We start from the raw sequence: 115,042 nt of genomic DNA on the forward strand, positions 1-115,042 counted from the left end.
CGGACAGGCCCGCAACGCGCGTCGGCGGCGCGCGGCAAGTGATCGCCGATGAAGGCTTGACCTTCTGCATGCTTGCCGCGGTGGTTGCCGCTGCGGTTCTTGCATTCGGCTTCGATGCGACCCCGGACACCGTCGTCGCCATGCTTGCGATCGGCGCGGTGACAGCCGTTGCCGAAACCCGCTTCCACCGCCGGCGCTAGGACCGTCCGGCCGCTGCGAACCTGCTGTCAGCGGCGTTTGCGCGCGCTCCGCTCCGGCCTTTCCATCACGCGCCGCGCTTGCTCGGCGGCGAGGTCGCGCATGATCGCGATCGCGCTCTGTACATGGTCGTCCGACTGGTCGACCGAATAGACGACATAGGCCGGCATGGAGAACTTCGGCGCGCCGGCCACCAGGTGCAGGCGCCGCGCCTTCAGCAGCGGTTCGACGATACGGTGTGCGAAGTAGCCGGAGCCGCCGTTTGCCAGAACATGCTGAAGTCCGAGCCAGCCGATATTGGCGGTCAGCGCGGGCCCCGCAAAATTGGGGAAGACAGCGCTGTGGCGGGCATAGAACTCCGGTCCCCAGTCAACATAGACGTAACCTTCCTGCGGCTCGGGGGCGCCTTTGGGATTGGTCGAGACCAGCACCAGCTGCTCCTCGATCAGCAGCTCGACTTTCAGGCCGGGCCGACTTTGCGGCGTGTACATCACGCCGATGTCGATGCGGCCTTCGACCAGCCCCTGCATCAACTCGGGCTCGAGCGCGCTCTCGGCGCGGATGGAGATTTGCGGATTGGCCTCCTGCATGCGCGGCAGCCAGAGCAGCAGAAACTCCTCCCACAGCCCGATGCGGCCGCCAATCACCAACGCCCCGCTAAAGCCCTTGGGAACGCCGACATCATGCCGGGCCTGCTCGACGGTGCGCACCAGGGTCGAGGCATGACGCTGGAATTGGCGTCCCGCTGCCGTCAATGCTGCGCCGGCCTTGTTGCGCACGAACAGCGTGCAGCCGAGCAGTTCTTCGAGGCTCTGGATCCGCGTGCTGACCGTGGACTGGCTGACGTGAAGCCGCTCGGCGGCCGTAATGAAATTGCCCGTCGCGACCACCGTCAGGAATGTACGCGCAAGCTCGGTATCCAAGGGCGGCCTCACATCGACATCGTCGATATGAAAGGCGCTCTCTTGAGGGATGTCAAACCGTAGAAAGGCTGCCTAGCACCCGCGCTTGTCGGCGATTCCGCCAAAATCCTTGGCGACGATTTGCCCGTGGCCTCGAAATCGACCTTTCTTGAGCGGACCGTATTCGGTCGGCCGCGCCACGAAGGCGGTCAACCCGATCTTCTGCTCGGCGGCGATATCGCCTGCCGACCGTCTCGCCGGCCGATGTCCTGATCGACCCTGGGTCTGAGCTATCAGCGCGACCGCTCCTGGAGGGAGCGCAACAGCCTGCTGGCCTCCGGACGATCACCACCGTCCGGCTGACCGACAAAAAATTGCAGTTCGTGATGCAGGAGCGTCCGGGCGCGCTCGGTCTCTCCTTTGGCGGCGAGCAGGCGCGCAAGACCCTCCGCGGCACGTAGGCCAAATCCGTGCTGGCCACGACGCTTGGCAAGCGCGAGCGCCAGCTCGAAGTTCCGCTCGGCCAGCGAAGTGTCGTTGATCTGCGCATGTGCGGCAAATCGCCCTTCGATACGCAGGCATTCAGCCTCATACCAGTAGTTGCCGCCTCGCCCGAAGACGTTACGCGCCTGATCGAGACAACGCCGTGCGTCTGCCAGACGGTCGGCGCGGACATAGGCCTCTGCCAACCAGCAGAGATAAGTGGGCAGCCAATAGACGAGGTGCGCCGTCTGCAGGAAATCGCGCTGCTTCTCAAGCAGATCGATGCCTTCCGTGAGGCGGCCGCTTTCAACGTCGGCCCAACCGAGAAATGTCCGTGCCACCGAGACCCAGAGCGGCAGCTCCCGTCTGATCGCCCCATCGAGCGTCCGCTGGGCGAGCTCCCGCACCGTCGGCACGTCCCGCTCCAGCGTGTAGAGCATGCAGGCGTGTGCATAGGCGTAACCGAGGGTATGGGCATGCGACAATTGCTGCGCGTGTCGAAGTGCCTCTCGGCCGTGCGTGACCGCGTCGGCAACTCGGCCCACCAGCCAGTAGCAGATGCACAGGTTGGACAGGCTCGTGATCTGCACGTCGGTGCCGTATGTCACGGCCGTCGCTCGGTCGGCGGCAGCATCGTAGAGTTTGGCGGCCCGATCGAGATGGACGCACGCCTGCTCGGTCTCCCCGTCGAGCAGCGACGTGCCGAGCAGCCGGTGGCCCACCATCCGATCGGCCCTCGTTCCCTTTTGCTCGGCGAGCGTCAGAAAATCCCGCGCCAGCGTGCCGGCCTCCCGCACGTTGCTTGCGACACGCAAATAAGACCATCTTGCGTACAGCGCCGGAAAGACGCGCGGATCGTTGTCGAGGGCACGGCAGAGCTCGATGGCGCGGCTGCTGACGTCAGCGACCGCATCGGCGCCGAATCCCTGCAGCGCGATCGTGGGCCCGATCAGCGCGATCTGGGCGTTCAGCTCCAGATTATCCCGTTCAAGTCCCGCCGGAAGCTTCCTGATCTCCTCCAGCGCCATCTTGAGCTCGGCGACCGCTTCCAGATTAGCCGAACGTTGTGCTGCCTGCTGGGCCGCCTTGAGCCGCATCTGTGCCGCGCGGGAGGTGCGCCCGGCCTCGGACAGGTGCTGCGCAAGATAGCCGGGTTCGGTGATGGCAACCTCCGGCAGATGGAGCTCGATCTCCGCAGCCACGCGGTCGTGAAGCTCTCGTCTCTGCCGTTTAAGAAGCGAATAATAGGCAACGTCTCGGACCAGCGCATGCTTGAAGGAGTAGACCTTTTCGTCGTCGTTGCGCTCAAGTCCTATCAGTCCAGACGCTCGCAGCCGCTCGAGAGCCGGTTCGAGGCTATCTTGAAGCTCGCCGGCGACGGCAGCAAGAAGCCGATGCGGAAAGCTTCGGCCAATCACCGACGCGAGCTGCGCGACGGCCTTGGCATTGCCGAGGCGCTCGAGACGCAGCATCAGGGAGTCGTAGAGCGCCGACGGCACTTCTGAAGGTCCGCTGGCGCCAGCCGTTCGGACGCCCGGATCGACCTGGCCCGTTTCGAGGGCCGCCGCCGCCAGCTCCTCCACGAACAGCGGCACACCGTCCGATCGCGCCACAATCTGCTGTATCAGCTGACTTGATAGCTGTTTGTCGCGCATGACCGATCCGGCAAGATGGCGGCAGTGCTCATCGTCGAGACGCTGAAGCACTATACGCAGGATCGTCGGCGACACGTCACCAAGCACGGATGCCCGGCTGGTGAACACTAGGAGATTCCGCGTACCGCCGATCTGGCGGGCAATTCGCTCGACGATCTCGATTGTCGATGGATCGGCCCAGTGAAAATCCTCAATCAGGATCAGGCTGGCTTCGCCGCGCGTTTGCGAGATCAACAGCCGCACCGCCGCATCACGGGTCTTTCGACGCTGCTCCTGCGCGTCGGGAATGATAGCGCCTGACGCCGCCGGCACCGCTAAGCCGAGCATCTGGCCGATCAGCGCCAACTGCTCCTCGTCGCCGCCGGACGTCGCGGCCACGAAATCACGCAGACGCGCTGAATTCGCGTCGGCGTCTCCATCCCTGCCGATGCCGATGCGCTGCTCGAGTGCCCTGATGATCGGGTAAAGCGGCGTGCTCTGATGCGGGGCGGAAGCTTGGATCGCCAGAATCAGGTCGTCGGGCAGCGCGGCCCTTTCGATCAGCTCCAATGCCAGGCGCGATTTTCCGATCCCGGACTCCCCAGTGATCTCCACCGTACGCCCCTGCCCGGTCCGCGCCAGCTCCCACGCTTGCAGCAGCTGCCCCATTTCAGCGACCCTGCCCACCAGGGGCGAGGCATTGCGACGGCGTGCACGATGGCCAGCGCCATCTTCCAACGCCTCGCCCTCGACGAGAAAGACCTCGACTTTTCGCGACAGTCCCTTGAGCGAACACATACCGAGCGATTGCAGGGCGAATTTGCCGCGGAGGAGACGCCTGGTCTCACCGCTGATCACCAGCGAATTGGGCTCGCCCATCTCCAGCAACCGGAATGCAATGTTGGGCGTATCGCCGACGATCTCGGTTGCATCGTGCACGTGACCCAGCCTCGCCTTGCCGATCACCGCTACGCCCGTATGGACCCCGATCCGAACGCGCAGCGGTTCCCGGATCTCCGCGATGGCGCGCTCACTCAGTTCGTGGAGTGCCCGCAACAACACCAGGCCGGCACGGACCGCGCTCTCGGCTTCGTTCTCCGATGCGAGCGGATAGCCGAATTCCGCACGAATGCCGTCGCCGATATAATTGACTACGCTGCCCCCGGCATTAGTGATGCATTGCGAGCTTATCGCCTGGAATTCCAGCAGGATCTCTCGCAAATCCTCTATGTCACAGCGCTCGGACAGGCCTGTTGAGTCGACCACGTCGCAGAACAGAACTGTCAGCTGGCGGCGTTCGGTTGCTCTGTCGTGAGGGTCATCCATCACTCATCCCGGAATTCTGAAGCATGTTGCCCGGTTCGACGTCACGGCTCGAGTTGGCTCCGCTGCCTCTTCGAAAGTGTGACGCAGATTGGCCATTGCCTCGGTAGAAGTCCACGACACGTTACGCGAGTAATTGGTCAATCCCGCTGCCTCAATCGCGAGCCCGATCCTCACGGACTCAGCAGATCGGAAAAGAACGGATTCAGCATTCGTCCTCGCGGATCTTCCCTTCTCACATGCGCCGAGAAGTCGATCCATCTGGTCCCGTACGCTGCCTCGACGTGGTCCCTAGTGATGAATGGACTCTGGTTCAACAGGGGAATGCCGCCCCTCTTGCTCGCAAATTCATTGAACGCCTTCAAAAACCCGTCCCAAGCCGGCCGGTCCGTATAAGCGTGGATGGGGTCGACCGAAAACACGTCTCCGTCATGCGAGTAGGACAGCAACGAGTGCTCATCCTTCCGGATGAAATAGGAGCCGAGCGCCATGTTGCAGCGGAAGTCATGGTCCTTGAAATATTTTTCGCTGAAGTCCACGTAATCGCGCAGCACATGCAGCCATTCAGAGCGCGGAAATGCCCAGAACGTAAACGCATATCGCGCCGACGGCCGCGTATTGCTGTAGTCGATCGTCTTGTCGGGATTGTATAAGGTCGCTCCGCCGATCAGGTGCAAGAACGACATCAACAGCCGGTTGCCAATGAACCACGTGTCGAGCAACGCATCCCTGAGAGGCTTGGTCGGGATGCTGCTGTCGATGAATCTGCCGACGCGGGCTTCCGCAAAATTCCAGAGGTTACGGCGGCTGGCGGCGAACAGCGATCCCAACGGTCCGATCCTGTCGATGGGACGTCGCGTCTGGAAGTACGCCTTTCGTCCGACCGTCCAACAGATCAGGCCTCGCGACGCATCGATGATCCCGTCCACTTCCTTCTCGGTCAGTTCGCCGATCCGGCGCGGCAAATATCTGAAGTGGATTGCTTCCAACGGCTTGATGCGAAACGTCACCTCGTAGATGACGCCGCACAGGCCGTAACTGGAGCGCATCAGGTACATCAGATGCGGGTCCTTCTCCTCCGATGCTTCCGCCAGCCCGCCGCTGGGCGTCACCCATTTCATCGCTGTGATGTACGAGCCGACCTGTCCGAACTCGCCGCCGTCCAGGCCGTCCTTGGTGTGGCAGCAGGCCGCCGCACCGAGCGTCATGTTCCCGATCTCGATATTGGTCAGAAACTGGAGGTTCATCGCCCGCAATAGCCGCGATGCAGCAATGAACTGGAGACCGGCCTCGGCCGTGAACGTCATGCTGTGTGGATCGATCTTGTGGATGCGGCTCATCCCGGACATGTCGATGATCGTCCCGTCCGAGGACGCGCAAGGCGTCAAGGAATGATAGCTGCCCATCGCCCGAACAGGGCTTGGGTAGCGGTCGGCATCCCTGAGGATCGATTGAATCTCGTCGACGGAGCGCGGTGACACCAATTGCGCGGGCGAGCTTGTGATCCCGCCGTCGTAATTGCGAACCATATTGCCCATCTGCGTCACCCCCTTGACGGCGAAACACGCAACTTAGGATGGCTTTTCGGTCTTGCCGGCGCCGGTGCCGGCCTGGTTCTCACGAGATTGAAGCGCTTTGTCGCGCAGCTTCGCCGCGCTCACGCAAATTCAGCCGGGTCGCCCGATGCACCCACGTGCTGTACGCTATCCTATCCGACCAAACATTTGGTCGACAGGGAAAATTGCATGCCCGGGCGACCGCAACCGCCGGAAAGCCGCGTTGGCAAACGGCCATTTTGGTGCTATTGAACTGCATTTACTAGTTGCAAATTGAGTTTATTTCACGCCATCGAGTTTGGGAGCGTCAATGTCCCGCGAGAACGATGGTTTTGCCTTCCATCGTGACCTGCTCCAGGCGGTCCTGGATGTTGTCTATCGGGCCATCAACTTCCTTGTCAGATGGGACCACCTGCCGACCCTGCTCGGAGCTGCCAATCTTTCGGTGTTCCGCGACCGGCTGCGCGAGCACAACCTCCACCATACCGGCTATGGCACGACGTCGCCTGGCTGGAGCACCGGCAATGACCGGTGGCGTTCCGCTGACGGCTCGTTCAACAGCCTCGACCATCCGCGCATGGGCATGGCGGGCGCCCGGTTCGGACGCAATTTCCCGCTGCCGGAATGCGTGCCGGACGGCGTAGACGATCTGCTAGAACCCAGTCCGCGCGAAATTTCGACGGAATTGCTGGCGCGGGACCAATTTATTCCCGCGACCAGCCTCAATCTGCTGGCCGCCGCCTGGATCCAGTTCGAAACGCATAATTGGTTCAGCCATGGGGTGCCCGAGCCGGGAAACGAGTTCAAAATCCCGCTGAAAGCGGGCGACCAATGGCCCAAGAAGGAGCGGCTCGACGACTGCATGAAGATCCGTCGCACAGTTTGCGACGAGACATCGCGTGAGTCATGGCTCGGCGCCACACCGACATTTCGCAATTTCAACTCGCACTGGTGGGACGCCGGGCAGATCTACGGCAGTGATCGCGCGAGGCAGATGCAGATCCGATCCGGGGTCGATGGGAAGATCAGGGTCGGCGATGATGGGATGCTCCCAGCCGATCCAGTCCATCCGGGTGCCGATCTCACCGGCTTCAATGACAATTGGTGGGTCGGGCTCAGCCTGCTCCACAATCTCTTCGCGCGTGAGCACAATTACATCTGCGATGGCTTGAAGACCCGGTATCCGGCCTGGAATGACGAAGAACTATTCCAGCGTGCGCGCCTGATCAACGCGGCCCTGATCGCCAAGATCCACACCGTCGAATGGACGCCAGGCATCCTCGGCCATCCTGCGCTGGATTTCAGCATGCACGCCAACTGGTCGGGGATACCATACCGGGTGCTGCGCGCAGTGCTCGGCAAGAACAGCGAGGCCGCCTATGGCATCATCGGCTCTCCGACGGACCAGCACAGCGCGCCCTACGCGATGACCGAGGAATTCACCGCTGTCTACCGCCTGCACCCGTTGCTCCCGGACAAGATGGATGTGCGGCGGCTCGATACCACAGAGCCAAAATCTTGCGACTTGGTCAACATGCAGGGACGCGTCTCCCGCGAGTTCATGCAGTCTCACGGCTTCGCCAACCTGATGTACTCCTTCGGCACCGCTCATCCCGGCGCCATTCGCCTCCACAATTATCCCAACTTCCTGCGCCAGTTCACGAAAGACGGCCAGCCGCTGCTGGACGTGGCCGCGATCGATATCATGCGTGATCGCGAGCGCGGCGTGCCGCGCTACAATCGTTTCCGCGAGCTGGTCGGCAAGAAGCGCGTCAAGACATTCGAGGAAATCACCAGCATCCCCGGTGCCGCCAAGAAGATGCGCACGATCTACAAGGGCGACGTCGACCGCGTTGATCTGATGGTGGGGCTGTTAGCCGAGGACCTGCCGGACGGCTTTGGCTTCAGCGATACCGCTTTCCGCATCTTCATCCTGATGGCATCGCGGCGTCTCAAGAGCGACCGCTTTTTCACCGACGACTACCGGCCGGAAGTTTACACCGACTTCGGTCTGGACTGGATCAACCACAACGGAATGAAATCGGTCCTGCTGCGGCATGTGCCGCAGCTCGGGGCGGCGCTCGAGGGCGTCAACAACGCTTTTGCCCCCTGGAATGTGCTGCGAGGCTAGTCATGGCCCTCATCATCACCATTCCGGGCCTCATTCGTCTTGCCCTCGTGCGCGATCCGGACGAACTGCTCCGCGTCAACGATGCGGGCGTGGTCGCGCGCTCGCTGTCCGGCCGCGGCGGTCTGTTCAATCGCTCGATCGCGGCAAAGCTCGCGGTTTTCCGCACACGTGATGGTGACATCTGGCCGGCGTTTCGCGACCGGCGCGATGCATTCCGCGCGGCGCATCAGGCGGCGCTCGAATCCGCACTTTCGGATGTCGAGCCGCTGTTGCAGCGGATCGCGCCGGAGATCACCGAACTCGGCAATTACATCCGCGACGGGCACGCACATCGCAGCATGGGCGTCGCTGTTCAGCAAGCGATAGGCCGGCTCTTCTTCGCCGACTATGTTGCTAGCGAGGAGTCCTACGCCGCCGCGCGCACGTTGCAGGCCTGGCTGTCGGCCTGGCCGCTGCGTGCATACTGGATCAGGCGCAGCGGCGCGTTGAAGGCTGCGCTCGATCGAATTGAGGCAGCCTCGCGCGGCGACATGGCTTGCGCGCATGCAACTGCGCTTGCGATGGACAACATCGTAAAGTCGATCGATCTGATGCGCGAGCTGGTGCTTCGCGGCGACAATCTGGCGAAGATCGAACCGCAGGATGCACTGCTTCGCACGCTGCGCGCGCCCGCACGCGTGATCCGCGAAGTGCGCGATGGAGACTGCGTTGGTTTGATCCGGCTGCGGTCACGGACGTTGGTGCTGCTAGCAGTCGAAGACGCCCGCCAGCAACGTGCCTCCGACCCGGGATTCGCATTCTTTGCCGATGCGTGGAATCGTTGCCCCGCGCACAGCATTGTCCCCGCGTTGCTCATCGAGGTCTGGCAGGCGGCAAGGACCAACAAGAAGCACAGCGCGACGGGAACGCCGCCGCAAGGTGGAGTGACAACGTCGCGGCCGGCCTAGCACTTGAGCTTGTCGGCGATTCCGCCAAAATCCTTGGCGACGATGTCCCAATTGCCGGTGGCCTCGAAATCGACTTTCTGGAGCGGACCGTATTCGGTCGGCCGCGCCACGAAGGCCGTCTTCAGCCCGTTCTTCTGCGCGGCGGCAAGGTCGCCGTTATGGGCTGCGACCATCATCACCTCTTCCGGCTTGAGGCACAGCAGGCGCGCGGCGCCGAGATAGGTTTCGGGATCGGGCTTGTAGTGCTCGAACAGCTCGGCCGACATGATGAGGTCCCAGGGAAGCCCTGCGAACTTCGCCATGTTGGTGAGCAGCGCGACATTGCCGTTCGACAGCGGCGAGATCACGAATTTCGTCTTCAGCCGCGTCAGGCCCGCGACGCTGTCGGGCCAAGGGTTCAGGCGGTGCCAACCCTTGGTGAGGTGATCGAGATCGGCTTCGGTCAGGCCTGAAATCGAAAATTGCGCGACCAGCTTTTCCAGCGAGCGGCGATGCAGATCATCCAACATGACATAGCCGCGCTCGGGATGTTTGCGCACGTCATCCATCGAGGCCATGTACATGCCGCGCCAGCCGTCGACCAAGGCGGTCCAGTCGGCGGAGATCCCGCGGCCCTTCGCCCACCACATGAAGTCCGTGATCAGGCTGGTGCGCCAGTCGACGACGGTGCCGAACACGTCGAACACCAGGGCTTTGACGGCGGTGAGGTCTGACACTGGCGCTTCCCTTGATTATTCTTGTTGTCATTCCGGGGCGACGGCGCAGCATCAAGCCCGGAATCCATTTCACCGCGGATACTGCCGTCCGATAAATTCCGGGCTCTCGCTTTGCGAGCCCCCGGAATGACGGAGAACATCAATCCAGGTGGAATTTCGCCAGCTCGCGGTGCTCGGCCTTGATGTAGCGCACGGTGCCGGTGACGGAACGCATCACCACCGTCTCGGTCTCGATCACGCCGTCCTTGCGGAATTTAACGCCTGACAGCAGCGAGCCCGTGGTGACGCCGGTGGCCGCGAACAGGCAGTCGCCGCGCGCCATGTCCTCGATGCCGTAGATCATCTTGGGATCGTTGACGCCCATCTTGGCCGCGCGTTCGCGCTTCTCGTCGGAGTCCAGGATGAGACGGCACTGCATCTGGCCGCCGATGCAGCGCAGCGCAACGGCTGCGAGCACGCCTTCGGGTGCGCCGCCGGTGCCGAGATACATGTCGACGCCGGTGTTGTCAGGGTCGGCGCAGTGGATCACGCCGGCGACGTCGCCGTCGGTGATGAGGCGCACGGCGGCACCGGTCGAGCGCACGCTCTCGATAATGCTGGCATGGCGCGGACGGTCGAGCACGAGAACGGTGATGCCGTCCGGCTTGACCCCCTTGGCCTTGGCGAGGCGGCGGACGTTTTCGGCCGGTGTCGCATCGAGCTCGACGACGCCCTTGTCATAGCCGGGACCGATTGCGAGCTTCTGCATGTAGACGTCGGGGGCGTGCAACAGCGTGCCGCCGTCGGCCATCGCCATGGTGGCGATCGAGCCCGGCATGTTCTTGGCGCACAGCGTGGTGCCTTCGAGCGGATCGACCGCGATGTCGACCTGCGGGCCGGCGTTCATGCCGACCTTCTCGCCGATGAAGAGCATCGGCGCCTCGTCGCGCTCGCCCTCGCCGATGACGATGGTGCCCTCGATCGGGAGCTTGTTGAGCTCGCGCCGCATCGCGTCCACCGCGGCCTGGTCGGCCGCCTTCTCGTTGCCGTGCCCGCGCAGACGCGCCGAAGACACCGCCGCCCGCTCCGTCACACGCACGATCTCCAGCGTGAGAATGCGCTCGAGCAATGCATGCGGCGGGACTGAAATATGGGTCGACATCGGCTCACTCCTTCGAAACAGTTTTGGACGGACATCTCCGCCGCATCAACTCGTAACACCCACAGTTCGTTCGAACCGTGTCTTATTCTTGGAGCATGACCTTTCCGGAAAACCGCTTCACACTTTTCCGGGTCATGTTCAGTTCTTCTCGATCCTGATGACCTGCGGCCGTCCGCTGATCACCTTGTCCTTCTGCACGGCCGCGAGCGCGCGGCGCACGGCGTCCTCGTGCGTGGCATAGGTGATGAGGATGACGGGCACCGGTACCGCCTTGCCGTCTGCCGGCGCAGCGCCGCCATTGGGATGGCGCTGCACGATCGACTCGATCGAAATCCTCTGCTCCGCGAGCCGCGTCGCGATCGCAGCCGCGGTACCCGGGAAATCGCGTGCCAGAAGGCGGATGTAGTAGCCGCCCTCGTGGCGCTCCATCGGCGCCTTCTTGGTATCGCGCAGCTGCGAAATCGGCCGGCCGAACGGATTGGCGCGAATGCCGCGCGCAACATCGGCGATATCGGCGACGACGGCGGATGCGGTCGCAGCGCCGCCGGCACCGGGGCCGACCAGCGTGATCGGCGGGATGCCCTCGCCATCGATCGTGACCGCATTGGTGACACCCATCACCTGTGCGATCGACGAGGATTTCGGAACCATGGTCGGATGCACGCGCTGCTCGATGCCCTTGGCGGTACGAACAGCGACGCCGAGGAGCTTGAGCCGGTAACCGAGATCGTCAGCGGCACGGAGATCTTCCGGCGCGATGGAGGAGATACCTTCGACATACACCGCGCTTTGAGCAACTTTCGTGCCGAAAGCGAGGCTGGCGAGAATGGCGAGCTTTTGCGCGGTATCGTGGCCGTCGATGTCGAATGACGGATTGGCCTCGGCATAGCCGAGCCGTTGCGCGTCCTTCAGGCACTCGGCGAAGGACAGGCCCTCCTGCTCCATCCGGGTCAGGATGTAGTTGCAGGTGCCGTTGAGGATGCCGTAGACCCGGTTGATGCCGGTTCCGGCGAGACCTTCGCGTAACGTCTTGATGACAGGGATCGCAGCGCCGACGGCTGCCTCGAAATTCAGCGCGCCGCCGTGCTTTTCGGCGGCCTTGGCCAGCTTGAGGCCGTGCTTTGCCAGCAACGCCTTGTTGGCGGTGACGACGGATTTGCCGGCACCGAGCGCTGCCTGGACCGCCGACAGGGCGGGATCGCCGGAGCCGCCCATCAGCTCGACGAAGCAGTCGATGCCGGGATGCGTGGCGAGGGCAAGCGGATCCTTGACCCATTCGATCCCGCGCAGATCGACGGCGCGCTTCTTGGCCTTCGAGCGGGCGGTGACGGCGACGACGCGGATGCCGCGGCCGCTGCGGCCGGCAAGCACGCGCGCCTGCGTTTCGATCAGACGGACAACTTCGGCGCCCACGGTGCCGAGCCCCGCTATGCCCACTTTCAGGGGTGCAACCATGATGCCTTGGAAAACCTGCGGAAGAGAACTTAACGCCGAGTGGCGAGCGGAACGACGTTGTGCAACGTTTCGATGCCGCTTTCAAGGAAACGGCGCACGCCGCGCGCGGCCTGCCTGATCCGTTGCTCGTTTTCCACCATGGCGATGCGGACATATCCTTCACCATGCTCGCCGAAGCCGACTCCGGGCGAGACCGCGACGCCGGATTTCTCCACCATCAGGGTCGCGAACTGCATGCTGCCGACGGTGCGGAAGGCTTCCGGCAGCGGCACCCAGGCGAACATCGACGCTTCCGGCGGCGGGATCTCCCAGCCGGCGCGGCCGAACGATTCCACCAGCGCGTCGCGCCGCTTGCGGTAGGTGTCACGCATCTCCTTGATGCAATCGTCCGGTCCGTTCAGCGCGGCGGTCGCTGCGACCTGGATCGGCGTGAACGCACCGTAGTCGAGATAGGATTTGACGCGGCCGAGTGCCGCAATCACGCGCTCGTTGCCGACCGCGAAACCCATGCGCCAGCCAGCCATCGAATAGGTCTTCGACATCGAGGTGAACTCGACGGCGACGTCCATCGCGCCCGGCACCTGGAGCACCGAGGGCGGCGGGTTGCTTTCGTCGAAATAGACCTCGGCATAAGCGAGATCCGACAGGATCAGGATCTCGTGTTTTTTCGCGAACGCGACCAGGTCCTTGTAGAAGTCGAGGCTCGCGACATAGGCGGTCGGGTTCGAAGGATAGCAGACGACGAGCGCCAGCGGCTTCGGGATCGAATGCACGATCGCCCGCTCGGCCGCCTCGAAGAATTGCGGCGTCGGCTCCGACGGCACCGAGCGGATCACGCCCCCCGCCATCAAGAAGCCGAAGGCGTGAATCGGGTAGCTCGGATTGGGACAAAGGATGACGTCGCCGGGCGCGGTGATCGCCTGCGCCACGTTGGCAAACCCCTCTTTGGAGCCGAGCGTCGCCACCACCTGGGTGTCGGGATTGAGTTTCACGCCGAAACGGCGGGCGTAGTAGCCGGCCTGGGCCCGGCGCAGCCCGGGGATGCCGCGGGAGGCCGAGTAGCGGTCGGTGCGCGGCTTGCCCAGCGTCTCCTTCAGCTTCTCCAGCACATGCGCTGGCGCCGGCAGGTCCGGATTGCCCATGCCGAGGTCGATGATGTCGGCGCCGGCGTTCCGCGCGGCTGCCTTGGCCCGGTTGACCTGCTCGAACACGTAAGGCGGAAGGCGGCGGATGCGGTAAAACTCTTCCATGGCTCTCTCGGCTCCGGGCAACCGGTCAGGACAGAATCGACAGGCCATAACGGCCATGCGGAAAGGCGCCCGCTTCCCTCGCGAAAATTACTCAAGATCAAATACTTAGAGCAATCATCGACGACGGTGACTGAAGTCGTTCGCCCTGACTCTCGGCTGAACTGTGGTCTTTTAGCACGGCGAGGCGGAGGCGCCAGCGATTACCTTGCAGCGCCCTATTTCGCGTCCTTGGTGGCAACCGCCTGGCGGTCGCGCGCGGCAGCAAGCTCGGCCTCGATCTTGGCGCGTTGGTCCGGCGGCATGACCGCCTGATCGCGATCCGGCGGCAGATCGTGCACCGGCAGATAGCTACCGGCTTCCCTCGGATGCGCTTGCGCATCGGCAGGCGTCATATCCGCAAGCTGGCTCGAGCAGCCGCCCAGGGCCAGCGCCGCCATCAGCAGCACACCACAGATCCACCGCGACTTTTGCAGGTCCCTCAACGCCAACACCAGGGAAATCCCCTACCCGTCCCAAAGCACGGCCCCGGGCAACCTTACCCAAGTCCGCGCCCAAGCTCAAACCATTGCTGCCCAGATGGTGCGAGCGAGAAAACAACCCCGGGTCCACCAAGCCGAGCGGTGCGGCTCGATTGTGACGGAACCAAGAAAATTTGTCGCAATGCAACACATCTTCGAGAGTGTTTAACGCCAAACAAGCGAGCTTCGCGGTGACGAATACGGAATGAATCGTTACTGTTCTGCTCATGAGTATGGCCACGACCGATACGCCCAAACCCGAGACGAAGTTCGATGCGGAAGCCTTCGCGATGAATGTCGCGCGGGCGATGGAAAGCGGCGGCAAGGCGCTCGCGGCGTACCTGAAGCCGCGGGAGAGCGGCGAGGTGCAGGATCGTCCTCCCGCGGAGCTTGCCGAAGTCGTCAAGACCTTCACCGCCGTCGCCGAATACTGGCTGTCGGATTCGTCGCGGTCCTCCGCACTCCAGACCAAGCTCGCCAAGGACTATCTCGATCTCTGGGGCTCGGCAGCGCGCCGCATGGCCGGTCAGGACGCCCCGCCCGCGATCGCGCCCTCGCCGCGCGACAAGCGCTTTGCCGATCCGGAATGGAGGTCGAACCAGTTCTTCGATTTCCTGATGCAGCTCTATCTGCTCACGACCAAATTTGCGCAGGAGCTTGTGCGCGACGCCGAGGGGCTCGATCCGCTGACCCGCCGCAAGGCCGAGTTCTACGTCCAGCAGGTCACCAACGCGATGTCGCCCTCGAACTTCGTGCTAACCAACCCGGAAGTGCTGCGCGCGACGGTGGCCAGCAGCGGCGAAAATCTCGCGCGCGGGCTGAAGATGCTGGCCGAGGACATCGCCGCCGGCAAGGGCACGCTGAAGATCCGTCAGTCCGATCCGGATAATCTCGTCGTCGGCGTGAACATGGCGACGACGCCGGGCAAGGTGATCTACCAGAACGAGATGATGCAGCTGATCCAGTATGCGCCGACGACGGAGAACGTGCTGCGCACGCCGCTCCTGATCATCCCGCCCTGGATCAACAAATTCTACATCCTCGATCTCAAGCCGGAGAAATCCTACATCAAGTGGTGCGTCGATCAGGGCATCACCGTGTTCGTGATCTCATGGGTCAATCCCGACAAACGGCTCGGTGCCAAGAGCTGGGAAGACTACATGAAGGAAGGCCCGCTCACAGCCATGGACGTGATCGAGAAGGTCACCGGCGAGATGAAGGTGCACACCGCCGGCTATTGCGTCGGCGGCACCATGCTCGCGACCACGCTGGCCTGGCTCGCCGAGAAGCGCCGACAGCGCGTGGCGTCCGCGACGTTCTTCGCGGCACAGGTCGACTTCACCCATGCTGGTGATCTGCTCGTTTTCGTCGACGAGGAGCAGATCGCATCCCTCGAGCAGGACATGAAGGCGGCGGGCGTGCTCGAAGGCTCCAAGATGGCGATGGCCTTCAACATGCTGCGCTCCAACGATTTGATCTGGTCCTATGTCGTCAGCAATTACCTCAAGGGCCAGCAGCCGAGCGCGTTCGACCTGCTGCACTGGAATTCGGACGCGACGCGCATGACGGCGTCGAACCATTCGTACTATCTGCGCAATTGCTATCTGGAGAACCGGCTCTCGACCGGCACGTTGGTGCTGGACAACACCTTGCTCGATCTCTCCAAGGTCATGGTGCCGATCTACAATCTCGCAACCCGCGAGGACCATATCGCGCCGGCGGAATCGGTCCTGTACGGCTCTCAGTTCTTCGGCGGTCCGGTGAAATACGTGCTGTCCGGCTCGGGCCACATCGCCGGCGTGGTCAATCCGCCCGCCTCGAACAAATACCAGTACTGGACCAACGACAACGTGAAGTCCGGCAACGTCACCGAGTGGATGAAGGGCGCGGTCGAGCACAAGGGCTCGTGGTGGCCGGACTGGCGGCAATGGCTGGGCGCACTCGATCCCGAGGAAGTCCCGGCCCGCGCGGTCGGCAGCGAGGCGTTTCCCGCAATCGAGGACGCCCCCGGCAGCTATGTCAGGGTTCGCGCATAGCAGAATATTCCGCGCTTTCGTATAAGCTCCACGCCTGCGGCAGAAATTGATGAGGGGACCGGGTTATGACGCGTGAATTGTTCTGGCTGACACTGACGGTGGTCCTGACCGGAATCCTCTGGATTCCCTACACCATCAACCGCTGCCAGATTCGCGGTCTCGGTGGCGCGATGGCCAATCCCTCGCGCGCCGACAAGCCGCAGTCGGAATGGGCGAACCGCCTGATGTTCGCGCATGACAACGCCGTCGAGAACCTGGTGCTGTTCGCGCCGCTGGTGCTGATCCTGAACGCGATCGACTATTCCTCGAAATGGACGGTGCTTGCCTGCGCCGTCTATTTCTGGTCGCGCGTCGCGCATCTGATCGTCTATGCGCTCGGGATCCCCGTATTCCGCACGCTGGCCTTCACCGTCGGCTTCATCGCGCAGGCCGTGCTGGCCGTCGCGATCTTCAAGGTGGTTTGATCGCGTCTCCGATGGCTTAGCGCCTGCAACAAAGGGGTGAAATCCTCGAAACCTGCCCGGCTGCTGGTGTTGCCAAAGGATGACAGTGCGACAAAAACAGGGATGACATCCGTGGACGACACGAAGGATCGCCAATCCACAGGTATATTTGGTCATCTCATTGATGATTCGGGGCAGATATGAATTGGAAGATTGCATCCGCGCTCGCCGGACTCTCGCTCGCAGCCGTCACCACCCAGGCCAGTGCCGCCGATCTCGCGGCCCGTCCCTACACCAAGGCGCCGCCGATGATCGCGGCGATCTATGATTGGAGCGGCTTCTACATTGGCGCCAACGGCGGCTATGGCTCGTCACGCAATTGCTGGGACCAAACTGTTGGTTTCGCGGCCGGCGTTGCGGAAGGCTGCCATGACGCGACGGGCGCCGTCGCCGGCGGCCAGATCGGTTATCGCTGGCAGAGCAGCGCCTTCGTGTTCGGCCTGGAAGCGCAGGGCGATTGGGCGGATCTCTCCGGCCGGAACACCAGCGCCGTGGCCGGCGTCGCGAACCGCACCCGTGTCGATGCTTTCGGCCTGTTCACCGGCCAGGTCGGCTACGCCTGGAATAACGCACTGCTTTATGTGAAGGGCGGCGCCGCCGTCACCCGCAATCGCTACCGCGGCATCGGAACGGGCGGTCTGGCCGGAGCCGAGTTCGACGGTGCCGACGACACCCGCTGGGGCGGCACGGTCGGCGTCGGCATCGAATACGGCTTCGCCCCGAACTGGTCGGTCGGCCTCGAATACGACCATCTGTTCATGGGCCGCCACGACGTCACGCTCACCTCCAACGGCGCGCTGGCGCCGGTCGGCACGTTCTCACGCACCGACCGCATCGGCCAGGACGTCGATTTGATCACCGCGCGCATCAACTACAAATTCGGCGGCCCGATCATCGCGAAGTACTGAGAAAGCCCTCGCAGCCGTCATGCCCGGGCTGGTCCCGCCTGTGCGGCTGAAGTCGCTTCGGCCAGGCGAAGGCTCGGGCATCCACAGTCTTCCTAGACTGCGGCGACGTGGATGGCCGGGACAGCCCGGCCATGACGAGCAGCGAATGTGCTCCTACGCCTTCACCGTCGGCTTCATCGCGAAGGCCGTGCTGGCCGCCGCGAGCTTGAAGGTGGCTTGAGATCAGGCCTTGTAGCCCGAAATCAGGCCTTGCGAACGACGAGATGCAGCATGTTCGCCGGCGTCTCGTCAAAGCTCTGGATCACGTTCCTGTCCGAGGACAGCGTGATCCATGGACCTGCGCTGGCGTAGGTCGCCTCGAGCCATTCTGGCGACGCATAATTGTAATAGCGCCCGAGACTGTCCCGCCCGTCGCCCTCGCCCATCTTGTAGCTGGCGTAGAACACGCCTGACGGCCTGAGTGCGCGATGAATCCGCGCCAGGATGCCGGCGAGTTCGTCGCGCGGCACGTGCAGGAGACAGGCACTGGCCCAGAGACCGTCATAGGCCTCGTGCGCGTCGAGCTGGTCGAACCGCATCGCCTCCACGGCATGACCGAGCCGCTGCGACGCGATCTCGGCCATTTCAGGCGAGCCGTCGGTGGCCCGCACCGAAAAACCTTCGGCCAGCATCACTGCCGAATGATTGCCGGCACCACAGCCGAGCTCGAGGATCGAGCCGCCGGACGGCAGCAGGGCGAGAAAGCCTCGCAGCCGCGTCGAGGGCGCCTTTGCCCAGTCCGCATAGGACCGGGCGTTGCTCCGATAGAATTGCAGAGTCGCTTCGTCCACGGCGACCACTCCGATCAGGGAAACAGCGCGATCTGCTCCAGTCCAGCGATCTCGGGGAATCCGAACATCAGGTTCATGTTCTGGACCGCCTGACCGGCCGAGCCCTTGACCAGATTATCGAGCACCGAAATCACGATGGCGCGGTTCTTGATCCGGTCGGCGATGACGCCGATCTGAACATAGTTCGAGCCGCGTACGTTCTGGGTCTGCGGCAGCACGCCTTTCTTGACGACATGCACGAAGGGCTCGTTCGCGTAGGCTTCCTCGAGGGCGGCCCGCAAATCGTCCGGCGTCCCGCCATTAAGCTTGACGTAGGACGTGCAGAGTTCGCCCCGCGACATCGGTATGAGATGCGGCGTGAAATTGATCGTCACCGCGGAACCGGCGGCGACGCCGATCTCCTGTTCGATCTCCGGCGCATGCCGGTGCGTGCCGACCGAATACGGCGAAATCCCCTCGCCCGCCTCGCTGAACAGCGTGTTTTGCTTCAGGCCGCGTCCGGCGCCGGTGACGCCTGACTTGGCGTCGATCACGATGTCATCGACGTCGATCAGTTTTGCTTTCGCCAGCGGCACCAGCGCCAACAGCGCTGCCGTCGGATAACAGCCGGGACAGGCGACCAGCCGCGCCGCGGTAATCTTCTCCCGATAGAATTCGGTCAGGCCGTAGACTGCTTCGCCCTGCAGCTCGAGCGCCTGATGTTCGTGGCCGTACCACTGCGCGTAGGTTTCCTTGTCGCGTAGCCGGAAATCGGCGGACATGTCGAGGACCTTGATCTTCGGGTTGGCCTTCAGCACGGCCGCGATGATCTGCTGCGTGGTGCCGTGCGGCAGCCCGCAGAACACAGCATCGAGTTTGGTCCAGTCGACCTTTTCCCATTCCACAAGTTTGGGCAAATCCAGCATGAAGAAATGCGGAAATACCTCGCTCATGGCCTTGCCGGCATGGGTGTTGGCGGTGAGTGCCGTGATTTCCGCATTCGGATGCCGCGCCAGCAGGCGCACCGCATCAGCGCCGGTGTAGCCGGAGGCGCCGAGAATGCCGATCTTCTTCGAACTCATCACGCGTTCCTTTCAGGCGTCGCTGGATCGTCTTGGCGGGGTAGAAGGTTGCCGGGTCGCTTCGTCCACCGGACTGGTTTCGCGGCAACGCTCGATCGGCTACTCGTCGGCAAGACCCAGCATCAGCCGCATGTTCTGCACGGCCGCGCCGGACGCGCCCTTGCCGAGATTGTCGAGCCGCGCGACCAGCACCGCCTGGCGGTATTTGTCACTGGCGAAGACGTAGAGCTCGAGCGTGTTGGTCTCGTTGAGCGCTTCCGGCTCGAGCTTGCCGCCCTTGGTCGCCTCGTTCTGCAGCGGCATCGCCGAGACGTATTTCGAGCCGGCGTAACGCTTTGCCAGTGAGGCATGGAGATCGGCGCCGCTGGGCTTGCCGGGCAGCGTGTCGAGCTGGAGCGGCACGGACACCAGCATGCCCTGCCGGTAGTTGCCGACCGACGGGATGAAGATCGGCCGCCGCGTCAAGTTCGAATAGAGCTGCATCTCGGGCAGATGCTTGTGCTCGAATCCGAGGCCGTAGAGCTCGAAGGACGGCGCACTGCCGTCCTCGAAGCTCGCGATCATCGACTTGCCGCCGCCGGAGTAGCCGCTCACCGCATTGACGGTGACGGGATAGTCAGCAGGCAGCAGGCCCGCATCGACGATCGGTCGCAGCAGCGCGATCGCGCCGGTCGGATAGCAGCCGGGATTGGAGACCTTCTTCGCAGCCCTGATCTTGCCAGCCTGATCCGGCGTCAGTTCCGGAAAGCCATAGGCCCAGTCGGGCGCGACACGGTACGCGGTCGAGGCATCCAGCACCTTCGGGCCCGACGGCCCCATGCTGTCGATGAGCGCAACCGTTTCCTTCGCAGCATCGTCCGGCAGACAGAGGATGACGAGGTCGACCTCCTCCATCAGCGCCTTCTTGGCCGCGGGATCCTTGCGCTTGTCGTCGGCAATCGTCTTCACGACAACGTCGCTCTGCAGCTTCAGCCGCTCGTTGATGCCGAGGCCGGTGGTGCCGGAGCCGCCGTCGACGAAGACGGTCGCGGGCTTTGTCGCAGCGCCGGTCTTGGGGGCATTTTTGGTGTCAACGAGACTCATGGCGCGCTCCTTTCGAGCATGTTGGTTTCGGATGCGAAGGCCTCCGGCCTCACGTCCTGCATCAGTTGCGCGATCTCCCTGGCGTCGGCGTGGGCTTGCGCGCCAAGCGCGTTGGCGATCGCCGTATAGTCGGCGTCGGACTTGTGCTGGTTGAGCTTGAAGCTGCCTTCGATCTCCTCAACCGTCATGACCAGACCGACGATCCCCTTCTTCATCGCCTCGAGCCGCCCCGCCGTCATTTTGCCCGAGGTCCACGGCTTCTTCGGCAACAGCCAGTTCTCGAACTTGTCGCTGAGCGTGTCGATCTGCACCGCCAGCTCGTCATCCGACAGGAGCCTCACCGGCCCGCTCAGATGCACCGACTGGTAAAGCCAGGTCGGCACCTGATCCGGCGAGACGTACCAGTCCGGCGACACGTATGCATCGGGGCCGTTGACCGCGAGCAGCCAGGACGCCGCGCCGCCCGCCAGCTTTAACAGCGGATTGTGACGGGCGACATGAAAGGCGGCCTGCGGCGTGCCATCGGCGGCATAGGTCAAATAGAACGGCAGCGGCGAGGCGACCGGTTTGTGGCCGTCGAAGGCGCAGATGGTGCCGAAGCCGCGCGTGTCGGCGAATTTCAGGCTCGCGGTGCGGTCCTGCTTGAAAAAGGGTGGCGTGTACATCCTGGTCTCCTGCTGGCCTCTTTCGGGAGGCCGCCGGATCAGATCGCGCTGACAGGAGAGAGAATGCCGCGGATCGGATCCAGCGGCAAAGACGATGATCTCAAACGCGATCGACCGCCCAAACCGCTAAAGAGCGGCGGCGGCGACGGGCGAACAAAATGGTCGCGGCGTTGATCATGGCGCGGGGCTATAGGGCCAGTTGCGGTTGGGGTCAAGGTTCGCACGTCACACCACGCGCCAGATCCATTCCATGATCTTCGCGATCACGTCGCCGAACAGCAGGAGCGCCGCCGACCAGATCAGCGCCGAGACGAAATTGGCGGCCTGGAAGCTCCAATAGGGCATCTCGAAAATGCCGGCTGCAAGCGGCACAGAGGCACGTAAGGGGCCGAAGAAACGGCCGATGAAGATGCTCGGCACGCCCCAGCTGCGCACGAAGGCCTCGCCCCTGGGCAGGAGTTCCGGATAGCGCGAGAGCGGCCACATCTGCGCGACCTTCTCCTTGTAGCGATAGCCGAACCAGTAGGAGACCCAGTCGCCCAGCGCCGCGCCGATGCCGCCGGCGATCCAGACAGGATAGAAGCTGATGCCACTCGCGCCGATCAGCGCGCCGATAGCGACCAACGCGCCCCAGGCCGGGATCAGCAGCGAGATGAAGGCGAGCGACTCCCCGAAGGCGAGCACGAACACGATGGGAGCTGCCCACGTCTGATGCGCGCGCACGAAATCGGCAAGCGCGTGCGCAAACTGCTCCATTCAAAATTGCCTTTCCGCCTGCCCGAAGGTGCTGCTCGATGAAAAGGACTGGTAAGCCAAGGACTTGTGTGACATCAAGTCACAAAGTCCGGTCCAGACCGGACCGGAACGTCAAATTGCCGGGAATTGATGGGGCTGCGGCGTAAAATCGCCGAGATTGGCTCCCAACCACACCGCCCGGCCCGCCCCGCGATAACCTTTCCAGGTCAGAAGTGGCATAGTCGGCCCAACCGATTCGCCGCTCATGCGGCCCTCAAAACGCATAAAGATATATGTCCAAGCAGTTGAAACCAAAAGCAAAAGACGATTTTTTCGGTGGCGATGAGCCGAAGCCTCGTCCCGCCAAGGCGGCTCCGCGCGCGAGCGGCGCCGAGGCCGACTACACCGCGGCCGACATCGAGGTGCTCGAAGGTCTCGAACCGGTGCGCCGCCGGCCCGGCATGTATATCGGAGGTACCGACGAGAAGGCGCTGCATCACCTCTTCGCCGAAGTCATCGACAACTCCATGGACGAGGCGCTGGCGGGGCATGCGACCTTCATCGGAGTCGAGTTGAGCGCGGACGGCTTCTTGACCGTCACGGACAACGGCCGCGGCATCCCGATCGATCCGCATCCAAAATTCCCGAAGAAGTCGGCGCTCGAAGTCATCATGTGCACGCTGCACTCGGGCGGCAAGTTCGACTCCAAGGTCTACGAGACCTCGGGCGGCCTGCACGGCGTCGGCATTTCCGTGGTGAACGCCCTCTCCTCGCTGCTCGAGGTCGAGGTCGCGCGCAGCCAGAAACTCTATCGCATGACGTTCGAGCGCGGGCACCCGAAGGGGAAGCTCGAGGATCTCGGCAAGATCAACAACCGCCGCGGAACCCGCGTGCGCTTCAAGCCGGACACCGACATCTTCGGTGCGAAGGCCGCGTTCAAGCCGCAGCGCCTGTTCAAGATGACGCGTTCGAAGGCGTATCTGTTCGGCGGTGTCGAGATCCGCTGGAATTGCGCGCCCGAACTGCTCAAGGGCGTCGACGACGTGCCGGCGGAAGCGACGTTCCACTTTCCCGGTGGCCTCAAGGATTATCTGGCGGCCGCGATCCATGCCGACACGCTGGTGCATCCCGACATCTTCTCCGGCAAATCGGGCCGCAACGGCGCCCATGGCGCCTGCGAATGGGCCGTCGCCTGGACCGCGGATGCCGACGGTTTTCTGTCTTCCTACACCAACACCGTGCCGACGCCCGACGGCGGCACGCACGAATCCGGTCTGCGCAGCGCGCTGCTGCGCGGCCTCAAGGACCACGCCGAACGCGTCGGCCAGGGCAAGCGCGCGTCGTCCATTACGTCTGAAGACGTGATGGTGGGTGCAGCCGTGATGCTCTCGGTGTTCGTGCGCGAGCCCGAATTCCAGGGCCAGACCAAGGACCGCCTCGCCACCGCCGAAGCGCAGCGCATCGTCGAACAGGCGATGAAGGATCCGTTCGACCATTGGCTGTCGGGCAATCCGAACCAGGCCAACAGGCTGCTCGACTTCGTGGTCGACCGCGCCGAGGAGCGGCTGCGCCGCCGGCAAGAGAAGGAGACCGCGCGCAAGACCGCCGGCAAGAAGCTGCGCCTGCCAGGCAAGCTCGCCGATTGCAGCGATGCCGGTCTGGACGGCTCGGAACTCTTCATCGTCGAGGGAGACTCGGCCGGCGGCAGCGCCAAGCAGGCGCGCGACCGCAAGACCCAGGCCGTACTCCCGCTGCGCGGCAAGATCCTCAACGTCGCGTCCGCCGGCAAGGACAAGCTGACGGCGAACACGCAGCTCGCCGACCTCGTGCAGGCGATCGGCTGCGGGATGCTCGCGCAGTATCGCGAAGAGGATCTGCGCTATCAGCGCATCATCATCATGACCGACGCCGATGTCGACGGTGCCCACATCGCTTCGCTGCTGATCACCTTCTTCTACCGGCAGATGCCGCGGCTGATCGATGAAGGCCACCTCTTCCTCGCCGTGCCGCCGCTCTACAAGCTGACCAACGGCACGAAGTCGGTCTACGCCCGCGATGACGCGCACAAGGCAGCACTGATCAAGAGCGAGTTCAACGCCAACGCCAAGGTCGAGGTCAATCGCTTCAAAGGCCTCGGCGAAATGATGCCGGCGCAGCTCAAGGAAACCACCATGGATCCGGCCAAGCGGACCATGCTGAAAGTGGTTCTGCTCGCCGACGACCGCGACACCACGGCGGATTCGGTTGAGCGCCTGATGGGCACCAAGGCCGAAGCGCGCTTCGCGTTCATCTCGGACAAGGCCGAATTCGCCAATGACGACCTGCTGGACGTCTGATCCGCAGGCGCTGCCCGGTCGTATCCCATCCAGAGCCCCGGCATGAAGCCCGGGGCTCTTTTGTTTTTGGGGCCGACAATCGTCCTACCCACCTCGACTCGCTGATTCCCGGCCTCGTCGCATCGCGACTCGGCCAACGACTCACCCAGCCGGGCTGATGCAGGATTGCCTCCATTTCGGTCAAAGCCGGATTTGCTAACGAGAAGTTACCAAAACACAGATCGCGAAATTCTGAACAACGCATTGATAATGCAGCTCTTATTGTATATTTCGGCAATGGCACTCAGAATCCCTGCGGTGCGGCGTTTCCCGGCGACTGTGCCTGCTCTGCAACAGCATTTCGGAGAGAAGCAGGTATAGTCCGGGACATCAGATCACACGGACTTCAGTGCGCTCGCGCCTGCCAGACAGACCAAAGCTTGGGGATTTTAAGATGAAGAAGATTTTGCTCGCACTGACCGCGGTTGCCGCGATGACCGGTTCGGCCTCGGCCGCTGACCTTGGCGCCCGTCCGTACGTGAAGGCCCCGATGGCGGCTCCCGTCGCCAACTGGACCGGTTTCTACATCTTCGGCGGCGCCGGCGGCGGCCTCTCGGCCTCTGACCAGCGCGTGCAGACCACGGTCGGCGCAGTTCCCCTGACGATCGATCAGCGCCAGGGTGGCTCGGGCTGGTTCGGCACCGTCGGCCTCGGCTACGACTGGCAGTTCAGCGGCACCTGGGTCGCCGGCGTGTTCGCTGACGGTCAGTTCGGCAGCATCCGTGCTACCATTCAAGATCCCCTGCTCTTCGGCGGCATCACCGGCAACCAGAAGCTGGAAGACTCCTGGGCTGCGGGCGTGCGCCTTGGCTGGCTGGTCGCTCCGAACGTTCTGTCCTACGTCAACGGCGGTTACTCCGGCGCCCACTTCGGCAGCACGAACTTCATGACCTTGGCTGGCGTTCCCGCCGGTGTGCATCTCAACGGTTACAACCGCAACGGCTGGTTCGTCGGCGGCGGCGTCGAGAACAACCTGAACATCTTCGGCATCCAGTCGCCCGGCTGGTTCATGAAGACCGAATATCGTTCGTCCTTCTACAACGCCAAGACCCAGGACATCCTGACCGATGTCGGCAACGTCGCGGTCGGTCAGAGCATCCGCGCCAACACCTGGAACCAGACGATCTCGACCTCGCTGGTCTACCGCTTCAACTGGACCGGTCCGGTCGTCGCGAAGTACTGATCCGAACGCAAGTTCAGACGTCAAAGCCCCGGCATCGTCCGGGGCTTTTTCGTTGTGCGGTGCTTCAGCGGCTGATGCCCGCTTTCAGCTTTGGGTAGGCGTCTCCAAAGCTGGCTTTCCGGCGATCTTGCGTATGGACATGCATCCGCCCTGCGGCCTGCATCAGCAGCCATTGTATCCCAACCACGGCTACGGCTAGTCTCCCGCCAAGTTTTCGGGCCGCGGCAATCGGCTTGTCGCGTCCCGACAGAAGCGGACCAATGGGGAGGAATGCATGCGCAGATTTCTGCTTGTAGCAGGCCTGTTTGCCCTCGCCGTCGGGCTGCTCTGGATCGGACAGGGCACGGGCACCGTCGCATGGCCGCGATCGAGCTTCATGGTCAACCAGTTGCAATGGGCCGGCTATGGCGCAGCAATGGCCGGCTTCGGGCTGGTGCTGATCTGGCAGAGCAACCAATAGAAGAAACCAGGGAATAGCAGCATGACAACCAGTCGGTTCGATCTCCGCGGCAAGGTCGCGATCGTCACGGGAGGCAATGGCGGCATCGGGCTCGGCATGGCCCGTGGTCTCGCCGATGCCGGCGCCAACATCGCCGTGGTCGGACGCAACGAAACCAAATCCGCCGCCGCCGTCGCCGATCTCAGTCAACGCGGCGTGAAGGCGATCAGTGTTGCCACCGACGTCACGGACAAGGCGGCCATCGCCGCGATGGTCGAACGTGTCGTCGGAGATCTCGGCCGCATCGACATCCTCATCAACAATGCCGGCATGAGCATCCGCAAGCCGCCGCACGAGCTCGAGCTCGACGAGTGGAATACGGTGATCAACACCAACCTCACCAGCGCCTTCCTGTGCTCGAAGCTGGCCTACCCGGCGCTGAAGGCGTCCGGCAACGGCAAGGTGATCAACATCGGCTCGATGATGTCGATCTTCGGCGCGAGCTTCGCAACGGCCTATGCGGCGAGCAAGGGCGGCATCGTTCAGTACACGCGCGCCTGCGCCAATGCATGGGCGCCCGACAACATCCAGGTCAATGCCATCCTGCCGGGCTGGATCGACACCGACCTGACCCGTGGAGCGCGGCAGCAGGTATCAGGATTGCACGAGCGGGTGCTGGCACGCACGCCTGCGGGGCGGTGGGGCGACATCGACGACTTCGCCGGCATCACCGTGTTCCTTGCCTCGTCCGCCTCCAACTTCGTCACCGGCACCGCGATCCCCGTCGATGGCGGGTTCTCGGTGATGGCGTAGGCCGTACGCGAAAGCCCTGCACACAAAAAAGAAGCCCCGGATAATGCCGGGGCTTTTAAATTTGAGCAGTGATCGTCTTTTATGGCTGCTTGGTCGTTCGTTGACGCACTCAGTAGCGGGCGATGACCGGCGCGTCGAACTTGTAGCTGGCGCGCACGACGGCCCACTGGATGTCGCGCGGCTTGGCATCGAAGCTGTAATTGCCCGAGGTGCCGCCAAGTTGATAGGTCTGGCTGGCGAAGGCTGCGTAGTTGTACTCGAGGCCGACGATCCAGTTGCGGGTGACGCCGTATTCCCAGCCGGCGCCGACGGTCCAACCGTTGGCCCAATGGGTCTGACCGCCAGAGCCGATGGACGGGTTCGGAACGGTGTCGCTCACCGAGAGACGGTTGTTCACGCCGGCATAGCCGCCCTTGATGTAGAACAGATTGTTCTGCACGGCGAAGCCCGCACGACCGACGACGGTCGCGAGCACGTTGGCGCGCCAGGAGAACACATCGTCGAGGCCGACGCCGAACGTGTTGTTCCTGCCCGAGCCGTGGTTGTCGAGGCCGGAGATCGTACCTTCCATGCCGAACACGTAGTTGTTGGCCTGCCAGTTGTAGCCAATCTGGGCGCCGCCCATGATGCCGGCGCCGCGCTGACGAAAGCCCTCGCCCGGAGCGAGGTCACCAAAGGGCGTTGTGTTCGCGGTGTTGTTCCAGCGCTCGTTGGTCCATGCGCCACCGATGTGACCGCCGACATAGAAGCCGGTCCAGTTGAACATCGACTCCATATAGGCCGGCGCCTTTGTGTAGGGCCGTGCACCGAGATCGGCGGCGGAAGCGGCGCCGGTCGAAACCAGAGCGGTCGTGCAGGCGAAGGCGGCAATCAACTTGTTACGCATGGTACACCCCGTGTCCTTTGATGGGTGCACGCTCACATGCAGTTCTTACTCAAATTTGAATCAAGACAGTTAAGACGTCGGATTGGCAAACAGCGCGCCTTCAATCCGTTCGCGCTGTTGCACGCAGGCAACGCGCCGAGCGCGATTTAACGCAGCGTTATCCCTACCGCGTCCTTGCGCTACCGTGCCGGCGCAGCCTTCGACTGCACGTGCTCGGGCCGGACGCCAAGCGCGAGCAGGCGCGCCGGAATGCCCTGGAGCCACGGCAGCGCGGTGATGAGGCGCACGACCAGCGGCACCTTCAGCGGCCTGTCGCCGCCCTGCAAGGCGCCGCTGATGATGTTGTTCTGCACGATCATCTGCATTCGCTGCGTCATTTTCACCGGGAATTCGCGGCGACGGCGCACGGCATCGAGTTCGTCCTCCGACGGACAGCTGTTTTGCAGCTTGTCCGCCAGCAGATTTGCGGTCGCGACCGCATCCTGCACGGCGAGATTGACGCCGACGCCGCCGACCGGCGACATCGCATGCGCGGCATCGCCGATGAGAAGCAGCCCCGGCCGTGTCCAGCGCGGCAGGCGGTTGATCGCGACGGTGAGCAGCTTGAAATCGTCGAAGCTCTTCACATCGGCAATGCCGCTCTTCAGGATCGGCGCCATGCGAACGACGTCGTCGAGCAGCGCCTGCAATCCCCTCGCCTTCACCGCGTCGTATTGTCCCTTGGCGATGACATAGGCGCATTGCCAATAGTCGCCGCGGTCGAAGGTAATCATCATCTTGCCGGGCTCGACGCGAGCGAACACGTCCTCGGTCTCGTTCGCATTGCGGCCGACGCGGAACCACAGCACGTCCATTGGCGCGCCGATCTCCTCGAGCTCGAGGCCGGAACGCTGACGCACTGTCGAATGCCGGCCGTCACAGGCGATGGTGAGATCGGCTTCGATGTCCACGATGCCGTCCGGCGTCTTTGCCCGCACGCCGGCGATGGTCTCGCCGCGGCGGATCAGATCGACGGCCTCCGTGTTCATCATCACCTTCAGCGAGGCGAAGCGCTGGCCGGCCTCGCGCAGGAAATTCAGGAAATCCCATTGCGGCATGAAGGCGATGAAGGGGTACTTGGTGCGGAGGCGGCTGAGATCGGCGATGCGAACGGGGGTACCGCCGAACAGGCCGTCCATCTTCTGCAAGCGCTGATGCGGCAACTTCAGGAATCCGTCGATCAGGCCGAGCTCGTCCATCACCTGAAGCGTCGAGGGATGCACGGTGTCGCCGCGGAAGTCGCGGAAGAAATCCGCATGCTTCTCCAGCACCACGACATCGATCCCGGCGCGCCCCAGGAGATAGCCGAGCATCATGCCCGCCGGTCCGCCGCCGACGATGCAACACCGCACTTTTACCGCGGAGCCCTGGGGATGCTGCGAGGTATCGGGTTTCACGGCCGGGTCCTCATCCACCAGTTGAGCTTTCTGTGCAGTGCAGCAAGCAAGATTCATTTGCCGCAGTTGTGAATGGCCGTTAGCCTTGCTGCCAATTCCGACTCATTCAGGAAATTGCAGTGCAGACAATCCTCATACTGCTCGGCGTCTGGATCCTGATCAACGTGCTTTTCGTCGTGATCATGATCACGCCGCGGAGGCCCGGGCTGGCGCCGGTGCGCATCGAACAGAACGGCTATACGTACGAGGAGTAGGAGAGCTCCTGCTGCGCCGCGCTCGATCGCGATGGGCGTGTTCTTCTCGCTGACTGCGCCCTTGATTGAGGCCGTCAAGCGATTCATCAGGATGCGCCGCGAATAGTTGCGGCGGACGCGGCCTGCTCGACACCTCAGTTGTTGCTGCGGTTCGCGCTGCGGAAGCTCTTGATCTCCGACACGCTGCCGTCGCGATAGGTCAGCTCCACCGAGATGAACTGCGTTGCCGGCGCGAGCTTCATGTAGAGCGGCATGCCAGCGCTGATCGCGCTGGGATCGCGCATGTCGCAGCCCGGCATCTTCAACACCTGGTTCGGAACGGCGGTGTCGATGCCGATGCGCACCTCGCGGATTGCGCAGCGGTAGGACACGAGGTGCGTGTAGTAGACCAGCAGCCCGTTGAACTCGCGGAATGACAGCCAGCTCGTCGCGGTCATGTCGAGAATCTTGCGCTGGTCGCGAATGAGCGCGGCTTCGGGATCGAACCTGATCGGGAACGGCCCCTGCATGTCACCGGACTGGTCGACGTAGCGGACCTCGATGGTGCCGGCCTGCGCGTCCGGCGGCAATTCAATCGATGGGTTCGGCATTCTCTTGCGCGTGCGCGGGTCGAGCGTATCGATGAAGCCGGTTTCACGGAAGTCGCCATTGCCGGCCATGCGCCAGGAAATGCCGAGGGTCGGATCGGCAAAAGAGAACACCACGCTCCAACCGCCATTGTGACGCGAGAAGCTCGCGATCGGCGCATTGGTGGTCTCCTCCTTCTGCACGCGCGGCACCGACACCGGTGGCAGCGCCGCGAGCTTCTGCGCAGGGGGATCGGCCGGGCGCGCGGCGACGTCCTTGGCGATGCCGCTGAGGAAGACGTCGTCGACCATCTGATCGAAATAGACCGGCACCTGCCTGTGCTTGACGGTGTCGGCCATCTCGGCGACGAGACGGCGCGTACGCTGCGCCACCTGCACCAGGTTCTCGCCGGGCTGGAGCAGTTCCTTGGCGAAGGTGCGCGTGAACACCGAATTGGGATTGGCGTCGTCGTTGGAGAGGCGGTCGAGCGCGGTCTGGCGCGGGCCCGCGGAGAAGACCGAGAACACGCCTTCAGGCAGCTGCACCATCGGGGCAAGCCCGCCACCACCTGAGACGGCGCGGGTGCCCTTGCGCTCGAACGGGTTGTTGCGGCAGGCGTCGAACACCAGGATCGAGGTTCGCGCCTTCTTGTTCTGGAGACGCTCGACGATGCGATCGGCCAGGATGGAGGCGTCACGCACCAGCTCTTCCTGCCCTTCCGTCGCCGCCGGCACGTCGGTCGGCAGCAGATAGTTCTGGCCGGCGATCTCGAAGCCGTGGCCGGCATAGAAGAAGAACGCGGTGTCGCCGGGCTCGATCGTCCGATCGAACGCGAGCAGCGTTTCCGAAAATTGCTGCCGGCTCTGGTTTTCGGCGACCATCACCGAGAAGCCGAGCTGCTTCAGCGTATCGCCCATGGTGCGGGCGTCGTTGACCGCCTTGAGCAGCTTCGGAACGTTCCTGTAGTCGTTGTTGCCGACGACGAGCGCAACGCGCTTCTCGGCACAGGCGGGGAGCGCGAAACCGCTGAGGCCGACGGCGAGGCCAAGCGCCGCCAGAACTCTGAAAAGCCGACGCGTCATCGAAAATCCCTCACGAACGGCCCACGCCGGTTCCCTCGAACAGCGGTTCATGGGAACCGCGCCGTTGATGTGATAGTCGGCCCAGCCATAGCGCTGGTTCAACAGCCCCGAGGACTCAGGTTTTGTCGTCTAGCCTATGGCAGATCCCGCTGGAATCTGCTTTTTCTCAGTCAATTCTTGTGGGCAATTCCGCTGGAAGCGAGGGGGCTGCCGTGTATCGCTGGTGCACCGACGAGGTCGAGCCGCACGACCGCTTCGACTTTTGGCGCGAGGTGCGCTCCAAGGGCCTGTTCGGCGTCACCGCCGAACTCGAGCGAGAACGCCGCGCGGACTTCTTCGGCGAATTCTCGCTGCGCCAGCATGGCGGCGCCGGCCTCGTCGAACTGAAGGCCTCGCACTACAGTGTCGAGCGCAGCATGACCGACATCGCTGACGCGCCGAGCGACAGCATCTGCGTCTATCAGCAGTTCGGCAGCGGCGGCTGGTTCGGCGGCATGCGCAGCAGCGACTTCACGATCGCCAATGGCAGCTTCGCCACCAGCCATACCGACTTGCCCTATCGCACGACGCCGCTGGGTGCAGGAGGCTTCCACCTGCGGATCCTGAAGGTCCCCCTGAGCGGCCTCTCCACGCAAGACAAGCGCATGCGCGAGCTTGCGCCCCGGACGTTCGACGATTCCACCCTGGCGCCTCTGCTCGGCGCCTGCTTCGCCGATCTCGGTGAAGTTGCCGCGGGTGATGACGGCGCCGCCGATGCCGCTTCCCTCGTCCAGGCTTTAGCCCATCTGGCGCTGATCGAGCGCGGCATCCTGCGGCCCGGCGGCCGCCTCGGGCAGTCCGCGCTGCGGACCGCCCGGCTCTCGCAGGCACGGCGCCTGATCGCGCGTCACCTGCAAGACCCGAATCTGGCGCCGACCATGGTGGCCGATCTGCTCGGCATCTCCGTGCGTCACCTGCATATTCTGTTCGAAAGCACGGCCAAGAGCTTCTCGCAAACCGTGACGGAGGAACGCCTGAACCAGAGCCGCCGGCTGATGCGCGAAGCCCCGGACCGGCTGATCGCCGACATCGCGACCTCCTGTGGCTTCGATAGTCTCGCGACCTATTATCGGGCCTTCAACGCCGCCTACGGGATGGCCCCCGGCGACTTCCGCGCGCAGGGGCCGCAGGGGCGTTAGCCGACGTTTGGGCAGCTCCGGCCGATCGCCGGATTGGGCGGAAAACCGCAGCCGCGCCCGCTATTTGGGCGAAAACCTCAGGTTTTTTAGGGCCTTCCCGCGCCTGCTCCATTGACTTTGGCCGATTCCCGCCTATGTTCCGTGGCGACGCGGCTCAGATCGAAGAGCGATTCCTGAGCCTGGCGCTTTGTTCGCGTGAGTCAGCACCCCCAGCTTCTTTGAGAGCGCGCCGTTTCGGGGTGGAACGCGACAGCCTTATTACCCTCGATTCCGAACGGCGGTTTCGACCAGAGGCTCAATGTCTTTTACCCATCTCGGACTATCCGAAAAAGTCCTCGCCGCAGTGGCGGCCACCGGTTACACCACCCCCACCCCCATTCAGGAACAGGCGATCCCTCACGTCCTCGCTCGCAAGGACGTGCTCGGCATCGCCCAGACCGGCACCGGCAAGACCGCGGCCTTCGTGCTGCCGATGCTCACCATCCTCGAAAAGGGTCGCGCCCGGGCGCGCATGCCGCGCACCCTGATCCTCGAGCCGACCCGCGAACTCGCGGCGCAGGTGAAGGAAAACTTCGACCGCTACGGCGCGGGTCAGAAACTCAACGTCGCCCTCCTGATCGGCGGCGTTTCCTTCGGCGACCAGGATGCCAAGCTGACGCGCGGCGTCGACGTGCTGATCGCCACTCCGGGCCGCCTGCTCGACCACACGGAGCGCGGCGGCCTGCTGCTCACCGGCGTCGAGTTGCTCGTCATCGACGAAGCCGACCGGATGCTGGACATGGGCTTCATTCCCGACATCGAGCGCGTCTGCAAGCTCGTCCCGTTCACCCGGCAGACCCTGTTCTTCACCGCGACCATGCCGCCGGAGATACGGCGCATCACCGAAACCTTCCTGCACAATCCGCAGAAGGTCGAGGTATCGAAGCCCGCCACCACCGCTGTCACCGTTACGCAGTGTCAGGTCCCGGCCGGGCGTGAGGCGCACGAGAAGCGCGAGCTGCTTCGCCGATTGCTGCGCGAGGCCAAGGATCTCCAGAACGCGATCATCTTCTGCAATCGCAAGCGCGAGGTCGCCGTCGTTCACAAATCGCTGCAGAAGCACGGCTTCAGCGTCGGTGCGCTGCACGGCGACATGGATCAGTCGGCCCGCACCGCGGCACTCGAACAGTTCCGCAAGGGCGAGCTGCCCCTGCTGGTTGCATCCGACGTCGCCGCCCGCGGCCTCGACATCCCAGAGGTCAGCCACGTCTTCAATTTCGACGTTCCCCACCATCCCGACGACTATGTCCACCGCGTCGGCCGCACCGGTCGCGCAGGCCGGTCCGGCATGGCGATCTCGCTCGTCACGCCGCTCGACCAGAAGTCGATGGTGGCGATCGAGAAGCTGATCGGCCAGAGCATTCCGCGCGCCGAAGGCGATTTCGAAGTGCGCACCGATGCTTCCGATGCGAGCGAGCGTCCGCGCGAGCAGCGCGGCCGCGAACGTTCACGCGGCGGGCGCGGCAAGCCGCAGCGCGGTCGCGATCGTGAGCGCAGCCACGAGCCGCGCGAAGCGCGTGGCGAGGCACAGCCTTCAGCCGAAGCACGGCCCGCTCCCGAGGCAACGCCCGCTTCCGAAGCAAGGCCCGCACGCGAGGCCAGGCCTCCGCGTGAAGCCAGACCTTCGCGCGAAGCCAGGCCTGCGCGTGAAGGCAAGCCATCATCCGAGCCGCGTGACGGTGCGCGCCAGCAGGCCAATCCGTCGCATGTGCCGTCGATCGGTCGCCCCGAGCCGCGCCGCCAACGTGAGGCCGACAGTGAGCCGGGCGACCACTCGCATCTGCCGGCATTTCTGCTGCGTCCGGTTCGCTCCCCCGCCGGCGCCTGAAGCGCGATGCGCGCCCGGCTTTGGTTGAAGTAAAGCTGGCGCGCACTTTTTTGGACGCATTCGTGGACGTATATTTACGGGGCGTTCACGATCGTCCGTTAGCCTACGAACATAATTTAAGTATTGCTGCGGTCGACGGCGCGCCGATCGCTGTGGGGTATGTTCCGTGGTCAAGGTGCTCGACGAACACGAACGCACGATGGCGTTCGCTGAGGTTGCGCTCGGTCAAATCCGATCGCTACGACAGACGGCAATTCCCCGCAATTACGAGATCTGGTTCGTCTACGCCACCGGCTACAACGCCCCGCTCAACAAGATCATCAACGAGACGCTGGCGCGGAGCGGCAAGCTGACCGAAGCCGATCTCGATCAGATCTACGAGACCTACCTCTCCCACATCAAGACCACCGACCGCATCGACAAGGTCGGCGCGCGCGTCATCGGCGAGATCGACGACGTCATGAAGGTACTCGGCGACGCACTCGAGATGACCGGCTCCTACGATGCCAGCCTGTCGGGCGCGACCGAAAAGCTGTCATCGGCCGAGAGCCGCGAGCAGATCAAGTCGATCGTCGAGACGCTGCTGCATTCCACCAGCGAGATGCGCGAGACCAACAAGGCGCTGGAAGATCGGCTGACGCTCTCGAAGAGCGAGATCAGCAATCTCCAGCAGAGCCTGGAGGCAATCCGCGCCGAGAGCCTGACCGATCCGCTGACGGGGCTCGGCAACCGCAAATATTTCGATCGCATGATCGACATGGCCGTGCAAGGCGCGCTCGCCTCGGGCGAACCGCTGTCGCTGCTGCTGGTCGACATCGATCATTTCAAGTCGTTCAACGATTCCTACGGCCATCTCACCGGCGACCAGGTGCTGCGGCTGGTCGGCCTGTCGCTGAAGCAGACCATCAAGGGCCAGGACATCACCGCGCGCTATGGCGGCGAGGAATTCGCGGTCGTGCTACCCAACACCGCGCTGCGCCAGGCCCTCACGGTGGCCGATCACATCCGCCGCGCGGTGATGGCAAAGGAATTAAAGAAGAAGTCCACCGGCGAAATCCTCGGCCGCGTCACCATCTCCGTCGGCGTCTCCATGCTCAAGCAGGGCGACGACACCGATGCGCTGATCGAACGCGCGGATGCTTGCCTGTACGCCGCCAAACGCAACGGCCGCAACCGCGTGATCTGCGAGGCCGATCCGGAATTCGCGGTAGAGACGCACAACCGCGTGGCGTGACGCCGAAGCCGCGCACCGCCGCCCGCGCTTGACATTCTGACCTGACGAACGACATCTCCCTCGCCGTCTCGAGGCGCCCGACTGCGAGCATCCGGAGGACTTATCGTCTTGCCCAACCCGCATGATTTTCACACGCCGCAACCGTCCTACACGAGGGACGACTTGTTGAAATCGAGCGAGGGCGGCTATTTCGGCCCGGGCAATGCGCAATTGCCGGCGCCGCCGATGCTGATGATGGACCGCATCACGGAGATCAGCCTGGACGGCGGCGAGTTCGGCAAGGGCCATATCGTCGGCGAGCTCGACATCGCGCCGGCCCATTGGTTCTTCGATTGCCACTATCGCGGCGATGCGACCATGCCGGCCTCTCTGGGGCTGGATGCCATGTGGCAGATGGTCGGCTACTGGCTCGGGTGGTCGGGCTCGCCGGGCAAGGGCCGCGCCATCGGCGTCGGCGAAGTCGCGTGCACGGGCGAGGTCACACCGAACGCGCAACGCGTGCGCTACGAGGTCGCCATGCGGATGGTCCGGCGCGGCAAGCTGGTGCTCGGAATTGCCGACGGCCGCGTGCTTGCCGACGGCATCTGCGTCTTCACCGCCAAGGACATGCGGGTTGGTCTGACCAAGGCCGTGGACTGAGCTTACCCCAGTCGCTTGGCGCGCTTCCCAAGCGAGCTCTTTTTGCTCGCCTTCTTCGGCGCTTTCGCAGGCTTGGCCACCTTCTTCGCCGGCTTGTTCGCCGCTTTCTTCGGTGTCTTCTTGGCTTTGGGCCGCTTCTTCACCTTGGCGCGCTGGGCGGCGGCGAGCGCGGCCCTCGCCCATTGCGCGAGTTCCGCGGAATCGTCGAACAGGCGGGCCGGCAGCTCCCAGTAGGAGTTCACCACCACGGTCTTGGCGCGGGTCGCGTATTGGAACGGCTTTGAGCCTTCCGCTTCAAAATCCGGGATGGTCATCTCGTCGGCGCGGAAAAACAGGCCGGCGCGCAACGCGAGCGCGAAGTTGATGCCGTCGGCGGAGATGCCGTAGCCGGAGAACATTTTTCGGATGGAGACGGGGCCGAAATCGGCGAACAGGTCGATCAGGAATTCGCGGTCCATGGCTGACCTATCTCCGCACGGTCGTCCTGGCGAAAGCCAGGACCCATTACCCCAGGGAGTAGTTTAGCGAAGACTGCCCGTCGCGCCACGCCGGTACCGACATCTCTTACTGACGAGAGATCACGCTGTATGGGTCCTGGCTTTCGCCCGGACGACCGCGGGCCCTACCCGTCGATCTGCGCGGGACGCAGCTCGACCGACTCGCCGCAGCCGCAGGCGGAGATCTGGTTGGGGTTGTTGAAGACGAACTGGGCCTGCATCTTGTCGGCCTTGTAGTCCATCTCGGTGCCGAGCAGGAAAAGCACGGCCTTCGGATCGACCAGGATCTTGACGCCCTTGTCCTCGACGACCTCGTCGGTCGGGCGGACGTCATGAGCGTATTCGACAGTGTAGGACTGACCGGCACAGCCGCCGTTCTTGACGCCGACACGCAAGCCCACGATCTCGGAATCGGCCCGCTGGGTCAGCTCGTTAATGCGCTGGGCAGCAGCGTCCGTCAGCCGCATCACCTGCGGGCGGGGCCGCCGCGGCTTCGGAGTGGATGCTGGTGTCGAGCCTGACGAAATCTGTGTCATGTCAGTGATGTGGTCCGTTGCCGAGCGAATTCAATGCCAAGGATCCAACAAGGATCTTCTAAGTATCTAAAGCCGAGGTTACGCGTCACCACATGTTGAGCACGAGGCGGGCCTCGTCGCTCATGCGTTCCGGCGTCCAGGCCGGCTCCCAGACCACCTTGACGTCGACTACGCCGACGCCGGGGACGCTGGCGACCGCGTTCTCGACCATGGTCGGCAGCTCGCCGGCGGCCGGACAATTCGGTGTCGTCAGAGTCATTTGCACGTCGACGGAACGATCGTCCTTGATCTCGACCTTGTAGATCAGGCCGAGCTCGTAGATATCAGCCGGGATTTCCGGGTCGAACACGGTCTTGAGCCCTGCGATGATCTCGGTGGTCAAACGCTCGGTCTCCTCAGGCGGCAGCGCCGACTGGGTTTCCATCGGATTGGCTTTGATTTCGGCCGTGTCACTCATGCGAACAAATCCCGCGCCTTCAGAAGCGCCTGTGCCAGATGATCGACTTCTTCCCGCGTATTATACATGCCGAACGACGCCCGGCATGTGGCTGTGACGTTGAACCGCTCTAAAAGCGGCATCACGCAATGGGTGCCGGCGCGCACCGCGATGCCCTGACGGTCGATCACGGTGGCGACATCATGGGCGTGCGCGCCCTTGAGCTCGAAGGAGATCACCGGGCCCTTGCCCCGCGCCGTGCCGATCAGCCGCAGCGAGTTGATCTCGCGCAGCTTGTCCTGGGCGTAGGTGACGAGATCATGCTCGTGCGCGGCGATACGCTCCTTGCCGATCGAATTGACGTAGTCGATCGCGGCGCCAAGCCCGACCGCCTCGACGATCGCCGGCGTGCCGGCCTCGAATTTGTGCGGGGGATCGCCATAGGTGACGATGTCGCGCGAGACCTCGCGGATCATCTCGCCGCCGCCGTTAAACGGGCGCATCGCGACGAGGTGGTCGTACTTGGCCCAGAGCACGCCGATGCCGGTCGGACCGTAGACCTTGTGGCCGGTGAAGACGTAGAAGTCGCAGCCGATGTCCTGGACATCGATCGGCAGATGCACGGCGCCCTGGCTGCCGTCGACCAGCACGGGGATGCCGCGGGCGTGGGCGATCTTCACGATGTCCTTGACCGGAACGATGGTGCCGAGCGCGTTCGACATCTGCGTGATCGCGACAAGCTTGGTCTTCGAGGTCAGCAGCTTCTCGAATTCGTCGATAAGGAAATTGCCCTCGTCGTCGACCGGCGCCCATTTGATCACGGCACCATGGCGTTCCCGGAGGAAATGCCAGGGCACGATGTTGGAGTGGTGCTCCATGATCGAGATGACGATCTCGTCGCCTTCTTTGATGTTCGGTTCAGCCCAGGACGAGGCGACGAGGTTGATCGCCTCGGTCGCGTTGCGAGTGAAGATCACCTCCTCGGTCCGCGGCGCGTTGATGAACTGCGCCACCTTGGTGCGGCCGCCCTCATAGGCCTCGGTCGCGGCGTTGGCGAGATAATGCAGGCCGCGATGTACGTTGGCGTATTCGGAGGTGTAGGCCTGCGTCATGCGATCGAGCACGGCACTCGGCTTCTGCGCAGAAGCCGCGTTATCGAGATAGACCAGCGGCTTGCCGTAGATCTGCATGGCCAGCGCCGGGAAATCCTCGCGCACGCGCGCAACGTCATAGGCGCCGTTCTTGACTGCCGGATGCGTGCTCATTGGCGCCGCTCCAGCCAGCGCTCGGCAATGCCGATCACGTGCTCGCGCAGATCATCATCGGCGATCTGCTCGATCGCCTCGCCCACGAAAGCCTGGATCAGCAGCGCCTGGGCCTGCTTCTCCGGCAGCCCACGCGCTTTCAGATAGAACAGCAGGCTGTCGTCGAGCGCACCGGCGGTGGCGCCGTGACCGCAGGAGACGTCGTCAGCAAAGATCTCGAGCTCGGGCTTGTTGTCGGCTTCCGCCTCGTCCGACAGCAGCAGCGCGCGGATCATCATCTTGCCGTCGGTCTTCTGCGCATCTGGACGAACGATGATGCGGCCCTGGAACACCGAGTGCGCACGATCGTCGATCACGGCCCGGAAGACTTCGCGGCTCACACAATTCGGCACGGCGTGGTCGACGACCAGCGTGGTGTCGCCATGCTCGGTCTTCTGCAACAGATTCACGCCGTTGACGGAGAGTTCACTGCCCTCGCCTGCGAGCGTGATGAAGCCCTGGAGGCGGCTGACCGCAGCACCGGTGGTCATGTTGAAGAAATTGAGCTTTGTATTCGCGCCGACGGTGACGAATTGCGAGGTGATGTTCACCGCATCCGGCGAATCGTCCATCAGGCGAATATGCGCGACGTCGGCGTTGTCGCCGACCGAGAGGATGACGGCATCGTTGACCTGGTAAGCCTCAGCGCCGGCCGCGACAAAGCTCTCGATGACAGTGGCACGAGCGCCCTTCCCGACCGCGACCTGCGAGCGGGTGAACGTCGATGCCGAAGCAGCGGTCGCGATGTGAATGATCTGGATCGGTGCGGACAGCTGCGTGCCGTCGGCGATATCAACCACAACACCGTCGGTCGCCATGGCCGCGTTCAGCGAGATCACAGCATCGGTAGCTGCGGTCTTCAGCAGCCCGGAATCCTTCTCCAGCGTCTCCCGCAATGTCTTAAAGCCCGCCTCGGAGGCCAGCGCCTTGATGTCCGAGAGATCGGAAGCGAACACGCCGTCGACCAGCACCAGCTTGCGGGCGCCCGCGATCGCATGCGCTTTCACCGCATCCGCAGCGCGCTTCAACCCAGCCGCATCGGGCGCCGCCGCCAGCGGTAGCACCTCGCCGACCAGCGCGCGCAGATCGGTGTACTTCCATTCCTCGATTCGGCGGTGCGGCAGGCCGAGACGCTCATAGGTCTCGAACGCCTCGCGGCGCGCCGCGATCACGGAAGGCGAACCCGGCAGGCGGCCTTCGGCGCTGGCGAAGAGATCGCTCACCGCGCGGCCGCTTCCGGTCTTTGCCACAGCAACGTTCATCTCAAACAATCCTTACGCGGCGTCCTCGAACTGGGCGTAGCCCGACGCTTCCAGCTCCAGCGCCAGTTCCTTGCCGCCGCTCTTCACGACACGGCCCTTCGACATCACGTGCACGATGTCGGGCACGATGTAGTTGAGCAGCCGCTGATAGTGGGTGATCACGACCATCGCGCGCTTGGGCGAATGCAGCGCGTTGACGCCGTCGGCTGCGATGCGCAGCGCGTCGATGTCGAGGCCGGAATCCATCTCGTCGAGGATGCACAGGCTCGGCTCGAACAGCGCCATCTGCAGCACCTCGTTGCGCTTCTTCTCGCCGCCGGAAAAGCCGACATTGACGCCACGCTTGAGCATGTCCTGCGGGATATTCAGCGACTTCGAGACTTCACGAACCTTCTTCAGGAAGTCGGGCGTCGAATACTCGCTCTCGCCGCGCGCCTTGCGCTGCGCGTTCAGCGCGGTGCGCAGGAAATTCATGGTGGCGACGCCGGGAATCTCGACCGGGTACTGGAACGCCAGGAACACGCCCTTGGCGGCGCGCTCGTTCGGGGCCATCTCGAGCAGGTCTTCGCCCTTGAACAGGATTTGGCCGTCGGTGACCTCGTAACCGGGCTTGCCGGCGATGACGTGGGAGAGGGTCGACTTGCCGGAGCCGTTCGGCCCCATGATCGCGTGGATCTCGCCTTCGTTCACGGTCAGGGTCAGCCCGTGGAGGATCTCACGCTCCTCGACACGAACCTTGAGGTCTTTCACTTCGAGCAAAGCCATCTTGGTGTCCAGTTTATTCAAATGATGCATGGGGCGCGCGATGCGCGCCGCGAGGATCGGCGCTAGCCGACCGATCCTTCGAGCGAGATCGAGATCAGCTTCTGCGCTTCCACCGCGAATTCCATCGGCAGTTGCTGCAGCACGTCCTTGACGAAGCCGTTGACGACGAGGCCGACCGCCTCCTCCTGCGTGAGACCGCGCTGGATGCAGTAGAACAGCACGTCCTCGGAGATCTTCGACGTGGTGGCCTCGTGCTCGAACGTCGCCGACGAGTTCTTGGCTTCGATGTACGGCACGGTGTGCGCGCCGCATTTGTCGCCGATCAACAGCGAATCGCAGGCGGTGAAGTTGCGCGCGCCGGTCGCCTTGCGATGCGCCGTGACGAGCCCGCGATAGGTGTTCTGCGACCTGCCGGCGGCGATGCCCTTGGAGATGATGCGGCTCGACGTGTTCTTGCCGAGATGGATCATCTTGGTGCCGCTGTCGACCTGCTGATAGCCGTTCGAGATCGCGATCGAATAAAACTCGCCACGCGAATTGTCGCCCCGCAGAATGCAGCTGGGATACTTCCAGGTGATCGCCGAACCGGTCTCGACCTGGGTCCAGGAGATCTTGGAATTGTTGCCGCGGCAATCGCCACGCTTGGTGACGAAATTGTAGATGCCGCCCTTGCCTTCCGAATTGCCCGGGTACCAGTTCTGCACCGTCGAATATTTGATCTCGGCGTCGTCGTGCGTGACAAGCTCGACCACGGCCGCGTGCAGCTGGTTCTCGTCGCGCTGCGGCGCGGTACAGCCCTCGAGATAGGAGACGTAGGAGCCCTTGTCCGCGATGATCAGCGTGCGCTCGAACTGACCGGTGTTGCGCTCGTTGATACGGAAGTACGTCGACAGCTCCATCGGGCAGCGCACGCCCGGAGGCACGTAGACGAACGAGCCGTCCGAAAACACCGCCGAGTTCAGCGTCGCATAGAAATTGTCCGACGTCGGCACCACCGAGCCCAGATATTTCTGAACCAGCTCGGGATGTTCGCGGATCGCTTCCGAGATCGGCATGAAGATCACGCCGGCCTTCTTCAGCTCCGCCTTGAAGGTGGTCGCAACGGAGACCGAATCGAACACGGCGTCGACCGCGATCTTGCGACGCGCGGGATCCTCCTCGCCGGGCTTCGGCTCGACGCCTTCGAGCATGGCGACTTCCCGCAAGGGGATGCCGAGCTTCTCGTAGGTCTTGAGGATTTCGGGATCGATCTCGTCGAGCGAGGTGATCGTCTTTTTCGGCTTCGGGGCCGAATAGTAATAGAGGTCCTGGAAGTCGATCTTGGGATAGTCGACGCGGGCCCAGGTCGGCTCGGTCATCGTCAGCCAGCGCCGATAGGCTTCGAGCCGCCACTGGAGCATCCAGGCGGGTTCGTTCTTCTTCTCGGAGATGAACTTTACGGTCTCTTCCGACAGCCCCTTGGGGGCCTTGTCGGACTCGATCAGGGTCTCAAACCCATAACGATACTGATCGACGTCGATGCGCTTCACGCGCTCGACCGTCTCTTGCACGGCTGGCATTCTATCCTCCGCTCGCGGTTTCAAGGACCGCGGTGGATCATCAAACTCGGACGACTATTACGATGTTTCTTGGCGGGACGCACGCGCTTAGAACCGTTCAAGCCGTGTTTCATCGCTTATCCCTTAAGTAGGGTATTACCGAGCTTTCGCCAAGCCTCTAACGCCCTGTTGATGTCATCCGGCTCCGTGGACCAGCCCAGACTGAGACGCACCGCTCCCTGGGCGACGGTGGGATCATACCCCATTGCCGACAACACGTGGGACGGCTGGACTTTGCCCGAGGAACAGGCAGAGCCCGAGGACACTGCGACACCTTCGAGGTCGAAACCGATCACGGCGGTCTCGGCCTTCAAGCCAGGGGCCGTGAAAAGAACGGTATTAGGCAACCGCTCAACGTTGTCTGAGAAGACCGTTGCGCCGGCCATGGAGCGAATGCCGTTTTCCAAGCGATCTCTTAGACTTGCCATCCTCTCCGTATCCTCCGGCAAAGCCTGAAGCGCGACCCGCACCGCAGCCCCGAAGCCGGCGATGCCGGCGACATTCTCGGTTCCCGCGCGCCGGTTCATCTCCTGCCCGCCACCCCGCAGCAACGGCTCAAGTCCGGCCACGCCCTCGGCCACAACCAGCGCGCCGATCCCCTTGGGGCCGCCGATCTTGTGCGCAGAAAAGGTCGCAAGGTCTGCGCCGATAGCTTTGATATCGAAAGGGATTTTTCCAAGCGCCTGGATTGCATCGACGTGCAGGAGGCCGCCGGCCCCGTGAACGATTCCCGCGGCCTCGGCGATAGGCTGCAGCGCGCCCGTCTCGTTGTTGGCCGCCATGACGGAGACCAGCACCGGCGGGCCATCGCTGAGCAGCGCCTTCAAATGCTCGAGGTCGATCACGCCGGAGCGCGTGACCCTGATATGACCGATCTTATCGGCCGGGAACCGGCCGCCTGCCAGCACCGAAGCATGCTCGACGACCGAGACCAGAAGCCGGTCGACAGGTCCGCCAGACGGGCCCCGAAGGTCCGGCGACAGCGCCAGCGCGTTGGCTTCGGTTCCGGTGGAGGTGAAGACGACGTTCCGCGGCAGCGCGCCTACGGCTTCGGCAAGCGTGGACCGGGCCCCCTCAACGAGCCGCCGTGCCTCCCGCCCCTCGGCATGAACCGAGGACGGATTGCCGATCAGCTCGTAGGCTGCAAGCATTGCGCTTCGCGCCTCGGGGCGAAGCGGCGTGGTCGCGTTCCAGTCGAGATAAACACGGCTCGGCATGACGTATTATATTACCATGAGTCAGGCTGCTTCGCCCGCTGGTACCCGACATGGGCCCGCAGGGAGCACTTGGCAATCTCGATTCCCAATCGCCATCGCGCGATGACGGCCATGACACGCTAACGTCTTGAGCCGATTGCGGGATGTTCAAGATGCTTGCTTTTTGACCCTCGCCTCATGTTAGAACGCGCGCGTCAGTTCGCCGCGCGCCGCTCGCGCATCATCCGAGGGCGCCGCTCCACCCTTCCATTCGCGGCTTGATCGGCCCAGCAGCCGATGAAATCCGCACAATCGGTTGATTGTTGAAGAGCGTCTTCAAGGGATCAATCAAGAGATCATCATGCCTGAAGTTATTTTCACCGGCCCCGCCGGCCGTCTCGAAGGCCGCTACCATCCGGCCAAGCAGAAGAACGCGCCGATCGCGATGGTCCTGCATCCGCATCCGCAGTTCCACGGCACGATGAATCATCAGATCATCTACCAGTGCTACTATGCGTTCGCGCATCGCGGCTTCTCGGTGCTGCGATTCAATTTCCGCGGCGTCGGCCGCAGCCAGGGTTCGTTCGACCACGGCACCGGCGAATTGTCGGACGCGGCCGCGGCACTCGACTGGGCGCAGACCATCAATCCCGAAGCGCGCGCCTGCTGGGTTGCCGGCTTCTCCTTCGGCGCCTGGATCGGCATGCAGTTGCTGATGCGCCGCCCCGAAGTCGAGGGCTTCATCTCGATCGCGCCACCCGCCAACCTCTACGACTTCTCGTTCCTCGCGCCCTGCCCGTCCTCGGGCCTGATCGTGCATGGCGAGAAGGACGCGGTGGTGCCGCCCAAGGACGTCAACACACTGGTCGAGAAGCTGAAGACCCAGAAGGGCATCGTGATCGACCAGCAGGTCATCCCCGGCGCGAACCATTTCTTCGACGCCAAGCTCGAGCCGCTGATGGAAACCATCACCGCCTATCTCGACATGCGCCTCGCCAACGTGCGCTAAGGGGCGGCACCGCTCAAGCCAGCTTGAGCGCGACGATTCCCATCAAGACGAGCGCGATGCCCGCAAGTTTCATCGCGCTCAGGGCCTCGCCGAACAGCGCGACGCCCATGACGAAGGTGCCGGCGGCGCCGATGCCGGTCCAGACCGAATAGGCGACGCCGACCTCGAGCACCTTCAAGGCGCGCCCGAGCAGGACAACGAAGGCTACGAGCAGCACGAGCGAAACGACGCTCCAGCCAGCGCGCGTGTAGCCCTCCGCATATTTCATCGAGATCGCCCAGCCGACGTCGAGGAGGCCGGCGATCACCAGCATCAGCCAGGCCATGGATTGCGACATCGGCGTGGGCTCAGGCCGCAAGCTTGAGCAGATGTGCGTCGTGGCGCACGAGGAAGGCGCGCAGCAATTGCGAATAGTCCGCGCCCACGGCAGTGCGGACGCTCGGACGCTTCGCCAGCTCGGCGCGCCACGCCCGGACCTTCGGCACATCGCGGAAAATGCCGTGCTCAGTCAGCTCGTCGAACAGATCGAAATAGCGGAAGACGGGAGCGAACACGGCGTCGACCAGACTGAACGCTTCGCCAGCAAAATAAGGATCGGCACCGAGCGCCGATTCGACCCGCGCAAATTTCGCCACGAGCGCCTGGCGCTTGCTCTCGAACGTCGCCGGATCGGTCGTGGTCTCCAGGCCCCAGAGGTCGCCGAGCACTGCTGAACCGAACTCCATCCAAGCCCGGTGCTCGGCACGCTTCAAGGCATCCGCCGGATGCAGCCTCACCCCGCCTTGCGTCTCCTCGATGTATTCGCAGATCACGTTGCTCTCGAACAAAGCGACCTCGCCCTTCTCGCTCGTCACGACCAGCACCGGCACCTTGCCAAGCGGTGACAGTTTGAGAAACCAGTCGGGCTTGTTGGCGAGATCGATGTCGACCCGCTCGAACGGAACGCCCTTCTCCTTGAGCGCGATCACTGCGCGCTGCACGTATGGACAAAGCTTGTGGCTGATCAGTTTGAGGGAAGCGGTCATGGCAACGATCCCGGCGGTTGGGTGCAACTGCATCCAACATAGATGCATTTGCATGCACCCGTCAAGTTCAATGCATTTGCATGGACCGGCGCCGATCTATTAAGGCCTCAGGGCCGCGCGATCACCCCGCCCGTCATCGGCATCGGCACGCCCGTGGTAGCGGGATACGACAGCGGCAGGCCCTTCAGGCCGCGCGCGGCAAGGAAGCCGAAGGCCTGCGCCTCGATGGCGTCCGAGGCCCAGCCGACCGTCTCGGCGGCCTCGACGGTGGCGGACCCAACGCGCTCCCGCAGCATCTGGAGCATGGTCCGGTTGCGCGCGCCGCCGCCGCAGACGATCCAGCTCCGCGGCCTGCGAGGCAGCAGCGGGATGATGCGGGCGATCGCCGCCGCGGTGAAGGCGGTGAGAGTCGCGGCGCCGTCGGCCGGCTGCACCTCGCCGAGCTTCAGGGCGGCAAAATCGTTGCGATCGAGCGATTTCGGCGGCGGGCTTGCGAAGAACGGCAGCTCCAGCGCTCGCGCGATCCAGGCTTCGTCCGCCTTGCCAAGGGCTGCGAACTTTCCGTCCGCGTCGAACGCCTGATTCATGGTGCGGTACATGAAATCGTCGAGCAGCGCGTTGCCGGGCCCGGTATCGCAGGCAATCAGCGTGTCGTTGCCGTCGATATAGGTGATGTTGGAGACGCCCCCGATATTGACCACGATGATCGGCCCTTCGCGCTCCAGCGAATTGGCGAGCGCGCGGTGATAAACCGGCACGAATGGCGCGCCCTGCCCGCCGGCCTCGACGTCGGCGGCGCGGAAATCATGCATCACGGGGATATGGATTGCCCTGGCCAGCGCCGGCGCATCGCCGATCTGCACCGTCAGCCGCTTCTCGGGGCGATGCAGCACGGTCTGGCCGTGGAAGCCGACGATGTCGATGTCTTCCGGTTTCATCCGGTTCTGGGCAACGAAAGCGGCCACCGCCTCGGCATGTGCGAGCGTCACCGCGCGTTCGGCCTCGGCCAGAACTCCCGGGCGGGCATCGCGTTGCGACAGCTGCGCGGCCTCGCTCAGTGCCTGGCGCAGCAAATTGCGCTCCGCCGGGCTATAGGGCCGGTAGCCGGACGGCCCGAACGCCTTCACCTGCTTTCCGTCGGTTTCGATCAGCGCGACATCCACCCCGTCCAGCGAGGTGCCGCTCATCAAGCCGAGTGCCGTCAACATCATAGATCAGCGTCCTCAAGAGCCCCCTCCGGCATGCCGATCTTGTGCCAGAGGGACACATCTTATAATGCCACAGGCCAAAGTGGCGGGCGGCAACCGAGTTCCCACGGAAGACACTTAAATTGCTCCCAAAACAGTAAACCAAGAATTGTCAGGCGCGCCGACAAATGACTGCATTCAAATCGGATTTCCTCAATACGCTGCAGGAACGTGGATTCGTCCACCAGTGCTCCGATTTCGAGGGGTTGGACGCACTCGCCGCCAAGGGCGAGGTGACCGGCTATGTCGGTTACGATTGCACCGCTCGCTCGCTGCACATCGGCAATTATTTGACCATGATGATGCTGCACTGGCTGCAGGAGTCCGGCAACAAGCCGATCACCCTGATGGGCGGCGGCACCACCATGGTCGGCGATCCCTCCGGCAAGGACGAGACGCGCGCAATCCGCTCCGTCGCCGAGATCGAGGCCAACAAGGAATCGATCCGCGGCGTGTTCGCAAAAGTGCTGCGCTATGGCGGCGGCAAGAGCGACGCCATCATGCTCGACAATGCCGAGTGGCTGACAAAGCTCAACTACATCGAGATGCTGCGCGACGTCGGCCGGCACTTCTCGGTCAACCGCATGCTGACCATGGACTCCGTGCGGCTCCGCCTCGAGCGCGAGCAGGAGATGAGCTTCATCGAGTTCAACTACATGATCTGTCAGGCCTACGACTTCGTCGAGCTCGCCAGGCGAACCGGCTGCAACTTGCAGATGGGCGGCTCCGACCAGTGGGGCAACATCATCATGGGCGTTGATCTCGGCCGCCGCATGGGCACCCATCAACTGTATGCGCTGACGACGCCGCTGCTGACCACGGCGTCGGGTGCCAAGATGGGCAAGACCGCGCAAGGCGCGGTCTGGCTCAACGCCGACCAGTTCTCGCCGTATGATTTCTGGCAGTACTGGCGCAACACCGAAGACGCCGACGTCGGCAAATTCCTGAAGCTGTTCACGACGCTGCCGATGAGCGAGATCAGGAAGCTCGAGGCGCTCGGAGGCTCCGAGATCAACGAGGCCAAGAAGGTGCTCGCCACCGAGGCGACCGCGCTCCTGCATGGTCGCGACGCAGCGAACGAGGCGGCCGAGACCGCGCGCCGCACCTTCGAGGAAGGCGCGCTGGCCGAGAGCCTGCCGACCGTGGAAATTCCGCGCGGCGAGTTCGACGCCGGCCTCGGCGTGCTCAATGCCTTCGTCAAGGCGGGCCTTGTTGCCTCCAACGGCGAAGCACGGCGCCAGATCAAGGGTGGCGGCCTGCGCGTCAACGACGAGCCCGTCACCGACGAGAAGATGGCGTTGTCGGCGGCCGACCTGACGCCGGAAGGCGTGGTCAAGCTGTCGTTCGGCAAGAAGAAGCACATCCTCCTCAGGCCTGCATAGGCGTATGAGCTTTTCGCTGCTTGTCAGGGCGTGCCGAAGCGCGCTCCCTGATTGGCAATGGACCAGAACACGCTCGAGGAACAGTCCAAGCAAGCGACCAGGGAACGCGTCACGGCGACGCCGCAGGGTGTCGTGCGCACCGCGCTCGTGGTGCTCGCGCTCTGCTTCACGCTCGCCGTGCTCGGCCGCGGCCTCAGCGAAAGCTTCACCGTCTTCCTGAAGCCGATCTCGGAAAACTTTGGCTGGGATCGCGCCCAGGTGGTCTCGATCTATTCGCTGACCTGGCTCGTCAGCGGACTGATGGCGCCGTTGGTCGGACGCCTGTTCGATCATTCCGGCCCACGCATCGTCTATGCACTCGGCCTCTTGCTGCTCGGCTCGGCCTTCCTGATCGCAAGCCACGCGCAGTCACTCTGGCAGTTCCAGCTCTCGATCGGACTCTGCGTCGGCATCGGCGTCGCCTTCATCGGCAATGTGCCGAACTCGATCCTGCTGGGCCGCTGGTTCGGCCCGAAGCTGCCGACCGCGATGGCGGTGGTCTACTCAGCCATGGGTGGCGGCGTGCTGGCGCTACTGCCGGCCTCGCAGCTTTTGATCGATCATCTCGGCTGGCGCGAGACCTACCAGCTGTTCGGCTTCGCTGCGCTCGGCCTGCTGGTGCCGCTCATGCTGCTGCCATGGCGGCTTTTCGCCTCGGGGTCGCCGCATATCGCCAAAAAGACCGATCCGCATTTCGTAGATCACGGCTGGACCCTTCCGAGCGCGATGCGCCATCACGCCTTCTGGGCGCTGTTCTCGACATTCTTCTTCACCGCCGTCGGCATGTATGCGATCGCCGCACAGATCGTGGCCTATCTGATCGATGCCGGCTTTCCACCGCTGCAGGCCGCCACCGCCTGGGGCTTCTCCGGCGTCGTGCTGGTGTTCGGCATGCTAGGGGTATCAGCGCTCGACGGCCTGATCGGACGCCGGCCGTCGGTGCTGCTCAGCTACGCGATCTCGATCCTCGGCATCTTCCTGCTGTGGCTGTTGCAGTACGATCCGAACATCCTCCTGCTCACCGGATTCGTTGTCTGCTTCGGCAGCATGATGGGCTCACGGGGACCGCTGATCACGGCGACCGCGATGAAGATCTTCGGGGGCAAGCGCGTCGGCACCATCTACGGCACCATCTCGATCGGCAGCGGACTCGGTTCGGCTTTCGGCTCCTGGAGCGGCGGCCTGATCCATGACGCGACGCATGGCTACAACGCGCTGCTCGCCTTCGCGCTTGGGAGCGTGGTGCTCGGGATGATCCCGTTCCTGGTCGTGCCCGCCTTGCGGCGATAGGTCTCCCGAAGGTAACTTGGGCGCATTCGCGTCACCGGGAAATTACGGATGGGCGCGGCGCGAATAGATGCAAAAAATGCGGATCGCACGCGGCTGAAAGTCTCGGCTGCGGTGTTTTGTCCGACATGACAAAAATGTCAGCTCAAATTGAGCTGGGGTGGCTTGCGGCTCGGAACCGAATACGGTCCAAGTCGCGCATTGGATGGAGGGCACAAACCAATGAACTTTCCCTATCTCGTTCGCTTTCAACCCGTTCTCTTGAGCCTGTTTCGCTTTATGACTGGACTCCTGTTGCTCCAGTACGGCATCGCCAAGCTGTTCAAGTTTCCGGTGCTTCCCTACTTCGCAAACATCCCGCCGATCATCTACGCAGCCGGTACGCTTGAGCTCGTGCTTGGCGCGCTGCTGATGATCGGCCTGTTCACCCGCCTCGCGGCGTTCATCCTCTCGGGTGAGATGGCCTTCGCCTATTTCATGGGCCACATGTTCAAGGGCGAGACGCCGGTGTTCCTGCCGCTGCTCAATGGTGGCACCGCGGCGATCCTGTTCTGCTTCGCCTGCCTCTATCTCTCGGCAGCCGGCGGCGGCTCGGTCAGCGCCGATGCGGCGATGGGCAAGGACTAGCGGCACAACCGGCGGCGCGTTCGCGCGGCGCTGATGCGTCAGCAATTGATTCGTGGATGAAGGGATGGCACCAGTACATTTACGGGTGCCATCTCAGCGCGAGCCCAGCACGTTCCAGACCAGGACGAGGACCGCGATGAGCAGCATCGACATGATGAGGCGATGAACGAATCGGTTCATGTCCGCTCCCACCGCATTCGATCGCGACTAAAGACCCACACAATTTTTCTCCCAGTTGACGCGCCATGCGCCCACGCGGCGCATTTCCGCATGGATATCTGCGCATGCAGCTCGCGGACGCCGCTGCGCGGCAGCCCGTCGCACGCGTCCATTCATGATTGGTAAGAATTTCATGCTACCGACGCGAGCAACAATAACCATTCCGTCGAGGCCGTGATGAAGCTGCTGAGTCATCTCAAGATCCGCACCAAGCTCGCCAGCATGGTCTGTCTTTCGGCGCTCACGGTCACGGCCATCATCGGGGTGTCGTCCGTGCTCAGCAAGAGCCGCATGCTGGAGGACCGCGTCCAGCAGATGCGGACCGCGGTCGATATGCTCCACAACCTCGCCCAATCACTTGAAGAGGAGGTCGGCGCCGGCAAGCTGACGCAGGCCGAGGCGAAGGTCCAGTTCCATCTGCGCGGCCGCCGCATGAGCTTCAATGGCGGGCAAGGCTATCCGGTGGTCTATAACGCCGATACGTCTCTCATCGTCAACGGCGCCAACCAGCAGCTCGAAGGCAAGATCACCGGCGCGAAGGACTCCAATGGCGTCCTGATCGCCGACGCTATTATAAAGGCCGGCGCTGAGACCGCACAGGGCGGCGTAACCTCCTATCTCTATCCCCGCCCCGGCCAGACGGAACCTGTCCGCAAGACCGTGTTCGCGCGCAAATTCGCGCCCTGGAACGCGACGATCAGCTACGGCCTCTATGTCGACGACATCGACGCCGACGTGCGAGCCTTGACGCTGGAATTGGGTGCGATCGGCATCGGCCTGATGCTGCTGATGGCGACACTGTCCTGGCTGATTGCCCGCGACGTGCTCGGCGCGCTCGACCGCCAGAAGAACCGCATGCAAGCCATTTCCGAAGGCGCCATCGACGCGGCGGTCGAGGAGACCGGTCGCGGCGACGAGATCGGCCGCATGGCCGAGACCCTCGAAGTGCTCAGGCAGACCGCGCTGACGGCGCGCAAGCTGGAGGCTGAGCAGGTCGCCACCAAGACCCGCAGCGAACAGGAGAAGCGCGACGCGCTGATCTCGCTCGCCGATCGGTTCGATGCCTCCGTCGGCCAGCTCGTCGGCCTGATGGCCTCGGGCTCCGGCGAGCTGGAGGTCACCGCCAAGTCGATGTCGTCGACCGCGGAAGGCACCAATCGCCGCGCCGCCGTCGTCGGCTCGGCCGCCACGGAAGCCAGCCAGCGCGTGCAGACGGTCGCCGCCGCCGCCGAGGAGCTCTCCTCCTCCATCACCGAGATCAGCCGTCAGGTCGCGCAGTCCGCCGTGGTCACCGGCCGCGCCGTGGACAGCGCACGCCGCACCGACACCATCGTGCGCGCGCTCTCCGATGGCGCCCAGCAGATCGAGCATGTCGCCGAGCTGATCTCCAGCATCGCGGCGCAGACCAATCTGCTCGCGCTCAACGCCACCATCGAGGCCGCACGCGCCGGTGAAGCCGGCCGCGGCTTCGCCGTCGTCGCCTCCGAGGTGAAGTCGCTCGCGAGTCAGACCGCGGAAGCCACCCGCGAGATCGGCGAAAAGATCGCCCAGATCCAGGGCGCGACCAAGGAAGCGGTGGACGCCATCGGCGGCATCACCGCCACCATCGAGGAAGTCAGCCGGATCGCTACGTCAATCGGCGCTGCGATCGAGGAGCAAGGCGCCGCCACGGCCGAGATCGCCCGCAGTGTCTCGCAGACGGCCGAGGCGACCCAGGAAGTCACCACCAATATCGGTGGCGTCAGCACGGCAGCGAACGAGACCGGCAATGCCGCGGGCATGGTGCTCGCCGCGGCCTCGAACCTCTCCAAGCAGGCCGAGCAGCTCTCCGGCGAAGTCGGGACCTTCCTGGCCGGCGTGCGCGCGGCGTAGGCGGCCGGAATGCTCACAATGATCTCGTCATGCCCGGGCTTGTCCCGGGCATCCACGTCCTTGACGCCGCGGGACAAGGCGTGGATGGCCGGGACAAGCCCGGCCATGACGCCGGAGACAGCTGCTCGCCGCTATCGCCGCGCGAGGGTGCAGCCGCTTGATAGCTGACGCGTCGATCCGCTCGAGCCATCGTTCGACTGCGACGGGAATTCCTCGAACGGCGAGTTCTGTTTGCCGGTGTTGAATTCGAAGATCTTGCGGAATAGACCCGGCGCCATCGCCGAAATCGGATTGACGCGCATCACCGGCGCGGCGGGCGTGCCGACGACCTCGTAGGTCACGCCGATCAACCCTTCATTGTTGCCGCCGCCGAGAAAGATACCGAACAGCGGTATCTGGCCGAAGATGTTGTTGACGCCATACATCGGCACGAAGGTGCCGCTCATGCAGACCTGATTGCCGGGAAAGTCGATTGAGCCCTCGATGGTGGCGCCGATCATCGGCCCCTTGACCACGCCGTCGCGGATCGTGAGCGCGCCGTTCTGCCGCGTGAACTCCGCACGCAACGCCGTGAAGGCCACGCCGCTCTGCGCACCGTTGGGAGCGCCCGCCGCGACGCGATCGAGTTGATCCATTCCCTTGACCGAGAAGTCGCGCACATTGATCAGGCCTTCCCGTGTCGTAGGCTCTGACGTCGGCGGCTCCATGGCCACCACCATCTGGCCGCCGTAGACCTTGTTGGTGGTGTCTGTGAAGCGCAGGAAGTTGCCGGCATCGCTGGTCTGGAGATAGATGACCTCGCGGTTGCCCTGGGCGCGGCCGCCGCGCAGGTCGGCGGCCACGGGCGTGTCTTTTCCGATCCTGCCGCTCAGCGTGAAGGCTTTGACCGCACCGTTGCGCCGCGACATCTTGGCTTCGACGCTGCGCATCGCCTCGCCGTTGAAACCCATGACGGCGCCGAGCTTCACGTCCATGTCGAAATCGACGTTCTTCGTCTTGCTCTTGGCGTCGTCCTTGGAATTGCCTGAAATCGCCGATTTCAGGAAGCCGCGGCCGTCGAATACGTCGCCGCGCATCGTGCCCTTGACCACGCCCTCCTGGCTGCGCTCCACCTTCAGCGACGCCTTGTCGCCGTCTGACGGCGCATAGGTCGGGAAGTTCGCGTTCATGAGATCGCCGTTGGCATCGACCTCGAGCGACCCCTTGATCGAGGCGCCGCCGCCTTCGATGACGATCTCCTCCAGACGCGTCGATTGCGCCGTCGGCACCACCTTGAAGCTGGCCTTGCCCGCTCTGCCCGGCAGCTTGACCCAGCCGGGCAGGATGTTGTCGAGCTTGACGGAGGTCAAGTCGGCCTCGATGCCGAGCTTCGTCGTCTGGTCGGGCCCCCCTGCGATCTTGCCCGACAGCTTGATCGGCACCGATCCGCTGACGGCGGGACCCAAGTCAAATCCGAGGCGCGCGCGGCTCGCATCGTCGAGCGTAGTCTGCAATTTGACGTCCGCGTCGCCCTCGGCCGGTTTGCGGTAGTCGAGCGAGGCCGCCTGCCCGTTGATCTTGACGTCGCCCTTGACCTGGTAGCCCTGGTTGCTCGCGACGATCTTGAGGTTGTTGGCCTCCAGCTTCTGGTTCATCACGAGCTTGTCGGCACCAAAACCGTTGAGATCGGCGGTAACGCTGTAGGTGGTGTCGGCTTTGGTCAGCTCGCCCTTGACCGGCAACCCAAGCTGGACGTTCGCCGAGAACGTCCCCTTGCTCGTATTGGGATCGATGACGGTCGACGACAGATCGCTCAGGCGATCGTTGGAAAGCATTTCGGCGGCCGCAGGCACCGGGCCTTCGACACGGAACCTGGTCCGCGACGGCGAAGGCTTGGGCGCCATATCGGGCACCTCGAAGACAAAGTCGGAAATCGTGACCTTGCGGCCTGCTGGCGTATCGGCAATGCCCTGCCCGATATTCACCGTCGCGGTGCGACCGGTCACGCGTGCCTTCAAATCGGCATCGTGCACCACCGGCAAGCCATCCACAGGGCGAACCGTGACACCGCTCGCTACGATATTGACCGACAGGCCGTCGTCGGGAATGGGCGGGCCCTTGCGCGGAAGATTCTTCGTCGGTGAATTAACGCCGATCTCGATGCGCTGGAGCGTTCCACGCTCGATCCGCTCGATCACCCATTCGCGCAACTCGGGAACGACAAGCGTCGGCCACATCCGCTTGAGCGCGGAGGCCGACATCGGCGTACCCGCAAAACCCAGTGTCAGCCGCGGCTCGCCCGAATAGTCGATGGCACCGGTGCCGGCGACGCCGATCTCCCCGTTGGAGATATCAGCCTGCGTCAACAGCAGCCTCTTGTGGTCGGTGTCGAAACGGAAGCCGATCGCAATACGGTTGAAGACCAGCGGCGGCTCGTTGTCGATGCCGCCGAGCAGGATCGAACCGCCGCTGAAACCCAGCTGCCAGTCATTGACGGTACCGTTGGGCGGCTCGACATGAGCCAGAAGCGTCAGACGGTTCGCGCCCGAGAGGACCTTGAAGGGAGCGACCAGCACCCGCCGATTGGCGTCCCACTCGACATTGATCTCAGCCGAGTCGATCGCCATCGGATAGTCGGGCGTATCGGTGTCGATGATGTTGCCCGCGCCGACCGCGATCTTGCCGCGAAAGAAGGTCGGCACGCCGTCGCGGCCGAGCTCGCCCTTGAGCTCGCCGGTCAGCGGCAGGTCGGCGGTGTAGGTGAGGTCCTTCACCCGCAGCGCCAGCAGGATGTTGGCGGTCGAGACCTTGTCGGCGCGGATATCGACCGAGCGCACGCCGTTCTCGGCGGGGCCGATCGTGGCGCGCAACGACCACGGACGCGGGCCCTCCTCGCCGAGGCTGAGCGCGACGCCGCCACGGCTCGGTCGGCGCAGGCTGAGCGTGATGTTCTCAAACGTCCATTTGCTGCCGCGCTGCTGATCGTCGACGATCAGATTGCCGTTCTTCAGGCCGATCTCGTTGAGGTTCTGGCCGTCGAGGCCGGTCATGCTCAGACTGTCGAGCCAGTCGAGGCCCTGAAGAATGCCAGTCGGGGCCGCGGCCTGGGGCGCGGCTTGCGATGCGTCGGGGGTCGCAGGCTCGGTGGCGAACGGCGGCGGTGGCACACCGTTGCGCGGGAAAGTCGGCGGCAGCCCCGCGTCCTTCTTGGAGGCGACGCCGGTTGCGAGCGGCTTTGCGGTGTCGCCAGCCGACACCGTAACGGTGCCGTCAGGCGCGATCCGGATCGCGAGCTCGGCATCGACGAGGTTGAGGCTTTCTGCGCGCAGATGCCCCATCAGCAGGCCCGCACCCGACAGCTTCACCTCGGCCTTCGGTGCGGTGGCGACAATGACGTGATCGTGGTCGCGCACGACGATATCGCGGATGCGCACGGCAATGCGGATCCGCCCGGCCCGTTCGATCTGCGTGCCGCCGACCTCCACGGTGTTGCCGTGACCGATATTGTCCTCGATCGCGGCGGCGAGCCACGGCGTCGCAATGTCGAGATTGATGGGACCGGCGCCGAGTCGCCACCACAGCGCGCCGAAACAGCCGACGAAGATGACGATCAGGGCACCGACGACCACGGCCACGCGCTTCAGCCAGCGACCGCCGCCCAGCCAGCGGCGCAGCGGCCCAAACCCGTCAGCGAAGCGATGGAAGCCCGAATTGGAACGCGACAACAGCCGGCGCGCCCGATAGCCCGCCGCCGCTTCCTGATCCGGATCCCAATCGGCGTCGTCCCATTGCTGCGACTCTGTTTGGCTGCCGCGCCGATCCAAATCCCGATTGTAATCCTGGGGCGACGTATTCCTTGCCATTGCCTCTCGATACAGGCGCCCGTCGTGGGATTGAGCGCCGCCGGGGCCGCAGCCGTCGACGGGAAGCGAAGCTTCCCGCGCCGGCATTGCCGCCATACCTCGAATATTCCTTCTGTTCGTCATGTCGCCCCGGGAGCGCGTTCAACGAGCAGTGGGGTGGTGCGTGGAATTCCTTGTAACCAGACTCCGGCGTCGTCAGACTCGCCCTGCCGAGGGCACGATTCCGGCATAGCGGAAAAGGGCTGCAATACCGCTTTGGTTGACCCGCCGAAAGCGACGAAAGGAAGGCGTATGTCCAAGAAATCCCAAAAGAAATCGTCCAAAGCGCCCTCCGGCAGTCCGACGGCTAAAAAGACGCCCGTGAAAGCGCGGGCTGCGACTCAAACCAAGTCCGCGAAAACACAGCGGACACCGGCGAGCAAATCAACTGGGACCATAGCAAAGACAGCATCGCATAAGGCCGCATCGAAACGGTTAAATTCTTCCAAATCGGCACCCGCACCCGAAAAGGCGACGAAGGCCGGCCTGGCCGAGGGTCAGGAGGCTCCCGCCTTCCGCCTGCCCCGCGACGGTGGCGGTGTCGTCGCGCTGTCGGATTATACCGGCCAGAAGCTGGTCCTGTTCTTCTATCCCCGCGCCGATACGCCGGGCTGCACCAGGGAAGCCATCGATTTCACCCGGCTGACCGGCGCCTTCGCCACGGCTGGCACCGCCGTGCTCGGTATCTCCGCCGATCCGGTCAAGGCTCAGGATAAATTCCGCGACAAGCACGGTCTCGACGTGCCCCTGATCTCGGACGAGACGCATGAGATGCTGGAGGCCTACGGCGCCTGGGGCGAAAAGTCCATGTATGGCAAGAGCTTCCTGGGAGTTCTTCGTACCACGATGCTGCTTGGCGCCGACGGCAGGATCGCCCGGATCTGGCGCAATGTCCGCGTCGATGGCCACGCCGACGAGGTCTTGGAAGCGGCAAGAACCCTTTAACCAATCATTTAAATTCAAGCGGTTCCGTTTCCGGAAAATTAACCATGACTGGCCCAGATTGCCGCGGCAATTAGGCCGTACGGACTCATCCGACCGGCGCGGGAGTGCCGATGTCGAAAAGTTCTGCCCAGCTCTCGCAGTACCCCCAACATCACCCCCACGACCACGGACGAGCCTTTCATCGCCGTGCTGCCGCGGTGGCAACCGCGCTTCCCCTTCCGGACACCGACGACGCCTACACCATCGTGCATCACGGCAAGCAGGTTCGCCTGGGGCCCGTGGTGTTCTGGATCGTGGTCGGCACCGTGGTGTTGCTCGGGCTCTGGTCGGCCGCGACCGCGACCTATTTCGCCTTCCGCGACGACGTCCTCACCCGGCTGATCGCCCGGCAGGCCGAGATGCAATACGCCTACGAGGACCGCATCGCCGAGCTGCGCGCCAAGGTCGACCGCACCACCAGCCGGCAGCTGCTCGACCAGGAGCAGTTTGACCAGAAGCTCGACCAGATCATGAAGCGCCAGACGGCGCTGGAGTCCCGTGCCACGGCGCTCGGGTCCATGCCGGACGTGACCGGATCGATTCCCCGTTCCAACCCACAGCGTGGCGATGCCAGCCAGGCGACGCAGGGCACGCCAAAGCCCTCGCCGATCAGCGACACCGTGATCTTCGTGGCGCCGCCGGATCGCGAAGCGCGGCTCGAGTCGCGCGCGCCGACGCTCGCAGCTCCGCCCGTCAATCAATTCGCCAAGAATCAAGGGTTCGACAACGTCGTGGTTCGGCTCACGACCTCGCTTGACCAGGTCGAGCGTCGCCAGATGGCAGCACTCAACGCCGTCGAGGAAGGCATGGATTCACGCATGCGCCGGATGCGCGGCGTCGTCAGCGATCTCGGCCTGAACCTCGCAAATCTCGAAGCCGCCGTGCCACGCACTGCGATGGGCGGGCCTTTCGTACCCGTGAAGCTCACCGCCAGTTCGGGGCCGTTCGAGAAGCAGCTCCATCGCATCAACAGCACCCGCGCCGAGATGGACCGGCTCAATCGCACGCTCGCACTCGTGCCCTATCGCAAGCCCGTCATCGGCGAGGTCGAGTTCACCTCTGGCTTCGGCGTGCGCAGCGATCCGTTCCTCGGCCGGCCGGCGATGCACACCGGGCTCGACTTCCGCGCCGCGAGCGGCGATCCCGTTCGCGTCACCGCCAACGGCAAGGTCGTCTCGGCCGGCTGGTCGGGCGGCTACGGCCGCATGATCGAGGTCGATCACGGCAATGGTCTTGCGACTCGTTATGGCCATCTCTCCGAGATCAACGTCAGGGTCGGCGAGATCGTGAGGATCGGCCAGGTGGTTGGTCTCGTCGGCTCGACCGGCCGATCCACCGGCCCGCATTTGCACTATGAAACCCGCATCGACGGCGAAGCGGTCGATCCGCAGAAATTCCTGCGCGCCGGCGTGCGACTCAGCGCGGGCTAGGCCTGCGCTTCTCGCATTCTATTGGCCGCGCTCGTGGCCAACCTCACCGGTGATGACGTCGCCGAACAGCTCCCAGGCCTGTCCATTGAAGCGCATCAGCTGCATCTGCTCGATCGGGAAATAATCGTCGGGCGACGTATTGACCATGATGCCGGGCAGCATCAGGTCGGTGTGGAAATCCCTTAGGTTCGTGGCCTGCTTCATCACGTTGTCACGTGTGAGATTGTCGCCGCACTGCTTCAGCACCTGCGCCATCGCCTCCGCCTGGACGTAGCCGTAGACATTGTTGGAATTGGCCTTGTCGCCGTCAGGGTAATATTTGTCCATGAACTCGCGCCATTTGATCACCGCAGGATCCTTGTCCCAGGTCGGATCGGTCGGGTCCTTCAGATAGACGGTCGAAATGATGTCCTTGGAATAGTCGAGCCCGGCTGGCTTGAGCACCGAGGCGACCGAGGTCGCGGTGTTGGCCAGAAAGAATTTTGGTTTCCAGCCGAGTTCGCCGACCTTCCGGATCGCCTGTGCCGATCCCTTGGGTGCGGCCCAGGAGAAGAAGATGTCGGCGCCGGAATCGTGCAAGGCGACGATCTGCGAGTCGATCGAGGGATCGCTGACCTCATAGGATTTGTCGGCAATGATCATATTGGCCTTGTCGCCGAGCCCGTCCTTCAGGCCCTTGAACTGGTCCTTGCCGGCGTCGTCGTTCTGCCAGAACACCGCGATCTTGCTGTTCGGAAACTTGTCACGGATATATTTCGCGTAGATCCGCCCCTCGCTCTGGTAGTTCGGCTGGAATCCCATGGTCCATGGGAAATTCTTGGGATCGCCGAACTTGGTGCCGCCGGAGGCGACGAAGAGCTGCGGCACCTTCTTGGAATTCATGTATTTCATGATCGCGGAGTTCGAAGGCGTGCCGAGCGGCTGGAAGATCAGCAACACCTCGTCGCTCTCGACCAGCTTCCGCGCCTGCTCGATCGCCTTTGGCGGCGAATAGGCATCGTCATAGCTGATGAAATTGATCTTGCGCCCGTTGATGCCGCCTTGGTCGTTGATCATCTTGAAGAACGCGGCCTCGGTCTTGCCGATCACGCCATAGGACGATGCCGGCCCGCTATAGGGCATGATGTTGCCGAGCTTGATTTCGGTGTCGGTGGCGCCGGGATCGTATTTCTTTTGCGCCAGGGCCGGTGTCGTGACGAGCACGCCGGCAGCAAGAATGGCGAGGGCAGCAAGGTTATTGCGACGACCCGGCATCGTTCTCTCCCTGTGTTTTGTAGTCTTGTTTTGCCGAGAGTGTCGCAAGCGGACCTGCCGCTGGCAAGCGTCACGATTTTCCGTGAGGTGAAACGGCCGCTCCAGAACTATGTGCCGCGCCGCAGCAGGTTCAGAACGCGCCCATCGATCACCAGCAACGCGCTGCCGATCACGATCGCGCCCGCGATCTCGCGCATGGAGATCGGCTCGCCCAGCACAAGCCATCCCAGAAGGATGGCGGTGACGGGAATGAGCAGCGTCACCAGCATCACATTGGTCGCCCCCGACCGCCGCAGGATCTGGAAGAAGACGATATAGGCGAGCGCTGTCGACAGGCCGGCAAGGCCAAGCACCGCGAGCCAAATCGTCACGCCCGGCATCGGGAGACGCCACGGCTGCTCATCGCGCCGACCACGATCGCCATCATCACCGTGGAAGCCATCAGTTGAAATGCTGCCGTCCCTAGCGGCGCGGCATCCTTCAACAACCGCCGCGCGGCCAACGCCGCAAAGCCATAGCTGAAGGCGCCACCGAGACAGAGCAGGATGCCGAGCCCCTGCCCTGCCCGTGTCTCGACGCCCCATCCACGCAGGATGATCACACCGGAGAGACCCAGTGCCACGCCGGCGACGCGGCGCAGTTGCAAAGCCTCTTCGCCTGCCGCCGCCATCACGACCACGGTGAACAGCGGCGTGGTGGCATTCAGGATCGACGCCAGCCCGCTTGGAATGAAGGTCTGGCCGACCACGATCAGCGAGAACGGGATGACGTTGTTGAGGAGTCCAATCGCAAAGAACGGTTTCCAGCCCCTCACGCCCTTTGGAAATCGGATGCCCTGGATACGGAGCAGCGGCAGCAGAATGGCCGCGCCAAGCGCGACACGCAAAAGCACCAACGTCAGCGGCGGCAATTCCCGCAGCGCCGCGCCGTTGAAAAAGAACGAGCCGCCCCAGAGCACCGAGAGCACAGCGAGCAGCGACCAGTCTCGCGCGTCGATCCGGTTGTCGTTCGGGGGCATGGCGTCTCATCTCGGTGGGCGAGACAGCCGCCCTAGGACAGCGCGGCGAACAGCGCCACCCGATTTCCGATGACACGTCGGTTTACACAACCGATGCTCGAACGAGGCTGCCCTATGTGGCTATGATCCGCTACGACGGCTTCTTCGGCCGCGACACCAGCTCGATCATCTTGCCTTCATCGTCGTCAGGCATCGCGGCCTTGGCCTGCGCGTAGGCCTCGACCGCGGCGCGCGCGACCAGCGGCTTGTCGGCCAGCAGGCTCTCGGCGAGCTTCACCGCATAGGCGGCATCCTTGTGCCGCAGCGCCGCCGTGAACGTCGCGCCGGAAAAATCGCGGGCAACCATGCGCTTGGAGTGACGCTGCACCTGAGGGCTTGCGGCAACGCCAGCCTGGATCGAGTCCAGCACCAGGTTCATGTCGAGCCCGGCCTGCTCGGCGATCGCAAGGCCCTCAGCGAGGCCGGCGATCTGGATCGCGCCCATCAGATTGTTGATCAGCTTGTAGACCGTGCCGGCGCCGACCGCGCCGAAATGGCGGATGGTCGAGCCGATCGGTGTCAGGTAGGGCCGCGCGCGTTCGAGATCGGCCGCATCGGCGCCAACGAGCAGCGTCAGCTTTCCGCTGGCGGCGGCATCCGGCAATCCCGTCACGGGGCAATCGATATAGATCAGCCCACGCGTGTTCATTTCGCGGCCCATCTCACGCGCATGATCATAGGAGACGGTGGAGCATTCGATCGCGATGGTGCCAGCCTTGGCCGTCTTGGCCGCGCCCTCGGGCCCGAGCCAGACCGCACGCGAGGCCTCGTCATCGGCGACCATGGTCACCACCGCGTCGGCGTCGATCGCGGCATCCTCAGGCGAAGTCGCCCACAGCGCGCCGCGCGCGATCAAGTCTTCCGCCTTGGCCTTGCTGCGATTCCACAGCGTCACCGTGAAGCCGGCATCGAGATAGCGGCCGGCCATGCCGTGGCCCATCCGTCCAAGCCCGATGAAGGCGATGCGGGGCATCAGTCGACGTCCTCGATGTCGGCGCTGGGAGTGCCGAAGGCGCGCTGCGCCAGGGTCGCGGCCATGAAGTCGTCGAGATCGCCGCCGAGCACGCCTGATGTGTCGGAGGTCTGCACACCCGTGCGCAGATCCTTCACCATCTGGTAGGGCTGGAGCACGTAGGAGCGGATCTGGTGGCCCCAGCCGATGTCGGTCTTGGCGGCCTGGTCGGCGGCGGCTTTCTCTTCCCGCCGCTTCAGCTCGATCTGGTAAAGCCTGGCGCGCAGCATGTCCCAGGCCTGCGCCTTGTTCTTGTGCTGCGAGCGACCGGCCTGGCAGACCACGGCAACGCCGGTCGGGATATGCGTCAGCCGCACCGCGGACTCGGTCTTGTTGACGTGCTGGCCGCCAGCACCACCGGAGCGCATGGTGTCGACGCGGACGTCGGATTCCTTGATGTCGATCTTGATGGTGTCGTCGATCACCGGAAACACAGCGACCGATGAGAACGAGGTGTGCCGCCGCGCGTTGGAATCGAACGGCGAGATCCGCACCAGGCGGTGCACGCCGGCCTCGGTCTTCAGCCAGCCATAGGCATTGTGGCCGGAGACCTGGATGGTCGCGGACTTGATGCCGGCCTCTTCGCCCTCGGACTCTTCCAGCATCTCGACCTTGAAGCCGTGGGTTTCGGCCCAGCGCGAGTACATGCGAAGCAGCATCTGCGCCCAGTCCTGGCTCTCGGTGCCACCGGCGCCGGCATGCACTTCGAGATAGGAATCGAAACTATCGGCCTCTCCCGAGAGCAGCGCCTCGAGCTCGCGCCGGGCAACTTCCTTCTTGAGGGTCTTCAGCGCGGCTTCGGCTTCCTTGACGACGCCCTCATCGCCCTCGGCTTCGCCGAGCTCGATCATGCCGATGTCGTCTTCGAGCTCCTGCTCGACTTTGCCGATGCCGGAGAGCGAATCCTCAAGCGAGGTGCGCTCCTGCATCAATCTCTGGGCTTTCTGGGGATCGTTCCAGAGGTTGGGATCTTCTGCGAGCTTGTTCAGCTCAGCGAGGCGCGCCGTCGATTTCTCGACGTCAAAGATGCCTCCTCAGCAGCCCGACAGACTGCTTGATCTCTTCTACCAACCGTTCGATTTCGGCGCGCATGGGATTCTCTGATCTCGCGGTATTGTTCCGCGTCTAACGACAACGGGATGTAGCTGCGACGGCTGCAAAGCGCAACCGCCGCCGCACAGAACGTCTGTCTTGTCCTAAGCCCTTAGTACAGCCCGCCGGTGCCCGGCCGCATGAAGAAGCCGGAATCCGGCTGCTGCTGCTGCGACGCCGGCATGCGGCCGTCGGCATCGGCAACGCCGATGACCGAATAATTGTCCGGCGGCGCCGTGCCCGGCTTGAAGGCTTCGAGGATGGTTCCGCCGGTCTCGCCCGGACCGGCGCGCATGCCGGACTTGGCGACGACCCGCACCAGCTTGATGCCGGCCGGCACCTTGAAGGGGACTGCCGGCTTGTCGGCGAGCGCGAGCTGGAGGAAGTCGCGCGCGATGGGAGCTGCGAGATGGCCGCCGGTCGCGGCGTTACCCTTGCCGAGCGGACGCGGCTTGTCGTAGCCCATATAGATGGCGACGGCGACGTCGGGCGAGAAGCCGACGAACCAGGCGTCCTTGGCCTCGTTGGTGGTGCCGGTCTTGCCGGCGATCGGCTTGCCGACCTGCTTGACCACGGTCGCGGTACCGGCCTGGACCACGCCTTCCATCAGCTCCGTGATCTGATAGGCAGTCATGGAATCCAGCACCTGCTCGCGGCGGTCGATCAGCTGCGGCTCGTTCTGGTTCTTCCAGCCACCCGGCGCGTCGCAGCCACGGCATTCGCGCTGGTCGTGCTTGAAGATGGTGTGGCCGTAGCGATCCTGGATGCGGTCGATCAGGGTCGGCTTCACCCGGCGGCCGCCATTGGCGAGCATCGAATAGGCCGTGACCATGCGCATCGCCGTGGTCTCGCCGGCGCCGAGCGCGTAGGACAGATAGTTCGGCAGTTCGTCATAGACGCCGAAGCGGCGGGCATACTCGCCGATCAAGGGCATGCCGATGTCCTGGGCGAGGCGCACCGTCACCGTGTTGAGCGACTGCCGCAGCGCGTTGCGCAGCGTCACCGGCCCCTGGAATTTGCCCGAGGAGAAGTTTTCAGGCCGCCACACGCCCGCGCCCTGGCCCTGGTCGATCTCGATGGGCGCGTCGAGCACGACCGTCGAGGGCGTATAGCCGTTGTCGAGCGCGGCCGAATAGACGATCGGCTTGAACGACGAACCGGGCTGCCGATAGGCCTGCGTGGCGCGGTTGAACTGGCTCTGGTCGAACGAGAAGCCGCCGACCATCGCCAGCACGCGGCCGGTCCAGGGGTCCATCACCACCATCGCGCCGGACACTTCGGGGATCTGGCGCAGCCGGTACTGACCTTCGACAGGTTGGGCGTCCTTGTACAGCGGATCGGCGTAGATCACGTCGCCGGGCTGGAGCACCTGCGACACCGCGCTCGCCGCCCTGCCCTTCGCAGCTCCCGAGGCTGCTCTTGCCCATTTGATGCCGTCGAGCGTGATGAGGCCGGTCTCGCGCTGCTTGCTCACGGCGCCGCCGAGCTCGCGGCTCGGCTGGAAGCCGATGCGCGCCGACTGGTCGCTGGTCTCCAGCACCACGGCCATGCGCCACGGCGAGATATCGGACAGAGACTTGATCTCGGCGAGCTTCACGCCCCAGTCGCCCGAAATGTCGAGCTTGCTGATGGCACCGCGATAGCCCTGCTGCTCGTCATAGTTCACGAGACCGGCGACCATGGTCTTGCGCGCCATGACCTGAATCTTGGGATCGAGCGTGGTGCGGACCGAGAGGCCGCCCTCGTACAGCTTCTTCTCGCCATAGCGCTCGAAGATGTCGCGGCGCACTTCCTCGGCGAAATATTCGCCGGCGAAAGTGTGGGCGCCGTTGGAACGGCTGGTAACGGCCAGCGGCTCCTTGCGCGCCTTGTCGGCGTCGGCCTGCTTGACCCAGCCGTTCTCAACCAGACGATCGATCACGTAGTTGCGGCGCTCGATGGCGCGGTCGCGGTTGCGGACGGGATGCAGCGTCGCGGGCATCTTCGGCAGCGCCGCGAGATAGGACGCTTCCGCCACCGTCAGCTCGTTCACCGACTTGTCGAAATAAACCAGCGACGCGGCCGCGATGCCGTAGGCGCCGAGGCCCAGATAGATTTCATTCAGATACAGCTCGAGGATCTTGTCCTTCGAGTAGGTCTTCTCGATCCGCATCGCGAGCAAGGCTTCCTTGATCTTGCGGGCGAAGGAGACCTCGTTGGTCAGAAGGAAGTTCTTGGCGACCTGCTGGGTGATCGTGGAAGCGCCCTGCGGACGGCGGTTGGAGCCGTAGTTCTGGATGTAGACCACGCCGGCGCGCGCCATGCCGGTGTAGTCGATGCCGCCATGCTCGTAGAAATTCTTGTCCTCGGCCGCCAGGAAGGCATTGATCACGAGTTTCGGCACCGCCTGGATCGGCAGGTACAGCCGCCGCTCCTTGGCATATTCGCCGAGCAGCGAGCCGTCGGTCGCGTGCACGCGGGTCATCACCGGCGGCTCGTAATCCTGAAGCTGAGAGTAGTCAGGCAAGTCCTTGGAGAAATGCCAGATCAGGCCTGCGATGGCACCCACCCCGACAAGGAACAACACCGTTCCCGCGGCGAACAGGAAGCCCATGAACCGCACCAGCAAGCGCATTATCTGTTTATCCGTTCAAACTCTGGATCAGCCCAAAGATCAGCCCAAGACCAGCTTAAGATCAGCCCTCGGCACCCGAAACAGGCGCCAAACCATCGCGAATTCACCGGCCTTACTCACTACTATCAGTGCCGGACCCAAGACGCTTGCCGAGCGGGATTCTCGCCGATTCCGGAACCCCCTGCGGCGTTTTTATAAAGCGCCCGCTGTGGCCAAACTAGGGCTTTTGCGGCGTGACGGAAAATCACTCTCAATTCGTAGACCCCCCGGTCGTCAGTTCGATCCGGCCGTGGCCATCCGCTTGGCCAAAAACCCGTCGATCGCCTGTGCCATGGAGCCTACCGCACGCGACCGCCATCCTTCGGAGACCAGATGCTCGAGGTCGCCCTTGTTGGAGACATAACCGATCTCGACCAGGACCGACGGCACGTCGGGCGCCTTCAGCACTCGGAAGCCGGCCGACTTCAGGGGATGCTTGTGCATTCGCACCGTCGACTTCATTTCGCCCATCAACAGCCGGGCAAAACGACTTGAAAATGTGCGGGTTTCCCGCTGGGTGAGATCGATCAGGATGTCGGCGACGTCGGTCGGCTCCTCCGCGAGGTTGAAGCCCGCGATGGCGTCCGCCCGGTTTTCCGCATCCGCCAGCCGCTGCGCCTCGGCGTCGGAAGCCTTGTCGGACAAGGTGTAGATGGTCGCGCCCTGCGCATCACCCTCGGCACGCGGCAGCGCGTCGGCATGGATCGAGACGAACAACGCCGCCTTGAGGCTGCGGGCGACTTTGACCCGGTCGTTGAGCGGGATGAAGGTGTCGTCGTCTCGTGTCATCACCACGCGATATTTGCCGGTTTTTTCCAGCCGTTCGCGCAGCGCCAGGCCAAATGCCAGCACCAGATTCTTCTCGCTCTCGCCGCTCGACTGCGTGCCGTTGTCGATGCCGCCATGGCCGGGATCGATGACGACCACCGCGCGGCCATCGGCCTTCTGCCCGGCTTCACGGTGTGCAGATGCGGGAACCGTCGCGGGGGGCGGATCGGCAATTGCCGGCCGCAGCTCAGGACGATTTTCCGGAGCCAGCGACGGCACGAAGGCGGTGCGCTCGACCTCCTCCAGTTCGAGCACCAGCCGCGCCGGCTGACCGTTGGCTGCCTCCACCACGTAGGAATTGGCGATCTTGGCCGGGCCCGTCAGGTCGAACACGATTCGGGAGCCGCCGGGCATCACCAGCCCATAGCGGAAGGCCTTGACCAGCCCGCGTCCGCCGGCCCCGGTGCCGGCGGGAAGCTGAAAATTGACCTGGGGGACGTCGACCACCACCCGATACGGGTCGGCCAAGGCGACGGCGCGGAAGCTAACGGTCTGGTCGATGTCGAGGACAAAGCGAGTTTGCCTGCCGTCACCGGCCAGCCGGGCGGCCGAGGCCGTCGGAAAATTCGCTGATGCAACAGGGAGTTGAGGCTGACTTTCCGCGGCCTTCAGGCGCGAGGAATCAGCACACGGCAATGCCGCCGCGCAGAGCAGCGCGCATCCCAGCAAGATCCTTTGATTTGCGCGGCTCGCCACCGATTCCGTGCCTCCGAGCAGCCTCTTTAACGCAATAGAACCACAGGGTTAAACGATCCTTAATGACAGACACGCGAAACTCGCTGACTGTGACCGCCGTGCGACGCTCCTTGCACGGATGGCCCAATCCACGTATGTACGGAATGCTGACGGCCGATATTTCCGGTTGTGTCGCATTCAGCCTCCCGGTGCAGCGCCGGAACTCTCAAGGTTTGGGAATTCCAGCGTTTTTCCGTTCCCCTCTAGGTCCAGCGCGGTGCGCGGCAGCGAGGTGGAGCGGGGCAAGCCCCGGCGGCGGACGGTCTCCGGTTACCACCACGTTTCCGGGACGGTTCTGACAGCGGCGCAACCCGTTACCCGGTCCCTTAATCTCAAGGGAGCGGTTCGTACTACCCAAGGCGAGCGCGCTCGCGCCATGCCTGGCCAACAGCAACTGATTGAGGGGCGGCCCCGCCGCCCAATGTTTCATACGGGCCGACGCTTGATGCGCCAGACTGTGCCGACCAATTCTGAAGGACCATTCGCGACGCTGCGGAGTGACAATTCCGCGCGCCGCTTTGGTCCTCCGGCTTCCGGTTCGGCAAGGCGCGAGAGACGGCGTTTCGGCCTTCCCCTCACCCCCGAATCAGGTGGACCGTCGCGTCACCCGGCAGCGCTGATGGCGCCCACGGTGAATCGCGCCCGCCGCCGCCAAGAGTTAAGACATGCCCAACAAGATGTTGATCGATGCCACTCACCCGGAAGAGACCCGGGTCGTCGTGGTCCGCGGCAATCGCGTCGAAGAGTTTGATTTCGAGACCGCGCAACGCAAGCAACTGCGCGGGAATATCTACCTCGCCAAGGTCACAAGGGTCGAACCCTCGCTCCAGGCCGCTTTCGTCGAATATGGCGGCAACCGCCACGGCTTCCTCGCCTTCAGCGAAATCCATCCCGACTATTACCAGATCCCGGTTGCCGACCGGCAGGCGCTGATCGAAGCCGAAGAGCAGGCCCATCGTGAGGCCGAGGAAGAGAGCGAGAACCGCTCCCAAGGCCGCCGCCGCTCCCGCCACCGCAATTCCCGCCGCCGTAGTCATGGCGAGCGCGTCCGCAGCGACGTCGTCGAAGGCACCGATCCCGCCGCCCAGCAGGTCCAGGGCGAGGCACTGCCCGAGGGCGCTTCGCACGAAGGCGAGCACCTGCACACCGGCGCAGAGCATCACGGCGAGCACGAAGGCCACGATCATCACGGCCACGAAGCACATGACCACGAAGGGCATGACCACGACGATCATCATGCCCATGGTGACGATCATCACGCCCACGATCATCACGACCACGACCACGATCATCATGGCGAACACGATCATCACGACCATGATCATGCCGACGAGACACCGGCGCCCGTCGCAGCGATCGGCGCCGAGCCCGCGGTCGCCACAGAGGCCGTTGCCGAGCCGCAGGAGGTTGCCTCCGACGCCCACGCCGACGATCTCGCCGAGGCCGTGACAGCGGCTGCTGAGCCTGCCGACGCCGTGTACGCCGCAGGCGAGAGTGCGCAGCCTCCGCATCACGAATCCGAAGCGACGGCCGAGGATGACGACGAAGACGAGGACGACGAGGAAGCCGAAGAGGACGTCGTTGAATCCGTCGGCGGCGACGATGTGCTGGAGGAGGTGCCGGAGCGCACCTTCCGTCCCCGCCGCCAGTACAAGATCCAGGAAGTCATCAAGCGCCGCCAGGTGATGCTGGTGCAGGTCGTCAAGGAAGAGCGCGGCAACAAGGGCGCAGCGCTGACGACCTACCTCTCGCTCGCCGGCCGCTATGCCGTCTTGATGCCGAACACGGCACGGGGCGGCGGCATCAGCCGCAAGATCACGAGCGCGCAGGACCGTTCGCGCCTGAAGGAAGTGGTGCAGGATCTCGACGTGCCCGAGGGCATGGGGATCATTCTGCGCACCGCCGGTGCCGCCCGCACCAAGCCCGAGATCAAGCGCGATTTCGAGTACCTGATCCGGATGTGGGAGACGGTGCGCGACATGACGCTGAAGTCGCAGGCGCCGACCCTCGTCTACGAGGAAGGCTCGCTGATCAAGCGCTCGCTGCGCGACCTCTACAATAAGGAGATCGACGAGATCTCAGTTGCCGGTGAATCCGGCTACCGCGAAGCGCGCGACTTCATGAAGATGCTGATGCCCGCCAATGTGAGCGCGGTGAAGCAGTATCGCGACGGCCAGCCGCTGTTCTCGCGCATGGGCGTCGAAAGCCAGCTGGATGCGATGTTCTCGCCGACCGTGCAGTTGCGCTCCGGCGGCTACATCGTGATCAACCAGACCGAAGCGCTGGTCTCGATCGACGTCAACTCCGGACGTTCGACCCGCGAGCACCATATCGAGGACACCGCGCTCAAGACCAATCTCGAAGCTTCTGAGGAGGTCGCGCGTCAGCTTCGGCTGCGCGACCTCGCCGGCCTGATCGTCATCGACTTCATCGACATGGACGAGAAGCGCAACAATCGCGCGGTCGAACGCAAGCTGTCCGATTGCCTCCGGCAGGACCGCGCGCGGATCCAGGTCGGACGCATCTCGCATTTCGGCCTGCTCGAGATGTCACGTCAGCGCATCCGCGCCAGCGTGCTGGAATCCTCGACCGATCCCTGCACGCATTGCGGCGGCACCGGCCATGTGCGCTCGGTATCCTCGGTTGCGCTCCAGTTGCTGCGCGGCCTCGAAGAGATCCTGATGAAGGGCGCGACCCACAATCTGGTGGTCCGCACCCGCACCGACGTCGCGCTCTATGTGCTGAACCACAAGCGCGGCCATCTGCGCGACCTCGAGAACGGCTTCAAGGTCACGTTGGCGGTGATCGCCGACTCGAGCGTCAGCGGACCGCAGGCCTATGTCATCGACCGTGGCGAGCAGGTGCATACGCTGGAAGCCGCCAAGGCTCTGCTGGTGGCGCAGGCGGCCGCAAGCCCGCCGCCCCTGGTCGAAGAGGCCTATGACGACGAGGAGTTCGATCCTGAGACCGAATCCGAGGTCGAGACCGAAGAGACCGAAGGTCTCGCCGAGGAGCAGACCGCAGGCGATGCCGCTACCGAGCAGGACGGCCAGCGCCGCAAGCGCCGCCGCCGCCGCCGCGGTCGCGGTGGCCAGCGCGACGAGGAGACGCGCGAGGATGGCGCTCCCGCCATTGCCGAGACGGCCGTGGCAGCCGGCGAAGGCGAAGAGGAGACCGAGGCCGAGCCGGACGGCGAGGAAGGCGAGGAACAGGCAGCCCGTGGCGAGCAGCAGGGCAGCGCCGATCGCCGTCGCCGGCGTGGTCGCCGTGGCGGCCGCCGCCGTCGCGGTCCTGGCGAGGAAGGTCTCGCCGGCTCCATCAGCGACGAGCTCGCTGCCAATGCGCCGTCGGAAGCGACCGACGCAGTCGCCGATTTCGACGGTTTTGGCGGCGAGACTGCGCCCTCGATCGCGCAGGCCGAGCACACCTCGCAGCCGCAGGTCACCCAGCCAGAGCCGCGCGCCGAGGCAAAGATCGAGGCACGGACCGAGGCAACGCCCCAGCCTGAGCCGGCTCCTGCTGCCGCGGACGAAGAGCACGCCGACGACAAGGCCGCACGACGCCGTTCGACGGTTCGGGAAAAGGTAAGCTTCCTGTCGAGCAGCCAGAGTGAACCGGCACCGGTCGCTCAGGCGGCCGAGCCGGTTGCCCCGCCCGCACCGGCTCCGGAGCCCGCGCCCGCAGCGGCAAGCGAAACGTCGGCCGCACCGCGTCGCGCCGGCTGGTGGTCCCGCCGCTTCGGCGGCGGCGAATAGACGAGCAAGATAGTTGAAACCGCCCGGCCAAGCCGGGCGGTTTTGATTTGGCGAGGTCAGTTCAATGCAAAGCGCGATCGTACTCGGCGGCGGCATGATCGGCGTCAGCGCGGCGCTGCACCTCCAGCAGCGCGGCTGGTCCGTCACGCTCATCGACCGCAGGGAGCCGGGCCGCGAGACCAGCTACGGCAATGCCGGGATGATCCAGGCGGAAGCGGTGCGCCCCTATCCGATGCCGCGCGACCTCGCCACGCTCCTGAAGATCGCGACCGGCCGGACCAACGACGTGCGTTACAGCCTGTCGTCACTTCATCTCCATATCGAGCCCTTGCTCCGCTATTGGTGGCATTCGGCACCGAAGCGGCATCGTGACGCCATCGACGCCTGGGCGCGGCTGATCGCCTACGCGACGGCGGAGCACGACATCCTCATTCGCGAAGCCCACGCCGACAATCTGATCCGCCGCGCGGGATACCGACACCTGCATCGCGACGCAGCTTCGTTCGATCTTGCCGTCAAGGCGGCGGAAGAGGACCAGCGCGAATTCGGCGTGAGGTTTCGTGCGCTCTCGGGCGCCGAACTCGCCAAGGCCGAACCTGTCCTGCGCGACGACCTGCCCGGCGCGATACATTGGCTCGACACCTGGACCGTGTCCGATCCCGGTGCGCTGGTCACGGCCTATGCCGATCTGTTCGAGCGCCTCGGCGGCAATATCGTGCTTGGCGATGCCCAGACCTTGCAGCAGACCGCGGCCGGCTGGTCGGTCGCGACCGACATTGGACACATCGAAGCCGCCCACGCCGTCGTGACGCTCGGGCCGTGGTCGCCCGATCTCCTGCTCAAATTCGGCTATCGCGTCCCGCTGGTGCGCAAGCGCGGCTACCACATGCATTACAGCGGCGGCGCCTCGCTCGATCTGCCGCTGGTCGACAAGGCCGGCGGCTACGCCATGGGTCCGATGGCCAAAGGCATTCGCATCACCACCGGCGCGGAGTTGACCGGCCTGGACGCGCTCGCGACGCCCGTGCAGCTCGCCAGCGCGGAAGCCTCCGCACGCGAGCTGATCGACCTCGGCAAGCGGGTCGAGCCCGACCCGTGGTTCGGCACCCGCCCCTGCACGCCCGACATGCTGCCGGTGCTCGGCCCTGCCCCACGCCATCCCGGCCTCTGGATGAACTTCGGCCACGGCCACCAGGGCTTTACGCTGGGACCAGCGACCGGGCGCCTGCTGGCCGAGATGATGAGCGGCGAAACGCCCGCGATCGATCCGACGCCATATCGGCCGGAGCGGTTCTAGCGCTCTGCGCTCGCGAGGAGGATCTCGACTGGTCACCGCAAGAAAAAGGGCTGATCGAGGATCTCGACCAGCCCTGCTATTTCAAGACCTGACGGCGCGCCGTCGGTGACAGCTTGCAGATCAGTCCGTCGTGAGCGCCGTTTCCATGTCGGTCGGATCGATCTGCTTGGCGAGGTTGGCGTTGAGCTTGTCGCGATCGAGCTCGCCCTCCCACCAGGCGATGATCACGCAGGCAACGCCGTTGCCGCACAGATTGGTCAGCGCGCGGCACTCGCTCATGAACTTGTCGATGCCGAGCACGATCGCCATGCCCGGCACGAGGCGCGGATCGACCACGGCGAGCGTCGCCGCCAACGTGATGAAGCCCGCCCCCGTGATGCCGGAGGCCCCCTTCGAGGTCAGCATCGCCACCACCAGGATGGTGAGTTGCTGGCTGAAGGAGAGATCGAAGCCCAGCGCCTGCGCGATGAACAACGTCGCCAGCGTCATGTAGATGTTGGTGCCGTCGAGATTGAACGAATAGCCCGTGGGCACCACGAGGCCGACCACCGATTTGGAGCAGCCGAGGCGCTCGAGCTTTTCCATCAGGGACGGCAACGCGCTTTCCGAGGACGAGGTGCCGAGCACGATCAACAGCTCGTCCTTGATGTAGGCTAGGAACTTGAAGATGGAGAAGCCGGCGAAGCGCGCGATGATTCCGAGCACGACGAACACGAACAGCGCCGCGGTCACGTAGAACGTCGCGATCAGGCCGATCAGGTTGAGGATCGCCCCGGTGCCGAACTTGCCGATGGTGTAGGCCATCGCGCCGAAGGCGCCGATCGGCGCCGCGCGCATCACGATGGAGATGACGCCGAACACCGCATGCGCGGCGTCGTCGATGAAGCTGCGGATGGTGTGGCCGCGTTCGCCGAGCCCCATGATGGCGAAGCCAAACAGCACCGAGAACAGCAGCACCTGCAGGATCTCGCCTTGCGCGAACGCGCCGACGACGGTGTCCGGAATGATGTGCAGCACGAAGTCGACCGACTTCTGGCCTTCGGCCTGCTTGGCGTAGTTGGCGACGGCCTGCGCGTTGGCGGCGGCGCCGCCGAAGCCCGCACCCGGCTTCACCAGATTGCCGATGATGAGACCAATCACTAGTGCGAAGGTCGAGACGATCTCGAAATAGACCAGCGCCTTGACGCCGATGCGGCCGACCTTCTTGGCGTCCTGGATATGGGCGATGCCCGAGACCACGGTGCAGAAGATGATCGGCGCGATCACCATCTTGATCAGCTTGATGAAGCCGTCGCCGAGTGCCTTGATCCACTCATTGGTGGCGACTGACGGCCAGAGCCAGCCGACGATGGCGCCGAGCACGATCGCGATCAGCACCTGGATATAAAGTACTTTGTACCACGGCTTGGCGGCGGGCGGCGCGACCGGCGCCCCCGCCATCGTTGTCGTCGTCATTGTTTCACTCCCCCTCAAACGCCAAGCCAGCCAAGATCAACTTGGCCGGCCCTGTCAATCGGAACTGCTCGTTATTGCGCGCTTTACCCGCGATCGACCACCCGGCGTATCGCCGGCATCAACGTCGCGCCCAGCGCGTTCTTGACCAGCGACGCCGCAACGAACGGCATCAGGCCGACCTGCCACGCCTTTGCGGCGCCAAGGCCGAGACCGAACGCCAGCCAGCCAAAGCCTGCGGCCAGAATGAGGATGTGGCCGACGGCCATGGCAGCAAACAGCAGCATTACGCTGCGATCCCAGCCGCGCTCGGCGAGCCAGCCGGTGACGAAGGCGGCGCCGACGAAGCCAAACAGATAGCCCGCGGTCGGGCCGACCAGCGGTGCAATTCCACCGACGGGGCCGGCGAACACCGGCAGGCCCATTGCGCCCTCGGCGAGGTAGGCGATCATGGTTGCGCTGCCAAGCCGCCAGCCATAGGCGGCGCCGATCATCAACACGACCAGCGTCTGCAACGTCATGGGCACGTAAGGCAGCGGCAGGTTCACCTTGGCTGACAGCGCCATCAAGGCGGTACCGAGCGCAATCAGCACGACAGCACGCAAAGCGCCGACGGTTTCACGGGGGCGGACTGGCCACATCAATGCGGCGAGAGGAGAATGCGTGGCGGTAGACGGGGCGGAACGGTCAGGCAAGTTGCACTCCAGAAGGCTGTCGAAAACTGGCGGCTATTTAAGCCAGTGAGCGATCCGGTCAACTGCTTCCCGCATCTCCGCAGCCGAACGCGCATAAGAGAGCCGTATGAATGAACGACCATGGATGGGATCGAAGTCGAGGCCCGGCGTGGCCGCGACATGGGCCTGCTCGAGCATCTGCTTGGCGAACTCGAAACTGTCGGAAGTGAAGTCCGAGACGTCCGCATAGAGATAGAATGCGCCGTCGGCCGGCAGAAACCTGGTCAGGCCGGCCTTGGGCAATCCCTCGATCAGGATGCGCCGGTTTTCCTGATAGCCGTGCTTGATCTCCTCCATCTCGGCCGCGCCGTCGAAGGCCGCTTCGGCCGCGATCTGCGACAGCGACGGCACCGAGATCGACAGGTTCTGCTGCAGCCGCTCGATCGGCCGCACCAGAATCTCCGGCACGACCATCCAGCCGACGCGCCAGCCCGTCATGCAGAAATACTTCGAGAACGAGTTGATCACGAGCGCGTGGTCCGACAGCGCCGCAGCCGTCACTGCGGGAAACGCGTAGTCGAGCCCGTGATAGATCTCGTCCGAGATGAAACGGATGCCGGCATCTTCCGCCGCAGCGATCAGGCCGGCGAGCGCCTCGCGGGACATCATGGTCCCGGTCGGATTGGCGGGACTGCCGACCAGCACGCCCTTCAGCGGGGCTTTGCGATGGGCGGCCAGCAGCGCCTCGCCGGTCAGCGCATGGCGCGTCTCGTTCGTGGTCTCGATCAGCACCGGCTCGCAGCCGAGCGCGGTGAGGATATGACGGTACGGCGGATAACCCGGCACCGTCACGGCGACGCGGTCGCCCGGCTCGAACATCGCCAGGAAGGCCAGGATGAACCCGCCGGAGGAGCCGGTGGTCACCACGATCCGCTCGGGACTGACGTCACAGCCATAGGCATCGCGATAATGCCGCGCGATGCGCGCGCGCAAGGAGGGGATGCCGAGTGCGGAGGTATAATCGATCCGCCCTGCCTCGAGCGCCGCATGGGCGGCCGCGATCGCGGTCTTCGGCGCGCCCGCGGCGGGCTGGCCAACCTCCATGTGGATGACATGGCCCCCGGCCGCCTCCATTCGGGCCGCGGCGGCCATGACGTCCATCACCATGAACGGGGGAACATCGCTGCGGCGGGAGGGCTCAAGCCACTGCCCCAACCGGTTCCTCAATGTCGCATCGTGCATCGATTTCTGCTATTTCGCTGGCGGGCCGATCCGTCCGACCCGGAAAACGGGGTGCTTGCGCCCCAGACTGGCCGCATTGTACGGCTCATAAGGGGTACGGCTCAAAGGGGCATATCGCGTATCCGGTCCGCCGCCAATCGCCAAAAACCAATCACGAAACTGCTTGACCAAGAATGCCTGACAAGCCTGCCGACAAGACCGTTTGACCCAGACCGCTTGATGTTATTCCAGATCGCATTGCGCAAGAAGGCCATCGCCCTCACCTCCCTCGTCGCGGCGGCTGCGATCGCGCTGACGCCGTTCTCGGCCGCGCATGCTCAGTCCAAGGGGCCGCCGGTCCTGCGCGACACCGAGACCGAGCAGCTGCTGCGCGAATACACGCGCCCGATCCTGCGCGTCGCGGGTCTGGAGAAGCAGAACATCCAGATGGTGATCGTCAACGAGGGCTCGTTCAACGCGTTCGTCGCCGATGGCCGCCGCATCTTCGTCAATTACGGCGCGATCCTCCAGTCGGAGACGCCGAACCAGATCATCGGCGTGCTCGCGCACGAGACCGGGCATCTGGCCGGCGGCCATCTCTCCAAGCTGCGCGAGCAGCTCGCCAACGCCCAGACCCAGATGATCATCGCGATGCTGCTCGGCGCCGGCGCGATGGCCGTGGGCAGCACCCGCGGCAGCGGCAGCGCCGGCAACAATGGCCTTGCCAATGCCGGAGCCGCCGCCCTCGCCGGCCCGCAGGAGATGATCCGCCGTACGCTGCTGTCCTACCAGCGTCAGCAGGAGGAGAACGCCGACCGCGCCGGCGTGAAATTCCTGACGGCGACCCAGCAGTCGCCGAAGGGCATGTACGAGACCTTCAAGCGCTTCACCAGCGAGAGCCTGTTCGCGGCACGCGGCGCCGATCCCTATCTCCAGTCGCACCCGATGCCCGCCGAGCGCGTCGCGTCACTCCAGGAGTTCGCCAGCGCGAGCCCTTATTGGGACAAGAAGGACGATCCCGCGCTCCAGCTCCGCCACGACATGGTGCGCGCCAAGATCTCCGCCTTCATGGAACGGCCGGAGACGGTGTACCGCCGCTATCCTCTGACCAACGACAGCATGCCGGCGCGCTACGCCCGCGCCATCAGCACCTATCTCCATGGGGATTTGCGCAGCGCGCTCGCCCAGATCGACGCACTGATCCAGGTCCAGCCCAACAACGCGTATTTTTACGAGGTGCGCGGCCAGGCCCTGCTGGAGGGCGGCAAGCCGGCTGAAGCGATTCCTGCCCTGCGCAAGGCTGTCGCACTTTCGAACAACGCACCCCTCATCGAGATGTTACTTGGGCAGGCTCTGGTTGGGTCCGATAATAAGGCCTACACCGATGACGCCGTTCGGATTCTCCGGGCCGCGGTGGCACGGGAACCGGAGGCCGTTCTCGGCTACATGCAGCTCGCGATGGCCTATGGCCGCAAGGGCGACTATGCCGAGGCCGATCTGGCGTCGGCGCAGGCCGCTTATCTGCGCGGCGACAACAAGACCGCCCGCGAGCTTGCGACGCGCGCGAAAACCCGTTTCGCCGTCGGCACCCCCGGATGGGTCAAGGCCGACGACATCGTGGCGTCGAAACCGCCGCGCAACTGACAAGACCAAGACGACGCCTTGCACCACGACGTCACGACACCGAGCTTAAGTCCGCCGGGACGTTTTCCGAAACCTGCTTTGGATAAGAGGATTTGCCTATGCCTTCGCTGCGCCTGCTTGCTCCCGCGCTGTTTGCGCTCGCCATGTTCGGCGCAGCCGCGCCCGCGTCGGCCGACAGCTTTTCCGATGCCCAGCGCACGGACATCGAGGTGATCATCAAGAACTATCTCGTCACCCATCCCGAGGTGCTCGAGGAAGCGATGACCGAGCTCACCAAGCGCCAGGCCGCCGCCGAGACGCAAAAACACGAGGCCAGCGTCGCACAGAATTCCGATGCGATCTTCAACTCGCCGCGCCAGGTCGTGCTCGGCAACAAGGACGGCGACGTCACCTTCGTCGAGTTCTTCGACTACAATTGCGGCTACTGCAAGCGCGCGATGGACGACATGCTCACCCTCATGAAAGGCGATCCGAAGCTGAAGGTGGTGCTGAAGGAGTTTCCGGTGCTGAGCCAGGGCTCGGTCGAAGCAGCCCAGGTCGCCGTCGCCGTGCGCATGCAGGATCCCTCCGGCAAGAAGTACCTCGACTTCCACCAGAAGCTGCTCGGCGGTCGTGGCGCGGCCGACAAGGCGCGCGCACTTCAGGCGGCCAAGGAAGCCGGCCTCGATACCGCGAAGATCGAGAAAGACATCGGCAGCGCCGAGGTGCGCACCACCATCGAGGAGAACTTCAAGCTCGCCGAAGCAATGGGCATGAACGGCACGCCGAGCTACGTGATTGGCAAGCAGATCATTATTGGCGCCGTCGGTGTCGAAAGCCTGAAGGAAAAGATCGCTGTGGCCCGCTGCGGCAAAGCGACTTGCTAGCGAGGCGACTTGCTGATCACGTCTACAACTCACGCATGCAACGAGGCCGGCTGAAAAGCCGGCCTTTTCATTGCGCCGAAATCTGGCGCGCGCGTTCATCTGGCATTCAACAAACAAAAGCCTCGGAACCGCCAATGTTCCGGAACTCCTGATACGTCGTTTCGTTGTCGGCGCGGGCAATGACGCAGAGAAACACGTGAGGAGAATTCAATGTCTAACCGCTTTATGATCTCGGTCGCCGCGCTCGCGCTCGTCGCCGGTACCGGTCTGGCGAACGCACAAGGCACCATGAACCGCGACAGCGGTGGCGGCGCAGGCGCGCAGCCGACGCAGCACTCGCAGCCTTCCGGCGCCGCCGAGCGCGGCGGCTCGATGGGCCGTGAATCCGCTCAGGAGAAGGGCACCGTCGGCCAGACTGGCGGCGCCATGAAGCCCGGCGGAGCAGCCGAGGAGAAGTCGTCCGGCGCGATGAACAAGAACGCGGCCGACGAGAAGGCCGGCGCGGCGAAGGGTGAGCACGCCCAGGGCGCGCAGGACAAGTCAGCGCAGGATAAGGCAGCGCAGGACAAGTCGAAGAGCACGATGGACAAGTCCCAGACGGACAAGACCAAGAGCACGGAGACTGACAGCAAGAGCGGCAACATGAACGCCCAGACCAAGGGCGCAGACAGTCAGACCAAGGGTGCAGACAGCAAGGCTGCCGATACCAAGTCTCAGACCACGACCGGCACGGCCTCCGCGACCGCTTCTGCGCCGCCGCCCGAGAAGCGGACCGAGATCTCATCCGCGATCAAGTCGACCAAGATCGAGGAAACGACCAACGTCAACTTCAACATCTCGGTCGGCGCGACCATCCCGGCGAGCGTTCGCTTCCATCCGCTCCCGCCCCGGATCGTCGAAATCTATCCGGAGTGGCGCGGCTACGAGGTGATTTTCGTGCACGGCCAGTACGTCATCGTTCGTCCGCAGACGCGCGAGATCGTGTACGTCATCGAAGGCTAAGCTGCCTCGCTGATGCCCAAATGAGCCCTTGCCGAGAGATCGGCAGGGGCTTTTGGGCTATCGGGCGCTCCTCCCCCGCATGTCCCGTCCGGCAGCCACGATTAGAACTGGTTAACAAGCAATTTCCGTAGCTTGCGCACAGGTTTTTGCACCCCGGATGAGCTATCTGAAGCCACCTCGGAGGTCCTTCAAGGCTTCCCCTCACGCGCTTTGTTACCTATAACCCCCGCCACGCCGAAGCACCTCTTGCGGGATTGGAATGGCCGAACCAGCAACCGACACGATCCTTGTCCTGAACGGGCCGAACCTCAACATGTTGGGGACACGCGAGCCCGAGAAGTACGGGCATGCGTCGCTGGCCGACGTCGAGGCGCTGTGCCGGGAAACGGCGGCGACGTTCGGCCTCAAGGCCGACTGCCGGCAGTCCAACCGCGAAGGCGAGCTGATCGACTTCATCCACGAGGCGCACGCCCGCAAGATGAAGGGCATCATCATCAATGCCGGCGGCTATTCGCACACGTCGATCGCGCTGCACGACGCGCTGCTTGCAGTGCAGATCCCGACGGTCGAAGTGCACGTCACCAATATCCACGCCCGCGAGAACTTCCGGCATCATTCCTACACCGCGCGCGCGGCCTTCGCTTCGCTCTGCGGTTTCGGCATCGAGGGCTACCGCCTCGCCATCCAGGGCCTTGCCGCCAAGCTCGGCATCAAGCCCAAAGCCTGACGCTCCCCCTTCACACAGAACATTCGGATCAAACAACATGGCGCGCCAGCCAGACGACAAAGCAGCCGCAAAGTTTTCCAGCGAGGATTCCGCCCTCGTCCGCGAGCTCGCCTTGCTGCTCGATGAGACCAGCCTCACCGAAATCGAGATCGAGCGTGCCGGCCTGCGCCTGCGCGTCGCCCGCAACATCAGCGTCGCCGCGACCATGCCGATGCAGATGGCGGCCGCCCCCGCCGCTCTCCCAGCGGCCGCCGTTGCCGCCGCGCCTGCCGCTGCCGACCTGTCGAAGCATCCCGGCGCCGTGACCTCGCCGATGGTCGGCACCGCTTATTGGGCGCCGGAGCCCGGCGCCAAGCCGTTCATCGAGGTCGGCAGCAAGGTCTCAGTCGGCCAGACGCTGCTGATCATCGAAGCCATGAAGACCATGAACCAGATCCCCTCGCCGCGCGCCGGCACGGTGACGCAGATCGTGATCGAGGACGGCCAGCCGGTCGAGTACGGCGAGCCCCTCGTGATCATTGAGTGACGGTCGAGGGCGGTCTCATCGCCCTGGCCGCTTTCCGCGCGTCAGTCCAATAAGGACACCATGTTCGACAAGATCCTCATAGCCAATCGCGGCGAGATCGCCCTTCGCATCCTCAGGGCCTGCAAGGAGCTCGGGATCGCGACCGTCGCCGTGCACTCCACCGCCGACGCCGATGCCATGCATGTGCGCCTGTCGGACGAGAGCGTGTGCATCGGGCCTCCGGCGTCCAAGGACAGCTATCTCAACGTGCCCGCGCTGCTCGCGGCCTGCGAGATCACTGGTGCCGATGCCGTGCATCCCGGCTACGGCTTCCTGTCGGAGAACGCGCGCTTCGCCGAAATCCTCGCCGAACACAATCTGCATTTCATCGGCCCGAAGGCCGAGCACATCCGCCTGATGGGCGACAAGATCGAGGCCAAGAGGACTGCCAAGAAGCTCGGCATTCCCGTGGTGCCCGGCTCCGACGGAGGGGTCGGCCCCAACGACGACGCGATGGCGATCGCCAGGAAGATCGGCTTCCCCGTGCTGGTCAAAGCCGCGGCCGGCGGCGGCGGCCGTGGCATGAAGGTGGCCGAGAGCGAGGCCGATCTTCAGGTCGCGCTGTCGACGGCCGCCAACGAGGCCAAATCCGCCTTCGGCGATGCCTCCGTCTACCTCGAAAAATATCTCCAGAAGCCGCGCCACATCGAGATCCAGATCCTCGGCGACGGCCGCGGCGGCGCGATTCATCTTGGCGAACGCGACTGCTCGCTGCAGCGACGCCACCAGAAGGTCTGGGAGGAAGGCCCCTCGCCCGTGCTGACCGCGGCTGCACGCGCCAAGATCGGCGAGACCTGCGCCAAGGCGATGCGCGAGATGAAATATCTCGGCGTCGGCACCATCGAATTCCTGTTCGAGGACGGCGAGTTCTACTTCATCGAGATGAACACGCGCATCCAGGTCGAGCATCCCGTCACCGAGAGCATCACCGACATCGACCTCGTGCTGGAGCAGATCCGCATCGCCGCCGGCGGCGACCTGCCGGCGCGGCAGGACGAGGTCCAGGTCATCGGCCACGCGATCGAGTGCCGCATCAACGCCGAGAATCCGCAGACCTTCCGCCCTTCGCCCGGCCGCATCACGCAATATCACCCGCCCGGGGGGCTCGGTGTGCGCATCGATTCCGCCGTCTATCAGGGCTACACGATCCCGCCTTATTACGACTCACTCGTCGGCAAGCTGATCGTGCACGGCAAGACCCGCGGCGAGTGCCTGATGCGGCTGCGCCGGGCCTTGGACGAGATGGTGGTCGAGGGTATCGAGACCACCCTGCCGCTGTTCCGCGCTCTGGTGCGCGAGGACGACATCATCAACGGCGACTACCACATCCACTGGCTGGAGCAATATCTCGCCGGCAAGGCGGAACCCGCCCCGAAGTAGTCGTCCCTCCGCATGGAACCCTTTGGCCCCAATCGCGTTTGGGACGATGGGGACAGTTCCGAGGGGGCGTTTTGAAGTCCGGCAAGCCTGACCGAGCGAGACCGTCGTGACTGCTGACGCACAGCGACGGCGTACATTTTGGCAGATCCTGCTGTTCGCGGCGGGGCTTCTCGTGCTGACCGTGATCAGCGCCGGCTCCGTCTACCTCGTCAACAAGGCGAGAGACGACAGCAAATGGGTGGTTCACACCATCGAGGCGGAGAACCAGATCAACGCCCTCCTGCTGGAGATCCGGCGGGCCGAGAGCGCCGCCCGCGGCTACCTTCTGACGCAAGGAGAGGATTTCAAGGCCGACCATGACAAGGCCGTGGCGGCCGTCATCCCGGCTCTCGACAAGCTCACGCGCCTGATCGGCGACAATCCGGCGCAACGCGAGAACATCGAGAAGCTGAGCGCGTCGATCGAGACCCGGCTCGGGCAGTTCGTGCGGGAGATGGATTTCATCCGGCGGGGTGAGCCGGAGAAGGCCGCAGCGCTGGTCCGCGAGATCGCCTCCACGGACGCGACAGCCGCGATCGCCAAAGTGGCGACCGGGATGATCCAGGAAGAAGAACGGCTGTTCCGGCTTCGAACGGTCAATTCGGACCGCAGCCAGACCCTCGCGGCGTCGATGACCGGCATCGGCTCCGGCCTCGTCGTGCTGCTGGCGCTGATCTCGATTTGGCTGGTGCGGCACTCGGTCCGTGCCCGTGACGATGCCGAGGCGCGCCTGCGCGATGCCAATGTCAATCTGGAGGCCGTGGTCGACGAACGCACGGCCGATCTGCGCGAAGCCAACAACGAGATCCAGCGCTTTGCCTATATCGTCAGCCACGATCTGCGCTCGCCACTCGTCAACATCATGGGCTTCACCAGCGAACTCGAGGAGCTCGGCGGCGACATTTTCCGCCGCATCGGCGGCCTTACCCATGTCCCGGCCGACGGTCCGCCGCCTTCGACCGGCGAGATCGCGCTCGAAGGTCCCGATAAGCAGCTTTCAGCGGATTTTGCCGAGGCGCTGGGCTTCATCAAGTCGTCGATCGCCAAGATGGACCGCCTGATCTCGGCGATCCTCAATCTCACCCGCGAGGGCCGGCGCGAGTTCCAGCCGGAAAAGATCGACACGCGCGAGTTGATCGAAGCCATCGCGTCGACGCTGGCGCATCAGGCCGCCGAGGCGCAGGCCGAAATCCATGTCGCCCCCCTGCCCAATCTCGTCAGCGACCGCCTGGCGCTGGAGCAGATATTCTCCAATCTGATCGACAACGGCATCAAATATCTCAAGCCCGGCGTCCCCGGCGAGATCAGAATTCGCGGGCGTACCAAGCTCGGCTACGCTATCTTCGAGATCAGCGATAACGGCCGCGGCATCGACCCCAAGGACCACCAGCGGATCTTCGACCTGTTTCGCCGCGCCGGAACCCAGGACAAGCCCGGTCAGGGCATCGGTCTTGCGCATGTGCGTGCACTTGTGCGTCGCCTCGGCGGCACCATGTCGGTATCATCGGAACTGAATACGGGCAGTACCTTCACCATCACGCTGCCCATCACCTGGAACGCCAGCAACCGGAACGCGGATCAATGACTCAACCCGTCAGCATCATCATGATCGAGGACGACGAAGGACACGCGCGGCTGATCGAGCGGAACATCCGAAGGTCCGGCGTCAACAACGAGATCATCTCCTTTGCCAACGGCACGGACGCGATGAAGCACCTGTTCGGGCCCGACGGTAGCGGGCTGGTGCAGAAAGGTAATGCGCTCCTGATCCTGCTCGATCTCAACCTTCCCGACATGACCGGGATCGACATCCTCAAGCAGATCAAGGAGAACAAATACCTGAAGGCCTCGCCCGTGGTGGTGCTGACCACCACCGACGATTCCCAGGAAATCAAGCGCTGCTACGAGCTCGGCTGCAACGTCTACATCACCAAGCCCGTGAACTACGAGAATTTCGCCAATGCCATCCGGCAGCTTGGCTTGTTCTTCTCGGTCATCCAGGTCCCGCCCGCCGCCCCATGAATCAACGTACGCCCACACTGCTCTACATCGACGACGACGGGGCGCTTGCGCGCTTGGTCGATCGCGGCCTGACACGGCGCGGCTACAAGGTCGTCCATGCCGCGAGCGGCGAGGAAGGCCTCGAACTCATCCGCCGCGCGGGCACGACCGGCGGCATCGACGTCGTGGCGCTCGACCAGTACATGCCCGGCCTCGACGGGCTGGAGACGCTGGAGCAGATCATGGCGATACCAGGCGCACCGCCGGTGGTCTTCGTCACCGCGTCGCAGGATTCCAGCATCGCGGTGACGGCGCTGAAGGCGGGCGCGGCCGATTATCTGGTCAAGGACGTCAAGGGCGACTTCATCCCCCTGCTTCACGTCGCGGCGGAGGGCGCGCTGCGCCAGGCCGAATTGCAAAAGGCGCGCGAGGAAGCTGAAGCCGAGATCCATGCCTCGCGCGACCGCTACGCAGCGCTCGCTGCCGAACGCGAACTGCTGCTGCGCGAGGTCAACCATCGCGTCGGCAACTCGCTGCAGATCATCGCCTCCCTGCTGCACCTGCAGGCCAGCTCCGCCGCGCAGGACGAGGTCAAGGCTGCGTTGACCAACGCGATGGGCCGCGTCGCCGCGGTCGCGCAGGTGCACCGCCGCCTCTACACCTCGCAGGACCTCAAGAGCGTGGTCCTGAACCAGTATCTGGACTCGCTGCTCGAGGATTTGCGCCGCTCGGCCGAGGGCAACCGGATGTCGCGCCTGACGCTGAAGGCCGAACCGATCGAGATCGATCCAGATCGTGCGGTCGCCGTCGGCATCATCGTCAACGAGCTGGTGATGAACGCGGTGAAATACGCCTATCCTGACGGCGCCGGCCCGATCCATGTCGAGCTGACCTCGCAGGGCGACGATCTCCTGCTGTCGATCAGCGACGATGGCGTCGGCGACAACGTCAAGGCCGATCCGCGCTCCACCGGCATGGGCCAGCGTATCGTCGCAGCCATGGCCACCAAGCTCGACGCTTCGGTCGAGCGCGACCCCACACATTCCGGAACCCGCGTCATGTTGAGGTTCCGCCGTGTACCCGCTGCCGCCGCCAAGCCGGCCGCTGCCGCAGCGAACTGATCCGCACCGCCCATCGCAACCGCATTGCGATCCTGCTATTGTGGCGAGCCATGACTTCGCGCGACTCTGCCCCGTCTGAAATCACGCCGGCCGTGCTGCTGCGCGCCTATGCCTGCGGCATCTTTCCGATGGCCGAAAGCGCCGATGATCCGACCCTGTTCTGGGTCGAGCCGGAGTTGCGTGGCGTCATCCCGCTCGACGGATTTCGCGTGGCCTCGCGGCTCGCGCGCACCGTGCGTTCGGATTCATTCCGCGTCACCGTCAATACCGCCTTCAAGGCCACGATCGCCGGCTGCGCCGCGCCGCAGGCCGGGCGCGAGGACACCTGGATCAACAAGCGCATCCGCAACCTCTATGGCGGGCTGTACGAGCTCGGCCATTGCCACAGCGTCGAGGCTTGGCAGGGCGAGGACCTCGTCGGCGGGCTTTACGGCGTCAGCCTGGGGCGGGCTTTTTTCGGCGAGAGCATGTTCCACACCGCGCGCGATGCCTCCAAGGTCGCGCTGGTGCATCTGGTCGCGCGGCTCATCCATGGCGGATTCGAGCTGCTCGACACCCAATACGTCACCGAACACCTGAAGAGTTTTGGCGCGGCCGAGATTTCGCGGCGGCGCTACACCGCGCTGCTCGACAAGGCGCTCGCGGGCGAGCCCGGCGATTTCCTGAGGCTCTCGGCCGGCGAAGCGATCCCGGGCGCCCGCGCGCTCGAGATCATCGCCGCACGGCAATAATCAGCAATTACCGGTCAAACCCCGGCGGATTTGGCCTAGCGGCCAAACCCGGGGATACCGAACAGACCTGGCCGCTGCTCGGGCGGCGGGGGTGGTGGCGGCGGTGCCGGCTGCTGCTGCTGGATCGGCGGCAATTGCTGCGGCGGACGCTGCTGCACCTGCTTGGGCGCTGCTTTCTTCTGCGCGGGCGGCGGCGGTGCTGCCGGCTTGGTGCCGGGATCCGGTGCCGCGGTCGCAATCGTTTGCTGCGGCTCTTTGCAGTCGGTGAGCCAGATATCGTAGATCGGGTGCTCGACGCCGTGCAGGCCCGGACTTGCCGCGTACATCCAGCCCGAGAAGATGCGCTTCACCTCACCCTGCAAGGTGATCTCGTCGACCTCGACGAAGGCGTCGGTGTTGGCGGCCTCGGTCGCCGGCCGCGTGTAGCAGGCGTCGGTTTTGACCCGCAGCGCACCGAACTGCACGGTCTCGCCGATCTCCTCGTCGAAATTGATGATGCGACCGGTGATCTTGTCGAGGCCGGAGAAGGTCGCTTTCTTGTTCACGATCTTCTGGGCCGGCGGCTCGGTGACGACCTCGTCGCCCGGCTGAAGGCTCGCCGGCGTCTGCGGGACAGCGCCGCCCGGCCCGCCCTTCTGCTGTGGCTGGCGCTGACCGGGCGCACCCGGGGCGCCTTGCGAATTGGGTGGAGCGACCGCGACGGGCGGCGGCTGGTTTGGCGGAGCGGCGCTAGAACCGGGCGGCGGCGCCAGAGGCTGGGTCTCGACCGGCCCTGGCATCACATTGCCCTGCCGGCCCGGCGGCGGCGCCATCGGACGCGAAGGCAGCACACGGCCCTGCGGCGGCAGCTCCGGCACCTCTTCGTCGTCGTCGGGGATCTGTGGCTGCGGCTGGGGCTGGCCACGCGGAATGTTGCCGGGCGGCCGCAGCGGCGGCGGATCGGAAAAGATCGTGCCGATTTGCGCCTGCGCCGGCGTCGCAGCCGTCAGTACGGTGGCGGCCAGAAGCGCCGCAAGACCTGTCAGGGTAAATGTTCGAAACATCTCGCGCGGCTTCAACAGCGAATCGGGCTTGCTGGACATTCTACAGGGGATACCGCCGCTCGCAGGCCATCCGGTTAACACGGCGAATACGGCGGGGGAAGGGCGGCATCCCTGCCCTTCCCGGCCCGGTCTGGCCAGATCGGCCCCCGGATGGGATAGTCGAGCGCCCTTCCCCGGGGGCCAGGCGGCGCCGCTCCCAAAAAGAACTCCAACCATAACTGGAAACCCAGAGGTCGCTTCCCCATGTCCGTCGTGCTCGATCCCGATGCTGCCGCCGTCTACAAGGCCTTCCAGGAGGCCGGCCGCCCCGCCTACGAGAGCCTCACAGCACCGGAAGCGCGCGCCTATTACGCGCAGGCGCGCTTTGCGACCAATCCCGAGCCACCGGACCTCGCGCGCGTCACGCCGCTGTCGATCCCGGCACCGCACGGCGCCATTCCCGCGCGCCTCTATGTTCCGAAGGAGCCGCGCCGGCACGATGGCTTGTCCCCGGCGCTGGTGTTCTTCCACGGCGGCGGCTGGGTGATCGGCGATCTCGACTCCCATGACGTCGTCTGCCGCCAGCTCGCCGACGCCGGCGCGCTGATCGTGATCTCGGTGGACTACCGCCTCGCGCCCGAGCACAAATTTCCCGCCGCCATTGATGACGCGATCGCCGCGACCAAATGGGTCGCCGCCAACGCGCGCGAGCTCGGCATCGACGCCTCCCGGCTTTCGGTCGGCGGCGATAGCGCCGGGGGCAACCTCGCCGCAGTCGTCGCGCTCGCCGCGCGCGACGGCAACGGTCCCGCCATCGCGGGCCAGTTGCTGATCTATCCGGCGACCGATTTCGCCATGACGCACGGCTCCCACAGCGAGCCCGAGACCAGCGTGCTGCTGACGCATTCTGTGATCCGCTGGTTCCGCGACCATTATCTCAACGGCGCCGCCGATATCCACGACTGGCGCGCCTCGCCGGCACGGGCGAAGAACCTGGCCGGCCTGCCGCCGGCCTATGTGCTGACCGCCGGCGCCGATCCCCTGCGCGACGAGGGCGACGAATATGCCGAACGTCTGAAGCAGGCCGGTGTGCCCGTGGCTACCAAGCATTATCCCGGCCAGTTCCATGGCTTCTTCACGATGGGCAAATTGCTGCGAGAGGCCAATGTCGCCGTGAGCGAGATCGGCGCGTGGCTGAAAGGATTGGGCTGAAACGCCATTCCTCATGCCGCCCGTTCTTCAAAGCATATTCGCCCTCCCCCTGCGCGGGCTGACATGGCTCGGTGGCCAAGGCACCCGCGCGGTCGCCGCCGTCGTGTTCATCGCGCTCGCGGTGCCGCCGCTCGGTGCGTTGCTGCGTCCCTACGTCACCGAGGCGATCTTCGTCCTGCTCTGCATCTCCTTCATGCGGGTCGATCTGGCCGCGCTCTCCGGCCATCTGCGGCGGCCGGCGCTGGTGGCGACCGCGACCGTCTGGACCATGATCGGCGTGCCTGTGATCGTCGGGCTGATCGTCCATCTCACCGCGCTCACGGCGCGCGCGCCCGACCTTGCCCTGGCATTGATGCTGCAGAGCATGGCGTCGCCGATGATGGCCGCGCCGGCGCTGGCCGCGCTGATGGGCCTCGACGCCACGCTGGTGCTGGTCACGCTGGTGAGCGCGACCGCGCTGGTGCCGTTCACGGCATCGCTGTTCGCAAGCCTGTTCCTCGACGGCATGCTCAGCATCTCGCCGCCTGCGCTGGGGCTGAAGCTGCTCGGCATCCTCGCAGCATCGCTGCTGGCCGCGACCGCGATCCGACAGATCTTCGGCGCGGCCGCGATCCAGCGCCACAGGCAGCCGATCGACGGCTTCAACATCGTCATCCTGCTGGTCTTCGCGACCGCGATCATGGGCGACGTCGCGAGCGACCTCGTCGCCCAGCCCGTCTCCACCATCGGCTTCGCAGCGCTCGCCTTCGCGATCTATTTCACGCTGCTCGCCGTCACCACGGTGCTGTTCCGCCGCATCGGCTATGAGCGCGCGCTGGCGCTCGGGCTGATGGTATCACAGCGCAATCTGGGCCTGATGCTCGCCGCGACTGCCGGCGCGCTGCCGCCCACCACTTGGCTCTATTTCGCGATGACGCAGTTTCCCATTCACCTGGCGCCCTACATGCTGATGCCGATCGCGCGGCGCTTGACGGCGCGCGCACAGGCCTCGGGCGCCGCGGCGACCAGCGGCAAGGCCGCATCGGGCTGAATCAATCTTCACGTCATGTCCGCTGTGCCGTCGCGAGGCCGCTGGTAACCAGGCGAACGTCGTCACGCAGCGCGCCAATTTCCTTTGTGAATATCGAACTTCACGGCGCCTTCGTCACGCATCTTCAACAGGAGCGATTGGCAGTCGTCCTGGTTCTTGATGTTCACGCGCTTCATGACCTCGAAAGTCTTCAGAGGCTTTTCGCGAAGGGCAATCAGAATCTTTTCTCGATCGGTCATTAGGGTTCCTTGCATCGGGATCAGCGACGGTACGTGTTGTACTGATCGTCTGCAACGGGTGACGCAAGGCTGGGCAATATGCAAGTCTGCTCACCCGCTCAAGCGGCCTCTCCAAGTCGATGAATCTCCCTACCCCGCCCTTGCCGCGCGCCGTAGCGCCTGCGGCGGCTGGCCGAAGGCGCGGATGAAGGCGCGCCGCATGCGCTCGGGATCCCCGAAGCCGGTCGTCTCCGCGACGAGCTCGATCGCCTCGCGCGAGGACTGCACGCGCTCGCGCGCGACCTCGATGCGCAAGCGCTCGATGGCCTTCGAGGGCGTCGTGCCGGTCTCGGCGGCAAAGGCGCGGGCAAAATGCCGCGCACTCATGCCGGCGCGGTCGGCGAGGTCTTCGACCGTCAACCGGGCGTCGAGGTTCTCGCGCGCCCATGACAGCAGCGCGCCAAAGCGGCCGTTCGGCGTCTTCAATTCCAGAAGTGACGAGAACTGCGACTGGCCGCCGCTGCGGCGATGATACAGCACGAGCTGCCGCGCGGTGTCCTGCGCGATCTGCTCACCGTGATCCTCCGTCACCATCGCGAGCGCGAGGTCGATGCCCGCCGTGATGCCTGCCGACGTCCACACATTGCCATCGCGCGTGAAAATCTGGTCCGGCTCGAATTTCACCTTGGGATAGCGCGCGACGAAATCCCGCGTGCGTCCCCAATGCGTGGTGGCGCGGCGGCCGTCGAGCAATCCCGCCTCGGCCAGCACATAGGCGCCCGAGCAGACGCTTGCGACCCGCACGCCGCGCCGCGCCAGCCGCTGCACGAAGGCGCGCGTAATCTCGCAGCGCGCGGCATCCGTCACGCCCGCGCCTCCCGCCACGACCAGCGTCGTAATCGCATTCGCCGACTTGAAGTCGCGCGCCATCATCTCCACGCCGGACGAGCTGCGCACGGGCCCCGCGTTCACCGCCAGCACGCGGATCCCGGTCGTCGTCTTGCCCGTACAGCGCGCCGCGATCTCGAACACCGAGATCGGGCCGGCCGCATCGAGCAGCTGGAAGTCCGGGAAGATCAGGATGCCGATCATGGTCATGTCCGAAAGCGAGGGAAAAACGCCATTTTGGACAGAAGGGCATCATGAGAGGCTGCTTCCGTCAAGCTCATAATTGGAGGCTCTCATGTCGTCCCCGCTCCAGATCGGTCTCTTGGTGTTTCCGCGCGTCACCCAGCTCGATTTTACGGGTCCCCTGCAGGTGTTCTCCTCCGTGCCCGGCGCAAAGCTGCATTTGATCTGGAAACGGATCGAGCCGGTGCCGAGCGATTCCGTGCTGACGCTGACGCCGACCACGACGTTCGCCGACTGCCCGCAGCTCGACGTGATCTGCGTGCCCGGCGGCGGCGGCACCAACGATCTGCTCAATGACGAGGAGGTGCTCGGTTTCCTGCGCCGCCAGGCCGAGGGCGCCAAATACGTGACGTCGGTCTGCACGGGATCGTTGGCGCTCGGCGCCGCCGGCCTCCTGAAGGGCTACCGCGCCGCCACGCATTGGAGCGCGATGGAGATGCTGAGCCAGTTCGGCGCGACGCCGACCAAGACGCGCGTCTGCATCGACCGCAACCGCGTGACCGGCGGCGGCGTCACCGCGGGAATCGATTTCGCGTTGACCCTGGTGTCGATCATGGTCAATCGCACCACCGCGGAGGCGATCCAGCTTCAGCTCGAATACAAGCCGGCCCCGCCGTTCAATGCCGGCTCGCCGGATACCGCGCCGGCGGAAGTGCTGGCGTTGCTCAGAGAGCGTGGCGCGCAAGGCCAGGCGCGGCGGCTAGAGGCGGTGAAGCGCGCGTCTGAACGGATGATGTAGTTGCTCGCGTGTCCCGGACGCGGCGCGGCACGCAATGCCGCCCCGCAGAGCCGGGACCAGAAAGCTGCACGGGTGCTGCTGCATGGGCCCCGGCTCTGCAGCACCGCTGAAGAAGCGCTGCGCTGCGTCCGGGGTACGAGACATCCATGAGCCCCAACAGAAAAAGGCCGCCCGGTTTCCCGAGCGGCCTTTCCTGTCTTACGGCGGCTGCACATTTCATCGGGCGATTTCGGAGCTTCCAGACCGGGGGCCTATCTCCCGATCGAGTCCTGGTCGGCGGCCGCTGCATTTCGGGACAGTCGCGAACTGTTGCCCGAACCGAACGCGATGGTCTCCCATCTCCGTAAGATGCGACCATTGAGCCGCATCGCTCGCACGGCTGCAACCAGTGCGCAGCAATCATCCCCGCTGTTCCCGCTGTCCACAGCAAAGCGAGGCGGATGCGGGTGCATCCACTCCTACGACAAGGATTCAGCGGGGATCGGAAGCCTAGCTGGGCGTCCAGGGCTGATAGTCGCCGGTCGCCTTCGGCCGCTTGCCGCTGGCGAGCGTCGAGCCCGAAGGACGGTAGGCGTTCGCCGTGCCGGTGAGATTGGGCTGGTGCGGCTTTTCCCACTCGCGCGGCTGGTAGTTGTCCTGCGTCGGCGGCACGTCGACGGTGTGATGCATCCAGCCGTGCCAGGACGGCGGGATACGGCTGGCCTCGGCATAGCCGTTATAGACCACCCAGCGCCGCTCGAAGCCGAGCGCAGGATCGATCGCCCCGCCGCGGGTGCGATAATAGAGGTTGCCCTGTTCGTCCTGGCCGACCAGCTCGCCGTAGCGCTTGGTCCAGAGTTGAGTGCCAAACGTCTGGCCATTCCACCAGGTGAAAAACTTGAGGAAGAACTGTTTCATGCGGCAAGGGCCCTGCTTCGTCGGGTCCTGATGCCATCCGGACGGCGAAATGTCCAGTTCGGCGCGGGCGGCGGTGCCCCGCTGCAGATGCGGTCGCCGGGCACACGGACGCTGCCGCAAATCGGACGCGATCCGTTCATGCCAGATACAGCGTGGCCATGAAAGCTTATCCTCGCACGCAAACCGCCGTGATCCCAGGAACTACAGCCCTTTCATGGGGTTTGCTTCCGGGAAAAGGAGTTTTGATCATGAAGAGTCTGAAAGTCTTGAGCGCGGCTGCGGCCGTGGCGCTGGTTCTCCCGTTGGCGACGCCAAGCTTCGCGCAAGGTCGCGGCGGACATGGCGGTGGCGGCGGTGGGCATTTCGGCGGTGGCGGCGGTGCCCACTTTGGCGGCGGAGGTGGCGGTGCCCACTTCGGCGGCGGTGGCGGCGGCGCTCACTTCAGTGGTGGGGGTGCTCACTTTGGCGGTGGCGGCGCCCGCATGGGCGGCGGCAATTTCGGCGGCGCGAGGATCGGTGGTGGCGGTGGCAATTTCGCCGCCGGCGCAGCGGTACGTCCCAGCGGTGGCAGCTTCGTAGGCGGCACCGCGAGCCGACAGGCCTTTTCGCCGTCCTACAGCGGGACACGCAGCGTCGCGACTGCGGGCAACTGGCAGGGCGGTAGCGGCAATTGGAGTGGTCGTCACTGGCATCATCGTCGCGGCGGCGGGTTCTGGCCCGGTGTCGCCGCGGGTGCTGCGATCGGCGGCCTCGGCTCGTACGCCTATTACGGCGGCGGCTATTACAACGACCCCTACTACTATGGCGACGACAGCTATTATGACGAGCCGTCAGTGGCCGTGGTCCCCGATAGCGGCGGCGACTCCGAGGGCTACTGCGCGCAGCGCTACAAGTCCTACGATCCGGCGTCCGGCACCTATCTGGGCTATGACGGCCAGCGTCATCCTTGCCCGTAAGCACACCGGCAACATTTGAAGAAGAAGGCGTCGCAGCGATGCGGCGCCTTTTGCATTGGGGCGCTTCACCTGTTTCGCGTGTTCGTCATCTGCAATGCCGCGTACCAACCGAGGCGAGCGGACCTTTATTCACCGCACCGTGCATATCTACCCTTATCCAATCCCAAATTGACCCGACGCGCGATTCACCTGTATCAACTTGGCTATGGGGACTTCGATGACTGGGAAGTGTCATGCCGCGTATTCTCGTGGTTGATGACGATCCGATGGTCGGCGCGACCATCGAGGTCCTCCTCCAGCGCCAGGGCTTCGACGTCACGTTGACTGACGGCGGAGAAACGGGTTTGGCTGCGCTCGAAACACAGAGTTTCGATGTGATGCTGGTCGACATCTTCATGCCGCATATGCGCGGCTTCGAGTCCATTCGCATCTTTCACGAGCGCGCGCCGGCGGTTCCGCTGATCGCGATGTCCGGCTACGCCTTCGCGTCATCCGCTTCGCCCTCTCCCGACTTCCTCCGGATGGCGCTGGAGCTCGGCGCGACCCGCTGCCTGCGCAAGCCGTTCACGCCGGACGCGCTGCTGACCACGATCCGGGAATGCATCGCCGGGCCGGGCGATGGCTCACAGCCGAAGGACAAGAAAGAAGCCCCTTGATCCCAACGCAGCGCGTCATTCTCGGTGCTGGACTTGCCATCCTCCTGATCATCACCGCAGCCTCGATCGGCCTCGACGTCAAGTCACGGTCCGATGCGGCATGGGTCAATCACACCGTCCAGGTGCTGAAGAAGATCTCCGACCTGCGGGTGCTGATGCGCAGCGCCGAGAGCGCCGCACGCGGCTACGAGATCTATCGCAGCCCGAGCTTCAGCGAAGAATTCCAGGCGGTGCACGCCCGGATCGCACCGGCACTCGCCGACCTCAAGCGCAGCGTGCGCGACACGCCCGAACATGTCGCGCTGCTCGAGGGCACCGAGCCGCTGGCGCTCCGCCGGATCGAGATCGCCGCCGAAGTGATGCGCCTGCGCGCCGGAAACGATCAGGCCGGCATTGCCGCGGTGCAGGGCAAGGGCGAGGGCCGTGGCCTCATGGACACGGTGATGGGCAATTTCGATCGTTTGAGCGCAGAGGAAGAACGATTGCTCGCGGCGCGCTCCCAGGATTCGCGCCGTACCGGCATCGTGCTGCTCGGCATCGACCTCGCCGGCGCGCTGGTGATCCTGCTGCTGGTCGTGATGATGATGCGCGAGAGCCGGCGCACCGAGGGCGCACTCAAGAGCACGCTATTGGAGACCACGGCCGCCAAGCAGCAGCTCGAGTCCGCAGTGGCCGAGCGCACCGAGCATCTGGTCACCGCGCATGACGAGCTGCGCCTGTCGGTCAACGTGCTCCAGAGCACGTTTCACAGCATGGCGGAGGCCGTGCTGGTCATCGATGCCGAGGGCAACGTCCTTCTGTCCAATCCGGCCGCGGAGCGCATGCTGCTGCACCGGAGCGGCATGAACCTGCGCAATCTGCGCGCGATGTCCAGTGTGCTTCACGGCGACGGCGTCACCCCGCTCAAGCCCGACGAGCTGCCGTCGGCACGCGTGCTTCGCGGCGAGCCGTTCGAGAATATGGAGATGATCGTCCGCCCGCACAGCGGCAATCCTTCCCGCCATCTCATGATCAGCGGCCGGCCGATGCTGGACGGGCAAGGCAACGTCTCCGGCGCGGTGCTGGTCTATCACGATGCGACCATGTCGCGCGAGACCGAGCGGCAGTTGTACCAGTCGCAGAAACTGGATGCCATCGGCAAGCTCACCGGCGGCGTCGCGCACGACTTCAACAACATGCTCACCGTGATCTCCGGCAATACGGAGACGCTGGTGGCAAGCCTGAAGCAGCAGCCCGACCTCCAGCGCGTGGCGCGCCTGATCGACGAGGCCGCCGAACGCTGCGCCGAGCTGATCCAGCATCTGCTCGCCTTTGCGCGCAGGCAGCCGCTCCAGCCGCGCAACGTCGAGATCAACACCGCGGTCGGGGACATCGCGAAACTGCTGCGCCCTACCCTCGGCGAGCAGATCGAGATCGAGACCGTGCTCGAACAGGGGCAGATGACCGCGCACATCGATCCGTCCCGCCTCACCAATGCCCTGCTCAACATGGCCATCAACGCCCGCGACGCCATGCCGAACGGCGGCAAGCTGCTGCTCGAGGCCCACCGCGTCGTGCTCGACCAGGCCTATGCGCAGAACAATCCCGACGTACGGCCCGGCCCGTACGTGATGCTCGCCGTCAGCGACACCGGCACCGGCATGCCGGCCGAGGTGCAGCAGCAGGCGTTCGAGCCGTTCTTCACCACCAAGGAGGTCGGCAAGGGCAGCGGCCTCGGCCTCTCCATGGTCTACGGCTTCGTCAAGCAGTCCGGCGGCCACATCAAGATCTACAGCGAGGAAGGCCACGGCACCACGATCAAGCTCTATCTGCCGCCGGGCGAAGGCATGGCCGAGGCGGCCCCCACCACGACGCCGCAGGCGGAAGGCGGCGCCGAGACCATTTTCGTGGTCGAGGATGATACTCTGGTGCGCAACTTCGTCACCGTGCAGCTCCAGAGCCTCGGCTACCAGACCGTCGCCGCGCCCGACGGCAAGGCCGCGCTGGAGTTGATCCGGGCCGGCCAGCCGTTCGACCTGCTGTTCACCGACGTCGTCATCCCCGGCGGCATGAGCGGGCGCGAGCTCGCCGACAAGGTGGCGACGATCCGCCCCGGCGTGAAGGTGCTCTACACCTCGGGCTATACCGACAACGCCATCGTCCACCACGGCAAGCTCGACGACGGCGTGATGCTGCTGACAAAACCCTACCGCCGCAACCAGCTCGCCGAGATGATCAGGAAGGCGCTGGGAGGCATGCCGGCCGGCTAGCGCATCTGCTTGGCGACACATCCAATGGCGTTGCAGATGATCCGCGCTGCGCAGATTGCCCCGATATTCTGCACATCACGCTCCGGCACCAATTCGACCAGATCGAGACCGACAATTCTGGCGTTCGAGGCGACGCCCGCGATCAGGTCTATGACGTCGAAATACGACAGGCCGTGTACATAAACGTCGGCTCACCAAGGCCAAGCGGAAGCTCCTACCTGGGCGTGATCGGCGACTTGTGACCCAGTCCGGACAGTCGTGGCGCGGGTTTTGTTCGTCGACTTCGATTTTTGACGGGAACCTCTTCGCTTCAAAGCCATCCAAGGAGACAGCAAGGAGAGCGCCGATCAGGCGGGGCCTGAACGCCAACATTGGAAGCGTACCCGCTGGCATCGGAGGACGCCGAGCTACGACACACCGTGCTCAAGGCGGTGAGGCCTTTTGAGCCATCTCTAAGGAGCTGCCAATGACAAAGACTCGTTCGACTTCCATCACGCGACGAAGCATCGTCGCAGGATTGGCGATGATTGCTGTCCCCATGGCTTTGGCGAGTGCAGACAACGCGCAAGCACAGAACAAGCAAACCACGCCTGAGAAAAGCCTCTATGAGCGCCTGGGCGGCGCTTTCGCCATCGCGGCTGTAGTGGATCACTTCAGCGATGCCGTCGTGAAGAATCCCATCGTCGGCCAGAAGTCCAAGAATCCGCAGCTCCGAGAATGGCACACCAAGAACCTGGAAAGGCTCCCCGGCCTCAAATTCATGCGCACGTTGTGGGTCTGCGACGTTTCGGGTGGCCCCTTCAAGTTTGCAGCAACCAGGCCCGGCGCAACCCCGCTTGGCCTTGAGGAGGCCCATCGCAACCTCCGGATCTCACCTGCAGAGTTCGACGAGGTCGCAGCGGAACTCGGACGGACCCTGGATCACTTCAAAATCCCGAAGCGCGAGAAGACCGAAGTTCTGGAAGCCTTCGCTGCCCACAAAGACGAGGTCACCGCGGGCGCCAAGCGCGGCTGAACCGTCATAACGCCCCGGCCTTGGCGGAATTGTTAGCTGCGCGCTGACGCGGGCGATCGAAAGTTGCAAACTGCTGAGTTCGCGATGCGTCCGCTCGTGGGCCCATTGCTCCAGTTTGCGCTACAGCGAAGTGTCCGAAGCCGGGCGTAGACCGGAAGTCGTCGAGCTACCGGCGAACCAACGCGTATGCCCCGAAGCAGACCTTCACTTCGAGTTCTGCGTCCGAGGCATTGTTATCAACCAGGCTTCCTCAGGGGAATGCGGCCTCCAGGTCAGCTCTGCGATGCTCGGCTGCCTATTCTTTATTTTCTGAGTGCTGCCAGCAACTCCTTGGCCAGGAGCCCGGCCGAGGCGGGATTCTGGCCAGTGATGAGGCGTCCGTCGACGACGACGTGAGGTTGCCAGTTTGCTGCGGACGTATACTGGGCACCCTCTGCCCGCAGCGCATCTTCGAGTTCGTAAGGAACGTCTTCGCGTGCGTAGTCGTACTCTTCCTTCTTCGAGAACGATGTGAGCTTCTTGCCCTGCACGAACGGCTTGCCATCGCCAAGGTCTACCCCGAGGAGCGCGCACGGACCGTGACAAACGGCAGTTACAAACTTTCCAGTGCTCCAGGCGCGCACGACTGCATTCTGAACGACGGGGTTACGCTGAATGTCGACCATCGGTCCAAGACCGCCAGGCACGAAGATGGCTTCGTAATCGGCAGCATCCACCTCAGCTAGTTTGCGACTGCGATTCAAACGGCGAAAGGCCTTGCTTTCGAGAAAAGACTTCTGCGCAGGATCTTTCTCGTCGTAGGCATCATATGGCGTCCACCCGCCCCTTAGAGAGGCGAACTCAACGGCAATGCCTGCCTTGTCAAGCACATCGAACGGATGCGCGACCTCGGCAAAAAAGAAGCCCGTCTTACGATTGTGCGGACCGATCACGGCCGCGTTGCTGACAATAACCAGGACGTGTTGAGTCATCGTATTCCCCTTGAATCTTGTGAAGGCCCTAAGCCCAAACGTCGTAAATATTGCTGCCAACATGGCATTGGGCAGCTGGGCTCAAGCAGCGTAGAGCGGGCCGCTGAAGAAAGGAAACCAAGCCTCTTCAAACCGGCCCTTGTTTAGAGTGCCGGTGATATCAATCTGCTTCTCCGGCTGCGCTTTCGATGAAGGCTGCAACTTCCCGCGGGTGGGAGAGCATCGCGGCATGGCTGCTCGGCAGCTCGGTAAGTTTCGCTTTTGCTCGCGAAGACATGAAGCGCTGTGTGCTGGGCGGCACCATGTGATCTTGCGTTGTCAGCATGTAGTGCACGGGCTTGTCTTTCCATGCTGCGCCAACGATCTTGTGTTCGACCGCTTTGAGTCCCCAGGGAACTTGTGCTGCGGCCATGAAGGCGGTGATGGACGGATCGACATCCGGCGCAAACGCACTCGGAAACTTCGCCGGATCAACCAGAAGAAAGCCGCCGCTCGGCGGCAACAACGGTGCTCCAGCCTCGCCCGGAGTAGGACGCGCCGCGAGCTCGTAGACGGATTCTCCGACCTCTGGCGCGAAAGCGGCAATATAGACAAGCTTGCGAACCTTGGGATCGCTTCCGGCTTCGGTGATGACGGCACCGCCATACGAGTGGCCTACCAAAATGACCGGCTTCCCCGCCTTGCGTATGACCTGCCGCGTTGCCTCGACATCACCGTCGAGCGTTGCAGTCGAGTTCTGGACGACCAAAACCTCATAACCGTCGCGGGTCAGAATGTCGTAGACAGCCTTCCAGCCCGAACCGTCAACGAAGGCGCCGTGTACGAGAACGATCGAGACGGGCTTGCTTGCGGGCGTCTGCGCGAACGAAGGAAGGCTGGCCGCCATGGAGAGGAGTGCTCCCAGGATCAGGTGTTTCATTGCGATACCTTTCGGACGGACGAAACTGCGATCGAGCGACTATAGTCCGGTGGGCGGTGCGGGTCGGTTAAATCAGGTAAATCCGCCGTTCGTGGCAGGGGCCGCACGAAGCCCAAGGAACGCTTTGGATCCTGTGACAAAATGCTCGCTGCGATCGTGCTTTTCAAAATCGCGATGTTCAGCAGCCTTGTGACGCATGATATTTTCAGCGCACTGTCGCGTCGTTTGGCAGTGAAGAATGCGGGCTACCACGGAGATATTGCAGAGAGGCCGGCGTCGAGAGCAACTCACGTTTTCCTTTGGGCCATTCCAACTCATTCAGCGCCGCCAGCTTCGTCTTTTCGATGGCCACCCGGTCAAAATGGGCGCCGCGCCTTTGAGCTATTACAGCCAGATCCGCCCAACGTCACCCGCATCGGTATCTCGACCTCCCTGGAGTATGCCAGCAGGTGCTCGAAGACAAACTCCCGATGACTGAAAGTGCTCCGTTAAGGCGAATGCAGAGCCGTCGCCTCAATGCGTTCACATCGCCTGGGCGAGCGCGAACAGCCGGAAATCCTCGAGCGCCGCGTGCCGATGCGGGGCGGCTTCGCGCCGGTAAGTCTCGGTGTCGACGATCGAGCGGAAGGTGGCGAAATCGCCGTATTCATTGATCGCCGCTTCGTCCCAGCGTTCGCCTGGCGCGCCGACGAGGCTCGTCAGGACCGGCCCGGAAAACATCCGCACGAGCGGCTTACCGGCCGCGAGGCGCCGAAATGCCGGCCTATAGCGTTCATGAAAGGCTTCGCGGCCCGAGCAGGGCGCGGCGTCGAATCCGTCCTCGTAACGCGCATACGCGCGGTAGCGCAGCAGATTGAGCATATAAACCGGCTGGCCGGGCGGAATCGCGCGCTCGGCGGCGTCGAGGGCTTGCAGGGTGATTTCGATGGGGTTCATGGGACTTCCCGCGGTTTCTAGCGGCGCAGATTGCGCGCTGACGCTCCGTATTTAGCCGCTAGGGAATGGCCCTTGTAGTGACTGCACAGCCATGACTATGTGGACTGCATGTCCACAACGACTTTACCTCCCGACCTCTCACGTCTCCTCGCCTTCGTCCGTGTCGTCGAGGCGGGCTCCTTCGCCGAAGCCGCGCGGCGGGCGGGGACGACCACCTCGGCAATGTCCAAGGCGGTCGCCCGCTTCGAAAAGGCTCGCGGGTTGCGGCTTTTGCATCGCTCCACCCATTCGTTGGCGCTGACCGAAGAGGGCGACAGGCTAATGGCGGCGGGACGCGCGTTGGCCGAAAGTCTCGCCCGTGTCCAATCCGCGCTCGGCGAAGTCGCGCGCGACGATGGCGGACGTGTGCGCGTGACCGCCCCCGCCTCGTTCGCGCGCGCCTGCATCCTGCCGCGACTGCCCGCGTTCTTGCGGGAACGGCCGGAAATCGAGATCGAGGTCAAATTCCGCAACGAGATTCTCGATCTCGCGGCGGAAGGCGTCGACGTCGCGATCCGCTCAGGGCCCCTCGACCGCGCGCCCGGCCATCAGGCGCGGCGGCTTTGCACGTTCTCCTGGATCGCTTGCGCCTCGCCTGCCTATCTGAACGCGCGCGGCGCGCCGGCTACGCCAGACGAGCTTTCCGCGCACGACCACGTCGGCTTCCGGAATCCCGCGAGCGGTCAGATCCTGACCTGGCGCTTCGCCGACCCGCGCGGCAAAGGACTCATTCGCGTCACGCCCAAGCCCAAGCACATTTGCGACGACGCGCACGCTTCGCTCGCTTTGATCGCGAATGGGTTCGGCATCGGCTGGGGGCCGGCGTGGCTCGTCCATGAAGACCTGCGCGCCGGCCGGCTGGTCGAAGTGCTTGCGCCCTGGCGCGCGCCGGCGGAGCCCCTATGGATGCTGCGCACCTCCGACCGCCGCCCGCCCCTGCGCACACAGCGCGTGATGTCGTTCCTCACCACGCTTCCCGCTGCGTTCCGCGACAAGGCGGTGTGAAGCGTCGGTCGTCACCAAAATTTAGGCGCCTACCGCGTCGCCAGCACCACCGCCGCCAGCGTGAAGATCAGCGCGGCAATCTGCCCTGCTCCGAGCGGCTCGTGGAGTGCGATCGCGGATGCCACGACGCCGATGACAGGCACCGCCATGGTGCCGATCGCGGCGACGGAGGCCGGCAGGCGCGCAAGGGCTGCGAACCAGCTGACATAGGCGATGCAGAACTGCACCACAGTCGAATAGACCAGCAGCCACCATCCGACCGGCGTCACCAATTCCAGATGGGTGGTCTCGACGGCGAGGCCAATGATCGTGATCGGCAGGCAGCCGATCCCGATCTGCCAGGCCGCGGCGGTGATCGGCGGCAGACGGATCGGGTACTTCTTCGAAAACACCGTGCCGAGCGCAAAGCCGAGCGCGCCGCACAGCGCCATGACGATGCCCGGCAGCTTGTCCGCGGTGGCGGCAAAGCCGTTGCCGCCCATGATCGAGGCGAGGCCGGCAAAGGCCATCACCAGCGCGATGGTGCGCAACAAGGTCGGCCGCTCGCCAAGCACCGGCCAGGCGATCAGCGAGGCCCAGACCGGCATGGTGTAGGCGATCAGCGCGGCTTCGCTCGCCGGCAGCCACAGCAGCGCCAGGCCCATCAGCACCATCCAGCCGGTGACGTTGAGGAGCGCGGCGGTCACGAGGCGCGGCCAGATCTCGCGCGGGACGCTGAGGCTGTCAGCGCGGATCAGCGCCAGCGCCGCCAGCAGCACCGCGCCCAGCACGCCGGTCACCCCGCGCAGGGTCAGCGGCGGCAGCTCGGAAAGCAGGAATTTCGTCACCGGCCAGTTGAAGCCCCAGCCCACCGAGGTGATGGCGAGGAACATCAGGCCGGCCGGGGCGATGCGCGCTCGCGCATCCCGGCGGGTCGAATCAAGCATGTGGGTAGTCCGGCAAAATCGAGCGCAGCTTGGCGCGGATTCGCGCCTCCCACCACCACCCCGGCGGGCATGCCTGCCCTTACCTACCTTAGCCCTACGTGAGTCCCGCTGAGGCAAGCCCGCGACTTAAAAATATACCTGCCCTGTGAACAGCGGGGTGAAGCCTCGGCAGGACCACCAGATGCAAATTTTTTCGGTTGGGAATCCCTGAGGACTCACTGATACTTGGCTCAACAACAGGCGCGGGCCTGCCCCCTGTTATCCCCCACAATCCACCATATTTAGTATTTGATTCAGGAACTCGCACTAGTTCTTGACGGGCGTAACGGAGAGTCCTAGTTTTCGATCCGTTCGGCGCGAGTGTGTTTGCGTCCCGCCGGCACTCCCCCAAAGGGTCTGCAAAACAGCACTCCGCCAAGCCAGACAAAGGCAGCGGGATACGGGCTTGTCTGCCCGGCGAGAGCGGACTTTTCGGGCGCCTGAACGGGCTGGAAACAGGCTCGGATGGCAATGGTTGAAGACGTGACGTTGTGGGGCGTTGAACGCATGTCGGGCTCATCCCTCTGGGGCGGATGGGTCTGGACGTGCCGGCGGATGATCGGTGCGCGCATCGAGGAATCGCGTCGGGAGAAAACGGGCCGGGTCTACCGGCTGAACTGCGATGTCAGGGGCCAGACGGCCGCCGAGCACCGCGAAATGAAATGATGACCCGGCACGCCTGAACGGAGGCGGTTCGGTCAAAGATAGGACGGGGCAAGACCATGCGGATTGAGCGGCGCCACACCACTTCGGGACAGTCACCTTACGCCGGCATCGAGTTCCGGCTGACCACGTCGGAGATCAGGAATCCCGACGGCTCGGTCGTGTTCAAGCTCGACAATGTCGAGGTGCCGACCGCGTGGTCGCAGGTCGCCTCCGACGTCCTGGCCCAGAAGTACTTCCGCAAGGCCGGCGTTGCCGCGCGCCTGAAGAAGGTCGAAGAAGAATCCGTTCCCTCCTTCCTGTGGCGCTCCGTGCCCGACACCGAGGCGCTCGCCCTCCTGCCCGAGAAAGAGCGCTATGTCAGCGAGCTCTCGGCCAAGCAGGTGTTCGACCGTCTCGCCGGCTGCTGGACCTATTGGGGCTGGAAGGGCAACTACTTCTCCTCCGACGAGGACGCCCAGACCTTCTACGACGAGCTCCGCTACATGCTGACCATGCAGATGGTCGCGCCGAACTCGCCGCAATGGTTCAACACCGGGCTTCATTGGGCCTATGGCATCGACGGCCCCGGCCAGGGCCATTATTACGTCGACCCCTTCACCGGCAAGCTGACCCGCTCGAAATCCTCCTACGAGCATCCGCAGCCGCACGCCTGCTTCATCCAGGGCGTCGGTGACGATCTCGTCAACGAGGGCGGCATCATGGACCTCTGGGTCCGCGAAGCCCGCCTGTTCAAATACGGCTCCGGCACCGGCTCCAACTTCTCGCGCCTGCGCGGCGAAGGCGAACGCCTCTCCGGCGGCGGCCGCTCGTCCGGCCTGATGAGCTTCCTCAAGATCGGCGACCGCGCCGCCGGCGCGATCAAGTCGGGCGGCACCACGCGCCGCGCGGCCAAGATGGTCGTGGTCGACGTCGATCACCCCGACATCGAGACCTATATCGACTGGAAGGTGAAGGAGGAGCAGAAGGTCGCCGCTCTCGTCACCGGATCCAAGATCAACCAGAAGCACCTCAAGGCGGTGCTCAAGGCCTGCGTCAATTGCGAAGGCTCGGGCGACGATTGTTTCGATCCCGAGAAGAATCCTGCGCTCCGCCGCGAGATCAAGCTCGCGCGTCGCAGCCTCGTGCCCGACAATTACATCAAGCGCGTCATCCAGTTTGCCAAGCAAGGCTACAAGGACATCCAGTTCGACGTCTACGACACCGACTGGGATTCGGAAGCCTATCTCACGGTGTCCGGCCAGAACTCCAACAATTCGGTGTCGCTGAAGGACGACTTCCTGCGCGCGGTCGAGACCGACGGCGACTGGAATCTCGTCGGACGCACCACCAAGAAGATCACCAAGACGCTGAAGGCGCGCGACCTCTGGGAAAAAATCGGCTACGCCGCCTGGGCGTCAGCCGACCCGGGCCTGCACTTCAACACCACCATGAACGACTGGCACACCTGCAAGGCGTCCGGCGACATCCGCGCCTCCAATCCGTGCTCGGAATACATGTTCCTGGACGACACGGCGTGCAACCTCGCCTCCGCCAATCTGCTGACGTTCTACGACATCCCCTCCAAGCGCTTCGACGTCGAGGGCTACGAGCATCTCTGCCGGCTCTGGACCATCGTGCTCGAAATCTCGGTGATGATGGCGCAGTTCCCGTCGAAATCGATCGCCGAGCTCTCCTACGAGTTCCGCACGCTCGGCCTCGGCTATGCCAATATCGGCGGCCTCCTGATGACCATGGGTCTGTCTTATGACTCGAAGGAAGGCCGCGCCATCGCCGGCGCGCTGACCGCGATCATGACGGGCATCACCTACAAGACCTCGGCCGAGATGGCGGCCGAGCTCGGCACCTTCCCTGGCTACAAGAAGAACGCCGCGCACATGCTGCGCGTGATCCGCAACCACCGCCGCGCCGCTCACGGCCAGTCCAACGGCTACGAGGCGCTGAGCGTCAACCCGGTGCCGATGGACCTGGTGTCCTGCCCGCAAGGAGACCTCGTCACCCATGCGCAAGCCGCCTGGGATGCGGCGCTCGAGCTCGGCGAGAAGCACGGCTATCGCAACGCCCAGACCACGGTGATCGCGCCGACCGGCACGATCGGCCTCGTCATGGATTGCGACACCACCGGCATCGAGCCTGATTTCGCGCTGGTGAAATTCAAGAAGCTCGCCGGCGGCGGCTACTTCAAGATCATCAACCGCGCGGTCCCCGCAGCCCTGCGCGCGCTCGGCTATCGCGAGAGCGAGATCGCGGAGATCGAGGCCTACGCCGTCGGCCACGGCTCGCTCTCCAACGCGCCCGGCATCAACGCCTCGACGCTGAAGACCAAGGGCTTCACGGATGAGGCCATCGCCAAGGTCGAGAAGGCGCTGCCGACCGCGTTCGACATCAAGTTCGCCTTCAACAAATGGACCTTTGGCGAAGACTTCATCCGCGACCAGCTCGGCATCGGTGCCGAGGCGATCGCGGCCCCCGGCTTCGACCTGCTCCAGGCTGTCGGCTTCACCAAGCGCGAGATCGAGGCGGCCAACGTCCACATCTGCGGCGCGATGACGGTGGAAGGTGCCCCGCACCTCAAGGCCGAGCACTATCCGGTGTTCGACTGCGCCAATCCCTGCGGCAAGGTCGGCAAGCGCTATCTGTCGGTCGAGAGCCACATCCGCATGATGTCGGCGGCGCAGCCCTTCATCTCGGGTGCGATCTCCAAGACCATCAACATGCCGAACGACGCCACCGTGGAGGACTGCAAGTCCGCCTACATGCTGTCGTGGAAACTCGCATTGAAGGCCAACGCGCTCTACCGCGACGGCTCCAAGCTCAGCCAGCCGCTCAACTCGCAGCTCATCAGCGACGATGAGGACGAGGACGACGCGGTCGATCATCTCTACGACAAGCCGATGGCGGCACGCACCGCCCAGGTCTCGGAAAAGATCGTCGAGAAGCTGGTCGAGCGCATCATCGTGATGCGCGAGCGCGAGAAGATGCCGGACCGCCGCAAGGGCTACACCCAGAAGGCGGTCGTCGGCGGCCACAAGGTCTATCTGCGCACCGGCGAATATGACGACGGCCGCATCGGCGAGATCTTCATCGACATGCACAAGGAAGGCGCGGCCTTGCGCTCCTTCATCAATAACTTCGCCATCGCGGTGTCGCTGGGTCTCCAGTACGGCGTGCCGCTCGACGAATATGTCGACGCCTTCACCTTCACCCGCTTCGAACCCGCGGGCCCCGTGCAGGGCAACGACAGCATCAAATACGCGACCTCGATCCTCGACTACGTCTTCCGCGAACTGGCTGTGAGCTATCTCAGCCGCTTCGACCTCGCCCATGTCGATCCCAGCGAGACCGGGTTCGACGTGCTCGGCAAGGGCGTCGAGGAAGGCAAGGGGCCGGATGATCACGGCCAGCGCGCCTCCAAGCTGGTGTCGCGCGGCCTCACCCGCTCCCGCACCGACAACCTCGTGGTGATGCGCGGCGGCTCGACCGCGGTCGCGCAAGGCAACGACAGCGCTCCGGCCGGCGGCAGCAAGGTGACCTCGCTCGCCTCGCACGGCGCAGGCCGTGCCGGCGACGTCCTGGAAGGCGCGGTCGCACTGAAGCAGGAAGTGGCCCACGACCTCTCGCCCACCGAGAAGCTGGAAGCCCTGCAGTGGAGCAAGGCCGGCAGCGCGCAAGTCGCGGTCCCCAGCAAGGCCGAGCGCCGCGCGGAAGCCAAAGCCAAGGGCTACGAAGGCGAGATGTGCAGCGAGTGCGGCAACTTCACGCTGGTGCGGAATGGCACGTGCATGAAGTGCGATACGTGCGGAAGCACGACGGGGTGCAGCTAAAGCAAATTAACAGAGGCGGCACAGTATTGTGCCGCCTCAACCAACGAAATCGTGGAATTGCATGACAAGAGGGCTGCTGTTGCTCACTCGCTAAATCAGAGTACTGGCGTACATGTTTACAAAAGTTCGATTTCGCAATTTTAAGTCCTTGAGGGACTTCACGGTACACCTACGCGCTATGAACGTGCTCGTGGGCCCGAATAATGCAGGAAAGTCAACAGTACTAGATGCGTTTCGCATCATCATGGCAGCACATTCTTTTGCTGCGCGGCGCCTCCAGCACACTATTCATATAAATCGCGAAACGATCGTAGGGTACGATATCCCTGCGTCGTTGATCCCCGTGTCCCTTACAAACATCCATTCCGACTACCAGACAGACCAAGAGACTTCGCTCACGTTTACATTGGACAACGGCAATCAAATCCGTCTCCAGTTCTACGACAATGCCCGTTGCATCATGACACTTGATGCACAGCAGCGGACGGTAACGACCGCCCAATTCAAGAAAAACTTCCCTATCGACGTCTACTCGATTCCCACGCTGGGCCCTCTCGAAGAAGTCGAAGAACTACTAACCGATCAATATGTTGCACAATCGATTGGGACCAGGCGTGCACACCGCATGTTCCGGAATATTTGGTTTCGTTGGAAGAAGGAGTTTCCGGTTTTTCAGAAGCTTGTCGAGGACACGTGGGAGGGGATGACGATTTCCAGACCCGAGTTGGATCTCTCTTATCCGCCCAAATTTTCCATGTTCTGCACGGAAGGTCGCGTAGATCGTGAACTCTGTTGGGCCGGTTTCGGCTTTCAAGTCTGGCTCCAGCTTCTAACTCACATCACGAACGCGACGACCGCTGACATCCTTGTCGTTGACGAGCCAGAGATCTACTTGCATCCCGATTTACAACACAAGCTGTTCCAAATTCTCAGAGGAACAAAAAAGCAAATCATTCTGGCAACGCACTCGGCTGAGATCATTAACGAGGCGGAGCACGATGACGTGATAGTCGTGAATAAAAGTCGCCGATCAGCCATCCGCATAACCGACGTTGACGGTCTCCAAGAGGCGCTATTCAGCATAGGTTCAGGTCAGAATGTTCACCTCTCTCGTCTTTCGCGCGGACGAAAGCTCCTGTTTCTAGAAGGCAACGATTTCCGCATTCTTCGGCGTTTCGCCGTTACGCTAGGCCTAAAAGAGCTCGCAGACGACGTTGACATTACGGTCAAGGCCTGGTCCCGCGCGTGAATTCCAGGACGCCGCAAGCCAACACCCCGCCGCCGAAATTCCCTTTGCGGTCGAGTCCTTCTCTCCTACACTCCAGGCATCACCGGCATCGGTTCCGACGGGCCCGGTAGAAGCGGAGTCAAGTTATGCCCAAACCGGAAAGCTTCCCGATCGAGAAGATCTTCGTTCCCACGAAGCAGAAGAAAGCCATCAAGCCCGGGATCGTCGGGGAGATCGCTGAAAGTATGCTGGACATCGGACAACAGGAACCCATTTCCGTCCGGCTCGACGGAGACCGCCTCGTTCTGGTCGAGGGACTGCATCGGCTCGAAGCCTGCAAGGCGCTCGGCGAGACAACCATTATCGGTGTCATCGTCCCGGCGGAGGTCGCTCAACACAGGCCGCTGCTGTCCGAAGGACCCGCAGTCGAGGCAGAGCGCATCAAGATGGCGCGATTGAAACAGCTGCGCCTCGAGAAGGAAGCTGCGGAAGCATCTATGGCTGGCTCGAAGAGCGTCAACGGAACGGAAGCGCCGCGCACCCGTCCGACGAAAGGCGTTCGCGACAATCCGAAGGCATCACCGGGCCGGACTGCGAAATCGACACCGAAAACATTGTCGGACTGGATCACGCAGCAAAAGGGCCACGGCGGCCGCTATTGATGGCCGGCGATGACGGTGCCAGTGCACTTGACTGTCGATGTAGAGTCAATGCACGTCGCCGTAATCCGCGAAATGGTCAGGCCGACACGACCGCAAACGCCCGCGCCCCCCTCGGCCCCTACTTCGTATTGGCCTCGACCGCGTCCAGCAGCGGCATCTCGCGGTGCGACTCGCAGAAGCGCGAGAGCTTGTTGCCGTTCCTGTTCAGCGCTTGCGTGTCCACGACGGGATTGTTGCGGCGGCCGGCGTAGAACCCGGCGAGCCAGACGTTCACGGTCTGCATGTGGGTAATACGCTGGGTGATGTACTGGTCGCAGCTGATCTTGGAAACGTCGACCAGCACCTGTGCCTTGGCCGGCACGGCCAGCAGCAGGGCCGCGAAGGCACCAAGGATGATCGCTCTTGTCTGAACCATGTGTTCCTTCCGATGAATGTCTGCACGGTGGCGACGGTCGGGCGCTGCATGCTTGATCCAGATCAAGGGCGCCCGTTGCATACCCCGCGACCGCCCCACCCCGAGGTCTCGCCATAATTTCTCCTTCGCGCGCGCGTTGTGTTGGACGGCGGCGAGACTTATCGTTCCGATCGGACTGCCGCACTCCCATTGACGCCCGACTGGATCGAGAGCGCATCGGTGCCCGAGACGAACGACCCCAAACCTGACGACCACAAGCCAGACGCGCCCAAGCCCGATGCGCCCAAGCCGGACGTGGAGCGCGCCGATGGCGGGCTGGCGCGGGCCTACGATCGGATCAAGAGCGCAGAGGCAGACCTTGCGCGGCTGGACCGGCTGGTTTCCGGAATGGAACGCGGCAACGAAGGCCCGCGGGTCTCGCGAGCAAGCGCCGGTGCCGAGGCTGTCGAGACTCCCAAGGACTGGGCTCCCGAGGACAAGACTCCCAAGGCCGCGGCGCTGGCGCCGGCCAGCACGGTTCGCACCCAAGGCCTGAAGGCGGATCGGCCCATGATGCGCGCTCTGGTCGGTCTCGTGCTGGCGATCGGTGTTCTCGGTGCCGCCTTCGCTTCGCAATATCGCGATGAGGCCAGGTCGATGACCAAATCGATCATGGCGCGATGGGCTCCGCCGGCCGCAACTGAGCCTCCGCAAGTGTCCGCGGTGGAAAGTCCGGCGCAACCGCCGGCCGTGCAGCTGGCTGCCGCGGATGAGCCCGGCACGGTGCCCGCGCCGCCGGCCGGCAAGGACACGGAGAGCAATGCAGGGTTTGACGCTTCAAGACCCGACGCTCCAAGGCCCGACGCTCCAAGGCCCGACGCTTCAAGACCTGACGCTTCAAGAGCTGGCGCCACAGCGCCTGACCCGTTGTCGTCTGATCTCGCGCAATCGCTCAAGACCATCACCAGCGAGCTTGCGAGCATGAACGGAAAGCTCGAGCAACTGAAAAGCCGCAACGAGCAGACGCTGCGCGAGCAGGCCGACACCATTCAACAGCTCAAGGCGGCGCAGGAAAAGGATGCGGCGGCCAATGCGCGCCTCGCCGCACAGGTCCAGGCGCTGCAAAAGGAGCTGACGACGTCATCCGCATCTTCATCCGCACCCGCGAAACCCGCCGCGCGAAGCGTGATGAACAATGAGACCGCTGCCCCTGCACGGCCGCACGCGCAGGCGGCCGCACCGCGGCGACCCCGGCCGTCGCGAGGGCCCTGGATGCCCCCGCCCTATATGGTCGATCCCTACTATGGCGATCCGGATTGGTGAGCCCGCAGGGCAATGCGAGCACGTCTGCGCCAGCACACAAGCTCGCGGACCGGCCTCAATCACGCGGCGAGATCTGAAGCTCCATCAACGCCATGCGCTCCAGGACGACGGGGTCTCGCTCGCCCTCCTTCGCTGTGCGAAGGATTGTTTCCGCGATCGACCGGACATGCGCGGAGCTGACCGGGGCCGGCAGTGACGCAACCGCCGTGTCCAGCGCAGTTTTCATGATGCCGATGGTTTCAGGTGTAAAAGATGCATTCGAAAAGTCTAACATGCTGAATCCGATCCGGGGGTCATCACGAGCGTCGCTTGGTTCGAATGGCTGCTGATCTGCGCAATGCGGTCGACCAGGGCCGTCAGATGTTGCGGAAATGGGTCATGCTCGCCGCGAAGCTTGATCCGCAGGCGGTCTGCTATTTCATGAGAGATCGCCAGGCTGGAGCCGCGGTCGATCTGAATCGGATTGCGAACATCGGGGCTGTTCATGAAGATTTCCGGTTGGTACGCACGGAGCACGCTTCGCGCGGAGCCGCGCTCACAACGCGACGGCGGTTACTCAGGCGAGGATCGGAGGTTCGATCTCGCTACGCTCGGGGATCACAGGCTCAACGGCCCCATCGGGCCAGAGTTCCCTCCGAACACAACTTAGGTTTGGATTTCACGGAAGCAGCAGTTTCTGCGGCTTGCGGCGGCTAGGGACCGTAGCCCGGATGGAGCGCAGCGAAATCCGGGATCTCGCGCCAAGCTGGTCTGGTCCCGGATTGCGCTGCGCTCCATCCGGGCTACAGCGCCCTTCAGACAATTGCTTCGGTATCTGCCACTGGACGTTTTCCGCCGTCCGGATCTCCGGAGCGAACAGCCCTGCTCCCCGCCGCGAAAATATCGTGCACCAGCCCGAGCTTGCCCAGCCCCAGAATGATCAGGCCGTTGATGTCGATCTCGTACCAGGCGTGCGAAATGTAGGCGTCGCGCGGAAACCGGTGATGGTTGTTGTGCAGGCCTTCACCGAAGGTGAGGATCGTGGTCACGAACTCGTTGGTGGTGCCGTCATCAAGGTCGAAGCGGCGGTAGCCGTAGCGGCCGTCGCTGTGGCAGACCGAGTTGACCAGCGATGTCGCCATGGTCATGAGATAGCTGCGGAACAGGCCTGAGAACAGGATGCAGCCGGTCATGGTGTGCACGCCGCCGAAGGCGTAGCCGATCGCACCCGGAATGATCACCGCCGAGAGCGCGTACCAGTACCAGCGCGTCCTGGTGAAGAACATGGCGATCGGGTCGGCCAGGATATCCTTGGCGTAGTATCCGGCATCGGTGGTGGCCTGGTCCCACACCCAGCCGCCTTGCGCATGCATCATCCCCTTGGCGAAGGTGACATAGGGGTTGCCGTCGCCGTCATAATAAGGGCTGTGGACGTCGCCGGGCTTGTCGGAGTGAAGATGATGCCGGCGATGATTGCTCACCCATTTCAGGATCGAGCCCTGCACTGCCATGGTGGCGATGGCCGCGAACAACGTCCGCATCACCGGGCCGCAGCGAAAGCTGCGGTGGACGAAGTAGCGATGCATGAAGCCGATGCCGACCGTGGACAGCGCGAATGTGCCGGCGAAGACCGAAACCTCCACCCAGCCGATGCCTTGCCAGAAGGCCCAGACCAACGCCGCGATCGAACCGCCGATCATGATGACGAAGGAGATGTAGGAATCGCGAAACTTGGCCTCGACCACCGGCCCTTCGACCAGCACGCCCGGCGGCATTTTCCGCTCCGCAGCTTCCGCCGACACCACGCTTTCGATTACGGTCATTCCAGCCGATCCATTCACACAAAATTAACCCTGTTGCGGCGCACAGTACAACCTCGGGTTATTTCCATCAAGGATCCGAGCTGCCGTGGGAGTACGGAGCGGCAACTTCAAAAGACGTGACAGAGGGAAAAGAAGCGGGATTTCAAGGCCTGGTGACCGCGTTAACCAGGTGCAAAGCCTCCCCGATGCACGTCCACGAGACCGATGCCAGCAAGAAGCAAGCGCCCCCTCCCTCGCCTTCGCAGCATCCTGCGCCGCGCGCGTTGGGTGCGAAAGACTTTCGCGCGCGCACCGCGAATAGTTCGCATCGCGAGCGGCGCGGCGATGCTGCTTGCGGTCGTCGTGCTCGTGAACCTCGCCTATCAAACGATGCGCAAGCCGACCGAGCTGTTCGTCCTTGTCGGCCACGCGCTCGACAAGGAGCCATCAGAGACCTGGCGGCAATACGGGCCGCTGTTCCGCAAGCATTCCACCGCGACGATCACGCCCGAATTGCTGGCCGCGCTGGCGCAGGTCGAGACATCGGGCAATCCGCTCGCGCGCACCTACTGGCGCTGGCGATGGAGTTTTAATCCCCTCGCGATCTACCGGCCCGCCTCCAGCGCTGTCGGCCTCTTCCAGATGCTGGACGCAGCCTATGCCGACGCCGCGCGGTTCTGTATTCGCAGCAACGCGGTCACGGAAGCCGGCTGCGGCTCTCCCTTCCTCTATGTCCGCGCGATCCCGAGCCACGCCATCGAGCTGGCATCGGTGTATCTCGACCGCAATGTCGCTGATGTCTTAACCCGCGCGGGCGATGTGAAGGCGAGTGCGCGCGAGCGGCAGGATCTCGCCGCCTTCATCCATCTCTGCGGCGCCGGCCCCGCCACCGCCTACGCGCGCCGCAAGTTCGCGATGATCGCCGACGAGCGCTGCGGCGATCACCTCGTCGCGAGCTATGTCGCCAGGGTCAACGCGATGAAGCGGCAGTTTGTGCGGCTTGCAGCGGATGACGATTAGGTCCGTAGCCCGGATGGAGCGGAGCGAAATCCGGGATTCGTGCCATGCGGGCGATCATGCGATGTGGACGGTCCGGCCCCGGATTACGCTTGCGCTCCATCCGGGCTACGGGATCACCACCAGTACGGCCAGCGCCAGCCTTCATAGCGCACCCACGACGACACCAGCGGTGGACCGTAGGGATCGACCCGGTCGTCTTCCGGGCGATAGCGATAGCGCGGAACGATATTGTAATCCCATGGCGTCGGCCTGAGCACGGGGACATCCACCCTCAGCCGTTGTTCATCCACCACGCGCGCCTTCCGCGTCCGGGCTTCGGCATCCGAAATCCCGAGATTGCACAGGACCAGGGCGGTTCCGAGCGCACACGCGACAGTCATGATCTTCATGCGTTGGTCTCCTTCCCGCCAGAGTGCAAAAGGACGCCAAGCAAGGCAAGCGAATTTGTCCCGAGTCTTCCGCTCAACGCAGACCGGTCGTCACGCGCCGGGCTCGCCATCCAACAACGCGAGCGCCCGCGGCACCTGATCGCGGTCCGCAACCAGCACATACTCCTGCCGCGCCAGGCTGGCGCCGCTCGCGATCACGATCGATTGTTTCGGGCAAAGGCCGAAGCATCCGGTCACGATCAGCTTGGCCGGCTTGGTGCCGTCGCGCTTGTTCGCCTTCAGTTCGGATTTCAGCGCACGCCTGACGTCGCGGCCCTCGTCGCTGCGCTTGAGGCATTTGCGGCACACCAAGACCGGCGCCGCGCGGCGCGGGCGCACGATCATCGGGCTTTTGGAATTCGAGGGATTTTCAGGCATTCAGACCTATATGGGACTTCAGTCCATATAGGGATGGAACCGCGATCTCGCCGCTGAGGACGACGACCTGCCACGCATGGCCGGCCATTTACTCCCGCGCGCGACGCACGGCCTCAGATAGCTTCATCCTCTGCTTGTCCCACCGGCTCTGCTCCGCCTCGGCGCGCTCATCCAGCGCGGCGCGCTCCGCTTCGATCGCCTCCGCGCGGGCGTCGTGCTCCTGCCTCGCCTCGTCCAGCGCCGCCTGCGCGCTCGCGACCGCCTTGTCGCGGCGCGCGCGCTCCTTGGCGCGAGCGGCCTCTTCCTTGCGGCGCTCGGCTTCCCGCCGCTTTTCTTCCTTCTCGAACGCCGCGGCGGCCTTGCGCGCCTGTTGATCGTCGACCTTGCGTGATGGTTGCTTTGCCGCCTTTGAAGGACCCTTTTTCGGTTTGGACTTCGCTTTGGACTTGGCCTTGCGCTTTGGCTTGGCCTCGTCGTCAGCGAGATCGGTCGGCAACTCGGAATGCTCGGTGAACGCGCCGTCCGAGCCGACCGGACGCCGGAGCACCACGCCCGGCCTCTCCATCGTCGCCGCGACGATGTCGGGGTCCTCCGTCTCTTTCGCAGCGCCTTGGTGAAACAGATTGGACCTGGCGCCCCAGGCGTCCAGCGCCGCCTTCATCGAGGGCGCGGCGATCGCCTGGTCGTAGAAGCCGAGCGAGGTCTGGTAGGTCTTGAGTTTTCTTTTTGGTGTCTTCGGCATGTGGTCCCGCGGCCCGGCGAGGCACCATCACGCGAACCTTCGCCACGATGACATCATGCCCCTGTTTTGCCCGACGAGTCAAATTCGATTCGGTATCGCCGAAGTCGATGCGGGGCCCGTAGCTCGGATGGAGCGAAAGCGTAATCCGGGACGGTGCCCCGCCGCAGGACTCCCGGATTGCGCTTCGCTCCATCCGGGCTACGGTCAACACCAACGCTTTTTCGGATTTACAACACTCTGAAATCCCTCGGGATTTCTACTGTGCATGGGGTTGTTTTCGACTTTTTTGTTTTGACGGGCGCCCCTACGCCGCGTCGACGTCCTCGGACGCCGGCCCGGCGACGAGCCCGTCGAGGCCGACCATCAGCAGATCGGCGATGTGCATCAGCTGATACTGCGGAATGTCCGCCTCGCCCTGCTCGGCCAGCGCCACGAAGGCCGACGTGGCGCCGATGAGCTCGGCGAGCTGGCCTTGCGTGTAGCCGCGCTTTTCGCGCGCAGCCTTGAGGCGCGCACCGATCCCGAGCCGGTGCCGGGACTGCTCGTCCGCGGTCATCATCACGGCCTGCTCGTCCGCGCTCGCATAACCGTCCACGAACGCGCTGCCGATCAGCCTGCCCTTGCGCCAGGCGACGCGGCAGTCCTTGCGCAGTCCGCTGCTGAAGACCAGGGTGAATTGGTCGGCGACCCAGAGCGAGGCGTTGAGGCCGAGGCGCGCGCCGGTGCCGGAGACATCGCGAATCGTGCAGGGCGCGCTGATGATCTTGCCGGTGCCGTTGTCGAATTCGACGATGCCGGTGCGCAACGTGTGATGTCTGACTGCGGCGCGATGCTCGCTCATGACCAGAACGCTCCCTTCCGCGGCAACGTCGAACGAACGCCGCGTAAACCCGGACCTCGATACCGCAA

General features: G+C 64.0%; 102 protein-coding genes and 2 pseudogenes (1 of these 104 only partly in view). 49 read left to right on the forward strand and 55 right to left on the reverse strand.

All coding sequences use genetic code 11. The annotated features are described in order from the left end of the window. Positions 1–200 carry the 3' portion of a hypothetical protein gene (locus ABIC03_RS00900; RefSeq protein ID WP_354054745.1) on the forward strand. It extends 10 nt beyond the left edge of the window, so the window shows 200 of its 210 coding nt (coding positions 11–210); its start codon lies off the left edge, out of view; the stop codon is at positions 198–200. 27 nt (positions 201–227) lie between these two features. Here ABIC03_RS00900 and ABIC03_RS00905 read toward each other — a convergent pair whose 3' ends face one another. From ABIC03_RS00905 to ABIC03_RS00920, 4 genes and pseudogenes are all read right to left on the reverse strand, one after another. Then, entirely contained in the window at positions 228–1,121 is an 894-nt protein-coding gene (locus ABIC03_RS00905; protein ID WP_354054747.1) for a LysR family transcriptional regulator, read from the reverse strand. 72 nt (positions 1,122–1,193) lie between these two features. Beyond that, positions 1,194–1,343 (reverse strand): annotated as a pseudogene (locus ABIC03_RS00910) (haloacid dehalogenase type II); the annotation flags it as partial. Between the two features lie 50 nt (positions 1,344–1,393). Beyond that, positions 1,394–4,543: an ATP-binding protein gene (locus ABIC03_RS00915; RefSeq protein ID WP_354054749.1), complete on the reverse strand. Its 3,150-nt coding sequence runs from the start codon at positions 4,541–4,543 to the stop codon at positions 1,394–1,396. A gap of 170 nt (positions 4,544–4,713) precedes the next feature. Next, on the reverse strand, positions 4,714–6,078 hold the full coding sequence (locus ABIC03_RS00920) for an FAD-binding protein (RefSeq protein WP_354054751.1): 1,365 nt from the start codon (positions 6,076–6,078) through the stop codon (positions 4,714–4,716). A 328-nt stretch (positions 6,079–6,406) separates the two neighbouring features. On the opposite strand from ABIC03_RS00920, the gene ABIC03_RS00925 reads away from it, so the two are divergent. Together ABIC03_RS00925 and ABIC03_RS00930 are read left to right on the forward strand one after the other, a co-directional pair. Beyond that, positions 6,407–8,227, forward strand: a complete 1,821-nt coding sequence (locus ABIC03_RS00925) for a peroxidase family protein (RefSeq protein WP_354054753.1) — start codon at positions 6,407–6,409, stop codon at positions 8,225–8,227. A 2-nt stretch (positions 8,228–8,229) separates the two neighbouring features. After that, entirely contained in the window at positions 8,230–9,174 is a 945-nt protein-coding gene (locus tag ABIC03_RS00930; RefSeq protein ID WP_354054755.1) for a hypothetical protein, read from the forward strand. Here the strand turns inward: ABIC03_RS00930 and ABIC03_RS00935 are convergent. From ABIC03_RS00935 to ABIC03_RS00955, 5 genes are all read right to left on the reverse strand, one after another. Next, complete coding sequence (locus tag ABIC03_RS00935) at positions 9,171–9,890, reverse strand: haloacid dehalogenase type II (RefSeq protein ID WP_354054757.1); 720 nt, start codon at positions 9,888–9,890, stop codon at positions 9,171–9,173. The genes ABIC03_RS00930 and ABIC03_RS00935 overlap by 4 nt on opposite strands. A gap of 139 nt (positions 9,891–10,029) precedes the next feature. Further along, positions 10,030–11,031 (reverse strand): class II fructose-bisphosphatase, encoded by a 1,002-nt coding sequence (gene glpX, locus ABIC03_RS00940; RefSeq protein WP_354054759.1) that lies wholly within the window; start codon positions 11,029–11,031, stop codon positions 10,030–10,032. A 138-nt stretch (positions 11,032–11,169) separates the two neighbouring features. After that, a complete protein-coding gene (locus ABIC03_RS00945; RefSeq protein ID WP_354054761.1) occupies positions 11,170–12,486 on the reverse strand; it encodes a homoserine dehydrogenase in 1,317 nt (438 codons plus the stop codon). A gap of 29 nt (positions 12,487–12,515) precedes the next feature. Further along, positions 12,516–13,736, reverse strand: a complete 1,221-nt coding sequence (locus ABIC03_RS00950) for an LL-diaminopimelate aminotransferase (protein ID WP_354054763.1) — start codon at positions 13,734–13,736, stop codon at positions 12,516–12,518. Positions 13,737–13,951: 215 nt separating this feature from the next. After that, positions 13,952–14,227, reverse strand: coding sequence for a hypothetical protein (locus ABIC03_RS00955; protein WP_354054765.1), 276 nt, complete (start codon positions 14,225–14,227; stop codon positions 13,952–13,954). Positions 14,228–14,481: 254 nt separating this feature from the next. Between ABIC03_RS00955 and ABIC03_RS00960 the strand changes: the two genes are divergently transcribed. From ABIC03_RS00960 to ABIC03_RS00975, 4 genes are all read left to right on the forward strand, one after another. Then, positions 14,482–16,290 carry a PHA/PHB synthase family protein gene (locus tag ABIC03_RS00960; RefSeq protein ID WP_354054767.1) on the forward strand — a complete coding sequence of 603 codons (1,809 nt, stop codon included), beginning with the start codon at positions 14,482–14,484 and terminating at the stop codon, positions 16,288–16,290. A gap of 65 nt (positions 16,291–16,355) precedes the next feature. After that, positions 16,356–16,754 carry an MAPEG family protein gene (locus ABIC03_RS00965; RefSeq protein WP_354054769.1) on the forward strand — a complete coding sequence of 133 codons (399 nt, stop codon included), beginning with the start codon at positions 16,356–16,358 and terminating at the stop codon, positions 16,752–16,754. Between the two features lie 179 nt (positions 16,755–16,933). Beyond that, positions 16,934–17,701, forward strand: a complete 768-nt coding sequence (locus ABIC03_RS00970) for an outer membrane protein (RefSeq protein WP_354054771.1) — start codon at positions 16,934–16,936, stop codon at positions 17,699–17,701. A gap of 19 nt (positions 17,702–17,720) precedes the next feature. Beyond that, on the forward strand, positions 17,721–17,921 hold the full coding sequence (locus tag ABIC03_RS00975; protein WP_354054773.1) for a hypothetical protein: 201 nt from the start codon (positions 17,721–17,723) through the stop codon (positions 17,919–17,921). 22 nt (positions 17,922–17,943) lie between these two features. On the opposite strand, the gene ABIC03_RS00980 is transcribed toward ABIC03_RS00975, so the two are convergent. The 5 genes from ABIC03_RS00980 to ABIC03_RS01000 all read right to left on the reverse strand — a co-directional run bounded on the left by ABIC03_RS00980 (position 17,944) and on the right by ABIC03_RS01000 (position 22,096). Further along, positions 17,944–18,531, reverse strand: a complete 588-nt coding sequence (locus tag ABIC03_RS00980) for a class I SAM-dependent methyltransferase (RefSeq protein ID WP_354054775.1) — start codon at positions 18,529–18,531, stop codon at positions 17,944–17,946. A gap of 14 nt (positions 18,532–18,545) precedes the next feature. Continuing rightward, a complete protein-coding gene (gene argC / locus ABIC03_RS00985; protein ID WP_354054777.1) occupies positions 18,546–19,592 on the reverse strand; it encodes an N-acetyl-gamma-glutamyl-phosphate reductase in 1,047 nt (348 codons plus the stop codon). Between the two features lie 99 nt (positions 19,593–19,691). Beyond that, entirely contained in the window at positions 19,692–20,675 is a 984-nt protein-coding gene (argC, locus tag ABIC03_RS00990) for an N-acetyl-gamma-glutamyl-phosphate reductase (protein ID WP_354054779.1), read from the reverse strand. Continuing rightward, positions 20,672–21,340: an FMN-binding negative transcriptional regulator gene (locus tag ABIC03_RS00995; RefSeq protein WP_354054781.1), complete on the reverse strand. Its 669-nt coding sequence runs from the start codon at positions 21,338–21,340 to the stop codon at positions 20,672–20,674. Before ABIC03_RS00995 ends, argC (ABIC03_RS00990) begins: the two co-directional genes overlap by 4 nt. 225 nt (positions 21,341–21,565) lie before the next feature. Then, positions 21,566–22,096 (reverse strand): DedA family protein, encoded by a 531-nt coding sequence (locus ABIC03_RS01000; RefSeq protein ID WP_027569874.1) that lies wholly within the window; start codon positions 22,094–22,096, stop codon positions 21,566–21,568. Between the two features lie 272 nt (positions 22,097–22,368). On the opposite strand from ABIC03_RS01000, the gene parE reads away from it, so the two are divergent. From parE to ABIC03_RS01020, 4 genes are all read left to right on the forward strand, one after another. Then, a complete protein-coding gene (parE, locus tag ABIC03_RS01005) occupies positions 22,369–24,411 on the forward strand; it encodes a DNA topoisomerase IV subunit B (RefSeq protein ID WP_275171943.1) in 2,043 nt (680 codons plus the stop codon). A gap of 433 nt (positions 24,412–24,844) precedes the next feature. Continuing rightward, on the forward strand, positions 24,845–25,633 hold the full coding sequence (locus ABIC03_RS01010; protein WP_354054784.1) for an outer membrane protein: 789 nt from the start codon (positions 24,845–24,847) through the stop codon (positions 25,631–25,633). Positions 25,634–25,907: 274 nt separating this feature from the next. Further along, positions 25,908–26,093 (forward strand): hypothetical protein, encoded by a 186-nt coding sequence (locus ABIC03_RS01015; RefSeq protein ID WP_007591540.1) that lies wholly within the window; start codon positions 25,908–25,910, stop codon positions 26,091–26,093. A 21-nt stretch (positions 26,094–26,114) separates the two neighbouring features. Continuing rightward, the gene (locus ABIC03_RS01020; protein WP_354054786.1) at positions 26,115–26,885 is read left to right on the forward strand and encodes an SDR family NAD(P)-dependent oxidoreductase; all 771 of its coding nucleotides are present in this window, start codon (positions 26,115–26,117) and stop codon (positions 26,883–26,885) included. 109 nt (positions 26,886–26,994) lie between these two features. On the opposite strand, the gene ABIC03_RS01025 is transcribed toward ABIC03_RS01020, so the two are convergent. Together ABIC03_RS01025 and ABIC03_RS01030 are read right to left on the reverse strand one after the other, a co-directional pair. Continuing rightward, entirely contained in the window at positions 26,995–27,771 is a 777-nt protein-coding gene (locus ABIC03_RS01025) for an outer membrane protein (protein WP_354054788.1), read from the reverse strand. Positions 27,772–27,950: 179 nt separating this feature from the next. After that, positions 27,951–29,207 carry an FAD-dependent oxidoreductase gene (locus ABIC03_RS01030; protein ID WP_354054790.1) on the reverse strand — a complete coding sequence of 419 codons (1,257 nt, stop codon included), beginning with the start codon at positions 29,205–29,207 and terminating at the stop codon, positions 27,951–27,953. Between the two features lie 119 nt (positions 29,208–29,326). Here ABIC03_RS01030 and ABIC03_RS01035 point away from each other — a divergent pair, with 119 nt between their 5' ends. Next, entirely contained in the window at positions 29,327–29,461 is a 135-nt protein-coding gene (locus tag ABIC03_RS01035) for a hypothetical protein (protein ID WP_275171937.1), read from the forward strand. 134 nt (positions 29,462–29,595) lie between these two features. Here ABIC03_RS01035 and ABIC03_RS01040 read toward each other — a convergent pair whose 3' ends face one another. Then, positions 29,596–31,110 (reverse strand): caspase family protein, encoded by a 1,515-nt coding sequence (locus ABIC03_RS01040; protein ID WP_354054793.1) that lies wholly within the window; start codon positions 31,108–31,110, stop codon positions 29,596–29,598. A 212-nt stretch (positions 31,111–31,322) separates the two neighbouring features. Between ABIC03_RS01040 and ABIC03_RS01045 the strand changes: the two genes are divergently transcribed. The 4 genes from ABIC03_RS01045 (at position 31,323) to fabA (ending at position 36,028) form a co-directional block, all read left to right on the forward strand. Beyond that, positions 31,323–32,288 carry a helix-turn-helix transcriptional regulator gene (locus ABIC03_RS01045; RefSeq protein WP_354054795.1) on the forward strand — a complete coding sequence of 322 codons (966 nt, stop codon included), beginning with the start codon at positions 31,323–31,325 and terminating at the stop codon, positions 32,286–32,288. A gap of 298 nt (positions 32,289–32,586) precedes the next feature. Continuing rightward, positions 32,587–34,155: a DEAD/DEAH box helicase gene (locus ABIC03_RS01050; protein ID WP_354054797.1), complete on the forward strand. Its 1,569-nt coding sequence runs from the start codon at positions 32,587–32,589 to the stop codon at positions 34,153–34,155. Between the two features lie 166 nt (positions 34,156–34,321). After that, the gene (locus tag ABIC03_RS01055; RefSeq protein WP_354054799.1) at positions 34,322–35,389 is read left to right on the forward strand and encodes a GGDEF domain-containing protein; all 1,068 of its coding nucleotides are present in this window, start codon (positions 34,322–34,324) and stop codon (positions 35,387–35,389) included. 108 nt (positions 35,390–35,497) lie between these two features. Next, on the forward strand, positions 35,498–36,028 hold the full coding sequence (gene fabA / locus ABIC03_RS01060) for a bifunctional 3-hydroxydecanoyl-ACP dehydratase/trans-2-decenoyl-ACP isomerase (protein WP_275171932.1): 531 nt from the start codon (positions 35,498–35,500) through the stop codon (positions 36,026–36,028). 2 nt (positions 36,029–36,030) lie between these two features. Here fabA and ABIC03_RS01065 read toward each other — a convergent pair whose 3' ends face one another. From ABIC03_RS01065 to ABIC03_RS01100, 8 genes are all read right to left on the reverse strand, one after another. Beyond that, on the reverse strand, positions 36,031–36,486 hold the full coding sequence (locus ABIC03_RS01065) for a TfoX/Sxy family protein (RefSeq protein WP_354054802.1): 456 nt from the start codon (positions 36,484–36,486) through the stop codon (positions 36,031–36,033). Positions 36,487–36,650: 164 nt separating this feature from the next. Next, entirely contained in the window at positions 36,651–37,061 is a 411-nt protein-coding gene (locus tag ABIC03_RS01070) for a HesB/IscA family protein (protein WP_081747958.1), read from the reverse strand. An 85-nt stretch (positions 37,062–37,146) separates the two neighbouring features. Continuing rightward, complete coding sequence (locus ABIC03_RS01075; protein ID WP_007591551.1) at positions 37,147–37,518, reverse strand: SUF system Fe-S cluster assembly protein; 372 nt, start codon at positions 37,516–37,518, stop codon at positions 37,147–37,149. Next, positions 37,515–38,762: a cysteine desulfurase gene (locus tag ABIC03_RS01080; protein WP_354054805.1), complete on the reverse strand. Its 1,248-nt coding sequence runs from the start codon at positions 38,760–38,762 to the stop codon at positions 37,515–37,517. Before ABIC03_RS01080 ends, ABIC03_RS01075 begins: the two co-directional genes overlap by 4 nt. Beyond that, positions 38,759–40,063 carry a Fe-S cluster assembly protein SufD gene (sufD, locus tag ABIC03_RS01085; RefSeq protein ID WP_354054807.1) on the reverse strand — a complete coding sequence of 435 codons (1,305 nt, stop codon included), beginning with the start codon at positions 40,061–40,063 and terminating at the stop codon, positions 38,759–38,761. The genes ABIC03_RS01080 and sufD overlap by 4 nt, the downstream gene beginning before the upstream one ends. A gap of 12 nt (positions 40,064–40,075) precedes the next feature. Beyond that, the gene (sufC, locus tag ABIC03_RS01090; RefSeq protein WP_354054809.1) at positions 40,076–40,828 is read right to left on the reverse strand and encodes a Fe-S cluster assembly ATPase SufC; all 753 of its coding nucleotides are present in this window, start codon (positions 40,826–40,828) and stop codon (positions 40,076–40,078) included. A gap of 62 nt (positions 40,829–40,890) precedes the next feature. Next, positions 40,891–42,387, reverse strand: a complete 1,497-nt coding sequence (gene sufB / locus ABIC03_RS01095; protein WP_247499343.1) for a Fe-S cluster assembly protein SufB — start codon at positions 42,385–42,387, stop codon at positions 40,891–40,893. Between the two features lie 116 nt (positions 42,388–42,503). After that, a complete protein-coding gene (locus tag ABIC03_RS01100; RefSeq protein WP_275171927.1) occupies positions 42,504–43,643 on the reverse strand; it encodes a cysteine desulfurase family protein in 1,140 nt (379 codons plus the stop codon). 340 nt (positions 43,644–43,983) lie between these two features. Here ABIC03_RS01100 and ABIC03_RS01105 point away from each other — a divergent pair, with 340 nt between their 5' ends. Then, positions 43,984–44,631, forward strand: a complete 648-nt coding sequence (locus tag ABIC03_RS01105; RefSeq protein WP_007591562.1) for an alpha/beta hydrolase — start codon at positions 43,984–43,986, stop codon at positions 44,629–44,631. Between the two features lie 13 nt (positions 44,632–44,644). Here ABIC03_RS01105 and ABIC03_RS01110 read toward each other — a convergent pair whose 3' ends face one another. From ABIC03_RS01110 to ABIC03_RS01120, 3 genes are all read right to left on the reverse strand, one after another. Continuing rightward, positions 44,645–44,968, reverse strand: a complete 324-nt coding sequence (locus ABIC03_RS01110; protein WP_354054812.1) for a DMT family transporter — start codon at positions 44,966–44,968, stop codon at positions 44,645–44,647. Between the two features lie 10 nt (positions 44,969–44,978). Further along, a complete protein-coding gene (locus ABIC03_RS01115) occupies positions 44,979–45,656 on the reverse strand; it encodes a glutathione S-transferase family protein (RefSeq protein WP_354054814.1) in 678 nt (225 codons plus the stop codon). A 107-nt stretch (positions 45,657–45,763) separates the two neighbouring features. Continuing rightward, entirely contained in the window at positions 45,764–46,867 is a 1,104-nt protein-coding gene (locus ABIC03_RS01120; RefSeq protein ID WP_354054816.1) for an anhydro-N-acetylmuramic acid kinase, read from the reverse strand. A 164-nt stretch (positions 46,868–47,031) separates the two neighbouring features. On the opposite strand from ABIC03_RS01120, the gene tyrS reads away from it, so the two are divergent. From tyrS to ABIC03_RS01140, 4 genes are all read left to right on the forward strand, one after another. Then, positions 47,032–48,285, forward strand: coding sequence for a tyrosine--tRNA ligase (gene tyrS / locus ABIC03_RS01125; RefSeq protein WP_354054817.1), 1,254 nt, complete (start codon positions 47,032–47,034; stop codon positions 48,283–48,285). 57 nt (positions 48,286–48,342) lie between these two features. Then, entirely contained in the window at positions 48,343–49,614 is a 1,272-nt protein-coding gene (locus tag ABIC03_RS01130; protein ID WP_354054818.1) for an MFS transporter, read from the forward strand. A gap of 219 nt (positions 49,615–49,833) precedes the next feature. Then, complete coding sequence (locus tag ABIC03_RS01135) at positions 49,834–50,238, forward strand: DoxX family protein (RefSeq protein ID WP_275171921.1); 405 nt, start codon at positions 49,834–49,836, stop codon at positions 50,236–50,238. Positions 50,239–50,634: 396 nt separating this feature from the next. Then, complete coding sequence (locus ABIC03_RS01140) at positions 50,635–52,329, forward strand: methyl-accepting chemotaxis protein (protein WP_354054820.1); 1,695 nt, start codon at positions 50,635–50,637, stop codon at positions 52,327–52,329. A gap of 131 nt (positions 52,330–52,460) precedes the next feature. Here the strand turns inward: ABIC03_RS01140 and ABIC03_RS01145 are convergent, their stop codons facing one another. Further along, positions 52,461–56,258: a YhdP family protein gene (locus ABIC03_RS01145; RefSeq protein WP_354057459.1), complete on the reverse strand. Its 3,798-nt coding sequence runs from the start codon at positions 56,256–56,258 to the stop codon at positions 52,461–52,463. A 204-nt stretch (positions 56,259–56,462) separates the two neighbouring features. Between ABIC03_RS01145 and ABIC03_RS01150 the strand changes: the two genes are divergently transcribed. Together ABIC03_RS01150 and ABIC03_RS01155 are read left to right on the forward strand one after the other, a co-directional pair. After that, positions 56,463–57,155 (forward strand): peroxiredoxin, encoded by a 693-nt coding sequence (locus tag ABIC03_RS01150; RefSeq protein WP_354057461.1) that lies wholly within the window; start codon positions 56,463–56,465, stop codon positions 57,153–57,155. Between the two features lie 110 nt (positions 57,156–57,265). Next, positions 57,266–58,624 (forward strand): M23 family metallopeptidase, encoded by a 1,359-nt coding sequence (locus ABIC03_RS01155; protein WP_354054822.1) that lies wholly within the window; start codon positions 57,266–57,268, stop codon positions 58,622–58,624. An 18-nt stretch (positions 58,625–58,642) separates the two neighbouring features. Here the strand turns inward: ABIC03_RS01155 and ABIC03_RS01160 are convergent, their stop codons facing one another. The 6 genes and pseudogenes from ABIC03_RS01160 to ABIC03_RS01185 form a co-directional block, all read right to left on the reverse strand. Continuing rightward, a complete protein-coding gene (locus tag ABIC03_RS01160; RefSeq protein ID WP_354054824.1) occupies positions 58,643–59,878 on the reverse strand; it encodes an ABC transporter substrate-binding protein in 1,236 nt (411 codons plus the stop codon). 107 nt (positions 59,879–59,985) lie between these two features. Beyond that, positions 59,986–60,896, reverse strand: a pseudogene (locus ABIC03_RS01165) (DMT family transporter). A gap of 130 nt (positions 60,897–61,026) precedes the next feature. Then, the gene (locus ABIC03_RS01170) at positions 61,027–61,908 is read right to left on the reverse strand and encodes an NAD(P)-dependent oxidoreductase (protein WP_354054826.1); all 882 of its coding nucleotides are present in this window, start codon (positions 61,906–61,908) and stop codon (positions 61,027–61,029) included. Then, positions 61,908–63,039, reverse strand: a protein-coding gene (prfB, locus tag ABIC03_RS01175) for a peptide chain release factor 2 (protein WP_354054828.1) whose coding sequence is annotated in 2 segments (ribosomal slippage) — positions 61,908–62,969 and positions 62,971–63,039 — 1,131 coding nt in all. Because the reading frame shifts where the segments join, the coding sequence is not laid out codon by codon here. Before prfB ends, ABIC03_RS01170 begins: the two co-directional genes overlap by 1 nt. A gap of 112 nt (positions 63,040–63,151) precedes the next feature. Next, a complete protein-coding gene (locus ABIC03_RS01180) occupies positions 63,152–65,653 on the reverse strand; it encodes a penicillin-binding protein 1A (RefSeq protein WP_354054830.1) in 2,502 nt (833 codons plus the stop codon). Between the two features lie 273 nt (positions 65,654–65,926). Further along, a complete protein-coding gene (locus ABIC03_RS01185; RefSeq protein ID WP_354054832.1) occupies positions 65,927–67,216 on the reverse strand; it encodes an N-acetylmuramoyl-L-alanine amidase in 1,290 nt (429 codons plus the stop codon). A gap of 704 nt (positions 67,217–67,920) precedes the next feature. Between ABIC03_RS01185 and ABIC03_RS01190 the strand changes: the two genes are divergently transcribed. Both ABIC03_RS01190 and ABIC03_RS01195 read left to right on the forward strand, forming a co-directional pair. After that, a complete protein-coding gene (locus ABIC03_RS01190) occupies positions 67,921–71,010 on the forward strand; it encodes an Rne/Rng family ribonuclease (RefSeq protein WP_354054834.1) in 3,090 nt (1,029 codons plus the stop codon). Between the two features lie 64 nt (positions 71,011–71,074). Continuing rightward, on the forward strand, positions 71,075–72,307 hold the full coding sequence (locus ABIC03_RS01195; RefSeq protein ID WP_354054836.1) for an NAD(P)/FAD-dependent oxidoreductase: 1,233 nt from the start codon (positions 71,075–71,077) through the stop codon (positions 72,305–72,307). A 120-nt stretch (positions 72,308–72,427) separates the two neighbouring features. On the opposite strand, the gene ABIC03_RS01200 is transcribed toward ABIC03_RS01195, so the two are convergent. From ABIC03_RS01200 to ABIC03_RS01210, 3 genes are all read right to left on the reverse strand, one after another. Then, on the reverse strand, positions 72,428–73,762 hold the full coding sequence (locus tag ABIC03_RS01200; protein WP_354054838.1) for a dicarboxylate/amino acid:cation symporter: 1,335 nt from the start codon (positions 73,760–73,762) through the stop codon (positions 72,428–72,430). A gap of 83 nt (positions 73,763–73,845) precedes the next feature. Beyond that, entirely contained in the window at positions 73,846–74,400 is a 555-nt protein-coding gene (locus tag ABIC03_RS01205; RefSeq protein ID WP_354057462.1) for a biotin transporter BioY, read from the reverse strand. A gap of 87 nt (positions 74,401–74,487) precedes the next feature. Then, the gene (locus ABIC03_RS01210; RefSeq protein ID WP_354054840.1) at positions 74,488–75,675 is read right to left on the reverse strand and encodes a pyridoxal phosphate-dependent aminotransferase; all 1,188 of its coding nucleotides are present in this window, start codon (positions 75,673–75,675) and stop codon (positions 74,488–74,490) included. 219 nt (positions 75,676–75,894) lie between these two features. Between ABIC03_RS01210 and ABIC03_RS01215 the strand changes: the two genes are divergently transcribed. From ABIC03_RS01215 to aat, 10 genes are all read left to right on the forward strand, one after another. Continuing rightward, positions 75,895–77,298 (forward strand): M48 family metalloprotease, encoded by a 1,404-nt coding sequence (locus ABIC03_RS01215; RefSeq protein ID WP_354054842.1) that lies wholly within the window; start codon positions 75,895–75,897, stop codon positions 77,296–77,298. A 98-nt stretch (positions 77,299–77,396) separates the two neighbouring features. After that, positions 77,397–78,164: a DsbA family protein gene (locus tag ABIC03_RS01220; RefSeq protein ID WP_354054844.1), complete on the forward strand. Its 768-nt coding sequence runs from the start codon at positions 77,397–77,399 to the stop codon at positions 78,162–78,164. Between the two features lie 210 nt (positions 78,165–78,374). Continuing rightward, a complete protein-coding gene (locus tag ABIC03_RS01225) occupies positions 78,375–79,166 on the forward strand; it encodes a DUF1236 domain-containing protein (protein WP_354054846.1) in 792 nt (263 codons plus the stop codon). Between the two features lie 259 nt (positions 79,167–79,425). Next, positions 79,426–79,893 (forward strand): type II 3-dehydroquinate dehydratase, encoded by a 468-nt coding sequence (gene aroQ / locus ABIC03_RS01230; protein ID WP_007591609.1) that lies wholly within the window; start codon positions 79,426–79,428, stop codon positions 79,891–79,893. Positions 79,894–79,930: 37 nt separating this feature from the next. After that, entirely contained in the window at positions 79,931–80,419 is a 489-nt protein-coding gene (gene accB, locus ABIC03_RS01235; protein WP_275171905.1) for an acetyl-CoA carboxylase biotin carboxyl carrier protein, read from the forward strand. 60 nt (positions 80,420–80,479) lie between these two features. Further along, positions 80,480–81,838, forward strand: coding sequence for an acetyl-CoA carboxylase biotin carboxylase subunit (gene accC / locus ABIC03_RS01240; protein WP_275171904.1), 1,359 nt, complete (start codon positions 80,480–80,482; stop codon positions 81,836–81,838). A 106-nt stretch (positions 81,839–81,944) separates the two neighbouring features. After that, positions 81,945–83,462, forward strand: coding sequence for a sensor histidine kinase (locus ABIC03_RS01245; RefSeq protein WP_354054849.1), 1,518 nt, complete (start codon positions 81,945–81,947; stop codon positions 83,460–83,462). Next, positions 83,459–83,899 carry a response regulator gene (locus tag ABIC03_RS01250; RefSeq protein WP_007609730.1) on the forward strand — a complete coding sequence of 147 codons (441 nt, stop codon included), beginning with the start codon at positions 83,459–83,461 and terminating at the stop codon, positions 83,897–83,899. Before ABIC03_RS01245 ends, ABIC03_RS01250 begins: the two co-directional genes overlap by 4 nt. Then, positions 83,896–84,999 (forward strand): sensor histidine kinase, encoded by a 1,104-nt coding sequence (locus ABIC03_RS01255; protein ID WP_354054852.1) that lies wholly within the window; start codon positions 83,896–83,898, stop codon positions 84,997–84,999. Before ABIC03_RS01250 ends, ABIC03_RS01255 begins: the two co-directional genes overlap by 4 nt. Positions 85,000–85,049: 50 nt before the next feature. Then, complete coding sequence (aat, locus tag ABIC03_RS01260; RefSeq protein ID WP_354054854.1) at positions 85,050–85,730, forward strand: leucyl/phenylalanyl-tRNA--protein transferase; 681 nt, start codon at positions 85,050–85,052, stop codon at positions 85,728–85,730. A 35-nt stretch (positions 85,731–85,765) separates the two neighbouring features. Here the strand turns inward: aat and ABIC03_RS01265 are convergent, their stop codons facing one another. Further along, positions 85,766–86,812, reverse strand: a complete 1,047-nt coding sequence (locus ABIC03_RS01265) for a DUF2155 domain-containing protein (protein ID WP_354054856.1) — start codon at positions 86,810–86,812, stop codon at positions 85,766–85,768. Positions 86,813–87,016: 204 nt separating this feature from the next. Between ABIC03_RS01265 and lipP1 the strand changes: the two genes are divergently transcribed. Together lipP1 and ABIC03_RS01275 are read left to right on the forward strand one after the other, a co-directional pair. Next, positions 87,017–87,964 (forward strand): LipP1 family hormone-sensitive lipase, encoded by a 948-nt coding sequence (gene lipP1, locus ABIC03_RS01270; RefSeq protein ID WP_354054858.1) that lies wholly within the window; start codon positions 87,017–87,019, stop codon positions 87,962–87,964. Positions 87,965–87,977: 13 nt separating this feature from the next. Then, on the forward strand, positions 87,978–88,994 hold the full coding sequence (locus ABIC03_RS01275) for a Na+-dependent transporter (RefSeq protein ID WP_354054860.1): 1,017 nt from the start codon (positions 87,978–87,980) through the stop codon (positions 88,992–88,994). A 62-nt stretch (positions 88,995–89,056) separates the two neighbouring features. On the opposite strand, the gene ABIC03_RS01280 is transcribed toward ABIC03_RS01275, so the two are convergent. Next, the gene (locus tag ABIC03_RS01280) at positions 89,057–89,233 is read right to left on the reverse strand and encodes a hypothetical protein (RefSeq protein WP_275171898.1); all 177 of its coding nucleotides are present in this window, start codon (positions 89,231–89,233) and stop codon (positions 89,057–89,059) included. 129 nt (positions 89,234–89,362) lie between these two features. Continuing rightward, entirely contained in the window at positions 89,363–90,304 is a 942-nt protein-coding gene (locus tag ABIC03_RS01285) for a GlxA family transcriptional regulator (protein ID WP_354054862.1), read from the reverse strand. A gap of 91 nt (positions 90,305–90,395) precedes the next feature. On the opposite strand from ABIC03_RS01285, the gene ABIC03_RS01290 reads away from it, so the two are divergent. Then, positions 90,396–91,082, forward strand: coding sequence for a DJ-1/PfpI family protein (locus tag ABIC03_RS01290; RefSeq protein WP_354054864.1), 687 nt, complete (start codon positions 90,396–90,398; stop codon positions 91,080–91,082). A gap of 489 nt (positions 91,083–91,571) precedes the next feature. Here ABIC03_RS01290 and ABIC03_RS01295 read toward each other — a convergent pair whose 3' ends face one another. Further along, complete coding sequence (locus tag ABIC03_RS01295; RefSeq protein ID WP_354054866.1) at positions 91,572–91,979, reverse strand: NADH:ubiquinone oxidoreductase subunit NDUFA12; 408 nt, start codon at positions 91,977–91,979, stop codon at positions 91,572–91,574. A 248-nt stretch (positions 91,980–92,227) separates the two neighbouring features. On the opposite strand from ABIC03_RS01295, the gene ABIC03_RS01300 reads away from it, so the two are divergent. The 3 genes from ABIC03_RS01300 (at position 92,228) to ABIC03_RS01310 (ending at position 95,840) form a co-directional block, all read left to right on the forward strand. Further along, on the forward strand, positions 92,228–92,935 hold the full coding sequence (locus ABIC03_RS01300; RefSeq protein WP_354054868.1) for a BA14K family protein: 708 nt from the start codon (positions 92,228–92,230) through the stop codon (positions 92,933–92,935). Between the two features lie 233 nt (positions 92,936–93,168). Then, complete coding sequence (locus ABIC03_RS01305) at positions 93,169–93,591, forward strand: response regulator (protein WP_275171893.1); 423 nt, start codon at positions 93,169–93,171, stop codon at positions 93,589–93,591. Further along, positions 93,588–95,840 (forward strand): CHASE3 domain-containing protein, encoded by a 2,253-nt coding sequence (locus ABIC03_RS01310; RefSeq protein WP_354054870.1) that lies wholly within the window; start codon positions 93,588–93,590, stop codon positions 95,838–95,840. The genes ABIC03_RS01305 and ABIC03_RS01310 overlap by 4 nt, the downstream gene beginning before the upstream one ends. Here ABIC03_RS01310 and ABIC03_RS01315 read toward each other — a convergent pair. Further along, complete coding sequence (locus tag ABIC03_RS01315) at positions 95,837–96,010, reverse strand: arginase family protein (protein ID WP_354057464.1); 174 nt, start codon at positions 96,008–96,010, stop codon at positions 95,837–95,839. The genes ABIC03_RS01310 and ABIC03_RS01315 overlap by 4 nt on opposite strands. Positions 96,011–96,363: 353 nt before the next feature. On the opposite strand from ABIC03_RS01315, the gene ABIC03_RS01320 reads away from it, so the two are divergent. After that, complete coding sequence (locus tag ABIC03_RS01320; protein ID WP_354054872.1) at positions 96,364–96,855, forward strand: group I truncated hemoglobin; 492 nt, start codon at positions 96,364–96,366, stop codon at positions 96,853–96,855. 302 nt (positions 96,856–97,157) lie between these two features. On the opposite strand, the gene ABIC03_RS01325 is transcribed toward ABIC03_RS01320, so the two are convergent. From ABIC03_RS01325 to ABIC03_RS01335, 3 genes are all read right to left on the reverse strand, one after another. Next, positions 97,158–97,826: a type 1 glutamine amidotransferase domain-containing protein gene (locus ABIC03_RS01325; protein ID WP_354054874.1), complete on the reverse strand. Its 669-nt coding sequence runs from the start codon at positions 97,824–97,826 to the stop codon at positions 97,158–97,160. A gap of 160 nt (positions 97,827–97,986) precedes the next feature. Continuing rightward, complete coding sequence (locus ABIC03_RS01330; RefSeq protein WP_354054876.1) at positions 97,987–98,745, reverse strand: alpha/beta fold hydrolase; 759 nt, start codon at positions 98,743–98,745, stop codon at positions 97,987–97,989. A 522-nt stretch (positions 98,746–99,267) separates the two neighbouring features. Further along, positions 99,268–99,681, reverse strand: coding sequence for a hypothetical protein (locus ABIC03_RS01335; protein WP_354054878.1), 414 nt, complete (start codon positions 99,679–99,681; stop codon positions 99,268–99,270). Positions 99,682–99,789: 108 nt separating this feature from the next. Between ABIC03_RS01335 and ABIC03_RS01340 the strand changes: the two genes are divergently transcribed. Further along, on the forward strand, positions 99,790–100,725 hold the full coding sequence (locus ABIC03_RS01340; protein ID WP_354054880.1) for a LysR family transcriptional regulator: 936 nt from the start codon (positions 99,790–99,792) through the stop codon (positions 100,723–100,725). A 29-nt stretch (positions 100,726–100,754) separates the two neighbouring features. On the opposite strand, the gene ABIC03_RS01345 is transcribed toward ABIC03_RS01340, so the two are convergent. Further along, the gene (locus tag ABIC03_RS01345; protein ID WP_354054882.1) at positions 100,755–101,651 is read right to left on the reverse strand and encodes a DMT family transporter; all 897 of its coding nucleotides are present in this window, start codon (positions 101,649–101,651) and stop codon (positions 100,755–100,757) included. Positions 101,652–102,155: 504 nt separating this feature from the next. Here ABIC03_RS01345 and ABIC03_RS01350 point away from each other — a divergent pair. The 4 genes from ABIC03_RS01350 to ABIC03_RS01365 all read left to right on the forward strand — a co-directional run bounded on the left by ABIC03_RS01350 (position 102,156) and on the right by ABIC03_RS01365 (position 108,067). Then, positions 102,156–102,356 carry a hypothetical protein gene (locus ABIC03_RS01350; protein ID WP_354054884.1) on the forward strand — a complete coding sequence of 67 codons (201 nt, stop codon included), beginning with the start codon at positions 102,156–102,158 and terminating at the stop codon, positions 102,354–102,356. Positions 102,357–102,412: 56 nt separating this feature from the next. Beyond that, positions 102,413–106,177 (forward strand): vitamin B12-dependent ribonucleotide reductase, encoded by a 3,765-nt coding sequence (locus ABIC03_RS01355; RefSeq protein WP_354054886.1) that lies wholly within the window; start codon positions 102,413–102,415, stop codon positions 106,175–106,177. A gap of 112 nt (positions 106,178–106,289) precedes the next feature. After that, complete coding sequence (locus ABIC03_RS01360; RefSeq protein ID WP_354054888.1) at positions 106,290–107,426, forward strand: AAA family ATPase; 1,137 nt, start codon at positions 106,290–106,292, stop codon at positions 107,424–107,426. Positions 107,427–107,551: 125 nt separating this feature from the next. Beyond that, positions 107,552–108,067, forward strand: a complete 516-nt coding sequence (locus tag ABIC03_RS01365) for a ParB N-terminal domain-containing protein (protein WP_354054890.1) — start codon at positions 107,552–107,554, stop codon at positions 108,065–108,067. Positions 108,068–108,185: 118 nt separating this feature from the next. On the opposite strand, the gene ABIC03_RS01370 is transcribed toward ABIC03_RS01365, so the two are convergent. Further along, positions 108,186–108,482: an HdeA/HdeB family chaperone gene (locus ABIC03_RS01370; RefSeq protein WP_354054892.1), complete on the reverse strand. Its 297-nt coding sequence runs from the start codon at positions 108,480–108,482 to the stop codon at positions 108,186–108,188. A gap of 219 nt (positions 108,483–108,701) precedes the next feature. On the opposite strand from ABIC03_RS01370, the gene ABIC03_RS01375 reads away from it, so the two are divergent. Then, positions 108,702–109,784: a hypothetical protein gene (locus ABIC03_RS01375; RefSeq protein ID WP_354054894.1), complete on the forward strand. Its 1,083-nt coding sequence runs from the start codon at positions 108,702–108,704 to the stop codon at positions 109,782–109,784. Positions 109,785–109,839: 55 nt separating this feature from the next. Here ABIC03_RS01375 and ABIC03_RS01380 read toward each other — a convergent pair whose 3' ends face one another. From ABIC03_RS01380 to ABIC03_RS01390, 3 genes are all read right to left on the reverse strand, one after another. Further along, positions 109,840–110,058: a hypothetical protein gene (locus ABIC03_RS01380; protein WP_275171878.1), complete on the reverse strand. Its 219-nt coding sequence runs from the start codon at positions 110,056–110,058 to the stop codon at positions 109,840–109,842. Continuing rightward, on the reverse strand, positions 110,052–110,270 hold the full coding sequence (locus ABIC03_RS01385) for a hypothetical protein (protein WP_354054897.1): 219 nt from the start codon (positions 110,268–110,270) through the stop codon (positions 110,052–110,054). Before ABIC03_RS01385 ends, ABIC03_RS01380 begins: the two co-directional genes overlap by 7 nt. Before the next feature lie 308 nt (positions 110,271–110,578). Further along, entirely contained in the window at positions 110,579–111,586 is a 1,008-nt protein-coding gene (locus ABIC03_RS01390) for an acyl-CoA desaturase (RefSeq protein WP_354054899.1), read from the reverse strand. A 204-nt stretch (positions 111,587–111,790) separates the two neighbouring features. Here ABIC03_RS01390 and ABIC03_RS01395 point away from each other — a divergent pair, with 204 nt between their 5' ends. Next, the gene (locus ABIC03_RS01395; RefSeq protein ID WP_354054901.1) at positions 111,791–112,585 is read left to right on the forward strand and encodes a lytic transglycosylase domain-containing protein; all 795 of its coding nucleotides are present in this window, start codon (positions 111,791–111,793) and stop codon (positions 112,583–112,585) included. Between the two features lie 113 nt (positions 112,586–112,698). On the opposite strand, the gene ABIC03_RS01400 is transcribed toward ABIC03_RS01395, so the two are convergent. The 4 genes from ABIC03_RS01400 to ABIC03_RS01415 all read right to left on the reverse strand — a co-directional run bounded on the left by ABIC03_RS01400 (position 112,699) and on the right by ABIC03_RS01415 (position 114,974). Further along, positions 112,699–112,974, reverse strand: a complete 276-nt coding sequence (locus ABIC03_RS01400; protein WP_354054903.1) for a hypothetical protein — start codon at positions 112,972–112,974, stop codon at positions 112,699–112,701. Positions 112,975–113,064: 90 nt separating this feature from the next. After that, a complete protein-coding gene (locus ABIC03_RS01405; protein WP_354054905.1) occupies positions 113,065–113,358 on the reverse strand; it encodes a hypothetical protein in 294 nt (97 codons plus the stop codon). Positions 113,359–113,479: 121 nt separating this feature from the next. After that, positions 113,480–114,133 (reverse strand): cell envelope biogenesis protein TolA, encoded by a 654-nt coding sequence (locus ABIC03_RS01410; RefSeq protein ID WP_354054907.1) that lies wholly within the window; start codon positions 114,131–114,133, stop codon positions 113,480–113,482. A 304-nt stretch (positions 114,134–114,437) separates the two neighbouring features. Continuing rightward, positions 114,438–114,974, reverse strand: coding sequence for a helix-turn-helix domain-containing protein (locus tag ABIC03_RS01415; protein WP_354054909.1), 537 nt, complete (start codon positions 114,972–114,974; stop codon positions 114,438–114,440). Positions 114,975–115,042: the final 68 nt, after the last annotated feature.

The organism is Bradyrhizobium sp. RT6a (assembly GCF_040547675.1).
In the GTDB taxonomy this organism is placed as follows: domain Bacteria; phylum Pseudomonadota; class Alphaproteobacteria; order Rhizobiales; family Xanthobacteraceae; genus Bradyrhizobium.

Coding starts and splice junctions, on each gene's coding strand:
- ABIC03_RS01050 (WP_354054797.1), top strand. CDS start 32,587: ATGTCTTTTACCCATCTCGGACTATCCGAAAAAGTCCTCGCCGCAGTG.
- ABIC03_RS01300 (WP_354054868.1), top strand. CDS start 92,228: ATGAAGAGTCTGAAAGTCTTGAGCGCGGCTGCGGCCGTGGCGCTGGTT.
- ABIC03_RS01105 (WP_007591562.1), top strand. CDS start 43,984: ATGCCTGAAGTTATTTTCACCGGCCCCGCCGGCCGTCTCGAAGGCCGC.
- ABIC03_RS01200 (WP_354054838.1), bottom strand. CDS start 73,762: ATGACGACGACAACGATGGCGGGGGCGCCGGTCGCGCCGCCCGCCGCC.
- ABIC03_RS00915 (WP_354054749.1), bottom strand. CDS start 4,543: ATGGATGACCCTCACGACAGAGCAACCGAACGCCGCCAGCTGACAGTT.
- ABIC03_RS01385 (WP_354054897.1), bottom strand. CDS start 110,270: ATGAACAGCCCCGATGTTCGCAATCCGATTCAGATCGACCGCGGCTCC.
- accB (WP_275171905.1), top strand. CDS start 79,931: ATGGCGCGCCAGCCAGACGACAAAGCAGCCGCAAAGTTTTCCAGCGAG.
- ABIC03_RS01020 (WP_354054786.1), top strand. CDS start 26,115: ATGACAACCAGTCGGTTCGATCTCCGCGGCAAGGTCGCGATCGTCACG.
- ABIC03_RS01170 (WP_354054826.1), bottom strand. CDS start 61,908: ATGCCCCGCATCGCCTTCATCGGGCTTGGACGGATGGGCCACGGCATG.
- ABIC03_RS01025 (WP_354054788.1), bottom strand. CDS start 27,771: ATGCGTAACAAGTTGATTGCCGCCTTCGCCTGCACGACCGCTCTGGTT.
- ABIC03_RS01150 (WP_354057461.1), top strand. CDS start 56,463: ATGTCCAAGAAATCCCAAAAGAAATCGTCCAAAGCGCCCTCCGGCAGT.
- ABIC03_RS01410 (WP_354054907.1), bottom strand. CDS start 114,133: ATGCCGAAGACACCAAAAAGAAAACTCAAGACCTACCAGACCTCGCTC.
- ABIC03_RS01390 (WP_354054899.1), bottom strand. CDS start 111,586: ATGACCGTAATCGAAAGCGTGGTGTCGGCGGAAGCTGCGGAGCGGAAA.
- ABIC03_RS01280 (WP_275171898.1), bottom strand. CDS start 89,233: ATGACCGATCGAGAAAAGATTCTGATTGCCCTTCGCGAAAAGCCTCTG.
- ABIC03_RS01330 (WP_354054876.1), bottom strand. CDS start 98,745: ATGAAACACCTGATCCTGGGAGCACTCCTCTCCATGGCGGCCAGCCTT.
- parE (WP_275171943.1), top strand. CDS start 22,369: ATGTCCAAGCAGTTGAAACCAAAAGCAAAAGACGATTTTTTCGGTGGC.
- lipP1 (WP_354054858.1), top strand. CDS start 87,017: ATGTCCGTCGTGCTCGATCCCGATGCTGCCGCCGTCTACAAGGCCTTC.
- ABIC03_RS01355 (WP_354054886.1), top strand. CDS start 102,413: ATGCGGATTGAGCGGCGCCACACCACTTCGGGACAGTCACCTTACGCC.
- ABIC03_RS01415 (WP_354054909.1), bottom strand. CDS start 114,974: ATGAGCGAGCATCGCGCCGCAGTCAGACATCACACGTTGCGCACCGGC.
- ABIC03_RS01065 (WP_354054802.1), bottom strand. CDS start 36,486: ATGGACCGCGAATTCCTGATCGACCTGTTCGCCGATTTCGGCCCCGTC.
- ABIC03_RS01255 (WP_354054852.1), top strand. CDS start 83,896: ATGAATCAACGTACGCCCACACTGCTCTACATCGACGACGACGGGGCG.
- ABIC03_RS01120 (WP_354054816.1), bottom strand. CDS start 46,867: ATGATGTTGACGGCACTCGGCTTGATGAGCGGCACCTCGCTGGACGGG.
- aat (WP_354054854.1), top strand. CDS start 85,050: ATGACTTCGCGCGACTCTGCCCCGTCTGAAATCACGCCGGCCGTGCTG.
- ABIC03_RS01010 (WP_354054784.1), top strand. CDS start 24,845: ATGAAGAAGATTTTGCTCGCACTGACCGCGGTTGCCGCGATGACCGGT.
- ABIC03_RS00930 (WP_354054755.1), top strand. CDS start 8,230: ATGGCCCTCATCATCACCATTCCGGGCCTCATTCGTCTTGCCCTCGTG.
- ABIC03_RS01250 (WP_007609730.1), top strand. CDS start 83,459: ATGACTCAACCCGTCAGCATCATCATGATCGAGGACGACGAAGGACAC.
- ABIC03_RS00970 (WP_354054771.1), top strand. CDS start 16,934: ATGAATTGGAAGATTGCATCCGCGCTCGCCGGACTCTCGCTCGCAGCC.
- sufD (WP_354054807.1), bottom strand. CDS start 40,063: ATGAACGTTGCTGTGGCAAAGACCGGAAGCGGCCGCGCGGTGAGCGAT.
- ABIC03_RS00925 (WP_354054753.1), top strand. CDS start 6,407: ATGTCCCGCGAGAACGATGGTTTTGCCTTCCATCGTGACCTGCTCCAG.
- ABIC03_RS00995 (WP_354054781.1), bottom strand. CDS start 21,340: ATGTACACGCCACCCTTTTTCAAGCAGGACCGCACCGCGAGCCTGAAA.
- ABIC03_RS01155 (WP_354054822.1), top strand. CDS start 57,266: ATGTCGAAAAGTTCTGCCCAGCTCTCGCAGTACCCCCAACATCACCCC.
- ABIC03_RS01040 (WP_354054793.1), bottom strand. CDS start 31,110: ATGACGCGTCGGCTTTTCAGAGTTCTGGCGGCGCTTGGCCTCGCCGTC.
- ABIC03_RS01225 (WP_354054846.1), top strand. CDS start 78,375: ATGTCTAACCGCTTTATGATCTCGGTCGCCGCGCTCGCGCTCGTCGCC.
- ABIC03_RS01380 (WP_275171878.1), bottom strand. CDS start 110,058: ATGTTAGACTTTTCGAATGCATCTTTTACACCTGAAACCATCGGCATC.
- ABIC03_RS01335 (WP_354054878.1), bottom strand. CDS start 99,681: ATGAACCCCATCGAAATCACCCTGCAAGCCCTCGACGCCGCCGAGCGC.
- ABIC03_RS01070 (WP_081747958.1), bottom strand. CDS start 37,061: ATGACACAGATTTCGTCAGGCTCGACACCAGCATCCACTCCGAAGCCG.
- ABIC03_RS01080 (WP_354054805.1), bottom strand. CDS start 38,762: ATGAGCACGCATCCGGCAGTCAAGAACGGCGCCTATGACGTTGCGCGC.
- ABIC03_RS01115 (WP_354054814.1), bottom strand. CDS start 45,656: ATGACCGCTTCCCTCAAACTGATCAGCCACAAGCTTTGTCCATACGTG.
- accC (WP_275171904.1), top strand. CDS start 80,480: ATGTTCGACAAGATCCTCATAGCCAATCGCGGCGAGATCGCCCTTCGC.
- ABIC03_RS01265 (WP_354054856.1), bottom strand. CDS start 86,812: ATGTCCAGCAAGCCCGATTCGCTGTTGAAGCCGCGCGAGATGTTTCGA.
- ABIC03_RS01340 (WP_354054880.1), top strand. CDS start 99,790: ATGTCCACAACGACTTTACCTCCCGACCTCTCACGTCTCCTCGCCTTC.
- ABIC03_RS01135 (WP_275171921.1), top strand. CDS start 49,834: ATGAACTTTCCCTATCTCGTTCGCTTTCAACCCGTTCTCTTGAGCCTG.
- ABIC03_RS01100 (WP_275171927.1), bottom strand. CDS start 43,643: ATGCCGAGCCGTGTTTATCTCGACTGGAACGCGACCACGCCGCTTCGC.
- ABIC03_RS01350 (WP_354054884.1), top strand. CDS start 102,156: ATGGCAATGGTTGAAGACGTGACGTTGTGGGGCGTTGAACGCATGTCG.
- ABIC03_RS01110 (WP_354054812.1), bottom strand. CDS start 44,968: ATGTCGCAATCCATGGCCTGGCTGATGCTGGTGATCGCCGGCCTCCTC.
- ABIC03_RS01205 (WP_354057462.1), bottom strand. CDS start 74,400: ATGTGGCCAGTCCGCCCCCGTGAAACCGTCGGCGCTTTGCGTGCTGTC.
- ABIC03_RS01360 (WP_354054888.1), top strand. CDS start 106,290: ATGTTTACAAAAGTTCGATTTCGCAATTTTAAGTCCTTGAGGGACTTC.
- ABIC03_RS01305 (WP_275171893.1), top strand. CDS start 93,169: ATGCCGCGTATTCTCGTGGTTGATGACGATCCGATGGTCGGCGCGACC.
- ABIC03_RS00960 (WP_354054767.1), top strand. CDS start 14,482: ATGAGTATGGCCACGACCGATACGCCCAAACCCGAGACGAAGTTCGAT.
- ABIC03_RS01215 (WP_354054842.1), top strand. CDS start 75,895: ATGTTATTCCAGATCGCATTGCGCAAGAAGGCCATCGCCCTCACCTCC.
- ABIC03_RS01395 (WP_354054901.1), top strand. CDS start 111,791: ATGCCAGCAAGAAGCAAGCGCCCCCTCCCTCGCCTTCGCAGCATCCTG.
- ABIC03_RS01325 (WP_354054874.1), bottom strand. CDS start 97,826: ATGACTCAACACGTCCTGGTTATTGTCAGCAACGCGGCCGTGATCGGT.
- ABIC03_RS01405 (WP_354054905.1), bottom strand. CDS start 113,358: ATGATCGTGCGCCCGCGCCGCGCGGCGCCGGTCTTGGTGTGCCGCAAA.
- ABIC03_RS01285 (WP_354054862.1), bottom strand. CDS start 90,304: ATGATCGGCATCCTGATCTTCCCGGACTTCCAGCTGCTCGATGCGGCC.
- ABIC03_RS01195 (WP_354054836.1), top strand. CDS start 71,075: ATGCAAAGCGCGATCGTACTCGGCGGCGGCATGATCGGCGTCAGCGCG.
- ABIC03_RS01015 (WP_007591540.1), top strand. CDS start 25,908: ATGCGCAGATTTCTGCTTGTAGCAGGCCTGTTTGCCCTCGCCGTCGGG.
- ABIC03_RS01130 (WP_354054818.1), top strand. CDS start 48,343: ATGGACCAGAACACGCTCGAGGAACAGTCCAAGCAAGCGACCAGGGAA.
- ABIC03_RS01210 (WP_354054840.1), bottom strand. CDS start 75,675: ATGCACGATGCGACATTGAGGAACCGGTTGGGGCAGTGGCTTGAGCCC.
- ABIC03_RS01180 (WP_354054830.1), bottom strand. CDS start 65,653: ATGCGCTTGCTGGTGCGGTTCATGGGCTTCCTGTTCGCCGCGGGAACG.
- sufC (WP_354054809.1), bottom strand. CDS start 40,828: ATGGCTTTGCTCGAAGTGAAAGACCTCAAGGTTCGTGTCGAGGAGCGT.
- ABIC03_RS00950 (WP_354054763.1), bottom strand. CDS start 13,736: ATGGAAGAGTTTTACCGCATCCGCCGCCTTCCGCCTTACGTGTTCGAG.
- ABIC03_RS01000 (WP_027569874.1), bottom strand. CDS start 22,096: ATGGAGCAGTTTGCGCACGCGCTTGCCGATTTCGTGCGCGCGCATCAG.
- ABIC03_RS00945 (WP_354054761.1), bottom strand. CDS start 12,486: ATGGTTGCACCCCTGAAAGTGGGCATAGCGGGGCTCGGCACCGTGGGC.
- argC (WP_354054777.1), bottom strand. CDS start 19,592: ATGAGTTCGAAGAAGATCGGCATTCTCGGCGCCTCCGGCTACACCGGC.
- glpX (WP_354054759.1), bottom strand. CDS start 11,031: ATGTCGACCCATATTTCAGTCCCGCCGCATGCATTGCTCGAGCGCATT.
- ABIC03_RS00965 (WP_354054769.1), top strand. CDS start 16,356: ATGACGCGTGAATTGTTCTGGCTGACACTGACGGTGGTCCTGACCGGA.
- ABIC03_RS01345 (WP_354054882.1), bottom strand. CDS start 101,651: ATGCTTGATTCGACCCGCCGGGATGCGCGAGCGCGCATCGCCCCGGCC.
- ABIC03_RS01275 (WP_354054860.1), top strand. CDS start 87,978: ATGCCGCCCGTTCTTCAAAGCATATTCGCCCTCCCCCTGCGCGGGCTG.
- ABIC03_RS01370 (WP_354054892.1), bottom strand. CDS start 108,482: ATGGTTCAGACAAGAGCGATCATCCTTGGTGCCTTCGCGGCCCTGCTG.
- ABIC03_RS01295 (WP_354054866.1), bottom strand. CDS start 91,979: ATGAAACAGTTCTTCCTCAAGTTTTTCACCTGGTGGAATGGCCAGACG.
- argC (WP_354054779.1), bottom strand. CDS start 20,675: ATGAGTCTCGTTGACACCAAAAATGCCCCCAAGACCGGCGCTGCGACA.
- ABIC03_RS00920 (WP_354054751.1), bottom strand. CDS start 6,078: ATGGGCAATATGGTTCGCAATTACGACGGCGGGATCACAAGCTCGCCC.
- ABIC03_RS01140 (WP_354054820.1), top strand. CDS start 50,635: ATGAAGCTGCTGAGTCATCTCAAGATCCGCACCAAGCTCGCCAGCATG.
- ABIC03_RS01290 (WP_354054864.1), top strand. CDS start 90,396: ATGTCGTCCCCGCTCCAGATCGGTCTCTTGGTGTTTCCGCGCGTCACC.
- ABIC03_RS01190 (WP_354054834.1), top strand. CDS start 67,921: ATGCCCAACAAGATGTTGATCGATGCCACTCACCCGGAAGAGACCCGG.
- ABIC03_RS01320 (WP_354054872.1), top strand. CDS start 96,364: ATGATTGCTGTCCCCATGGCTTTGGCGAGTGCAGACAACGCGCAAGCA.
- ABIC03_RS01160 (WP_354054824.1), bottom strand. CDS start 59,878: ATGCCGGGTCGTCGCAATAACCTTGCTGCCCTCGCCATTCTTGCTGCC.
- sufB (WP_247499343.1), bottom strand. CDS start 42,387: ATGCCAGCCGTGCAAGAGACGGTCGAGCGCGTGAAGCGCATCGACGTC.
- tyrS (WP_354054817.1), top strand. CDS start 47,032: ATGACTGCATTCAAATCGGATTTCCTCAATACGCTGCAGGAACGTGGA.
- ABIC03_RS01400 (WP_354054903.1), bottom strand. CDS start 112,974: ATGAAGATCATGACTGTCGCGTGTGCGCTCGGAACCGCCCTGGTCCTG.
- ABIC03_RS01365 (WP_354054890.1), top strand. CDS start 107,552: ATGCCCAAACCGGAAAGCTTCCCGATCGAGAAGATCTTCGTTCCCACG.
- ABIC03_RS01145 (WP_354057459.1), bottom strand. CDS start 56,258: ATGCCGGCGCGGGAAGCTTCGCTTCCCGTCGACGGCTGCGGCCCCGGC.
- ABIC03_RS01220 (WP_354054844.1), top strand. CDS start 77,397: ATGCCTTCGCTGCGCCTGCTTGCTCCCGCGCTGTTTGCGCTCGCCATG.
- ABIC03_RS00975 (WP_354054773.1), top strand. CDS start 17,721: ATGCCCGGGCTGGTCCCGCCTGTGCGGCTGAAGTCGCTTCGGCCAGGC.
- ABIC03_RS01075 (WP_007591551.1), bottom strand. CDS start 37,518: ATGAGTGACACGGCCGAAATCAAAGCCAATCCGATGGAAACCCAGTCG.
- aroQ (WP_007591609.1), top strand. CDS start 79,426: ATGGCCGAACCAGCAACCGACACGATCCTTGTCCTGAACGGGCCGAAC.